The sequence below is a fragment of the Delftia sp. K82 genome, from assembly GCF_002193035.1.
Taxonomy (GTDB): Bacteria; Pseudomonadota; Gammaproteobacteria; order Burkholderiales; family Burkholderiaceae_C; genus Comamonas; species Comamonas acidovorans.
In genome coordinates, this window is record NZ_MYFL01000003.1 from 1 (window position 1) to 111,701 (window position 111,701).

Below are 111,701 nucleotides of genomic sequence, written 5' to 3' on the forward strand. Positions count from 1 at the left end.
CCAAAGCTACGGGGTTTTTTGCATTGGGCTGCAGGAAACGGGCTGAACAGCCAAAACGGACAGCCAAACGAACATCCAAAACGGACATCCCAAAAAAGAGAGCGCTGATGCGCTCTCTTTTTTCATCCTGAATGCGCAATGCTTCAGAGCGGCAGGCATTCACCCTGTACAAAGACCTTGAGTTCACCCGACTGGATCGAGGTCCAGGTTTCATTCTTGGTCAACGGCGCTGTGACGATGATGGCCACACGGTCCTGTGGTGTGGTCTCTCGGGCGAAGTCCACGGTCAGGTCCTCATCCGACAGATGGGCCTGGGCAAAGGGGTGGCGACGTTCGATGTAGCACAGGTGTGTGGTGGCATGGGCCCACAGCGCCTCTCCGTTGGACAGCAGGAAGTTGAAGGTGCCGTGCGGCGAGATGCGTCTGGCCAGTTCGCGAAGCGTGTGCGTGAGTTCCTGCACGCTGGGCAGGCCTGCATGGGACTTCCAGAGCTCCTGAAGAATCCAGCAGAAGGCCTGCTCGCTGTCGGTGTTGCCTACCGGATGGAAGTGGGCATGCAGTTTGGGTGCGAAGCCCTTGAGATCTCCGTTGTGGGCAAAGACCCAGTTGCGGCCCCACAGTTCACGCACGAAGGGGTGGCAGTTCTGCAGGCTTACCGCGCCCTGCGTGGCCTTGCGGATGTGGGCGATGACGTTGCGGCTCTTGATCGGGTACTCGCGTATCAGCTTGGCGATGGGCGAGTCGATGGCGCGCTCATAGCCGACGAAGTGGCGCAGGCCCTTGTCCTCGAAGAAGGCGATGCCCCAGCCGTCCGTATGGTCGCCGGTATTGCCCGCCCGCTGGGTGAACCCCGAGAAGCTGAAGCGCACGTCGGTGGGCGTGTTGCAGTTCATTCCAAGCAGCTGGCACATGGCGGTATCGTTGTTTGCGTAGTTCAAGCCATAGCCTAACGCCTGGCGCGGCAGCTGCAAGCACAATGCGGGGCAACGGCAAAAAAACGGAACATACCCATGCCCATCCTCTATCTGCATACGGCGCACAGCAACGCCGTGATCTTCGAACGGGCGGCTGCCGAACTGGGCTGGCCGGCCCACTCAATCGTTCATCAGGTGCATGAGGCGCTGCTGTTGGAAGCGGAGGCTGCAGGTGGCATGAATGCGTCGCTTCGGCAGAAAACGGCGGGGCAGCTCGATGCGCTGGCAGACCATGCCGGTATCGATGCCGTGCTGCTGACCTGCTCGACCCTGGGCCCGGCCGTGGCGGATTGCCGCAGTGGCAAGGTCTGGCGTGCCGATGGCATGCTGGCGCGCAAGGTGGCCGCTGCCTTGCAAAGTGACCCAGAATCGCGCATTGCACTGCTGTGCGCCGCTCCCACGACGTACGAAGCCACGCGCAATCTGTTCATGGGAGAACTGCAGCAAGGCAACGCAGATCAACGCATGCAGCTGCAATGTGTTGAAGGGGCCTGGGCTCTTTTTCGCAGTGGTGATGTCGCCGGCTATGTGGCGTGCATGGCCGATGCGGCTGTTCAGGCCCATGCTGCCGGTGCGACCCAGGTGGCCCTGACCCAGGTGTCCATGGATGGTGTTGCCAGACACTGGAAGCCAGATGCCTCCATGCCTGTGCCCTGGACGGTGGCGAGGAGTGCACTGCAGGCACTCATGGAAATACGGGATTAAAGACCAGGTTTCATGAAAAAAGGCAGCCAAAGCTGCCTTTTGCATGCATTGAGCGAAAGATCCTCAGCTGCGTTCGGACCAGAGCTTGCCACCCGTGGCCCAGTTTTCGCGCTTGATGTCGGTGATCAGGATGTCCACCGATTCGGGCGAGCCACCGAGGACTTCGACCGAGACGCGCGTGATCTCTTCGACCAGCTTGCGCTTTTGTTCGACGGTGCGGCCTTCCATCATTTCGACGTGGTACGTGGGCATGTCAATCTCCTCAGGGATCAAGTTCTAGGGGGTTGGGTCGGCGACATCATATCGGCCGACGCGGGCGGTCGAGGCTTGTCGGTGCCAAGCGCGCAGGCGGGGCACAGGCAGGCCTTGTTGCGCATGGACTCCGGAATGCGGGCCAGTGCATCGGGTGCCACCGGCGTGTCCATGCACCAGCAGTTCAGCGGATCAACGCCCGCAAGAATGGCGCATTGATTGCTGCGGCCGCACAGCGGACACAGGCTGGCATCGGGGGGAGGGGCACTCATCGTGGTTCCGAGTGTAGGCCCATGAAAAAAGCACCTCAGGCAAGCCTGGGTGCTTTTGCAGCGTTGGGCGCCGCCAGGTGTCAGGCGGCTGCCTTGACCTTCAGGCGCCAGGCATGCAGCAGGGGCTCGGTGTAGCCACTGGGTTGCTCCTTGCCCTTGAAGACCAGGTCACAGGCGGCCTGGTAGGCCATCGAGGTGTCGAAGTGGCCGGCCATGGGCTTGTACAGTGCATCGCCCGCGTTCTGCTGGTCGACCACGGCGGCCATGCGCTCGAAGGTCTCGCGCACCTGGGCCTCGGTCACGATGCCGTGCTGCAGCCAGTTGGCGATGTGCTGGCTGGAGATGCGCAGCGTGGCGCGGTCTTCCATCAGGCCCACGTTGTGGATGTCGGGCACCTTGGAGCAGCCCACGCCCTGGTCCACCCAGCGCACCACATAGCCGAGGATGCCCTGGACGTTGTTGTCCAGCTCCTGCTGCTTTTCAGCCGCGCTCCACTTGTCTTCCTTGACCACGGGCACCTGCAGCAGGTCGGCCAAGATGGTGGCGCGCTCGGCGTCGGCATTGGTCTGCTCCAGCTGCTTTTGCACTTCGGCCACGTTGACCTGGTGGTAGTGCAGGGCGTGCAGCGTGGCGGCCGTGGGCGAGGGCACCCAGGCGGTATTGGCGCCGGCCTTGGGGTGGCCGATCTTTTGCTCCAGCATGGCCTTCATCAGGTCGGGCATGGCCCACATGCCCTTGCCGATCTGCGCCTTGCCGCGCAGGCCCAGGCCCAGGCCCACGAGCACGTTGCTGCGCTCATAGGCGGCCAGCCAAGCGCTGCCCTTCATGTCGGCCTTGCGGACCATGGGGCCGGCATACATGGCGGTGTGCATTTCGTCGCCCGTGCGGTCCAGGAAGCCGGTGTTGATGAAGGCCACGCGCGATGCGGCAGCGGCAATGCAGGCCTTGAGGTTGACGCTGGTGCGGCGCTCCTCGTCCATGATGCCCAGCTTGACGGTGTTCTCGGGCAGGCCCAGGACCTTTTCCACGCGGCCGAACAGCTCGCTGGCGAAGGCAGCTTCCGCGGGGCCGTGCATCTTGGGCTTGACGATGTAGACGCTGCCCGTGCGCGAGTTGCGGATGCCGTTGGCGCCCAGACCCTTGATGTCGTGGACGGCGATGGCCGTGGTGACCATGGCGTCGAGGATGCCCTCGGGGATTTCCTTGCCGTTGCCCCAGAGGATGGCCGGGTTGGTCATCAGGTGGCCGACATTGCGCACGAACATCAGCGAACGGCCATGCAACTTGACGGGCTTGCCATCGGCGCCCGTGTACTCGCGGTCGGCGTTCAGGCCGCGCGTCATGCTCTTGCCGCCCTTGTCGAAGGTTTCGGTCAGCGTGCCCTTGAGGATGCCCAGCCAGTTGGCATAGCCGACCACCTTGTCTTCGGCATCCACGGCGGCCACGGAGTCTTCCAGGTCCAGGATGGTCGACAGGGCGGCTTCGACCACCACGTCGGCCACGCCGGCGGCATCTGTCTGGCCGATGGCCGTGGTCTTGTCGATGCGGATATCGATGTGCAGGCCGTTGTTGAGCAGCAGCACGGAAGAGGGCGCTGCGGCATCACCCTGGTAGCCGACGAACTGGGCGGTGTTCTTCAGGCCCGTGGTGCCGCCGCTCTTGAGTGCGACGACCAGCTGGCCAGCTTCCACGCGATAGCCGGCGGCATCCTTGTGCGAGCCCGAGGCCAGCGGGGCCGCCTGGTCCAGGAAATCACGTGCGAAGGCGATCACCTTGGCGCCGCGCACGGGGTTGTAGCCCTTGCCCTTTTCCGCGCCGCCGTCTTCGCCGATGGCATCCGTGCCGTACAGCGCGTCATACAGCGAACCCCAGCGCGCGTTGGCGGCGTTCAGCGCATAGCGGGCGTTGAGAATGGGCACGACCAGCTGGGGGCCGGCCTGGATGGCCAGTTCCGCATCCACATTGGTGGTGGTGGCCTTGGCATCCTTGGGCTGCTCGACCAGATAGCCGATCTGCGTCAGGAACTGCTGGTAGCCGGCCATGTCGGTGATGGGGCCGGGATGGGCCTTGTGCCAGGTGTCCAGCTCGGTCTGCAGGCGGTCACGCTCGGCCAGCAGGGCGGCATTGCGAGGAGCCAGATCGTTGACGATCGCGTCGAAGCCTTTCCAGAAGGCCTCGGGAGCGACACCGGTGCCCGGGAGCACTTGTTCATTGATGAAACGGTGCAGCTCTGTAGCGACCTGCAGGCTGTGGGCTTGGGTGCGATCGGTCATGGTGGGAACCCCGGGTTGGATGGATGGAAAGGCTTGGCAGACCCTTTTCGGGCCTGACTATAAGGAATACTTTATTAGATTTATTTGCGTACATAAATAGACCATAAATCTTAAAACTCGTGACTTTTACGCAAAAATGTGGGAAGGTTATGCGCGCGCCAAAACCGGCCGGCTTTGGCGCGCAGCCCTATGCATGGTGCACATGGAGGACAGCCAGTGCCCACTATGCAAAAAGGCGAGTCACAGGAGACGGGTGTGCGGTCGCATGCCCCACAAGAACACGGAAAAGAAACGGACAGCGGTCATGGACAAGCTCAAGGCATTCGAGTCATTCGTATCGGTGGCAACGCGCGGCAGCCTCACGGCAGCGGCCAAGGCGGAAGGCGTGGCGCCGGCCATCATGGGGCGGCGCCTCGATGCCCTGGAAGAGCACCTGGGCGTCAAGCTCATGGTGCGCACCACGCGGCGCATCTCCCTCACGCATGAGGGCAGCGCCTTTCTTGAGGATTGCCAGCGCCTGCTGTCCGATGTGTCCAACGCCGAGGCCAGTGTCAGCGCGGGCGGGGTCAAGGCCACGGGCCACCTGCGCATCACGGCGCCGGCGGGCTTTGGCAGGCGGCACGTGGCGCCCCTGGTGCCGCTCTTTCGGGATCTGCACCCGGATGTGACGATTTCCCTGAACCTCAGCGACCGCGTGGTCGATCTGGCCGGCGAAGGCTTTGACTGTGCGGTGCGCGTGGGCGATCTGCCCGACTCGGCCCTGGTCAGTGTGCGCATTGCCGACAACCGGCGCCAGTGCGTCGCCACGCCTGCCTATCTGGAGCGCCGAGGCACGCCGCGCCACCCCAGCGAGTTGACCCAGCACGACTGCCTGACGCTGTCCAGCGACGCTTCGCAGACGCGTGGCTGGGCCTTCCGCATCCCCCATCCCGACAGCGGCACCAGCGAGGTCGTGCATTTCAAGCCGGGCGGTCCGCTGGACTGCTCCGACGGCCAGGTGTTGCACGACTGGTGCCTGGGCGGCTGGGGCATTGCCTGGCGCAGCACCTGGGAGGTCGAGGCCGAGATCACCTCGGGCCGCCTGGTGGCCGTGCTCGAAACATTCGCGGCGCCGCCCAATGGCATTTTTGTCGTCTTTCCCCAGCGCAAGCACATGCCGCTGCGTGTGCGGCTGTGGATCGACTATCTCAAGCACCACTACGAGCAGCCGGATTTCTGGCGTCGTACCCACGCGGCCTGAGCGGGCCGCCCAGCAAGGAGGAATGAGCATGGCAGTGTCGATCGCGACGAAAGCGGTATCCGCAACGCAGGGCGTGGCCCCAGGACGGCGGCGCTGGATGCGCATGGCGCTGGGAGCCGCCTGCCTGGGCATGGTGGCAGGCTGCGCCGTCCAGGGGCCGGGGCAGGGCCGGCCGGACGGGATGCGGCAGGGCGCGGTGCCTGCCGGCATCGTGAGCGTGACCTTTGACGAACCCTCGCGGTTCGATGCCGGGCGCAACGGACCCCAGGAGTCCGAGAAGGCGCGCCGCGCCTGGGTCGATGCGCTGGCCCAGTTCCTGGCCGAGCGTGCCGCGCCCAGGCTGCCCCAGGGCCAGCGGCTTGAAGTTCACCTCACCGATGTGCAGCGCGCAGGCGGCTTCGAGCCCTGGCGCGGGCCCCAGGCTGCCGATGTGCGCATCGTGCGCGACATCTACCCACCGCGCATCGACCTGCGCTTCAAGCTGCTGGGAGCCGATGGAAAGCTGTTGCGAGAAGGCAGCCGCCAGCTGCGCGACGCCAGCTTCATGATGCGCCCGGACCTCTATCCCAACGATCCCCTGCGCTACGAAAAGACGCTGCTGGGCGACTGGGTGCGCGCGGAACTGGGGCGCTGACCGGACCGCAGTGGTCTACCGATTGCCTCGGACATCACGATGGCAGTCCCCGTTTCTGGCGTAATGGACGCTTGGCCCAAGAGGCCCAATTTCTATACGGATTCCCCATGACGATAGAAGCCATCCTGGCCAGCCTCCACCTGCTGGCCATCCTCACCTTCGTGGTGTTCCTGTCCAGCCAGGCGGCGCTGTGCCGCAGCGAGTGGATGAGCGCCGCCGTGGTGCAGCGTCTGGCGCGGCTGGACATGATCTATGGCCTTGCCGTGGTCTTCCTGGTGCTGACCGGCATCGCCCGTCTGGTGTGGGGCGTCAAGGGCATGTCCTGGTACGTCTCGCAGCCACTGTTTCATCTGAAGATGACTTTGTTTGTCGTCGGTGCGCTGCTGTCGATCAAGCCCACGCTGGCCTTCCGGCGCTGGCGCCGCGCGCTGGATGCCGGCCAGGGTCTGCCCCAGCCGGCCGAGGTCGCCAGCACGCGCCGCTGGGTGATGTGGCAGGCCCATGTGGTGCCCGTGATCGCCGTCGTCGCAGTGTTCTGGGCGCGGGGCATGTAGGCTCCGTTTTCCTGTCCGGCGGCATGGGGTGGGCCTGCCACGTAGAATCCGCCGATGCTCTCCGTCAAACAGGAACTGCTCGCGGCTCTGGCCGGCGAGCTTGAAACTTTGTCGCCCGGCGCCGGTGCCCGTGCCGCTTTTGAATCCCCCAAGGTGGCTGCCCATGGCGATTTCGCCTGCACGGCCGCCATGCAGTTGGCCAAGCCGCTCAAGCTCAACCCGCGTTCGCTGGGCGAGCAGCTCAAGGCTGCGCTGGAGGCCACGCCGTCCTTCCAGCGTTGGGTCGATGCCATCGAGATCGCCGGCCCCGGCTTTCTGAACATCCGCCTCAAGCCCGCCGCCAAGCAGCAAATCATCCGCGAAGTGCTGGAGCAGGCCGAGAAGTTCGGCTGGCTGGCCGACCGTGGCGCCAAGATGCTGGTCGAGTTCGTCTCCGCCAATCCCACCGGCCCGCTGCACGTGGGCCATGGCCGCCAGGCCGCGCTGGGCGATGCCATCTGCAACCTCTATGCCACCCAGGGCTGGGGCGTGCACCGCGAGTTCTACTACAACGACGCGGGCGTGCAGATCGACACGCTGACCAAGAGCACGCAGCTGCGTGCCAAGGGCTTCAAGCCCGGTGACGAATGCTGGCCCATCGATCCCGAGAATCCGGCAAGCAAGGCCTTCTACAACGGCTCCTACATCCAGGACATCGCCGACGACTTCCTGGCCCGCAAGACCGTCAAGGCCGATGACCGCGAATTCACGGCCAACGGCGATGTCGAGGACTACGACAACATCCGCCAGTTCGCCGTCGCCTATCTGCGCAACGAGCAGGACAAGGACCTGCAGGCCTTCAACCTGCACTTTGACGAGTACTACCTCGAATCCAGCCTCTACACCAACGGCTATGTCGAGGACGCGGTGCAGCGCCTGATTGCGGGCGGACATACCTATGAACTCGACGGCGCGCTCTGGCTCAAGTCCACCGACTACGGTGACGACAAGGACCGCGTGATGCGCAAGCAGGACGGCAACTACACGTACTTCGTGCCCGATGTCGCCTACCACATCCAGAAATTCAAGCGCGGCTACTCCAAGGTCGTCAACATCCAGGGCACGGACCACCACGGCACCATCGCGCGCGTGCGCGCCGGCCTGCAGGCCGCCGACGTGGGAATCCCTGCCGGCTATCCCGACTATGTGCTGCACACCATGGTGCGCGTGGTGCGCGGCGGCGAGGAAGTCAAGATCAGCAAGCGCGCCGGCTCCTACGTCACGCTGCGCGACCTGATCGAATGGACCAGCAAGGACGCGGTGCGTTTCTTCCTGCTGTCCCGCAAGCCCGACACCGAGTACACCTTCGACGTGGACCTGGCCGTGGCCCAGAACAACGACAACCCCGTGTACTACGTGCAGTACGCCCATGCGCGCATCTGCTCGGTGCTGGCCGCCTGGGGGGGTGACGCGGCCACGCTCAAGGACGTGGACCTGTCGGCGCTGGAAGGCCCGCAGGCCCAGGCGCTGATGCTGCAACTGGCCAAGTACCCGGCCATGCTGACCTCGGCCGCAGAAGGCAATGCGCCGCACGACGTGACGTTCTACCTGCGCGAACTGGCCTCGCTGTACCACAGCTACTACGACGCGGAACGCATCCTGGTGGACGACGAAAAGGTCAAGCTCGCCCGCCTGGCGCTGATCTCGGCCACGCGCCAGGTATTGCACAATGGCCTGGCAGTGCTGGGCGTCTCGGCCCCGCAACGCATGTAACTTCGAGCGACAAGCGATCTATGAAGACACAGCAACGTGGGGGCACCGTCATCGGTCTCATCATCGGCATGATCGTCGGGCTGGCAGCAGCCCTGGCCGTCGCCGTCTATGTGACCAAGGTGCCCGTGCCCTTTCTCTCCAAGGGCGGCAAGACGGCCGACCAGGACGCGGCCGAGGCCCAGCGCAACAAGAACTGGGACCCCAACGCGCCGCTGCAGGGCAAGAACCCGGCGCCGCCACCACCGGCCGCCGTCACGCCCAGCCTCCCTGGCAGCACCGCACCAACCGCCCCCACCCCGCCCGCCGTGGCAGGAGGCGTGACTCCGCCACCCGCGCCCGTGGACCCGGCCAAGCCGCCCGCCAAGCCCGAAACCAAGGCCGATGGCAAGAGCTCGGCCGATCCGCTGGGTGACCTGGTCAAGTCGCGCTCCGCCGCCGCCGAGAAGGCGGAAAAGGCAGAAAAGGCCGACGCCGCCTTCAACTACTTCGTGCAGGCCGGTGCCTTCCGCAGCCAGGGCGATGCCGACGCGCAGCGCGCCAAGCTGGCCATGCTGGGGTGGGAGGCGCGCGTGAGCGAGCGCGAGCAAAACGGCATCACCATCTTCCGCGTGCGTGTGGGTCCGTTCACCAAGCGCGACGATGCCGAGCAGCTCAAGCAAAAGCTCGATGGCGCCGGGGTCGAGTCCACGCTGGTGCGCGCCGCACGCTGAAAGCGCGTTGCGACAAGAGCGCTGAACTTTTGGCGGGCCCCTGCCTCCTAACCTGCAGCATTGAACGAGGAGTTTGTTTTGATGAATCGCCGCGACTTTTCCCTGGCTGCCTCGGCAGCCGCTGCCAGCGCACTGACGCTGGGCACTTCCGCTGCCCAGGCCCAGGCCGCAGCGCCCAAGGAGGGCAAGGACTACATCAAGCTGGCCAAGCCCGCACCCACCAGCGCCGGCGCCGGCAAGGTCGAGGTGGTCGAGTTCTTCTGGTACAGCTGCCCGCACTGCAATGCGTTCGAGCCCACCTTTGCCGCCTGGAAGAACCAGGCACCGGCCGACGTGGTCGTGCACCGCGTGCCCGTGGCCTTCAACGCCACTTTCGTGCCCCAGCAAAAGCTCTACTACGCCTTCGAAGGCATGAACCTGCTGGACACCATGCATGCGCGCGCCTTCCACGCCATCCATGTGGAACGCAACCGCTTGGCCAAGGACGACGAGATCTTCGCCTGGGTCGGCAAGCAGGGCGTGGACGTGGCCAAGTTCAAGGAGGTCTACAACTCCTTCAGCGTCTCCAACCAGGTTCGCAAGGCCACCCAGCTGCAGCAGGACTATGACGTGGAAGGCGTGCCGGCCATGGGCGTGGCGGGCCGTTACTACACCGACGGCACCAAGGCCGGCAACATGACCAATGTGCTGCGCGTGGTCGATCAGCTGATCGCCACCAGCCGCAAGGGCTGAGGCCCGGGCCTCGGCCCAGCCAAGCCGCGACAGGCCCGCCATTGCGCGGGCCTGTCGCTTTTGGAAACCTCTTTTTGTGCCTTTGTGTCAGCGCTTTCCGTGCGCGTTGAAAGACGCCAGGAACGGTTGCGCGCGACACCCCCTACAATGGATGCAAGAAGCGTGCCCTCCATGAAACAACGACTTTCCTCCCTCCTGCTCGCCGCCGCCCTGGCGGCTTTCGCCGGTATGGCCCAGGCCGAAAAGGCCGACAGCACCAAGCCCATGAACATCGAGGCTGATGCGCTGCGCCATGACGAACTCAAGCAGACCAGCGTCTTCACTGGCAACGTGGTGATGACCAAGGGCACCATCGTGCTGCGCGGCGCCCAGCTCGATGTGCGGCAAGACCCTGAAGGCTTTCAGTACGGCGTGGTGACGGCCGAGGCGGGCAAGCGTGCCTTCTTCCGCCAAAAGCGCGATACCGTGCCGGGCCAGCCCGAGGAGTTCGTGGAAGGCGAGGGCGAGGTCATCGAATACGACGGCAAGGCCGACCTCGTGAAGTTCATCCGCCGTGGCGAACTGCGCCGCTATCGCGGCGGCCAGCTCAGCGACGAGATCACCGGCTCCATCATCGTCTACAACAACCTCACCGACGTGTTCACCGTTGATGGGCAAAAGACCAGCGGTGGCCAGCCCAGCTCCACGGCCGGCCAGGGCGGGCGCGTGCGCGCCGTGCTGGCGCCCAAGGAAGGCACGCCGGGCTCGCAGCCGCGCGCCCCCGCAGCGGGCACGCCGGGCACGTCCCTGCAGCCCAGCAACAGCCTGGACAGCCTCGGCGGTACCAAGCGATGAGCGGGCAAGCCGCAGCCCCGGCTGCCACTGCACGCGCCGACCAGGGCAGCAGCCTGCAGGCACGCCATCTGGCCAAGTCCTACGGCAGCCGCAAGGTGGTCAAGGATGTGTCGCTTTCCGTGAAAAAGGGCGAGGTCGTGGGCCTGCTGGGACCCAACGGTGCAGGCAAGACCACTTCGTTCTACATGATCGTGGGCCTGGTGCGCAGCGACGGCGGCGACATCTTCATCGACGGCCAGGCCGTGGGCAACATGCCCATCCACCAGCGCTCGCGCCTGGGCCTGTCCTACCTGCCGCAAGAGGCATCGATCTTCCGCAAGCTCAGCGTCGAGGACAACGTGCGCGCCGTGCTGGAGCTGCAAAGGGACGAGCAGGGCCGGCCGCTGGCGCGCAGCGTCATCGAGGAGCGCCTGACGGCGCTGCTGCAGGAATTGCGCGTGGACCATCTGCGCGCATCGCCTGCGCTGGCGCTGTCGGGCGGCGAACGCCGCCGCGTCGAGATCGCGCGCGCCCTGGCCACGCAGCCGCGCTTCATCCTGCTGGACGAGCCCTTTGCCGGCATCGACCCCATCGCCGTGATCGAGATCCAGCGCATCATCGGCTTTCTCAAGGCGCGCGGCATCGGCGTGCTGATCACCGACCACAACGTGCGCGAGACGCTGGGCATCTGCGACCATGCCTTCATCATCAGCGACGGCCACGTGCTCGCCCAGGGCACACCCGAGGAGATCGTGGACAACGCCGAAGTGCGGCGTGTCTACCTCGGCGAACACTTCCGGATGTAGCGCCATGCCCTGCCTGGCCCGTCTGCGAGACTGTCTGCGCGAAGGAGCTGCCGCTTGAAGCCCGGTCTGTCGCTGCGCGTCTCCCAGCATCTTTCGCTCACTCCCCAGCTGCAGCAGTCGATACAGCTGCTGCAGCTGTCCACGCTGGAGCTGGCGCAGGAAGTGGAGCAGATGCTGGGCGACAACCCCTTCCTGGAGCTGGCGAACGAGGAGGGCGATCACGATGCGGCCGCTGGCACCCGCGAGCCTGCCGCGCCCGGCGCCGAGGCCACGGAGTCCTTCCAGGAAAGCCGCGCAGACCAGCCTTCGGCGACGGTGGAGTGGGAGCCCTCGTCGGACGCACCCTCCGGCGATGCCGTGGAGACTTCCGGCACGGCCGAGTCCCTGAGCTGGGGGGGTGACGGCCAGACCAACTCGGGCAACGATGACCGCGACTGGGGCAGCGATGCGCCCTCCAGCCGCACGCGCGGGCAGGGCGAGGAAGACGAGGCCGATGCCACCGAACTGGCTCGCAGCGCCGAAAGCCTGACCGACCACCTGCACCGCCAGGCCCTGAGCCTGCGCCTGGGCGAGGTGGACCGCGCCGCACTGCGCTTTCTGATCGAGAACCTCAACGACGACGGCTACCTGGAAGATCCGCTCGACGAGCTGGCACAGGGCCTGGCGGGCGACGATCTGGAGGAGTGCGAGGAACTGGTGCACCGCTTCACCGTGGCGCTGCGCCTGCTGCAAAGCCTGGAGCCCGTGGGCGTGGGCGCGCGCGACCTGGCCGAATGCCTGACGCTGCAACTGCGCGACCAACTGGCCGATGCCGAGCGCGAAGGCAACGGCAGTGCCGAGGACGAAGACCGGCAGGCCGTGCTGCGCACCGCGCTGGACATCTGCGCCCAGCCCATGGACCTGCTGGCGCGGCGCGACCTGCGCAAGCTCGCCAGCCTGTGCGGTGCGCGTGAGGAGCGGCTGCGCGAGGCGCTGGTGCTGATCACCCGGCTGGAGCCACGCCCGGGCCGGCGCTTTGCCGACGTGCAGCGCCAGATCGTCGTGCCCGACGTCATCGTGCGCCCCGTGCGCAGCGGCGCGGGCCGCATGGACTTCAGCGTGCAGCTCAACCCCGACGTCATGCCCAAGCTGCGCGTGCACGACATCTATGCCAGCGCGCTGCGCAGCCACAGGGGCAGCGAAGGCCATGCAGCGCTGCAGCAGCGGCTGCAGGAGGCGCGCTGGTTCATCAAGAACATCCAGCAGCGCTTCGACACCATCCTGCGCGTGTCGCAGGCCATCGTGGAGCGCCAGAAGAACTTCTTCGTGCATGGCGAGCTGGCCATGCGCCCGCTGGTGCTGCGCGACATTGCCGACGCGCTGGGCCTGCATGAATCCACCATCAGCCGCGTGACCACGGCCAAGTACATGGCCACGCCGCAGGGCACCTACGAACTCAAGTATTTCTTCGGCTCGGGCCTGGGCACCGAGGCCGGTGGCAATGCCTCCAGCACGGCCGTGCGCGCGCTGATCAAGCAGTTCGTCGCGGCCGAAGACCCCAAGAAGCCGCTGTCGGACAACCAGCTCGCCGACATGCTCAAGGAGCAGGGCATCGAATGCGCGCGGCGCACGGTGGCCAAGTACCGCGAGCTGCTCAAGATCCCGCCGACCACGCTGCGCAAGGCGCTGTAGCCCAGGCGCGCAAACTCGCCATCGCGCCACCGTGGTGTCTATGGCGTTCGGCCGGCCACGTCATCCCACTTCAAGCCGAATTTCAGCAGGTACTTGCGCAGGCGGTCGGCATCGTTGAGCACGCTGCGCTGGGTGCGCGACCGGTCGAACAGACGGCGCCCCGCATCGGACAGCGAAGGTGACTCCCGGCACACGCGCAGCACCGCTTCGAGCTGCATGCGGTCGAACAGATCCAGCGGCTCCAGCACTTCGGCAGACAGCAGGCTTTGCAGGCTGGCGCCGGCCGGTTGCACGGCATCGCCTCTTTGCCACAGCCACTTCAGGCGCTGGATCTCGGTATCGACCAGGGCCGTGGAGATGCGCCCCCCGTCGGCCAGCGTGGCCAGGCGCGTCATGCTGGCCGACAGGTCGCGGAAGTTGCCGCTCCACAGCGCATCGGGCGAGCGCGCAAAGCGCAGATAGCGCTCGCGGGCCTCCACATTGAAGCGCACCATCTGGCCGGTCTCGTCGGCCGAGCGCGCGAGCAGGTGGTCCATGTTGGGTTCGATGTCCTCGGGGCGCCCGGCCAGGCCCGGCAGCGCGTAGGCCCACAGGTTGATGCGCGCGAACAGATCCTCGCGAAAGCGCCCCTGCGCCACGTCGATGCGCAGGTCGCGGTGTGTGCCGGCGACCAGCTGGAAGTCGCTGCTGACCTCGCGGTCGCTGCCCATGGGATAGAAGCGCTTTTCCTCCACCGCCTTGAGCAGCATGGCCTGTTCGTCCAGGCCCAGCTCGCCGATTTCGTCCAGGAACAGCACGCCCTGGTGCGCGCTGCGCAGCAGGCCGGCGCGGTCGGCCGCAGCGCCCGTGAACGCGCCCTTCTTGTGGCCGAACAGCACCGAAGCCGCTCCATCGCCGCGCAGCGTGGCGCAATTGACCTCCACGAAGTCGCCCTGGACCTGGTGCCTGGCCTTCTTCAACTCGTACATGCGCCGCGCCAGATGCGACTTGCCCGCACCCGTGGGACCCGTGAGCAGGATGGGCGCGCGCGAGCGCACGGCCACGCGCTCGATCTCGTCGATCAGCGCGTTGAACCCGGCATTGCGCGTGGCGATGCCGCTCTTGAGAAATTGCACGGCCTCGCTCTGCTCGGCGCCGAAGCGCTGGGCGATCACGTCGTAGCGCGACAGGTCCAGGTCGATCAGCGCATAGCTGCCCGGGTCGCCCATGCGCTGGCGCCGGGGTGGCGAGGTCTGGACCAGCACGCCGGGAATGCGGCGCGACTCCACCAGCAGGAACAGGCAGATCTGTGCCACGTGCGTGCCCGTGGTGATGTGCGTCCAGTACTCCTCGCGCTCGGGGTCGAAGCGATAGGCCTGCGTCCAGTCGAACAGCCGCGCATAGACCTCGCCGAAATCCCAGGGATCGGCAATGTCCATGGGCACGAGGTTCACCTGGGTCTCGGGCGATGCCGTGGCGATGTCGCCCTGCAGCAGCTGCGCCAGGGCCAGATGGGGCGGCGTGTAGAGCAGCTCCAGCCGCTCCACCACCAGATCCTCGTGCTGCATGAGGGAGAGGGTCGGCCGCCATTTTTCCCAGCGCCCCGCGCCCCTGCCGGAGTCCAGCTGCGTACCCAGAAAGCCGATGACGACCTTTTTCTTTTCCATGGTTTATCTAGTTGAATAGCTGAAATTCTAGTTTCTTTGGATTGAAGAAGAAATCAAGAAAAGTGTGATTTGAGATTTATCTAAATAAATCAATGCGTTGAAGAATCTTTTGGCGCCTGATGCCAGGCTGGCACGCATCTCGCAATAACCAAGGCATCCAGTGCAGGCGGTGACCGCTCACAGGCCGGGGTTGGGGCAAAGGCCCGCCCCGCCGGTGCCGGAAGTCCGGGCCCCCAGGGGCCTGTCGATTTCCCGCATGCCGCACGCCGCAAGCGCTGGGTAACGGCAAGGTTGTGGAAACCGTCTCGCAAGGGACGCCTGGTTCGACTCCAGGCTTGCCAGCCACTGGTAGCTCAGTCTGGTAGAGCACCCTCGCAAGAGGACTGTCGCAGGTTCGATTCCTGTCCACTCTTCCGGCCGCAAGGCCGGGCTATTGAAACGGTCGAAAGACCACCCGCCGAACGCGGGAGGTGGCCACCGGGTTGCGATGCAGCCCAAGGCCGCCACCCGTCAGCGGCGGCGGCTGTGCCAGGTCCCGGCACGGTCCGCGCCCGCAGCCAGCCACGCTGCAACCTGTTTCCAGGGTTGCAGCCACGGCGCACTGCAAGGCCCGGGCCGTGCCCCCTGGAACCCCGCCGCTGCTGTAACGGCACCCCTATTGATTGCGGCGAAGACGCCGAACGAGGAGAAGAAGAAATGCTGAAGATCCAACGCATCACCGTCAAGAAGAACGAACGCGCCCTGCTGCTGCGCAATGGCGATTTCGAGCGCGTGCTGCACAGCGGCCGGCACTGGCTGGTTGCCGGCACCGACCAACTGCGCGTGGAAACCTTTGCCCTGGAGCAGCCCGCCTTCACGCACGGTCTGGCCGACTACCTGATGGCGCAGGAGCCCGCCGTGGTGGCCGCCGAATTCCTGCGCGTGGAACTGTCCGAGACCGAGGCGGGCCTGCGCAGCGAAAACGGCGTGCTGGTCGAGATCCTGCCGCCCGGCACGCGCCGCCTGTACTGGAAGGGACTGGTGGACGTGGGCGTGCAGGTGGTCGACCTGCAGGCCGGCGCCGAGCTGCCCGCCGCCCTGGCGGCGCGCCTGACCCAGACGCAGCTGCGCCAGCGCAGCGTGTCCGGCCTCAACGGCGTGCTGCAGGTGCAGGTGCCCGCAGGCCAGTGCGCGCTGCTGACCATCGACGGCAAGGTGGACCGCCTGCTGCAGGCCGGCAGCCATGCGTTCTGGAAGTTCGGCCGCAGCGTTGCCGTGGAGCTGGTGGACCTGCGCCTGCAGGCCGTCGAGGTCTCGGGCCAGGACATCATGACCCGCGACAAGGTCAGCCTGCGCCTGAACCTGAGCGCCACCTATCGCCACACCGACGTTCTGCGCGCCTTTGCCCAGCTGCAAAAGCCCGCCGAGCACCTGTACCGCGAACTGCAGTTCGCGCTGCGCGCCGCCGTGGGCACCCGCACGCTCGATGAGCTGCTGGAGAACAAGACGGTGATCGATGACGTGGTGACCGCGCACATGGCGGCCAAGCTGCAGCCCTTCGGCATGGTGGTGGAGAGCGTGGGCGTGAAGGACATCGTGCTGCCCGGCGAGATGAAGGCCATCCTGACCCAGGTGGTGCAGGCCGAAAAGCAGGCCCAGGCCAACGTGATCCGCCGCCGCGAGGAAACGGCGGCCACGCGCTCGCTGCTCAACACCGCCAAGGTCATGGAGGACAACCCCGTGGCCCTGCGCATGAAGGAGCTGGAGACGCTGGAACGCGTGGCCGAGCGCATCGACAAGATCTCCGTGTTCGGCGGGCTGGATCAGGTGCTCAACGGGCTGGTGAAGATGCGTTGACCGGCAGGCTGGTCGGGACACAACGGACAACGAAGAAACAAAAGAGAGGTACGGCCATGGCCGCATTCGAAGAACTATGGAGCTATGAGGTGGGCAAGGCGGGCTGGGCGACGTTGAAGTTCAGCACGCCCGAGGAGGAACTGGTGTGTGCCGTGTCCTACCTGCACGATTCGCTGGGTGATCTGGCCGCCATGGCGCTGGCCTTGACCAAGGGCGCGCACCGGGCTGCCGCCGTGTTCATGGACGAGCCCGGCGAAGTGCACCTGAGCATGGAAGGTGATCACGACACCCTTTCCTACGAGCTGCGGCAGTACGCGGACTGGGCCAGCTGGGGCATCACCGCCATGGATGACTATGAAGTGCTGGCCCGCGGGCAGGTGGCCCGCGAGGACGTGGTGCGCAGCGTGTACCGCGTGCTGGACGGTATTTATTGCGGCATGGGTGTCGAGGAATACCGAAAGCGCTGGCTGGAGCATGAATTCCCGCTGCGGGACTATCAAAGCCTGGGCAGCGCCATCCGCAAGCGGGACCTGTCTCGCCTGATGCGTGGATGAGCCGCGCGGCAGCAAGACCTGAACAAGACGAACAGACAAGAAGACTGAAGGACAACGCAATGAACTACCTGCAACACAACGTGGAAAACGGCGTCCCCATCAAGATGTGGACCAAGGGCGTGCCCGTGGAGGACGAGGCGCGCAGGCAGCTGGAGAACGCCGCGCGCCTGCCCGTGGTCTTCAAGCATGTCGCGGCCATGCCCGACGTGCACCTGGGCATAGGCGCCACCGTGGGCTCGGTGATCCCCACCATCAGGGCCATCATCCCGGCGGCCGTGGGCGTGGACATCGGTTGCGGAATGATGGCTGCCAAGACCACGCTGCGCGCCGAGGACCTGCCCGACAACCTGGGCCCGCTCCGCTCGGCGATAGAGCAGGCCGTGCCCCATGGCTCGGTGCCGCGCCATCGGGGCCGCGATCCGGGCAGCTGGGAGAACCCGCCCGTGTCGGTGGACCAGGTCTGGGCCACGCTGGCCGATGAGTTCGACCTGCTGTGCGAGCTGCATCCGCGCCTGGCCAACACCAACAACCGCAAGCACCTGGGAACGCTGGGCAGCGGCAACCACTTCATCGAGATCTGCCTGGACGAGGCGGGCTTCGTGTGGTTCATGCTGCACTCGGGCTCGCGCGGCGTGGGCAATGCCATCGGCACCCATTTCATCGAGCTGGCCAAGAAGGACGCAGAACTCCATCAGCGCAACCTGCCCGACAAGGACCTGGCCTATTTCGAGGAAGGGGCCCGCTACTTTGGCGACTATGTGCGCGGCGTGTCCTGGGCGCAGAAGTTCGCCATGCGCAACCGCGAGGTGATGATGGCCAACCTCATCGCCACGGTGCGCAAGGTGATCGCCAAGCCCTTCGAGTCGCATGTGGAGGCGGTGAACTGCCACCACAACTACGTGCAGCAGGAGCGCCATTTCGGGCAGGACGTATTCATCACCCGCAAGGGTGCGGTGAGCGCGCGGCGCGGCGAGCTGGGCATCATCCCGGGCAGCATGGGCGCGCGCAGCTATATCGTGCGCGGCCTGGGCAACCCGGAGAGCTTCGAGAGCTGCAGCCACGGTGCGGGCCGCGTGATGAGCCGGACCAAGGCCAAGAAGATGTTCAGCGTGGAGGACCATATCAAGGCCACCGAGGGCGTGGAATGCCGCAAGGATGCCAATGTGGTGGACGAGATTCCCATGGCCTACAAGGACATCGATGCGGTCATGGCCGCGCAGCAGGATCTGGTGGAGGTGGTGCACACCCTGAAGCAAGTGGTGTGCGTGAAAGGGTGAGTGGATGAGGGCCCCGGGCTCTCATCCTCCAGAACAGAAAGCAGGATGAGAGCATGAGGGAAGAGAAGGTATTGAGCGCGCATCCGGTCTCCGATGTCATGCGCGCCACGGTGCTGGCCAACCTGGCCGAGGTGGAGCGCAGGCACGAGGTCACGGTGCTGTTTGCCTGCGAGTCGGGCAGCCGCGGCTGGGGCTTCGCCTCGCCCGACAGCGACTATGACGTGCGCTTCATCTACGTCCACCGCCTGCCCTGGTATCTGACGGTGGCGCCGGGCCGCGATGTCATAGAGCAGCCGCTCAGCGGCGAGCTCGATGTCAGCGGCTGGGAGCTGCGCAAGGCGCTGGGGCTGCTGCGCGCCTCCAACCCCACGCTGCTTGAATGGCTGCGCTCGCCCGTGGTCTACCGGCAGGAGCAGCCCTGGGCCGAGCGCCTGCATCTGCTGGCCGAGCAGGGCTTTTCGCCGGTGCGCGGCTACCACCACTACGTGGCCATGGCGCGCAAGAACCTGCGCGCCCACCTGCAGGGCGATGTCGTGCGCTACAAGAAATACTTCTACGTGCTGCGCCCCTTGCTGGCCGCGCGCTGGATACGCGAGGGGCGTGGTGCGCCGCCCATGCGCTTTGCACAGCTGGCGGCGGGCACGCTGGAGGATGCAGGCCTGCTGGCCGAACTCAATGAGCTGCTGGAGCTCAAGATGCGCCTGGGCGAGGCCGCCAAGGGGCCGCGCCGGGTGCGGGTCCATGATTTCCTGGAGCGCGAGCTGGCCCATGCCATGGCCCATGCGCCCGATCCGGGGGGCCAGGCCGATGCAGCGCCGCTGGACCGCTATCTGCGGGATGCCGTGGCGCGCTTTGGCGGCAATTGGCGGCAATGAATGAAAGAGAAAAATGAAAGTGATCGAGATCGACGGCTCCGCCGGGGAGGGCGGAGGCCAGATGCTGCGCAGCGCGCTGGCGCTTTCCATGTGCACGGGCCAGCCCTTTGCCATGCAGCGCATCCGTGCCGGGCGCGCCAAGCCGGGTCTGATGCGCCAGCACCTGGCCTGCGTCAATGCCGCCGCCGAAATCTGCGGCGCGCAGATGCAGGGCGCCGAGATGAATTCGCAGGCGCTGCAATTCACGCCGGGGCCGGTGCGTGCGGGCGAGTACCGCTTCGTGATCGCCTCGGCGGGCAGTTGCACCCTGCTGCTGCAGACGCTGTGGCCCGCGCTGATGCTGGCCGATGGCGAAAGCCGCCTGACCCTGGGCGGCGGCACCCACAACCCGGCCGCGCCGCCCTTCCACTTCCTGGAGCGCAGCTATGCGCCGCTGCTGCACAGGCTGGGCGCCCGCTGCGAGCTGCGGCTGCGCCGGCTGGGCTTTTATCCGGCCGGTGGCGGCGAGATGGACGTGACGATCACGCCGACAACCAATGGGCTTGTGCCTTTCGATATCACCGAACGTGGCGCCCCCGTGGCCAGCCATGCCGAATGCTTTGCGCCCGCGCTGCCACGTGCGGTGGCCCAGCGCGAACTGGACCATCTGGGCCAGGCCCTGGGCTGGTCTGGCGAGCAGCTGCAGGTGGCTGCCGTGCGCCAGAACGAGGGGCCGGGCAACGCGCTGCTGGCCACGCTGGCCTATGAGCACCTGAGCGAAGTGTTCACGCAGTTCGGCATGAAGGGCGTCAGCGCCGAAAAGGTGGCGCATGACCTGGCGCGCGAGGTGCGCCGCCACCAGGGCAGCCGGGCCGCGCTGGGCCCGTACCTGGCCGACCAATGGGCCCTGCCGCTGGCGCTGGCCGTCTGGCGCAGCGGGCGCGCGGCCAGCTACACCTGCACGGAACTGACGCCGCATGCGCGCAGCAATTTCGAGGTGATCAAGCGCTTTGTGCCTGTGCGCTTCGCCACAGATACAACGGGCGACGGCTGGCGTGTTTCGCTCTCGCCAGCCTGAGCGGCCTCAGCGATCGGCCCGCACCAGCGTGCTCTTGCCGAACAGGCTCTCCAGCAGGTCCACCACCAGTTCTGCCGTCTGGTTGCGCACATCCAGCGCGGGATTGAGCTCCACCAGATCCATCGAGCCCAGGCGTCCGGTGTCGGCCAGCATCTCCATGCACAGCTGGGCCTCGCGGTAGCTGGGGCCGCCGCGCACGGGGGTGCCGGTGCCGGGCGCGATGTCGGGATCGAGGTAGTCCACGTCGAAGCTCAGGTGCAGGTGGGTGTCGCTGCCTTCCAGGTCTTCCAGCGCGCGGCGCATGACCTCGCGCATGCCCAGCTCGTCGATGGCGCGCATGTCATAGACCTCCACGCCCAGCGAATGCAGCAGGCGCTTTTCCTGGTCATCCACGCTGCGCAGGCCGATCTGGCACAGCGAGGCGGCTGCCAGCGCCGGATCGCCGCCCTGGGACAGCGCGGTGAGCGCCGCGGGCCCCAGGCCGCACAGGCTGGCCACGGGCATGCCGTGCAGGTTGCCGCTGGGCGAGATATCGGGCGTGTTGCAGTCGGCGTGGGCGTCCAGCCAGATCACGCGCAGCGCGCGGCCTCGTCGGCGGCAGTGGGCGGCCACGGCGCTGATCGAGCCCATGGCCAGGCTGTGGTCGCCGCCCAGCATCAGCGGCAGCTCGCCGTCGTCCAGCGCCTGGCCCACGGCCTGGTGCACGGCCTGCATCCAGGCACGGGCCGGGGCGAGGTGGCGCAGCCCCTGCTCGGGCGGTGTCTGCGGATTGGGCGGGCCTGCCAGATTGCCGATGTCCCTCACCTGGCAGCCCAGTTGGCGCAGCGCCGGGCCCAGGCCGGCCACGCGCAGTGCGTCCGGCCCCATGGCGCTGCCCAGGCGGCTGGCGCCGATGTCGGTGGGCACGCCTATGAGTCTCAGGGCGCGTGCGGTCTGCGGGGTCGTATGGGTGTTCATGCTCATGGGACCCATGGTATGCAGTCCCCGTGTCAGCCAAAGCCGCGTTCTGCCTGCCCGGCCTCGCGCACCAGCCGGTACAGGTCGCGGGGGTCGGCCAGCGCAGGCACCAGGTCGATCGACTGCATCAGTCCGGTGTCGTGGGCCAGCGCGCGCAACCAGCGCAGGGCCGAATAGTCTTCCAGCGCAAAGCCCACGGAGTCGAACAGCGTGATCTCCGTGTCATGCCCGCGGCCCGGCGCCTGGCCGTTGATGACCTGCCACAGCTCGGTCACGGGCGCGTCGGCGGGCAATTGCTGCAGCTCGCCTTCCACGCGCGTCTGGGGCGTGAACTCCACGAAGATGCGCGCACGCCGCAGCAGTGCCAGGGGCAGCTCGGTCTTGCCGGGGCAATCGCCGCCGACGGCGTTGATGTGGGTGCCCGGGCGCACGTCGGCATCGGCGATCACGCAGGCGCGGTGTTTGGCGGCCGTCACCGTGGTCACGATGTCGGCGCCCTCCAGGGCCTCGGCGCTGCTGGCGCAGCAGGTGATGCGCTGGGCCGCGATGCCCGCATGGCCCAGGTTGTCCACCAGCTTGCGCATGGCCTTGACATCGATGTCGAAGATGCGCAGCCGTTCCACGCCCAGCAGGTGGGTGAACGCCAGGGCCTGGAATTCGGACTGCGATCCTGCGCCGACCAGCGCCATGCTGCGGCAGCCCGGCCGCGCCAGCCGGCGCGCGGCCAGCGCCGAGGTGGCGGCAGTGCGCAGCGCCGTGGCCAGCGTCAGGTCGGACAGGAAGACCGGCAGGCCCGTGGCCACGTCGGCCAGGGCGCCGAAGGCCATCACCGTGGGCAGGTCCCGATCGGCGTTGTCCGGGTGGCCGTTGACGTACTTGAAGGCGTAGTCGAGCGCATCGGACACGGGCATGAGCTCGATCACGCCGCCGGGCGAATGGTGGGCGATGCGGGCCGATTTCTCGAAATCGGGCCAGCGCGCGAAGTCTTGCTCGATGGCATCGGCCAGGCCGGCCAGGCAGGCGGCAACGCCGACCTGCGCCACCAGGCGTGCGGCCTGCGTGGCGCCGAGGAAATCCGTGTGGACGGGCGTGGTTCGAGGCTTCATGGTGCTCTCCCTCGCGGTTGCTTCCACTGTAGGCCCGGGCCGAAGCGCAGGCAAGCGGGTTTCGGCTGGCGCCTGCGCGGGGAATCGCGGTGCGCGTATGCTCGGCACCCAAGCTATGAACCAACTGCATCTGTTTTTGCCCTGCGCCGCCGGCGTTGAGGGATTTCTGGCCGACGAGGTCCACGCGATCACCGGCCTGAGCGGCCACGACCTCATGGTGGGCCGTGGCGGCGTGATGGTGCGCGGCCTGTGGCGCGACGCCCTGCTGCTGAACCTGCACAGCCGGCTGGCCCAGCGCGTGCTGGTGCAGCTGTCGCAGACCCTGTACCGCAACGAGAACGACCTGTACCGCGCCGCCAGCGAAGTGGCCTGGGAGATCTGGTTCTCCCCGCGCGAGAGCTTCAAGATCGAGGTCACGGCCCAGCACAGCCCGCTGACCAGCCTCAACTTCGCGGCGCTGCGCGTCAAGGACGCCATTGCCGACCGCTTCCGCGACAGGAAGGGCGTGCGCCCCGACGTGGAAACGCGTCACCCCGACGTGCGCGTGCACCTGCACCTGACGACCGACGAGGCCACCATCTACATCGACACCTCGGGCGAGGCGCTGTTCAAGCGCGGCTGGCGCGAGGACAAGGGCGATGCGCCGCTCAAGGAAACCCTGGCCGCGGCCATGATCGCCGCCACGGGCTGGGACCCGCACGGCGACGATCCCCAGCCGCTGTACGACCCCTGCTGCGGCAGCGGCACGGTGCTGATCGAGGCCGCGCAGATTGCACGCCGCATTCCGGCCGGCATCCTGCGGCGCTTCGCGTTCGAGAAGCTGGTGCCCTTCCAGAGGCATGTGTGGGAAGCCATGCTGGACGAGGCCGAGGCCGCCATCCTGCCCGACAGCCCCGTGGCCATCTATGGCTCCGACGTGTCCCACCGCATGGTGGACTTTGCCCAGCGCAACGCCGAGCGCGCGGGCGTGGGCCAGACCGTGCAACTGCGCGGTGGCGACGCGCTGCAGCGCATGCCGCCCTGCGAGCAGCCCGGCCTGATGCTGCTGAACCCGCCCTATGGCGAGCGCATTGCCGCAGCCGGCTCGGCCGGCCGCAGCGCCGGCGAACGCATGGAAGTGGTCGAGCGCGCGGGCCGCGAGACGGCCCAGACCGAGGACGGAGTGGAATTCTTCAGCCAGCTGGCCACCCACTGGAAGAAGAACTACAGCGGCTGGAGCGCCTGGATGCTCACGCCCGACCTCAAGCTGCCCGGCAAGATGCGCCTGAAAGAGGCGCGCCGCACGCCCATGTGGAACGGCCCCATCGAATGCCGGCTGTTCCGCTTCGACATGATCCGTGGCGCAGTCAAGCCCAGAAAGGCCGCCGAAGGCCCGGCAGAGGGCGCCGCGCCATGAAGATCGTGCTGCGCTGGCCACAGTGCAACGACGGCTACGAAGGTCCCCTGCCCCGGCCCGTGGTGCTCGATACCAATGTGGTCCTTGATATGCTGATCTTCGACGATCCGCATGTCCCCCCGATCCGCGAACTGGTGGAGCAGGGACAGATGCGCTGGATTGCCGACCAGGCCCAGCGCCTCGAACTCGAACGCGTGCTGCACTACAGCCAGATCGCGCCGCGCGTGGCCTTCTATGGCAAGACGGCCGAAGGCGTGCTCTCGGCCTTTGACGGAGCGGTCGAATACGTGGCCGATGCGCCGCGCATCCGCTTTGCCTGCACCGACCCCGACGACCAGCATTTCCTGGACCTGGCCAGCCAGCACCAGGCGCTGCTGATCAGCAAGGACAAGGCCGTGCTCAAGCTGCGCAAGCGCGTGGCCGGCCTGGGCGCCACCGTGGGCAACATCCTGCTGGCCGAGCACGAAGAGGCGCAGGCCGCCTGACGCCCTGGCCGCTGTTGTGCAGCAACCACCCAGGCGGCAATGGGGCAACAGCCTGGGTGCGACCCACTGGACAGCTTTCTCCTAAACTGGCGGCCATGCAGCAAGGCGCAAGCCCTTCTGCCAGGAGGACGGCCTCCCCCACATCGGGACATGCATGCGCCGGGACGACCCGGCTCCACAAGGAGTTTTCCATGGCATGGGTCTATCTGTTGGTGGCGGGGCTGCTCGAAGTGGTCTGGGCGTTCTCGATGAAGCAATCTCACGGCTTCACGCGGCTGGTGCCCAGCGCCATCACCATCGTCACCATGATCGCCAGCTTCGGCCTGCTGGCCGTGGCCATGCGCAGCCTGCCGCTGGGCACGGCCTACACGATCTGGACCGGCATCGGCGCCGTGGGCGCCTTCCTGGTCGGCATCACGGTCCTGGGCGAGCAGGTCAGTGCCATGCGCATCGGCGCGGCCGTGCTCATCGTCTCGGGCCTGGTGCTGATGAAGCTGTCTTCGGACTGAGCGGGCGGCCGTTCAGCGGCCCGTGCTCAGCTCCAGCGTCAGGCGCAGCATGTCGCGGTGCTGCACGCCGCGCTCCCACAGCTGGGTGGTGTAGTGCCTGAGGAAGAAATCCCGGTCTATGCCCGTCACGCGAAAACCCGCGCGCTGGTAGAAGACCAGCTGGTCGCCGAAGCTGCCCGTGCCGACCTCGATGCGCGGCGCTCGCTGGGAGCGCGCCCATTCGATGGCACGCCGCAGCAGGGCGGTGCCCAGGCCCCGGTGGTGCAGCGATTCCGCGACCGCGATGTTCATCAGCTCCCAGGCGGGTGGGGCCGATGCCTCATCGCCGCTGGCGCGCAGCGGCACCAGCACGCACATGCCCAATACCTCGCCGCGCCCGCCGGGACGCGGCGGCTGGCCTTCGCGCTGGAAGGACTCGCGCGCGGCAAAACAGGTGGAGCCCGCCAGATAGCCGCGCACCTTCTCCCGCGACGGATCCGCCGACAGCAGCAGCGGCCACGGCGCCTCGGCCGGGTTCAGCGGCTCTATGTGCCAGGGTGCGAGAGAAACGGAAGGCGCGGTCATAAGCCTGAATCATCCCATGCCTGACATTGGGACGCAGTTGGGCTCCTCTGCGGAATCTTGACGTGCGCTTACAACTGTGCCTTTGCACGGGTGGGTCTAGTGGTTTATACTTAGAACTAGGGTAAACGCTTAGAGGGTTTTCCCGGCATTCGCGGCACTTGAGATGCATGCCGCCAGTGATTGTTGAGCGTCTCAGTAAGGAAGTTCACCATGCGCCAAGCAATCTATTCCCTGATCGATTTCATCCAGCAAGCCCGCAACGCCGAGCTCGAAATCGCCAACCAGTAATCCGGTTGGAGGCAGGTGCGCCCCGAAGCGCGCCCACCGATGCGATCGCCCCATTGCCGATGATGGCCTTGGGGCTTTTGTGTTTCTGGGCGCCGGGCTTGCGGGCACAGGGCAGCGGAGTCCTGGCTAAAGGCCCAGCACCAGCCTGCCGCTCCTGGCGCGCGAGCAGCAGCTCATCATCTTGGTGCAGGCCGCGCGCTCGCCGCGCGTGAGCACCATGTCGCGGTGGTCCACCTCGCCTTCGAGCACGGGCACTTCGCAGGACCCGCACAGCCCTTCCCGGCAGTCGCTTTGCACTTCGATCTTCGCGCTGCGCAGGGCGTCCAGCAGCGTCTGGTCGTTGCGCACCTGCAGCACAAGGCCCGAGGCGCGCAGTTCCACCTCGAAGCCCTGCTCCCTGGCAGGGTCCAGCGCCCCCACGGTGGAGACGAAATGCTCCACGCGCAGGCTGTCCTCGGGCCAGTGGCGGCTGGCGGCCTCCAGGCCGTCCAGCAGGCGCGCCGGTCCGCAGGCATGGATGCGGGCTCCGGCGCGCGGCGTGGCCAGCAAGGCGGCGTAGTCGGCGCGCCGGCCTTCCTCCGCCACGTACAGATGCAGCCTGGCGCCATGCTCGGCCAGCAGCGGCGCCAGCAGCGCCATGCCCGCGCGGCGCCGGCCGCTGTAGTGGATTTCATAGGACAGGCCCAGCGCCCTGGCGCGCCGTGCCATGGCCGAGATGGGCGTGATGCCGATGCCGCCGGCCACCAGGATCAGGTGGCTGGCGCCTTCGTCCAGCGGGAAATGGTTGCGCGGGCCCCGCACCTGTACGGTGGCGCCGCGGTGCAGATGCTCATGCACCCAGGCCGAGCCGCCACGGCCGTTGGCCTCGCGCAGCACGGCAATCTCGTAGCTGCCGGTGTCCTGCGGGTCGCCGCACAGCGAGTACTGTCGTGACAGGCCCGTGTCGCCGCATTGCAGGTCGATGTGCGAGCCCGGCGTCCAGCGCGGCAGGGCGTGTCCATCGGCGGCCTTCAGGCGCAGGCGTAGCACGCCTTCGGCGGCGGCCTCGGCCTCGGCCACGACCATGGGCCGGCTGGCGCCGCCCTGCAGGGCTTCGCCGATGCGCACGGGCTGGCGCGCCTGCAGCAGGGCGGGACGGGCGCGCTCGGGGTTGAGGGCCGGGTCCCACTCCACCCACAGGTGCTCGGGGCCCCGGAACGAGGTGTTGGGCACGTAGGTGAACCGCTGCTCGGCCAGCCGCATGTGGGGAAGGCGGCGCGTGAACTCCTCCAGGAAGATCTGCATCTCCATGCGCGCCAGGTTCTTGCCCATGCACTGGTGCGAGCCATAGCCGAAGGTCAGGTGGTCGCCGGCGTTGTCGCGGTGGATGTCGAAGAAGTCGGCATCGGCGAAATGCCGCTCGTCGTGGTTGGCCGACGAGGTCACGATGAGCAGCTTCGAGCCCGCCGGCACGGCCACGCCGCCGATCACCACGTCGCGCGTGGCCAGGCGCCGCCAGGCGGCCACCGAGCCGTTGTGGCGCAGGCATTCCTCCACGGCATTGGGGATCAGCGCGGGGTTCTCGCAGATCTGCTTCCAGGCGCCGGGATGCTGCAGCAGCAGCTTGACGGCGTTGGCCGTGGCATTCGCCGTGGTCTCGTGCGCGGCCACGATGCCGGCCATCATCATGGAGTGCAGGTAGGAGTCGGTGACGACCTCGGGAAGCTCCTTTTGCTTGCGTATGCCGTATTGCATCCAGCCCGGCGCATCGGGGTTCTCGCGCATCTTGGCCAGCACCTTGCCGGCCAGCTGCCAGAAGTTGCCCACCGCATGGGCCACGGCCACCTGCTGCTCGGGCCGGGGCCGGCCCCAGGTGTTGACGGTGTGGGCGATAGAGTACTCGCGCAGCCGGTCCATGTCCTCCTCGGGCACGCCGAGAAAGTGCAGGGCCACGGTCAGCGGCACCTCCCACAGCATCTGGTCCACAAGGTCGGCGCGGCCGTCGTCGATGAAGCGGTCCACATAGGCGCGCGCCAGCTCGCGCACCATGGGCTCGTGGTGGCGCAGCTCCTCGGGCGTGAACGGGTCCATCAGCGCGCGGCGGCGCGGCATGTGGGCGGGCTCGTCCTCGTTGACCAGGGTGCGGTTCAGCGCGAAGCCGTAGGAGGCCAGCACGGCATTGGCCTCCTCGCCCGTGGGCGTGATCTTCTCCAGCGCGATCGAGGGACTGAAGGCGATGTTGTCGCGGAACACCGCCTTGATGTCGTCGAAGCGCGTGACCACCCAGTAGCCCAGTTGCGGGCTGTAGAACACCGGCTCCTGCTCGCGCGCCCAGCGCACATATTCGGGCGGGTCCTGCTGGTAGCCGTCGCTGAACGGGTCGAAGGCAGCGGCACCCGCGCTGACGGGGCAGCCCGTGGGGCCGGTCTGGCCGCTGGGCTGGCGGTGGTCGAAGGGGCAGCGCGCGGAGGCTGGCGCAGAGGTGGACGGGGCGGCGTTGGAGGCGGCGGAGGCAGTCATGGCAGGTTCGCAGGCAGGCAGGAGGCGCGGAGGGTCAATCCAAAGTGATGTTCTGGTCGCGGATCAATTGGTGCCAGCGCGCGCTTTCGCTGGCCAGCAGCGCGGCGAACTGCTCGGGCGTGTTGCCCACGGGCTCCACGCCGAAATCCACGAGCTTCTGACGCACGGCGGGCTCGTTGATCGCGGCCACGACCTGCCTGTGCAGGGCCGCGATGACCGGGGCCGGGGTCCTGGCGGGCGCCACCAGTCCCACCAGGGCGGCGGCCTGCACTTTGGGCAGGCCCAGCTCGGCGAAGGTGGGCACGTCGGGCAACTGGGGCAGGCGCGTGGCGTTGGCCACGGCCAGCGGGCGGACCTTGCCGCCCTTGATGAAGCCTGCGCCTGCGGCCAGGTCCACCATCATCACGGGCACCTGGCCGCCCGCCACGTCGCCCAGGGCCGGTGCCGCGCCCTTGTAGGGCGCGTGCACCAGCTTCAGGCCGGCCTCCACCCTGAGCAGTTCCATGGCCAGGTGGTGCGGACTGCCGGCACCGGCCGAGGCGTAGTTCACGCCGTCCTTGCTGGTGCGCGCCTGGGCCAGGAAGTCTTTGGCCGTGGCCGCTGCCATGCCGGGGCCGGCCACCAGGATCATCGGGAAGCGGCCCATCAGCGTGACCGGCGCGAGGTCCCTGGCGGGGTTGTAGCTGAGGCTCTTGTAGAGCACGGGATTGAAGACCAGGGTGCCGTTGTCGGCCGACAGCACGGTGTAGCCATCGGCGGCAGCACGCGCGGTTTCCGAGGCGCCTATGGCCGTGTTGCCGCCCGGGCGGTTGTCCACCACGATGGGCTGGTGCACCTGGCCGCCCCAGGCCTGGCCTATGGTGCGGGCCAGGAAGTCCGAGCCGCCGCCGGCCGCGTAGGGAACGATCCAGCGCACGTTCCTGCTGGGGAATCCGTCCTGGGCCAGCGCGCCGGGCAGGGCGGTGGCCGATAGCAGGCCTGCGGCCAGTGTGGTGAGGAAAAGGCGCTTGTGCATGGGGCTTGTCTCCGGTGAGGCCTGGGTGGAATCCATGGAATCTCGTTTTGCGTAATTTTTCTACGCATTGCGTAAAAACACCGCCCGGGATTACCCGCAAGCTGCGGCACAATGCCCCGCCAGCCCTTAAAACAGGCCTTTCCAGACCCGCCCTGCCGCCATGACTTCCACTGCTGCCTCCGAGATTGACGAGCCCGCGCCGCCGCGCGAAAGGCGCCAGCGCGTGCAGGCCGCCGAGACCTGCCTGGCCGTGCTCAAGGCCCTGGCCACGCTGGGCGGACGCGCCAGCCTCACGGCCATCGCGGGCGCGGTGGAGGAAAGCCCGGCCAAGGTCCACCGCTATCTGGCCAGCCTGATGGCCGAGGGGCTGGTGGAGCAGGACCGTGGCGGCACGCAGTACGCGCTGGCGGCCGAGGCCATGCGCGTGGGCCTGGCCGCCATGCGGCAGTCCGACCCCATCCGCCTGGCCGAGCCGGCCCTATTGCACCTGCGCGAGGCCTTGCAGGTCACCAGCTTCGTGGCCGTGATGGGCAACCTGGGCCCGACCATCGTGCGCTTCGAGGAGCCGGGCCTGCCGGTCACCGTCAATGTGCGCGTGGGCTCGGTGATGTCGCTGCTGTGGTCGGCCACGGGGCGCGCCTTCTTCGCCTTCATGGACGACGATGCCCGCGTGGATGCGCTGCTGGCCCGGGAGCTGGCCGAGGCGCCGGCCGCGCGGCGCGCGCTGCTCGATGGCGCGGACCCGCTGGGCACGCTGCGCCGCGAGATCCGCGCTGCGGGCTGCGCCTCGGTGCGCGATGTCAACCTGCCGGGCATCAGCGCCGTGGCGGCGCCGCTGCACGACTACACAGGCCATGTGGTGGGCGTGCTGTGCGCGCTGGGCGCCAGCGGCGGCTTCGACCCGGACCCGCAGGGCGCGGTGGCCCTGGCCCTGCGCGCCGAAGCGGCGCGCGTCAGCGCCTCGCTGGGCCACCTGCCCGGCTGAAGCCCGGCTGAGGCCCGGTTGAGGCCTGCGGCCCGCTGCCGCTAAGGCGTCACCAGCGTGTAGGCCATGCGCACGCGCTGCATGTCGCGGCCCAGGCGGCGGCTTTCGGGCAGGCGGCGCACCCAGGCCAGCTGTTTCACGGTGCGGGCCATCAGGGCGCGGGTTTCGGGCTCCATGGACTGCACGAAATCCTGCCAAGCCGTGCGCGCGGCCGGCATGGCGCCGGCCTGCTCCAGTATCCAGGCCGTGGAGTGGGCGTAGCACAGGGCATCGCGCACGCGGCACAGCGCCAGGGGCAGGTGGGCGGCGGGGTCGTCCTCGAAGTCGATGAAGCCGATCACGCCATCGGCACAGCAGACCATGTTGCGCGCAAAGGCCTGGCTCAGGCAGTCGCCGCTGCCATGCACCTGCTGCAGGGTCTGCAGGCCTTGCAACCATAGCGCCAGCGTGCTGCCGTCGCCCCGGGGCAGGGCGGCTTCCATGGCATTGCCCAGCGAGGGCGCCTCCACGCCGGGGCTGCCCAGGTGGCGCATGGCAAAGCCGTCCTCGCACTCGGCCAGCACGGCAGGCACGCGCAGGCCGCGCTGCGCGAGCTGGCGCAGGCGGCGGACCTCGGTGCGGATGGCTTCGTGGCCGCCGGGGTTGGGCACGGGCCGCAGCACGGGCAGGCGCAGGCACAAGGCGAGGAGGGCCAGCGCGCGATAGCGCCATGCCGGGTTGCTGGCGCCCGCGCGCTTGACCCAGATGGTTTCGTCTTCCCGGTCATAGCGCTGGATGCTCAGGGGCTGGCTCAGCACATGGGCGCGCAAAAAGGCGTCGTAGTCTGGCGGCTCGGTAGGCGGGACGGCGGAGGACGGTTCGGACACGGCAGGCTCTGGAAAGTGAGTGGCTGGCGCGCAACGCCAGCCGGATGCGGCAATTGTGCCGTGCCAGGACTGGCCGCTTGCGCCGGCCGGCAGGGGCGCCAGGGTTTGCACTGCGGCAAGGCCGGTGGATTTGCCGCTTGGCAGCCGGAAAATTGAGACAATCGTTTCATCTTTAGCAGTGCCGAAAACCATTCATGAACACAGAAGACAGTGGCAAGCTGGTGGCCGCCCTGGTGCGCGGCATCTCCGTGCTCCAGTGCTTTTCCAACAAGCACCAGGAACTCAGCGCCCGTGAACTGATGGACATGACGGGCCTGCCCAAGCCCACGCTGTTCCGCCTGATCGACACCCTGTGCGTACTGAACCTGATGCGCTACTCCGAGCGCCTGTCCAAGTACGTGCCGGGCGTGGGGCTGCTGAACCTGTCCTCGCCCGTGCTGGCGCGCATGCACATGCGCCAGTTCGCGCGGCCGCACATGCAGGAGCTGGCCAATCACCTGGAGGGCCAGATCCAGCTGGCCGTGGGGCACGGCCGCCAGCTGTGCCTGGTGGAGCTGGCCAACGGCCTGACCAACAAGGTCTTCCTGCCCGAGATCGGCGTGCACATCTCGCTGTCGCGCACCGCCACGGGCCGCGCCTACCTGCTGAGCCTGCCCGAGGCCGAGCGCGAGGCCTTCATCGCGGAACTGCAGGCCGACGATCCCGCACGCGCCCAGCAACTGCGCGAGCGGCTCGACGATGCGCGGCGCGACCTGGCCGAGCACGGCTTTTGCCGCAGCCACGGCGACCTGCACCGCGAGATCCAGTCCATTGCCGTGCCCATGTCCACGGCCAAGGACGGCGAGTACTGGGTGTTCTCGGTCTCCCTGCCCATCTACAGCCCGCAAAGCCGCGCGCTGGAAAGCGATGCCGGGCCGCGCCTGATCACGCTGGTGCGCCTGGTCGAGGGCATGCTGGGCGCTTCCAGCCTTTCGTAAATCAGCGGGCGCTGCGCCAGACTTCCTGCGCTCGCCCTGCGCTCACCTTCTCCAGCACGCTGGCGGTGTCGGAGCCTGCGGCATTCGCAGGACCCGGTGCATAGGCCTGGCCGTCAAAGCGTGGCGCGGGGCTGGCCTGCAGGGCGCCGCCTTCGGGCTGCAGATAGACGCCACGCGCCTGCAGGTGCGGATGGCTGGCGGCTTCCACAGGGCTGAGCACGGCGCCGAAGCAGGCATCGCTGCCCTCCAGCAATTGCTGCCAGTGCGCGCGGGGCCGGGAGGCGAACAGCGTCTGCAGCTGCGCGCGCCGCGCCGGCCAGGCGACGCGGTCCCACTGCGGGCCCTGGAACGCTGCGGCATCGGCCAGGCCCAGCCTGTCCAGCAGCAGGGCGTGGAATTGCGGCTCGATGGCGCCCACGGTGATGAAGCCGCCATCGGCACAGGCATAGGTTTCGTAGAACGGTGCGCTGTCATGGATGCTGTGGCCGCGCTCGTCGGCCACCAGCCCGCGCTGGCGCGCATGCAGCATGAGGTTGAGCATGTGCGCCGCACCATCGACGATGGCCGCATCCACCACCGTGCCGCGACCCGTGGCGCGTGCCTGCACGATGCCGGCCAGCAGCCCCGTCATCAGGTACATGGCGCCGCCGCCGATGTCGCCCAGGGTGGCAAAGGGCGAGACCGGCCGGGCATCGGCCGGCGAGCATCCCCACAGTGCGCCCGAGACGGCCGCATAGTTGTTGTCGTGGCCAGCTGCCTGGGCCAGCGGGCCGTCCTGGCCCCAGCCCGTCATGCGACCATAGACCAGGCGCGGGTTGAGGGCCTGGCAGGCCTCGGGTCCCAGGCCCAGGCGTTCCATGGTGCCGGGCCGCATGCCTTCGATCAGCGCATCGGCATCGCGCACCAGGGCCAGCACCAGGTCACGCCCTTCGGGTGACTTGAGATCGGCGAACACCGAGCGCTTGCCGCGCGACAGCGCGGAGGCGGCTGAGGTGGCGGCGGGTTCCGCCTCGGGCCGCACGATGGACACCACATCGGCACCCAGGTCCGCCAGATGCATGGCGCAGAACGGCCCCGGGCCGATGCCGCCAATCTCCAGCACGCGCACGCTGTCCAGCACCTTCATGGCGTCTCCGTCGAAATCGGTTCAGTCGAGTTGCAGCTGGCGGCTGGTGATCAGCGCGCCCCAGCTCTTGCGGTCGTTGTCCACCAGCTGGGTGAACTGCGCCTGCGGCATGCCGCCGGGGCGGCCGCCGAGCTCGCGGTAGCGGCGCGCCACCTCGGGGTCCCGGAGCACGGCGACAAGGCCGTCGGTGAGCTTGCGCACCACGGCGGGCGGCGTCTGCGCGGGCAGGAAGAAGCCCATCCAACCCACCTTGTTGAAGTCCTGCAGGCCCAGTTCGGTGGCGGTGGGCACCTCGGGCAACTCGGGCTCGCGCTGCGCGCCGGTCACGGCGATGGGATGCAGCTTGCCCGCCTTGATATGCACCAGCGAGGCCGTGAGGTTGTCGAACATGAACTGCGTCTCTCCCGAGACGATGGCCGCCGTCGCCGGTGCCGAGCCACGGTAGGGCACATGCACCACGTCCACGCCCGTGCGCTCGCGCAGCAGCTCGCCCATGAGGTGCGTGGTCTGGCCCACGCCGGCCGAGGAGAACGACAACTTGCCCGGCGCCTGCCGCGCGGCCTTGAGCAGGTCCTCCAGCGAGCGCACCGGCGATGCCTGCGGCACGACCAGTACGTTGGAGAACGAGATCATGTCCGTCAGCGCCACGAAGTCCTCGGGCCTGTAGGGCAGCTTCTTGTAGGCCGTGTAGTTGATGGCGTTGGAGCCCGTGTTGCCCACCAGCACCGTATAGCCGTCCGGCTGCGCGCGTGCCACTTGGCTGGCACCGATGGAGCCGCCCGCGCCCGGCTTGTTGTCCACGATGACGGGCTGGCCCAGCCGCTCGCCCAGCTTGAGCGCCAGCAGCCGCGCGGGAATGTCGGTGGAACCCCCGGCCGCGCCCGGCACGACCAGGGTGATGGGCCGGGTGGGCCAGGCATCGGCTGCAATGGCGGCCGTGGCGCACAGCCAGGCGGCAGCCGCCAGCGTGAGGCGTTTGAACATGGTGTTTCTTCTCCGCGCGTGTGCTGGGCCAGGGCGCTTCTCAGCGAGGATTCATTCGAATGGCGCCATCGAGGCGGATGGTTTCGCCATTGAGCATGGGATTTTCAAGAATGTGCAGCGCGGTCATCGCGTACTCGGACGGGTGGCCCAGGCGTGCGGGGTTGGGCACGGAGGCGGCCAGCGACTGGCGGATGTTGTCGGGCAGCTTGGCCAGGATGGGCGTGTCGAACAGGCCTGGCGCAATGGTGCACACGCGGATCATGCGCGTGGCCAGGTCGCGCGCGGCGACGATGGTCATGCCGATGATGCCCGCCTTGGCCGATGCATAGGGAATCTGGCCGATCTGCCCCTCATAGCCCGCCACCGAGGCCGTGAGCACGCAGGCGCCGCGCTCGCCTTGCACGGGCTCGTTGCGCGCCATGCTGGCGGCGGCCAGGCGCAGCGTGTTGAAGGTGCCGATCAGGTTCACGCGCACGATGCCCGTGTACTTGTCCAGCGAGCCGGGGCTGCCGTCCTTCTCCACCAGCCGCAGCGGCCCGCCCACGCCCGCGCAGTGCACCAGGGCGCGGAACTCGCCGAAGTCCTCGGCGGCCGCAATGGCGGCGGCCATCTGGTCGGCGTCGGCCACGTCGGCCTTCACGAAGCGCAGGCGGCTGCCGTGGCGCTGGCGGGCGGCGTCCACCATGGCCGCGCCGCGGTCCTCGTTCAGGTCCACCACCACCACGTTCAGGCCGCGTTCCAGCAGCGCCTGGGCCGATGCCTCGCCCAGGCCCGATACGCCGCCCGTCACCAGGGCCGTCATGTTCTCTTGCAGTTGCATGGATGTGTCTCCCGTGCCTGGCTCACAGGCGTTCGATGATGGTGGCGTTGGCCATGCCGCCGGCCTCGCACATGGATTGCAGGCCATAGCGCGCGCCGCTGTCCTCCAGCGCGTGCAGCATGGTGGTCATCAGGCGAATGCCCGAGGCGCCCAGCGGATGCCCCAGGGCGATGGCGCCGCCGCGCGGGTTCAGCCGCTCGGGGTCGGCGCCCAGTTCCCTCAGCTCTTTCAGCCAGGCCAGGGGCACGGAGGCAAAGGCCTCGTTGATCTCGCAGTGGTCCATCTGCTCCAGCCGCATGCCGGCCTTGGCCAGCACGCGCCGCGTGGCGGGAATGGGGGCCGTGAGCATGTACAGCGGATCGTCGCCCACCACGTCCAGCGCCACGAAGCGCGCTCGCGGGCGCAGGCCCAGTTGCTGGGCGCGCTTTTCGCTCATCAGCAGCATGGCGCTGGCGCCGTCGGTCATCTGCGAGGCATTGCCCGCCGTGGTGTGCCAGCGGATCTGCGGAAAGCGCGCCGACAGCTCGTCGTTCTGGAACACGGCCTTGAGCGCGCCCAGCTTCTGCGCCGTGGTGCCCGGGCGGATGGTCTCGTCGGCCGTGACGAGGCCGGCAGGCGTGGTGATGCCCACGATCTCGCGCTCGAAGTGCCCGGCCGACTGGGCCGCATGGGCGCGCTGGTGCGATCGCGCGGCATAGGCATCCAGTTCCTCGCGGCCCAGGCCCCAGCGCGCGGCCACGAGGTCGGCCGACACGCCCTGGCCCACCAGCCCCGGCGCAAAGCGCGCATCGAAGCGCGCGCCCGTGGTGTTCTGCCCCATGCGCGAGCTGCCCATGGGCACGCGGCTCATGGACTCCACCCCGCAGGCGATCACCATGTCCTGCGTGCCCGACATGATGGCCTGCACGGCAAAGTGCACGGCCTGCTGGCTGGAGCCGCACTTGCGGTCGATGGTGGTGGACGGCACATGGGCCGGCAGGCCTGCCGCCAGCCAGGCCAGGCGGCCCGGCGTGCCGGCCTGCTCGCCGGCCTGGCTCACGCAGCCGGTGATCACGTCGTCCACCGCGCCGGGGTCGATGCGGTTGCGCTGCACGAGCTGCTCCAGCACCTGGCTGAGCAGATCGACGGGGTGGAGCTGGGCCAGGGCGCCATCGGGCTTGGCCCGGGCCATGGGACTGCGGATGGCATCGACGATGACGGGTGTGTTCATGCGGATTTAATGAGACTGGAGGTTCATGAAATGAATGATAAGTCTCGAAATTTGCATTGAACAAAGCGTTTTCCCGGATGAAAAACCGAGCGTAAACAAAAATACTTGCTGAAAACCCGATGAATTCGAGACGGCGGATTCAAAAAAGCAAAGGAGACAGGCGTGCATGACTTTCACAGCTGGGCCGATGCCCGGCCCGACCGCGTTGCGCTGACCATGGGCGACAGCGGCCAGCAGCACACGGCGGGCGCACTGGCGCAGCGCTCGCGCGAGGTGGCGCAGTGGATGGCCGGGCAGGGCCTGGCGGCCGGCGACACGGTGGCCGTGCTGATGGAAAACCGCGTGGAGATCCTGGAGCTGGTGCTGGCCGCGCGCCTGGCGGGCCTGTACGCGGTGGTCATCAGCACCCATCTGACGGCGCCCGAGGTGGCCTACATCCTGGACGACAGCGGGGCGCGCCATGTCTTTGCTTCGGCCGCCACGGCGGCGCAGCTGCCGGCTGCACTGCCGGCCACCGTGCATTCGGTGGACGGAGACTGCGCATCCACGGGCCTGCCGTCGCTGGCCGATGCCCTGGCCGCCTGGCGCGCGCAGGCGCCCGCGCCCATCGACCTGTCGGGCCGTCCGCTGGGGCGCGACCTGCTGTACTCCTCCGGCACCACGGGCCGGCCCAAGGGCATCAAGAAGGCGCTGCCGGCGGCGCTCTACCGCACGCAGGCCGACCCCGAATTCCTGGCCTGGCAGCGCAACATGGGTTTTGATGCCGACGCGGTCTACCTCTCGCCCGCGCCGCTGTACCACGCAGCGCCGCTGCGCTACTGCCTGCGTACGTTGGACGGCGGCGGCGCGGTGGTGATCACGGCGCGCTTCGACGCACAGCAGGCGCTGGCGATGATCGAGCGCTACCGCATCACCCACAGCCAGTGGGTGCCGACCATGCTGGGCCGCCTGCTGCAGCTGCCCGAGGAGGTGCGGCACGGCTACGACCTGTCCAGCCACCGCTGCGCCATCCATGCGGCCGCGCCCTGCCCGGTGGCCGTCAAGCAGGCGCTGCTGGACTGGTGGGGCGACATCCTGCTGGAGTACTACGCAGGCTCCGAAGGCTGCGGCATCACCCTGATCAACTCCGCCGAATGGCGCCGGCGCCCAGGCTCGGTGGGCCGCGCCAGCTACGGTCGGCTGCGCATCGTGGGCGACGACGGGCAGGAGCTGCCTGCGGGCCAGATCGGCCGCGTTTTCTTCTCGGACGTGGCGCCCTTCGCCTACCTCAACGACCCCGCCAAGACCCGCGAGGCCATCGACGAGCGTGGCTGGGCCACCTACGGCGACCTGGGCCATGTGGACGAGGAGGGCTACCTCTTCCTCAGCGACCGGCGGGCCGACCTCATCCTGTCGGGCGGCGTCAACCTCTATCCGCAGGAGATAGAGAACGCGCTGGCCACGCACCCGGCCGTGCAGGAGGTGGCCGTGGTCGGCGTGCCCGAGCCCGACTTCGGCGAGCAGCCCATGGCCGTGGTCGTGCTGCGCCAGGGCCATGCGGCCAGCGCCGAGATGGCGCGCGCCATCGTCGCCGAGGCCGGCGCCACGCTGTCGCGCCTCAAGCGCCCGCAGCGCCTGCAGTTCGTGGACGAGCTGCCGCGCCTGCCCACGGGCAAGCTGCTGCGCCGCGTGCTCAAGGACAGGCTGCGCGAGCAGCCCCACGCGGGCTTCAATCTGCGCAGCGCCTGAACGGCCCTTCACCGTCTTTCCTCACCGACAACCACCGGATACCGACCCATGCAAGACCTGACCGAGCGCTCCGTCTACCGCGAAGACCATGAACAGTTCCGCGAGCAGGCCCGCCGCTTCTTCGAGCGCGAGATCGTGCCCCACCATGCCGAATGGGAGCGCCAGGGCATCGTGCCCAAGGAGGTCTGGCGCAAGGCCGGGCGCGAAGGCCTGCTCAACCCCATGCTGCCCGAGCCCTACGGCGGCGGCGGCGACTTCGGCCATGCGGCCGTGCTGCTGGAGGAGATCGCGCGCACGGGCGCCAGCGGGCTGGGCTTTCCGCTGCATTCGGACATCGTCGCGCCCTACATCCATGCCTATGGCAGCAAGGCGCAGAAGGACCGCTGGCTGCCGCGCATGGCCGCAGGCGAGCTGATCGGCGCCATTGCCATGACCGAGCCCGGCGCGGGCAGCGACCTCAAGTCCGTGCGCACCACGGCGCGGCGCGAGGGCGACCACTACGTGCTCAACGGCCAGAAGACCTTCATCACCAACGGCATCAATTCGGAGCTGGTCATCGTCGTCGCCAAGACCGCGCCCGAGATGGGTGCCAAGGGCGTGTCCCTGATCGTGGTCGAGGACGGCATGCCCGGCTTCTCCAAGGGCCGCAAGCTCGAGAAGATCGGCCTCATGGCACAGGACACCTCGGAGCTGTTCTTCGACAACGTGCGCGTGCCGGCCGACCACCTGCTGGGCGAGGAGAACGCGGGCTTCAAGTACCTCATGCACGAACTGGCCCAGGAGCGCCTGGTGGTGGCCGTGCGCGCGGCCGCCTCCATCGAGGCCTTTTTGCACAAGACCATTGCCTACACGCGCGAGCGCAAGGCCTTCGGCCAGCCGGTGTTCGACTTCCAGAACACGCGCTTCAAGCTGGCCGAGGCCAAGGCCCAGGCCACCATGCTGCGCGTCTTCGTGGACGACTGCATCGCCCTGCACCTGCGCCGTGCGCTCGCCCCCGACCGCGCCGCCATGGTCAAGCTCAATGCCACGGCGCTGCAAAACCGCCTGCTCGACGAATTCCTGCAACTGCACGGCGGCTACGGCTACATGACCGAATACCAGATCGGCCGCGCCTGGACCGATGCGCGCATCGGGCGGATCTACGGGGGGAGCGACGAGATCATGAAGGAGATCATCGCAAGGACTCTTTGAACCCCCTGAGCCGCTGCGCGGCTTCCCCCTCTCTACTCGCTTCGCGAGGGAGGGGGACGGCGCCATCGCCGCGAGGCGGCTCTTGCTCGGCGCCCCTGGCTTTGGGCCGCGCCCGTCTCAGGGGTCACGGGCGATCGGGGCGGCTGGGCTTTCGGGCGCCAGTTCCGACCGGGCGCCACGGACATGGCGGCGCGGCTACACTGCGGGCCATTCATTCGAGGGGCTGGCCGTGGCCGGTTCCTTCCCCCTGTTTTCCCTAGAGATTTCCGCCATGTCCAACGACGCCCACGAAGCCACCGCCCTGCCCGACGAGCCTGCCCTGACGCCCGAGGCGCTGGAGGAACTCGACGATCTGCTCGACGAGCTGCGCACGCGCGGCGAGGAGATTCCGCAGTGGGAGTTCTGCGACGGTTTCCTGACGGCGCTGATCTGCACGCGCCGCGAGGTGCCGGCCGCCGAGTGGCTGCCCATGCTGCTGGGCGACGGCGGCACGCTGGAGGCGGCCGAGGGCCAGCCGCTGCCGCTGATGGAAGTGTTCAAGGACGCGGCGCAGCAGGCGCGCTTTCTGGAGCTGGTGGGCCTGCGCATGGACGAGATCCGCACCCAGCTGGACGCCGACGTGAAGACGCTGGAAGACGACCGCACCTTCCAGCCCGAGGCCATGGACATGCGCGGCGCCATCCTGTCGCTGCCCGAGGAAGAGCGTCCCGATGACGGCGAGATTCCCTCGTTCGGCCAGATCTGGGCGCTGGGCTTCATGTTCGTGGTCGAGAACTGGGCCGAGGAATGGGCCGCCCCGCGCGACAAGGAAGCCGCCGGCTGGCTCAACGAGGCGCTCAACGCCGTCGTGGCCCTGACCGAGGACGACACCGGCAAGCCCGAAGTCTGCATGTACGACGAGGACGGCCCCGCCAGCACCAGCCAGGAGCGCGTGGAGCAGTTCGGCGAAGCCATCTGGGCGCTGTACGACCTGCGCCAGATCTGGAAGAGCATGGGTCCGCGCCAGGAAACCATCGTCAAGGGCGAGCAGCCGGGCCGCAACGACCCCTGCCCCTGCGGCAGCGGCAAGAAGTTCAAGAAGTGCCACGGCGCCTGAGCGCCCGCGCCACAGGCTTTGGATGCACGGGCCATGAGACATATCGGTGAACGCATACGCGCCCGCCGCGCCGAACTGGGCATGACCCAGGGCCGGCTGGCCGAGGCGGCAGGCATCACGGCCTCAGCCGTGTCGCAGATCGAATCGGGGGCCATCCGCACCCTCAAGAACGACACCCTGGCCCGCGTGGCCCTGGCGCTGCAGACCACGGCGCTGGAGCTGACGGCCGGCCTGGAAGACGACAACGCGCCGCTGCCCGTGGACGAGCAGCGCCTGCTGGAAAGCTACCGCGCCCTGCCTGCACCGCTGCAGGAGATCGCGCACCGGCTCATAAAAGCCTTGCGCTGATCAGCGCATTGAGGCGCTGCAAGGCGTGTGCCACGGTAGCTTGGCGCACGGCGGCGCGGTCGCCGTCAAAGAGCAGGCATTCGCTGTGCGTGGTGCCGTACACGCTCCAGCCGAACCAGACCGTGCCCACGGGCTTGGCGGCGCTGCCGCCGCCCGGCCCGGCCACGCCTGTCACGGCCACGCTGCACTGCGCGCGTGAGTGGGCGACGGCGCCCTCGGCCATGGCGCGCGCCACGGGCTCGCTCACGGCGCCGTGCTCGGCGATCAGCGCCTCGGGCACGCCCAGCAGGTCGTGCTTGGCCGCGTTGGAGTAGCTGACAAGGCCGCGCTCGAACCATTCGCTGGAGCCGGCGCGGTCCGTGCAGGCCGCGGCGATCATGCCGCCCGTGCAGCTCTCGGCCGTGGCCAGCATCCAGCCGCGCTGCAGCAGCAGGCCTGCCAGGGTTTCGACGAGTTCGTTGGATGCGTTGATGCCCGTTCCTTCAGCCGATGAAATGGCGCCACAGGGCGATGACCAGCAGCGTGCAGAAGGCGGCCACCAGGTCATCGAACATGATCCCCCAGCCGCCGCGCCAGCCGAAGCCCTTGAAGCACCGGTCGGCCCATTTGACGGGCTGGGGCTTGGCGGCGTCGAAGAAGCGAAACAGCGCAAAGGCGATGAGCTGGCCCCAGAAGCCCGTGGGCATGACCAGCCACAGCACCAGCCAGAAGGCCACGATCTCGTCCCAGACCAGGTTGCCCGGGTCGGCCACGCGCATGTGGCGCGCCGTGACCGTGCAGGCCCACCAGCCCAGGGGAATGCTGCCCGCGATCAGCAGGCCGATCTGCTGGGGCGTGAACCAGTGCTGCAGCAGCAGGAAGGACAGCCAGGCCCACAGCGTGCCCACGGTGCCGGGCGCGATGCGCCCCAGCCCCGAGCCCAGCCCCATGGCGATGAAGTGGGCCGGGTGGGACATCATGAATTCCAGCGTGGGGCGAGCCATGCCGCCCTGCGGCGGGCCTTCGGGTGGGCGCGCCGCAGAGGCAAAGGTGGGGGTAGCAGGATCGCCGGAAACCTCCGGCCGCAGCGGCGCGTCACTCATGGGGCCAGATCATAAGCGCGGCCCTGGTGCTTCACTGACGCTCTTCGACCGCCAGATCCTGCGGATGGCGGATCTGGTGGCGGGCCTCGAAGCTGGCGCTGGCGCCAGCGGCCAGCGGCTGCTGCCAGGCGATCATGCCGTTGCGGTCGTTCCAGCGCGTGGTGGCCGGCTGCGGGTTGTATTGGGACTGCACGCGGATCTGCTCGTTGCGCGAGACGGGTGCGGCGTCCACCACCTGCAGCTCGATGGCGCGGTCATGGCGGTTGTCCACCTGGAAGCGCCGCGTGACCTGGCGTTCGGTGCTGCTGCTGAGCAGGCCACCGCTGCCCGTGGCCGAGTCCACGGGCAGGTTGCGCACCATCACCTTGTCATCGCGGCCGAAAGACAGGCCCTGGGCCAGCGCGGCGGCGTTGCCGAAGTCCAGCCGGCCCTGGCCGGCGAAGGCGCCATCGCGGAACAGGGCCACGGGGCCTGCGGGCCACACGCCGGCCGGCACGGCCAGCTGGGCCACCAGGTAGGCGGCCTCTTCCACGGCGGGCGCCGTGCGCGTGAGCAGGGTGGCCGGCAGGTTCTGCGAGCCCAGGGCCAGGGTCACGCGCTCGCTGCTGGAGGGCACGCTGATGCGGTAGGGCACGGAGAACTGCGTGGCGTAGGCGGTGTTGAGGCTGGCGACATCGAGCACCGGCAGTTCGGCGGCCTCGCCGGCCGCCCCGGGCTTGCGGGCGCGCTCCAGCATCATCGCAGGGGCCGCCGGGGCCGGCGCTGGCGGAGGGGCCATGGCGGCCACGGGGCGGGGCCGTTCCACATCCAGCGTCCAGGGATTGGGCAGGCGCGCCTGCGTGCTGCGCGAAGGCTGGCCCGTGGACAGCAGCAGCTGCACCTGGCTCCAGTCCTCGCCGCTGTTCTGGGCCACCAGGGCCAGGCGTTCGATGGCCACCGTGCCCTTGGCCGGGTCCAGCTGGGCGCGGTAGGTGGGCTGCCAGCTCGGGCCGCGCACCTGGTAGGTCAGCTGCACATTGGCATCGGTGGGGCTGGCCAGTTGCACGGTGACCTTCATCACCTGGGCGTTGCCTGCGCCCGTGCGGTCGCGTTCGAGCTGCAGCGGCCTGAGCTGCTCCTGCAGCGCCTGCTTTTGCCGCAGGATCTGGTGGGCGCGCAGCGTGTTGCCACGGCTGGTGCTGCGCAGCGCCTCGGTGGCGGCACCCAGCTGGCTGGCGGCGGGCAGGGCGGGGGCTTTGGCGTCATCGCCGGGCTTGGCCAGGCCCTGCAGGTAGTCGCCCACGAGCTTGGCGGCGGACTCGTCGGCCTCCAGCGCGGCCAGCTGGTCTTCCAGCGTGCGGATCTGCTGCTCCAGCGGGCTGGCGCAGGCCTTGGAGGCCAGTTCGCGCGGCTGCGACTGCAGCTTGTAGTCGCCCAGGCGCACGCCGGCATCGGCGCTGACCTGCAGGCTCTGCGGGTCGATGGAGCCGGGCAGGCACTCGAACACCAGCTGGCGCGTGGCGGCCGTGATGCGCGCCGTGCGCTCCACCGAGGCCACGCCCGCATACAGGGTGACGCGCGCGATGGGGGCGCGGGCGATGGTGGCTTCCTGGGCTTGTGCCTGGGCCTGGACCGGGGTGCCTGCCAGCAGGAAGCAGGCGGCGGCCAGGGCAGAGAGGGCGGGCAGGGCGGAGCGTTGAACCATGGGCAGTCCTTCTTGGATGAAAGTGGTTTGGCGCGGCGTCAGGCCGCAGCGAAGTGGTCGAATGAGGTCCACCGGGGCGCCATGGCCGCACCGTCCGGGCCGATCAGCCGCAGGCCGGGCGGCTCCTCGATGCAGCCGATGCGCGTGACGCGCGTGGCGGTGTCGCGGCCTGCGGCCTGCACGGCATCGCGCCGGTCGGCCGGGGCCGTGAAGCACAGCTCGTAGTCGTCGCCGCCGGACAGCGTGCACTGGTGCAGCAGGTCGATGGCCAGGGGCGTGTGCCGGCCGGCATCGAGCAGGGGCGTGATCAGGCGCGTATCCAGGCTGGCGCCCACGCGGGATTGCTCGAGGATGTGGCCCAGGTCGCCCAGCAGGCCGTCGCTCACATCCAACGCGCTGCTGGCAATGCCGCGCAGCGCCTGGCCCAGGGCCACGCGCGGCGTGGGCGCTTCCAGGCGCTGGCGCGCGGCGGCCAGCGTGCCGGGTGGCAGGGTGGTGTGGCCCAGCAGGGCTTCCAGCGCCAGGCGGGCATCGCCCAGGCTGCCGCTGACCCAGATATCGTCGCCCGCGCGCGCGCCGCTGCGCAGCAGGGCCTCGCCGGGCGGCACTTCGCCGAAGACGGTGATGCAGATGTTCAAGGGCCCCTGGGTGGTGTCGCCGCCGACCAGCTCGCAGCCGTGGGCGTCGGCCAGGGCCAGCAGGCCGCCTGCGAAGGCCTCGGTCCAGGCCGCATCGGCGCGCGGCAGGGACAGGGCCAGGGTGAAGGCCAGCGGGCGCGCGCCGCAGGCCGCCAGGTCGGACAGGTTCACGGCCAGGGATTTGTGGCCCAGCAGGCGCGGGTCCACGTCGGCGAAGAAATGCCGGCCCTCGACCAGCATGTCGCTGGAGACGGCCAGCTGCATGCCCGGCGCCGGGGCGAGCAGGGCGCAGTCATCGCCCACGCCCAGGGCGGCGCGGCGCACGGGGCGCTGGAAGAAGCGGCGGATCAGGTCGAATTCACCCACGGTGGCGGCTTTCGGTTGCGTTTGGCGATCGGGCTATTGTGCTGCGAGGTTCGTGCTGCCCCGTATCAGGTGGTCTCGCCCGCACCGGGCCGATGCTCCAGCGCCAGCGCGTGGAAGGCCTGTGCGGCCGGCGACAGGCTGCGCTGGCGCCTGCGCACCAGGTACAGGTCGCGCCGGCGGTCGGCATCGGCCAGCGGGCGTGTCACCAGGCCGGGCTGCACGAAGTGGAGCAGCGCCAGGGCCGGCACCACGCTGATGCCCAGGCCCGCGCGCACCATGCCCATCACGGTGGCCAGGTGCTCCACCTCAAGCAAGGTGTTGAGGGGCGGGGCCTGCTCCTGCGATTCCAGGTACTGGCGCACGCTGCTGTGGCGGGCGAGCTGGATGAAGGGTTGGTCCCGCAGGTCGGCCATTGTTGGCGCGGGCAGGGCCGCCAGCGCATGGTCGGCGCGGCAGACCAGGTGCAGCCGGTCGGCGCAGAACCATTCGGCCTGCAGCTCCTCGGTGTCGGCGCGGATGGCGGCCAGCGCCAGGTCGGCCTGACCCGAGGCCACCTGGGCGATGCAGGACTCGGACAGCAGGTCCGACACCTGCAGCTGTATGCCCGGATGGCGCGCATGGAACAGTGCCAGCACGGGCGGCAGCCAGGCCGCCGCCAGCGAAGGCAGCAGGGCGATGGACACGCGCCCGCGCTGCAGCGCCGCCGCCTCGCGCAGGCCGTGCACGGCATCGCCCAGGTCGGCGCGTATGCGCTGCGCGGCATCGAGGAACTGCGCCCCCTCCTGCGTCAGCGCCACATGGCGCGTGCTGCGGTCGAACAGGCGTACGCCCACGCCGTCTTCCAGCCCCTTGATCAGGGCGCTGAAGGCCGGCTGCGACAGATGGCAGCGCTGTGCGGCCAGCGTGAAGCTGCTGAGCTGGGCCAGGGCGATGAAGGCATCGAGCTGGCGGGAGGAGATATTCATCTGGTTTTTGGATGAGTTGATCCGAATAATCGATTTCACAGATTAGCAGCCCTTGCCTACATTGGCCTGCATGGACCACCTGGAAACCTTCTTTGCCCCGGACAAGCCCCCGCTGTGGGTGGGCTGCGCAGCCGGCTTCTCGGGCGACCGCACCGATGCCGCCGCGCCCGTGGTGCGCGCCCTGGCGGCCAGCGGCCAGAGCGCCTGCCTGATCTTCGAGACCCTGGCCGAGCGCACGCTGGCGCTGGCCCAGCTCGCGCGCCGCGAGCAGCCCGACGCGGGCTATGAACCTCTGCTCGAAGACCTGCTGGAGCCCGTGCTGGCCGACTGCCTGGCGCATGGCATACGCATCGTCAGCAACTTCGGTGCGGCGAATCCCGAAGGCGCGGCGCGCTGCATCCAGCGGCTGGCGCAGCGCCTGGGCCTGCGCGTGCCGCGCATCGCCGTGGTGCATGGCGACGATGTCAGCGGCCCGGCGTACCGCGAGGCTCTTCGGGCCGCGCTGGGCGCAGAGTTCCCCGAGGATTCGCTGGTCAGTGCCAACGCCTACATCGGTGCGCGCGCGATTGCCGAGGCCCTGCAGGCCGGCGCCGAGATCGTGGTGGCCGGCCGCGTGTCCGACCCCTCGCTGACCCTGGGGCCGGCCATGGCGCATTTCGGCTGGGCCTGGGACGACTGGGACCGCCTGGCGCGCGCCACCATGGCAGGCCACCTGCTGGAATGCGGCGCCCAGGTCACGGGCGGCTACTTCGCCGACCCGGGCTTCAAGGACGTGCAGGGCCTGGCGCGGCTGGGCTATCCCATTGCCATCATCGAGCCCTCGGGCGACTGCACCATCACCAAGCCCGAAGGCACGGGCGGCCTGGTCAGCGAACGCACGGTCAAGGAACAACTGCTGTACGAGGTGCACGACCCGGCCGCCTACCTGACGCCCGACGTGGTGGCCGACCTGTCCGAGGCCGAGGTGCACCAGGTGGGGCCTGACGCCGTGCGCCTGAGCGGCGTGCGCGGCCATGCGCACAACGGCCACTACAAGGTCAATGTCTGCCATGCCTCGGGCTGGCTGGCCGAGGGCGAGATCTCCTATGCCGGCCCGCGCGCCCTGGAGCGCGCCCGGCTGGCCGGCGAGGTGCTGCGCGAGCGCCTGGGCGGCGAGGCCGCAGGCGACCTGCGCCTGGACTGGATCGGCGTGGCCAGCGTGCTGGGCGACGACGCCGGCCGCTGGCGCGACGCGCAGCCGGCCGGCGCAGCCGCCCCCCAGGACGTGCGCCTGCGCGCCGCCTGGCTGCGCCCCACGCAGGCCCAGGCGCGGCGCCTGCCGCGCGAGGTCAATGCGCTGTACACCTGCGGGCCGGCCGGCGGCGGCGGCGTGCGCACGGCGCTGCGCGCGCGGCTGGGCACGGTGTCCTGCCTGCTGGCGCAGCAGAGCGTCGCCACCGGATGGAAGTGGGCCGAGGGAGATGTCGATAAAGGGGTCGAGAAAGAGGCCGGGGAGCACGCCGCATGAACACACTGCAGACCACGATGCCCGTCACCGTGCCGTTGTACCGCCTGGCGCACGGGCGCACGGGGGACAAGGGCAACCGCTCCAACATCAGCCTCATCGCCTGGAATGCCGCCTGCTGGCCCGTGCTGGTGGAGCAGATCACCGAAGGGCGCGTGGCCGCGCACTTCGCCGCCCGGCGCCCTGCGCGCGTGCAGCGCTTCGTTCTGCAGCGCCTGCAGGCCATGAACTGGGTGCTGGACGAGGTGCTGGACGGCGGCGTCAACGACGCGCTCAACCTCGACAGCCACGGCAAGGCGCTGTCGTACTGGCTGCTGCAGATGCAGGTCCAGGTGCCGGCCTCGCTGCTGCCCCACCTGGCGCCGGAGTAGCCGGCAGCACCCGCCCGTCACACATTCATCACAACAAAGGAGACAGACATGAACTTTTCGCAGAACCTTCCCCGCCCCCATGCGCTCGTGCTGGCCGCCTGCGCGCTGGCAGCCGCCGCCGCACCGGCACTGGCACTGGCACTGGCACTGGCACAGGACTATCCGTCCAAGCCCATCACCTTCGTCGTGCCGTTTGCGGCCGGCAGCGCCACCGACCAGCTGGCACGGGCGCTGGGCCAGGCCGTGACCACGGCGACCAAGCAGGCCGTGGTGGTCGAGAACAAGGGCGGCGCCAGCGGCATGATCGCGGCCCAGCAGGTGGCGCGCTCGGCGGCCGATGGCTACACGGTGCTGATCACCACCAACACCACGCATGCGGCCAACCAGCATCTGTACAAGAAGCTGCCCTATGACGCGGTCAAGGACTTCGCGCCCGTGGCCGGGTTGGGCAAGGGCGGCCAGGTGCTGGTGGTGCGCGCCGATGCGCCGTACAGGAACGTGGGCGACCTGCTGGCGGCGGCGAAGAAGCAGCCGGGCAAGCTGTCGTTCGGCAGCGGCAGCTCCTCCAGCCGCGTGGCCGGTGAAATGCTCAAGCAGCTGGCCGGCGTGGACCTGATGCACGTGCCCTACAAGAGCAATCCGCTGGCCATCACCGACCTGCTGGGCGGCCAGATCGACCTGATGATCACCGACACCTCCACCGGCGTGCCCCAGGTCAAGTCGGGCAAGCTGCGCGCCCTGGGTTACTCCACCACCAAACGCAGCCCGCAGCTGCCCGAGGTGCCCACGCTGGAGGAAGCCGGCGTCAAGGGCTACGACATGGGCTACTGGTTCGCGGCCTACGCGCCCGCTGGCACGCCCGAGGCCGTGGTGGCCCGTCTGAACCGCCTGCTGTCCGACGCCGTGCACAGCGCGGGCGCCAAGTCCTTCTTCGAGATGTCCGGCTCCGAGGGCTGGACCGCCACGCCCCAGGAGCTGGCCGCCTTCCAGGCGGGCGAGACCCAGAAGTGGGGCCAGGTGATCAAGGCCGCCGGCATCCAGCCCGAGTAGGCCGCTTCCCTCTCTCCGTTCCCTTTTTTCGAACCGTCCTAGGCCGCCGCAATGCACGGCGGCCAGGGCGGAGCCTTGCCTGTGCCATGACCCCAAGGAGACAACATGCACATCAGATCCACCCATCCACTGGCCCTTGCCCTGGCCGCATCCGGCCTGCTGACCGCCTGCGGCGGCAGTGACTCGCCCGCCGGTTCGCAGGCGCCGCGCATGCAGCTGAGCATCAGCGCCACCGAGGACTTTGCCGGCAGCTACGGAAGTGTCGGCGCCTACGAAAAAGTGATCGGCGTGCTGCGTGGCGAGCTGGACCCGGCCGACCCGAAGAACGCCGTGATCCAGGACCTGGCGCTGGCGCCCGTCAATGCGCGCGGCATGGTGGAGTACAGCACCGACTTCGTCATGCTCAAGCCCAAGGACATGTCCAAGGCCAGCGGCGTGCTGCGCTATGACGCGCCCAATCGCGGCAACATCCTGACCATGCCCAACCCCACGGCCACGCCCGGCGATGCGGTCTACCTGGAGCGCGGCTATGTGCTGCTGTACTCGGCCTGGCAGGGCGACGTGCCCAAGTCCACGCCCGCGCGCCTGACGGTCACCGTGCCCGTGGCCCGCAACAAGGACGGCAGCAGCATCACGGGCAGCTACCGCACCGAGCTGGTTCCGGCCGCCGCCGTGCCCTCCATGACCCTGCCCGGCGGCGTGTTCAACGGGACCATGATTCCCTACGAGCCCGCCAGCCTGGACAACACGCAGGCCGGCTACTCGCTCACGCGCCGCATCAACGAAACCGATGCGCGCCAGCCCGTGCCTGCGGGCGACTGGAAGTTCGCCAGCTGCGATGCCGCCGCCAATCCCTTCCCCGGCACGCCTGCGGCCACCAGCGTCTGCCTGAAGGGCGGGTTCGATCCGCAGTACCTCTACGAGCTGGTCTACGTGGCCAAGGACCCCAAGGTCATGGGCGTGGGCCTGGCCGCGCTGCGCGATACCGTGAGCTTCTTCCGCGCCAAGGCGGCCGACGCCGACGGCAAGGCCAATCCGCTGGCTGGGCGCATCACGCACACCATCGGCCAGGGCACCTCGCAGTCGGGCAATGCCATGAAGACCTTCCTGCACCTGGGCTTCAACCAGGCGCTCGATGGCGGCAAGGTCTTCGACGGCATGTATGCCCACGTGGCCGCGCGCCAGACCAACATCAACACGCGCTTCGCCGTGCCCGGCGGCGGGGGCGGCCTGCGCACCGACCACACGGCCTTCGGACAGACCGCGCCGCGCGGCCTGGACAAGGACTACAGCGATGAGGTCAGCGGCCGCCAGGGCGGCGTGATGAAGCGCTGCGAAGCCAGCAATACCTGCCCCAAGTTCTTCCTGGGCCTGTCCGGCACGGAGTTCTGGCAACTGCAGGGCTCGCCCGTGCTGACCGATGCCAACGGCCTGCGCGACATCGCCCAGCCCGCCAATGCGCGCATCTATCTACTACTACGCCAGCACCCAGCACGGCGGCGCAGGCGGCACGGCCAGCATCGGCTATGCGCCCACGCGCAATGTCTATCCGGCCGGCACCGTGGTGCACTTCAACGACACGTTCCGCGCGCTGTTCATCGCGCTGGAGGACTGGGTGGTGCGCGGCACCGAGCCGCCGGCCAGCCAGGTGCCCAGGCTGGCCGACGGCACCCTGGTGCGGCCCGACAAGCTGGTCTTTCCCGCCATGAAGGGCCTGAGCTGGAGCGTGGGCGGCGTGCAGACCGCCATCCCCGAGTTCCGCTACCTGGCGCGCCACAACGGCTTTGCGCTGCTCGACTTCGGCCCGCAGTACGTGCCGCAGGACGAAAGCGGCATCGCCACGCTGCAGCCGCCGCGCGCCACGGGCAAGGACTACGCCATCCTCGTGCCCCAGGTCGATGCGGCCACCGGCCTCACGCGCGCAGGCATCCGCAGCGTGGAGGCGCGGGCACCGCTGGGCACCAGCATGGAGTTCAACTACGTGGCCACGCCGGGCATCGTGGACCTGTCCAACCTCACGGGCAGCTTCATTCCCTTCCACAAGACGCGCGCGGCGCGGCTGGCGGCCGGTGACGGGCGGCCTTCACTGGAGGAGCTGTATGTCGACCAGGCCGGCTACGTGAGCGCCGTCACGGCTGCGGCCCAGGACCTGGTGCGCCAGCGCCTGCTTCTGCAGCGCGACGCCGACGCGCAGATCACCGCCGCGCGTGCGGCGGCGGTACTGCCTTGAGGGTCTAATGCCCTGACTTGCATGGCGGGGGCTGACGGCGTGGGCTGCAAGCCCCTGTACGCTCAGGGGTGTGCAACCGATTTGTGGGCGCGCGTCCAATAGCTCATCAGGTTCGTGAAATAAAAACCTGCTGCGGGCTTGGCCGGATCATGAATGCTGAACACACACACCTTGCCATCATCTCGAGATACATAGTTTCCCGAGAATTCCGACCAGTAGATGGGTAGTTTGTAAACAATGGATTTGGTTTGTTTGTCGATGAATCTAACCTTGTGCCCGACGGCGCCATGGAACACGATGCTTTCAAGCACCATGCGATACCAGCGATCACCCTGAAGTTTTGCCTGTCCGATAGCGCCTCTTGGATGCTGTGCCGACGGAGGGTGATGCGATTCACCATTATTGAAATCGTTCGTGATTTCGATTTCCTCCAGAGCGACACTACCGCCTGCATAGCCCCATTTGCCTGCAATGGCTGCAGCGCCACGGTTGTCGCCTCTTACATAGGGAACGCTGTTCCAGCCCTTGTGGCGAGAGATGATGCCCGTGTGGCACGACTCGATTTCAAGGAAGTCTTCGACAAACTTCACATCCATCGCGACAGTATGGCGATTGTTTTTCCTGTCATACCCGGATGGCTTGCCCGCGTCGTCGAATACGAGCGTATAGGGGTTGGTCGGCAAGATATGGTGCGATCCCGGCACCACAGGAATACCGCTGGCATTGGATGCGAAATAGATGACTTCGTTGTTCGGTGTGCTGGACAACACGTCGCCATCGGCAATTAATACCTTAGTTGCTTGAGCCATGGTGGCTTCCTTTCTTCAAGGGCGCTCGTAGGCACTCGGGTTCGGGGCTCATATGGGCTCTCAAGGAATTGAGCGTTCCGCAGCGTGGGCATTTGATGCTTAGTTGCTGGAAAACTCCCATTGCCAGTTTGCGGTTGCAACTGGCACATCTGACCTCTTGCATGGCGCGACCCTCCGGACTTGATGGAGAACATCGCGGATCAGGCCGCCAAGGCTCGGCCACCCTCTCCAACGCAATTTCATTGTGCTGGGGCCACAGCGTGTTGTGTGGAGGAACGCCGCTTTGTCGAACGTGAGTGCTTGACGCACAACCTGCGGTAGCAGCCCTTGGATGCATGCAGTGCCAGTCGTGTCTACACGGCCTGACCGCGAAAGCGCATGGCCGCCTGGCGCGAGACCTCGGCCAGCAACTGCTCGCTGCGCTGGCGTTCGCGCAGCCAGCGGGCATCGTTGCTGCCGGCGGCCACGTCGCTGCGCAGCAGGTGCAGGGCAGGCGCGGCGCCATGGCGGGCCGCGTAGTCGGCCACGGCATCCATGGTCTTGAGGATGTGGTCGGCCAGCGGCATGTGCTCGCCCGTGGCCGGGTCCACGTACACGGCCTCCAGGCCGAAGCGGCAGGCCTGGAAGCGGTTGTAGGTGTAGACCAGATAGTCGTCTTCCACAGGCGTGAAGGGCTGGGTGTCCATGAACCAGGCGGCCAGCGCCTGCACGTAGCCGGACAGGGCGGCTGCGCGCTCGATGGTCAGCGGCGTGTCGAACACGCGGATCTCGATGGTGCCGAACTCGGGCTTGGGCCGGATGTCCCAGTAGAAGTCCTTCATGCTCTTGACCACGCCCGTGCGCGTCATCTTGTCGAAGTACTGCTCGAACTCGCTCCAGTGCAGCACGCAGGGCGCGCGGCCCGACAGCGGAAAGGCGAACACCGAGTTCAGCCGCGCCGAGTCGAAGGCCGTGTCATGGCCCTGCACATAGGGGCTGGAGGCCGACAGCGCAATGAAGTGCGGGATGTAGCGCGACATGCGGTGCAGCATCAGCAGGGCCGCATCGGCGTCGGGGCAGCCGATGTGAACGTGCTGGCCGAAGATGGTGAACTGCTTGGACAGGTAGCCGTACAGCTGCGACAGCTCCTGAAAGCGCGGCTTGTCGTAGATGCGCCGCTCATGCCACTGCTGGAAGGGGTGGGTGCCGCCGCCCACCACGGCGATGTTGAGCTTGTCGGCGCTTTTGACCAGGGCATCGCGGATCTGGCTGAGCTGGCCCAGCACCTCCGAGGCCGAATGGCAGACGCTGGTGGAGATCTCGATCATGCTGTTCGTCATCTCGGGCACCACGCTGCCGGGCAGCGGGTTCTTGAGCATGAGGCGCAGCATGTCCTCGGCGTAGGGGGCCAGGTCGTAGTCGTGGGTGTTGACCAGCTGCAGTTCCAGCTCCACGCCCAGGGTCAGCGGTTCGGACGAGTTGAAGGCTTCAAGACTCACGTTCATCTCCTGCAGTATTCGTGCGGCTCAGCGGCTTCCAGGGACGGGAGCTTTCGCCGGAGCGGTAGATGGCCACGGTGGCCAGGGCGGCGCCCAGCACCTCCATCACCAAAATGGTGGGCAGGGCCACGCCTGCGATCTGCGCGCCCAGCTCGGGCGCGGCGGCCACGAACTGCGATGCAATCAGCAGCGCCACCGACGACATGGGCGCCATGGCGCAGCCCACCCAGAAGGCCTGGCGCCAGTTGGCGCCCGTGCCCACATTGCCCACGGCCACGCCCATGGTCTTGGCGACCAGGCGCGCCAGGATCACGGCGCCCACCACGCCGGCCACCGGCGCGCTCCAGTCGGCCTGCGCGGCCACGGTGGAGACCAGCACGAACATCAGCATGGTCAGCAGCGAGGCCGCCGTGCCCAGCTGGCGCGGCCAGGCCCAGGGGCGCGGGTTGAACTGCTTGAGCAGGATGCCGCCCAGCAGCGCCGCCAGCGGCGCCGAGCCGCCCAGGTACGAGGCCACAGGCACGCTGGCCGAGATCAGCGTGAGAAAGAGGATGGAGGTGTTCTCGCTGGCCGGGCTCATGAAGCGCAGCGCCAGGCGCATCAGCACGGCCAGCACCAGGGCCACGGCCACCGAGACGCCCAGCACCACCAGCACCGGCATGATCGAGGCCACGAAGCCCGCCTTGGGCTGCGTCAGCATGCCCGCCTTGGCGCTGCCCAGGGCCAGCGCATACAGCGTGGACAGGGTGGCCAGCACCAGGCCGCGATCGGTCACGGCGCCTGCGGCACGCATGTCGGCCACCACGCGCGTCAGCACCAGAGGCGAGGCCGCCATGGCCACCAGGGCCAGCGGCCCGGCCACTTCGGGGGCCACGCCCAGCCAGCGCAGCACCAGGGAGACCAGCACATAGGTCAACGCGGATTCGGCTACGCTTTGCACCAGCACCATGGGGTTGTGGCGGAACCAGCGCAGCGTGATGCGCCCGCCGCATTCGAACAGCACGATGGCCACGCCCAGCTCCAGCAGGAACAATCCCGTGCCCTGCAGCGGCCAGGCGGTATTGGCGCCAAAGCCGATCAGCCCGGCAATGCCGCCGACCAGCGAATAGCCGACCACCTTGGGCAGGGCCGCATGGCGCTGGCAGGCGTAACCCACCATGGTGGCCACGGCCAGCAGCAGGGACCATTGCACCGTGGCCAACCCGGCCGATGGCCGCAGCCACGGTTCCCAGAAGCTCAGCATGTCATTCATAAGCGAGGTCCTTTGCGCGAGCCAGTGGCCCGCAAGCGAAGCTCCGCAAGGCCTTCCCTGCGGCGCGGGCAAGCCCGCGTCCCGTGCGCTTGGCACGGGGACACTTCGTTGGCGATCCACTGGCGTGACTGCCGGGCTGCAAGGCCGGGCGGGCACGCCAGCACGTGGGTTCCGCGTGGTTCCCGAGGTCCCGCAGGCTCAGGGGCGGAAGAAACTCAGCGGCGCTGTGCGCAGACGGCGGCGGATGGCCGAATAGATGCGCGAGCGGTCGACTCCGCTGACATTGTGTGCCCTCATCGCAACGCGGAATGCCAGATAAAAGCTGACAGTGACATTCAACGCGCCATTGACCGGCAGTAGGGCAACCGCCCACCAGAACATATCGGAGTGCAGCACCTGCCAGCCCAGGGCGGCCATGGCGGCACCGATCTGGCCGGCCGACAGCGTGACGTGGCGCACCTCCAGCCCCAGGCCGAAGAAGGCAGCGAACGCGGGCACCAGGCCCAGCATCATGCCCAGCGAGACGTTGGCGGCAAAGCCCGAAATGTTCTTGCGCCAGAAATGCGCCCAGCGGTCGGCGCGCTTGGCACCCAGCCAGCGCGTGATGCCGGGGTTGTAGCGGATCACCGAGTCCAGCCGGCGCAGCACGAACCAGTTCTCCGCCCAGCCCGCGATCAGGCTGCTGGCGAACAGCAGCACGCCCGTGAAGGCCGCGAACAGCGGCGACATGCCCAGCAGGCTCAGCGAGTCGAGCACGGCAATCGCATGCGGCCCGTCAATCGGCGTGTGGCCGAACAGCTGAGCATAGCCCAGCGACAGCAGCAGCACCATGGGCAGCACCACCAGCACGTTGCCCAGCACGGCCGCCACCTGCGAGCGCACCAGGTGGGCGACCTCGTCCACGAACTCCTCGATGGCCTCGCTGGCGCGCAGGTCCTTGAGCTTGGCGGCCATGGCCGGTGCCGTCATGGCCGGCTGCTTGGTCGCCACCGTGAAGTGCAGCAGCTGGATCAGCACAAAGCTGATGGAGTAGTTGATGCCCGCCGCCAGCCCGCCCCAGAATGCCGACAGCCCCAGCGCGTAGAGCGCGAATTTCAGCAGCGTGGTGAAGGCCATCACAAAGCCGCCGCCGGCGGCCTTGGTTGCCATGGACAGGTATTCGCGGCCGGTGCGCGTGATGTAGTGCTCGCCCGTCTCGGCGCTGCGCTCGGCCACCTTGGCCGCCAGCAGCGAGGTGTTGGTGGACAGCAGCGCGCGCAGGCTGCGCCGCTCAATGCCCACGGACACCAGGTTGGCCAGCAGGTCGGCCGTCTCGGTGGCGCGGTTGTCGGCCACCAGGCAGTCCAGCAGGCGGCGCACGCGCAAAATGCGCGCGCGCAGCTGGCGCAGGCGGAACACCAGGCCCACCGAAATCCCTTCGGACTCGAAATGTGTGTAGACCGATGTCACGGCCGCGCGGCAGGCATCCAGGCGCTCACGCAGCCGGGCCTCGGCCGCATCGCGCCGGTCATTGGTGCGCAGCGCGTGCATCACCTCCACGCGCAGGCTCTCGGCGTCGTGGATCAGGGCGTGGAAGGGCTGGTCGTCGCGCGCCTGCTCGTCCATGCGCAGGCGCAGTTCGGGCGAAAAGCCCGTGGACAGGATCTGCCCCGTGCAATAGGTGATGGAGCCGAGCAGGCTGTTCTGCCAGAAGCTGCTGCCCTGGCCCTCGCTGCCATCGGTCAGCAGCAGTGCGATGCGTTCGAGCAGCGGCGCCTCCAGCGCGTGCAGCCAGCGCGCGTCGAATTCGTCGGGCATGGCCAGCATGAACAGCTCGGAGGCATCCACCGTCTCGGGCGTGCTGGGCAGCAGCTTGTAGCGTGCGCGCTCGGACAGCTCGCTGAACATGTTGGTGCGCGGCGCAAAGCCGAAATCGGCCAGCAGCGCCGTGATGTCCACGGTGTCGATGAAGCGCAGCCACCAGGCATGCAGGCGCTGGCGCACGGCCGGGTCGGCCTCCACGGCCTCCACCAGCAACTGCACACGCTGCACGGCGCCGTCCACCGACGGCTTGGGCGCGCGCACCCACTCCAGCAGGTGGATCAGCCAGATATGGCGGTGCGCGAGGTCGGCCTCGGGGTCGAGTGCGGCCAGAAGGCCGGGCAGGTCTTGGGTGATTCGCTTCATGTAGGGGTCTTGCGGCAGGGCGGAAGACTAGCGCCTCCCCCGAGGAACGCGCTCAGTGCAGCACGCGGTTGTCAGGGTCTGGAAAGCTGTCGCCGCCGGCACCGGATATCAGCTGGAATCGCGGAATGCTGCACTCGAAGACCTCGCCCTCGTGGCTGATGCACAGATAGCTGCCCTGCATGCTGCCGTTGGGCGTGCGCAGCTGGCAGCCGCTGGTGTACTCGAAGGTCTCGCCAGGCTGCAGCAGCGGCTGGCGGCCGATCACCCCCAGGCCCTTGACCTCTTCGACATGGCCCAGTTCGTTGGTGATGATCCAGTGGCGCGCGATCAACTGGCCCGGCACCTGGCCGGTATTGGTCACGGTGATCGTGTAGGAGAAGGCGTATACGCCCGCCGCTGGAGCGGATTGCTCTGGCAAAAAGGCGGGGCGGACCTGGACCTGGAACTCGTTCATGGGCATGGCGGCAATGGTAACTGCCCGCAATGTACCGGCTTGCGAACGTCCCCACGCGCCGCCGCCCATGGCTTTGTGCCGTCGCTGGTGCCGGCATGGGCTAGCTGCGACAATCGCAGGCCATGAGCCCCACCTACCGCATCGCCCCCTCCATCCTGTCTGCCGACTTCGCCCGTCTGGGCGATGAGGTCAAGAATGTGATCGCCTCCGGCGCCGACTGGATCCACTTCGACGTGATGGACAACCACTACGTGCCCAACCTCACGTTCGGTCCCATGATCTGCGAGGCCCTGAAGCCCCATGCGAAGACGCCCGACGGCCAGCCCGTGCCCATCGACGTGCACCTGATGGTCTCGCCCGTGGACGAACTGGCCACGGCCTTCGCCAAGGCCGGCGCCGACTACATCAGCTTCCACCCCGATGCCACGGCCCACGTGCACCGCAGCATCCAGAACATCCGCGCCCAGGGCGCCAAGCCCGGCCTGGTGTTCAACCCCGCCGCTCCGCTGGACGTGCTGGACTGGGTCATCGACGACATCGACCTCATCTTGCTGATGAGCGTGAACCCCGGCTTCGGCGGCCAGAGCTTCATCGACAGCACGCTGCGCAAGATCGAGGCCGCGCGCAAGCGCATCGAGGCCAGCGGCCGCGACATCCGCCTGGAAGTGGACGGCGGCATCAAGGAAACCAACATCCGCCGCGTGGCCGATGCCGGTGCCGACACCTTCGTGGCGGGCAGCGCCATCTTCGGCAAGCCTGACTACAAGGCCGTGATCGACGCCATGCGCGGCGCCCTGGCGGCCTGAGCTTCGGCCTGCCTCCAGCAAAAAAGGGGCCCGCGAATTGCGGGCCCTTTTCGTTGCCAACGGCGCTTTCAGCCGCCCAGCTCATGCTCTCCGGGCATGACGAAGATGCTCTTGCCCTGCGTGTCGAAACCGGGCGGCGCAAAGCGCGCCACCGGGACATGGTTGTGCTGGATGGAGCTGACCTTCCACGCGAATGTGCGGCCCTGGCTGGTGAAATTCACGGTTTCGCCGCAGGCGATATTGATGGGCGCTTTCTGCGATAGATCGACAGTACGGTAGACGCCCGCAGGCGCGGGCGATCCGTAATAGGATTTGCCGTTTGCAAAGCGTTCCGCATGGGCCGGCAATGCAGCCATGACGATTGCTGCGGTGCCCAATATGAATATGGATTTCATTGAATATGCCTCCGAAATAGGGCGGATACATGGGCGGATTCATAAAATCCGCCATGAACTGTATTCAGTCCATGGCGGAGACCGTAGAGTCATTGGCTTCTATATATCCGGGCAGCCGGATGACATTTCAGCCATATTGCCGCAAATGCGTGGAAATCTTCAGAAACTGTGGCGCATGCCGAGTTCAGCGCCTGTGGAGCTGCCGCCCGCAGCCAGTCCGGTGGTGCCGCCATTGAGGCTGAAATTGGCCCCGCCCTTGTTGGTCACGCGTGCAAGGGTTCCGTACAGCGCCGTGCGCCGCGACAGGTTGTGCACATAGCCGATCGCATACCTGTTGGCATCGCTGCCATTGAAGGCCACCGGGCCACGGCGCGAATCGGTGCGCACATAGGAGGCGCGGATGTAGTTCGCCCCCACGGGCACGGTAAGGCCGACCTGCCAGCGGTCCTCGGAGCCCGCGATGCGGGTTCCATAGGTGCCATAGGGCAGGTCCTCGCGCTGGAAATACCCCATCAGCTTGGCAAAGCCGAAATCGTAAGAGGCGCCTGCGCCGTATTGCTTGAGCTTGGTGCCCGCAGCGTTCACATCGGTCGAGCCATAGGTGAGCGCCAGGTTCAGAGGGCCGTTGTCGTAGGTCAGGCGGCTGCCGAAATGGCGGCCGGCGCTGCTCACGGGGTCTTCGTCCAGGGCATACATCACTTCTGCCTGGAAACCGCTCCATTTGGGAGTGAAGTACTGGATGGCGTTGTCGCTGCGGTAGTAGTTCGAGAAGGTTCCGGGCAGGCGGCTGATGATGTTGGAGTTTGCGAGGCCGATCACGTTGAACGGGTCGAACTTGGTGGGATTTTGCGCGGCCGGCGTGAAATCGCGGCCCAGGCGCAGCTCGCCGAAGCCGCCCGCCAAGCTCACCGTGGAGCGGCGCTGGAAGAACTTGCCATTGGCGTTTGTCGTGCCGGTGTCGGCATAGAGGTCGGACTCCAGCCAGAACTCGGCCCTCAATCCGCCGCCCAGATCCTCGGTGCCGCGAAAGCCAAACCGGCCCGATGACAGCCCGCTGTTGTTCATGGTCATGTTGCTGGGCAGATCGCTGTTCTTCACATAGCGCCCATTGACGTCAACGATGCCGAACAGGGTGATGGATGACTGCGCGCTGGCCGCCAGCGAAATGACGGGCAGTGCGGCCGCCAATATACGATTGAATTTCATGCCTGGTCCTTGTATTGAATGTGGATTCCATGCGCATCCATTTCAAAACGGATGCTGTTGTAAATACTAGAATTCACAGGACGGCGCCAGGAGCCTTGAAAAGGAATCGACGGGGGGTGGCAAGCCAATCACAGGTTTTTAGGGCTCAACATGTTCCGTCCGGCCAACACCAATGGATTGCAATACCATTCATGGCAGTTATCTTTCTTCAATATGTCTTGAATGTCACTTTTCTGTTGGGTAGATGGATTCTGGAGATTGATAGCATCCCGGGGGTTGAATCCGGTAAAGAAGAAAAAATCAATTCGTATCGGGTTGTTGATACGGCTGTGAGCAGGTATCGCAAGATAGGAGGGGACAGAAAAATGCGGCGCGAGGATGTCAAGCTGAGGATGCTGGCCAGGCGAGGGGACACGGGCGCCAGGCTTCAGCTCGGGGAGGCGTATCTGACCGGGGGCCCCGGCGTTTCCAGGAGCATCCCGGTGGGGTTGGAGTATCTGCAGGCCGCACTGCCTCAGGCCAGGCGCCAGGCCTCGGTCTGCATAGCCTTGCATCTGCCGCTCAGGGAATTGCTGGAGCACGGGCTGCTGGAGACCCTGAGGATCGCGGCGGAGTATGAGGATGTCGGGCGCCAGAAGCTTGCCGCATGGCATCTCATCCGGGGGGAGCTCGATCTGGCTCTGGAGTGCCTTGGCAAGTGCAGCGCCGCCCTGCCAAGCCATCTGGCAAGCAGCGTGTCTGCGCACACATCCGGCGAGCTGCTGCAGGCGTTGCAGATCCTGCGCGCCATACAGCCGCTGGACATTGCCGAAGTCATGGCCTGCGAGGCCCGGCAGGCCATGGCCAAGGGCCAGTCGCACCGCGCCGTGCGGATGCTGGAGCTCCTGCGCGACCTGCCTCATGCCGCTCATGGCCCGGTCATGCAGCAGCTGATTGCCGACCTGGTCCACCAGGCGGAGGTGGCGGGCCATGGCCTGGGACGGTTGACCGTGGGCTGGATCGAAGCCAGCCTGGACCGGTGCGCCGCCAATGGAGACGTCCGCGCCTGCCACGTGCTTGGACGGGCGCTTTCGGGGCTGCCCTGTGCACACCTGGCTCCCGAAAACCTCGTGAATGCGCAGAACCTGCGCAAGGCCGCAGCCCTGCTGCTGCGCGCTGCCGATGGCGGCATCGTCACCGCCTGGCTGCACCTGTTCCGCATCTGCTCCGACTACCGCAGCTCGGTGGCCAATCCCACCCTGGCACGCTTTTGCCTGGAGAAGGCGGCACGTCACGGGCTGCCCGAGGCCGAGCGCCGTCTGGGTGCGCTGGTGCTGCGTGATGCCACGCACATCGAACCCATGGAACAGGGCGTGGCCCTGCTCCATGCTGCAGCGGCCAAGGGGGACGTGCTGGCCGGGCTGCTGCTGCGTTCCTTGCTGCTGCCCATGGGCGGTGACAACGAGGAGGAGGCCCTCGCAGCCATCGAGGCCGTACAGCCAGATGCCCCGCTGCTGGCCATGCGCCTGCGCCTGGCGCGCGTGTTCGGGCTCACCAAGCTGGAGGCGCTGTCGGTCAATCCCTCGACCGCCATGCGTCCCTGGGGGCTGGTGGTGGGCCACAACCCCCTGGTGGCGAAGGCCCGGCTGTGCGAGCCCCGTGCCGTGCCCGCTACCACGCCCGATGCCCTGCGCTGCCTGGAGCAGGCCGCGTCCATGTTCTCGGCGCAGCACGGGGAATCCCTGGCGCCGGAAGGCTCGCTGAGGGCCCGATCCCTGCAGATGCGGCGGCTGTTTCACCGCCTGCAGATCAGTGAAACGGTCTTTTTCGCCTCCGCCTCCTCCCGGCAGCGCGAGGCCATTCGCGTTGGCACGAAATGGGCCAGGCGGCAGCAGCAGATCCTCCGGCAGGTGCTGGCCTGAGCCCTGCCTGTGCCCGCGTGCGAAGGAAAAGACATGAAGATCCTGATCGTGGATGCCCACCCGCCGTCGGCGCAGTACCTGTGCCAGGGCCTGTGCCAGGACGGATTCAACGTCGATGTCGTGCATGACGGTCTGCAGGGCCGCAACCTGGCACTGAGCCGCGCCTACAGCCTGCTCGTGCTGGATCTGGACCTGCCTGGCCAGAGCGGGCGTGCGGTCCTGCAGGACCTGCTCCAGGCGGGCGGCACGCCCACCATCGTGGTCACCGCAAACGACAGTCTGGAGGACCAGGTGTTCTGCCTGCAGAACGGCGCCGATGACTACCTGGTCAAACCCGTCAGGTTGCCGGTGTTCCTGGCCCGTGCACGGCTGCGGATGCGAGGCTCTGCCGGCCAGGAGGGCCTGCGCCTGACATTGGCGGACCTGGTGCTGGACCTGTCGAAAAAGCGGGTCGAGCGTGCCGGCCGGCGACTGGACCTCACTCGCCAGGAATTCGCCGTGCTGTGGCTGCTGCTGCAGCGCCAGGGCGATGTGGTCACGCGCGCCGAATTGGTGCAGCAGGTCTGGAGCCTACCCGTCGATGCGCTGAACAACGTGGTGGATGTGGCGGTGTGCAGGCTGCGCAGCAAGCTCGATGATCCCTATGCGGTCAAGCTGCTGCACACGGTGCGCGGCATGGGCTATTTGCTGGCGTTGCGCGACGGGGATCCGGCCAAGCAGCCCTGATCTGCCCTGCTCTGCTCTGGTACGCCCTGGTGCGCCCGCCGCCACAACGCCGGGCGTTCAGCCCAGCCATTGGCGGATGCGTCCCGCCAGCGCCTGGGCGCTGATGCCGTAGCGCTCATGCAGCGTGGGCAGGGCACCCGCATCGAGGAAGGCGTCCGGCAGGCCCGCCAGCCGAAAGCGCGCGGGCCGCACATCGCGCTCCAGCAGGGCGCCGGCCACGGCCTCGCCCAGGCCGCCCACCACCGAATGGTTCTCCGCCACCACCACCAGGCGCGGCCCGCTGGCCACGGCTTGCACGATGGCCTGCACATCCAGCGGCTTGATGGTGGCGCAATGCAGCACGGCGGTGCCCACGTTGTCGGCGGCCAGCAACTGTGCGGCCTCCAGCGCGCGCATGGTCATGAAGCCGCTGGAGATGATGAGCACCTCGCGGCCCTCGCGCAGCATCTTCGCCTTGCCCAGTTCGAAACGGTAGTCGTACTCGTCCAGCACCAGCGGCACGTTGCCGCGCAGCAGCCGCATGTAGACGGGGCCGCGGTGCGCCGCGATCTGGGGCACGGCCTGGGTGATGTCCAGTGCATCGCAGGGATCGACGATGGTCAGCCCCGGCACGGCCCGCATCATGGCCAGATCGTCCGTGGCCTGGTGGCTGGGGCCGTAGCCCGTGGTCAGGCCGGGCAGGGCGCAGCAGATCTTGACGTCCAGGTTTTCCTCGGCAATCACCTGGTGGATGAAGTCGTAGGCCCGGCGCGTGCCGAAGACGGCATAGGTGGTGGCAAAGGGCGTCAGCCCCTCCTTGGCCATGCCGCCGGCGGCGGCCATCAGCAGCTGCTCGGCCATGCCCATCTGGAAGAAGCGCTCGGGGTGGGCCTGGGCGAACAGGTGCAGGTCGGTGTACTTGGCCAGGTCGGCCGTCATGCCCACCACATCGGGCCGGCTGGCGGCCAGCTCCACCAGGGCCTTGCCGAAAGGCGCGGCCTGCACGCGCTGGCCCTCGGCCGCGATGGAGGCGATCATGGCCGAGGTGGTCGGCCGGGGCTTGGGGGTGGCAAGAGGCATGTTCATGGCAGGGCGGGCTTCAGGGGTTGCAATGCGTCCAGGATGGCGATGGCCTGCTGCCACTCGGGCGGATCGACGCGGATGAAATGGTTCTTCTCGCGCTGCTCCAGGAAGGGCACGCCCTTGCCCATCAGCGTGTCGCAGAGGATGACGCGGGGCCGGTCCTCGGCCAGCGACCGCGCCGCGTCGAAGGCCTGGACCACCTGGGCCAGGTCGTTGCCGTCCACGCGCTGCACATGCCAGCCGAAGGCGGCCCATTTGTCGGCCAGCGGCTCGAAGCCCAGCATGCGCGTGGACGGGCCATCGGCCTGCTGGTTGTTCACGTCCACCAGGCAGATCAGCCGGCCCAGGCCGTGGTGGGCGGCGGACAGCGCGGCCTCCCAGGTCGAGCCCTCGTCCAGCTCGCCGTCGGACATGGAGTTGTAGACAAAGGCATCGCTGCCCTTGTGGCGCAGCGCCAGCGCCATGCCCACGGCGATCGGCAGGCCCTGGCCCAGCGAGCCGCCCGAGATTTCCATGCCCGGCGTATAGCTGGCCATGCCCGACATGGGCAGGCGGCTGTCATCGCTGCCATAGGTCTGGAGTTCCTCGTCGGACAGGATGCCCGCCTCGGCCAGGGCCGCGTAGAAGGCGATGGCGTAGTGGCCGTGCGAGAGCAGGAAGCGGTCGCGGCCCTCCCACCCGGGCTCATCGGGCCGCAGCCGCAGCGCGTCGCCATAGGCCACGGCCAGCACATCGGCCCAGCCCAGGGCCTGGCCTATGTAGCCCTGGCCCTGCACCTCGCCCATTTGCAGGGCGCGGCGGCGTATGCGCCAGGCACAGGCCGCGAGCCGGTCCAGGCGCTGTTGCAGTTCTTGGTTCATGCATCGTCTCCTCGGGATGGAAGGGCGCGCGGCTCAGCGCAGGATGCTGGCCGGCACATAGGACACCAGCGCCAGCACCGCCAGCGCCACCAGGTAGAAGGGAATCAGCTCGCGCACGGTCTGGCCCACCTTGACCCGGGCCAGCGAGCTCGTGATGAACAGCGTCGTGCCCACGGGCGGCGTGTACAGCCCCAGGGCCAGGTTCACGACCATCATGATTCCGAGCTGGGTCATGTCCATGCCGATGCTCTGGGCCAGTGGCACGAACACCGGCGTGAGCAGCAGCACGGCGGCCGGCAGGTCGATGAACATGCCGATGAAGAGCATCAGCAGGTTCATCAGCACGATCACCAGCCAGGCCGAATGCACATGCGACTGCACCCACTGCACGATGCCGTCGGGCATGCGGTCGAAGGTCAGCAGCCAGCCGATGGCCGACGAGGCCATGATCACCAGCAGCACCACGCCCGTGGCCAGGCCCGCATGCACCACCGCATCGTTGAGCCGGCGCCAGCCCAGGTCGCGGTAGATGGCGGCCGACACCAGGCCCGCATACAGCGTGGACAGCACGGCCACCTCGGTGGGCGTGGCAATGCCGAAGCGCAGGAACACGATGATCAGCACCGGCAGCAGCAGGGCCGGGCTGGCGTACAGCAGGTGGCGCCGGAAGGCGGGCCAGGCAAAGGGCGTGGTGTCGCGCGGAAAGCCGCGCCTGCGGCCCACCCACCAGCACACGCCCATGAAGCCCGCGCACATCAGCAGCCCCGGCACGATGCCCGCCACGAACAGCGCCGCAATCGAGGCATTGGCGCTGAGCGCGAACAGGATCATGGGGATCGACGGCGGGATCAGGATGTCGATGGTGGCCGCCGCCGCCAGCGTGGCCGCCGAGAACGCGGGCGGGTAGCCCAGCCGCCTGTGCCACGGGATCATCAGCGAGCCGATGGCCGAGGCATCGGCCACGGCCGAGCCCGACACCCCGCCGAACAGCGTGGACGACATCACCCCCACCTGGGCCGGCCCGCCGTGAAAGCGTCCTATCAGCGCCGACAGCACGCCCACCAGGGCTTCGCCCAGGCGCCCGCCCATCATCAGCGAGCCGGTGAGCATGAAGAACGGGATGGCGATCAGCGGAAAGCTCTGCACCTGGGCCACCATCTGCTGCACCAGCAGGTCCAGCGGCACGCGGTCCGAGGTGGCCGCCGCCGCCATGGCGCCCATGAGCAGCGCGTGCGCAATGGGCATGGCGATCACGGCGCCCGCCATGAAGACGAAAAGCATGATGAAGGACATGGACCTGCCCCCTTCACCAGTGCGCCGCGGCCACGGGCCGCGCGGGTTCGGCATCGGCACTTGGGGCATCTGCAGCCCCTGCGGATGCCCGGCCCCCGCCCGCCACGCAGGCGCGCCAGGCCGACTGCAGGGCCAGCAAGGCCAGCAGCGCCATGCCCACCATCACGCAGCCATAGGTCAGCGAGCCGGGAATGCCCAGGATCTGGCTGCGCTCGTCATGCACGATCTCCAGCATGTTCAGCGTGGACCAGGCCAGCGTGGCGTACAGGGCGGCCACGGCCAGCCAGCCCAGCACGGCCGTGGCGCGCTGCACGCGGGCCGGCAGCGCCTCGACCAGAAAGCTCGTGGTGATGTGGGCACCATGGGCGGCGGCCAGCACCACGCCCGACATCACCAGCCAGGGAAACAGCAGCTCGGGCACCTCGTTGGCCCATTGCAGGCTGGCGCCGCTGGCATAGCGCAGCGCGGTGTTGCACACCAGGATCACGAAGATCACCAGGGTGCTGGTCCACAGCACGGCGCGGCACAGGCCCGTGACCAGGCGTTCGATGAGGTTCATGGAAGGCTCCCTGCACTTCACTGCGCGCCTGCGGCCTTGACGACCTTGGCGATATAGGGGCCCGCAGGGCTGGCCAGCCACTTGTCCTGCACCCTGGCCGTGGCCTGGGCGAAGGCCCGCGCGTCGATGGTGCTCACCTCCACGCCCTTGGCGCGGATGTCGTCCAGCAGCTTGTCGTCGGCCTCGCGCGCCAGCTGGCGCTGGTAGGCCGTGGCCTCCTGCGCGGCCTCGGTCAGCAGCGTGCGGTCGGCTGCCGGCAGCCGGTCCCAGCTGCGCTTGCCCATGATCAGCGGCGTCATCTGGAACATGTGGCCCGTCAGCGTCAGGTGCTTTTGCACCTCGTACAGCTTGCTGGCGTGGAAGTTGGCCAGCGGGTTCTCCTGGCCGTCGACCACGCCCTGCTGAAGGGCCACGTACAGCTCGGCGAACTTGATCTGCTGGGCCTCGGCGCCCAGGGCCTGGATGATGTCCACCAGCACCGCGTCGGGCGGCGTGCGCATCTTCAGGCCCTTGAGATCGTCCACGCTGCGCAGGGGCCGCTTGCTGTTGGTCATGTGGCGTATGCCGTTGTCCCAGTAGCCCAGCACCACCATGCCCTTGGCGGCCGATTTGTCGGCCAGCTCCCGGCCCAGCGGCCCGTCCAGCACCTGGAAGGCACGGGCCGGCGTGGCGAAGAGAAACGGCATGCCATAGGCCGCGTACTCGGGCACGGCCGCTGCCACCGCGCCCTGGGAATTGGCCGACAGATCCAGCGCGCCCGTGCGCAGGGCCGTGACCATGGCCGCGTCGTCGCCCAGCTGGGCCGAGGGGGCGACCTGCACCTCGATACGGCCCGCGCTGCGCGCTTTCACGAGTTCGGCGAACTTCAGCGAGGCCAGGTGGCGCGGATTGTCGGGCGCCGCGCCGTGGCCCAGCGTGAGCTTGATGGCCTGGGCACAGGCCAGGGCCGGCAGCAGCAGGGCGCAGGCGGCCAGGGCGGCGCGGTGGAAAAGCGTGCTTTGCATGGTCTTGTCTCCTTTGCTTTGGTTGTGTGCGGCCATGCAGGCCATGGCCAGGCGCGCGGGGCTCAGTGGATGAGCATCCCGCCGTTCACATCGAGCGTGATGCCCGTGCAATAGCCAGCCAGGTCGCTGGCCAGGAACACGCAGGCGCCGGCCACATCGTCGGCGCGGCCCAGGCGTGCCAGCGGAATCGTGGCGGAGATCTCGCGCTTGCGTTCGGGGCCAAGCTTGCCCTGGGTGATATCGGTCTCGATCAGGCCCGGCGTGACGCAGTTGATGCGTATGCCATCGCCGCCGAACTCGCGCGCCATGGCGCGGGCCAGGCCCAGCACGCCGGCCTTGGCCGCCGAGTAGTGCGGCCCACCGAAGATGCCGCCGCCGCGCTGGGCCGAGACGGAAGAAATGCAGACGATGGCGCCCGCTTGCTGCCTGCGCATGGCCGGCAGCACGGCCTGGGACATGTACAGCGTGCCGCGCAGGCTCACGTCGAGCACGCGGTCGTAGTCGGCCCCGCCGATCTCCAGCGTGCCCACGGCCTGCGTGATGCCCGCGTTGTTGACCAGCGCGTCGATGCGCCCGAAGGCGCGCAGCACGGCGGCGGCCGCCGCCTCGCACGAGGGCTTGTCCGTCACGTCGGCCACCAGCCCCAGGTGCCCGTCGCCCAGCCGCGCGGCCGCGCCGGCCGGATCGGCCCGCTCCAGGTCGAGGATGGCCACGCGGGCCCCCTGGGCGGCCATCTGGCGCGCCGTGGCAAAACCGAGTCCGTTGATCCCTGCGCCGCCGGTGATGATGGCGACCCTGTCCTTGAGCAGCATGTGCCTGTCTCCGCTGTAGTGGTGGTGGATGCAGCCATCTTGGGCTGTCATGAGCATGAAGACAAACGATGTTTCATCAGCCTAAGATGACGGTTCTTCAGCTCACGTACGGGGTCTCCCGGGGTCTTCCGGGTGTCCCCCGGTGTCTGCCCGTGAGCTGCCCGCGTCTTCGAGGAACTTGCCATGGCATCCATTCCCAGCAGTGCCCACCTGCAGGCCTTCGAGGCCGTGGCGCGCCGGCGCAGCTTCGCGCTGGCCGCTTCCGAGCTGCACCTGACGGCCTCGGCCGTCAGCCACCAGGTGGCCAAGCTGGAGGCGCAGCTGGGCGTGCGCCTGTTCGAGCGCAGCGCGCATGGCGTGCGCCTGAGCCGCCCGGGGCAGGCCTACCTGGAGCGCGTGGGCGGCGCGCTGGCGGCCATCGTCTCGGCGACCGAGGACCTGCGCCACAGCATGAGCAACAGCCTGTACGTGCACTGCGCGCCCAGCATCGCCAGCCTCTGGCTCATGCCCCGGCTGCGGGACTTTGCGCGGGCCTGCCCGCACATTGCGCTGAACCTGTCGGCTGCGCATTCGCACAGCGACTTCGCGCTGGGCCAGGCCGATATCGACATCCGCTACGGCATTGCGCAGTGGCCGGAGCTGGAGGTGGAGCCCCTGTTCGAGGAGCACATCCTTCCGCTGGCCAGCCCCGCCTTCGTGGCCGAGCATGGGCTGCAGCGCGTGCAGCAGTTGCTGCATGTGCCGCTGATCCAGAGCAACGTCAGCATCGTCCAGTGGTCGGACTGGTTCCAGTCGTTCTCGCAGCTGCGCGCGCCAGAGCGCTTTGCCGTGCGTTTCGACCGCGCCCAGATGTCGCTGGACGCGGCCACGCAGGGCCTGGGCGTGGCGCTGGAAAGCGCCATGAATGCGGGCGGCCACATTGCCGACGGCCGGCTGGTGGCCCCCTTCGGCGTGGACCGGGCCCTGCGCGTCAAGGCCCACTTTGCCGTCTACCCCGCGCGCAACGCCCGGCGGCCCGCCGTGGCGGCCTTCCTGGCCTGGCTGCATGCCGAGGCTGCCCGCACCGAGCAGCAGCCCTGCCGCCAAAGCCCGGACTGAGTTGGCCGCCAGCCCCGAAAAAGGGCAGAACGGATATTCCTGCACCCATTGCGAAAAACCTGCGATGCAATTTCTCTATGAATGAGCCAGTGTGCGGCAAATGGTTTTATTGCCCCTGTTTTCGGTGAATGACGACGTGATTGCCAGCAGGGATTGGCAATAATTCGGGACAGCCATACACACAGGGAGTGCCACGCTGGAATGGCCAAATCAGCAAGACGCCGATTTATCGGACTGATCACGGTGAGCTACGGATTGTTCGCATTCGGCTGGATCCTTCTGTCCGACAAGCTGTTGTTCGCATTGGCAGGGAGTGCGGATATCGGCTGGCTTTCCGTCGTCAAAGGGCTGTTCTTTGTGCTGGCCACGGACTTCCTGCTGTTCTTCGCGCTGTGCTCGGTGCCGGCCGGGCAGAACATTGGCGCCTCCGCCATCGCACAGGAAATGGGGCCACGCCGTTTTCCGGTCTGGGCCTCCTATCTGTTTGCCCTGGCCATGAGCCTGGCCGTGCTGGCCGCCAGCAGCACGCTGGCCAGCCATTTCGGTGAACGCTCGCTGCTGCTGCTGTTCATGCTGCCCGTGCTGGTCAGTGCGCTGATCGGTGGCCTGGGGCCGGGCCTGCTGGCCACGGCCTTTGCGGCCTACAGCCTGGACCAGACCGACGGCGTCGCCGTGCGCGACTGGGCGCAGTGGGGCGTGGTGGCCGTCAACGGCCTGGCCGTGAGCGTGCTGGCCGAGACGCTGCAGCGCTCGCTGCGCAAGGCCAACATGCAGCGGCAATTGCTGGACTCGGTGATCTCGGGCACCTCGGACGCCGTCTTCGTGAAGGACCTGCGCGGCCGCTACCTGCTGGTCAACCGGGCCGCCGCCAGCCTGGTGGGCCGGCAGGCCGAGGACATCGTGGGCAAGGACGACTTCGCGCTCTTTCCCTTCGGCATCGCCAGCGCCATCCGCAGGAAGGACCGGGATGTGCTGCGCCAGGAGGTGGCCACGCATGAGGAGCAACTGACGGTGGCGCCGGGCAGGACGCTGGACCTCCTGGTCACCAAGGGCCCGGTGCGCAACACCGCAGGCCACATCGCGGGCCTGTTCGGCATCTCCCGGGACATTACCGAGCGCAAGCGCTTCGAGCGCGAGCTGGCCCAGGCCGCCGTGGTGTTCGACAGCAGCCACCAGGGCATCATGGTGGTCGATCCGGGGCGGCGCATCACGCGCGTCAACCCCGCCTTCACCCGCATCACCGGCTATGCGCCCGAGGACGTGATCGGCAAGACACCGCGCGTGCTGTCCTCGGGCCTGCACGGGCCGGAGTTCTACCGGCAGATCTGGGCCTGCATCGAGCGCGACGGCTTCTGGCACGGCGAGATCTGGAACCGCCGCAAGACGGGCGAGATCTTCGCCGAGATGCTGTCCATCTCCGCCGCGCAGGGCGCCGGTGGCGAAATCGAGCACTACATCGGCGTCTTCACCGACATCAGCCACATCAAGGCCCACGAGGCCGAGCTCGAGCGCGTCACGCACTACGACCTGCTCACCGGCCTGCCCAACCGCCGCCTGCTGATCGACCGGCTCAACCAAGCCATGCTGCGCACCGCGCGCGAGGGCCGCTCCCTGGCCGTGTGCTTCCTGGACCTGGACGGCTTCAAGGAAATCAACGACCTGCACGGCGCGGCCGCAGGCGATGCGCTGCTGGTGGGCGTGGCCGCCCACCTCAAGAGCGTGCTGCGCTCCGAGGACACGCTGGCCCGGCTCGGCGGCGACGAGTTCGTGCTGCTGCTGTCGCACATCGGCTCGGCCGAGCACTGCTCCACCATCCTCGACCGGGTGCTGGAGGCAGCCAGCCGTCCCGTGCCCGTGCAGGACCGGGTGCTGTCCGTAACCGCCAGCGTGGGTGTCAGCCTCTACCCCGACGACCAAGCCGACCCCGACCTGCTGCTGCGCCATGCCGACCAGGCCATGTGCGTGGCCAAGCAGGCCGGGCGCAACCGCTACCAGCTGTTCGATCCGGAAAACGACCGCAAGGCCCATGCGCGCCGCCTGCAGCTGGGCTGGCTGCGCCAGGCGCTGGAGAAGGGTGAATTCCTGCTGCACTACCAGCCCAAGGTGGAGCTGGGCGGCGGCAAGCTGGTGGGTGCCGAAGCCCTGCTGCGCTGGCACGACCCGCGCCAGGGCCTGCGCGCGCCGGGCGAGTTCCTGCCCTTCATCGCGGGCAGCGACCTGGAGCGGCCGCTGGGCGACTGGGTCATCGGCGAGGCCGTGGCCCAGGCGGCGCGCTGGTTCGGCCAGGGCCTGGACCTGTGCGTGAGCATCAACGTCAGCGCCAACCAGCTGCTGGACGGCGGCTTCCACGCCAAGATGGCCCAGGTGCTGGCCCGCCACCCGGACCTGCCGCCGCACCTGATCGAGCTGGAAATCCTGGAAAGCGCCGCCATTGCCGACATGGAGCAGGCCATCCAGGTGATGGGCCAGTGCCGGCAGCTGGGCATACGCTTTGCGCTGGACGACTTCGGCACCGGCTACTCCTCGCTCACCTACTTGCGCAAGCTGCCCGTGCAGTCGCTCAAGATCGACCAGAGCTTTGTGCGCGACATGCTGGCCGACCCGGACGACCTGGGCATCGTCGAAGGCGTCATCCAGCTGGCCAGCACCTTCCAGCTCGAATCGGTGGCCGAAGGCGTGGAAACGCCCAAGCATGCGCGCCGCCTGCGCGACATGGGCTGCCACGTGGCCCAGGGCTACGGCATCGCCCGGCCCATGCCCGCCGACCAGCTGCCCGCCTGGGCCGCGCGCTGGCAGGCCGGGGACAACTGGCTGGCGCATGGGCGGCATATGCCGTCCGAGGCCTGAGCTTCGCGTCCCGGCACCGGCGCCGGTGCCGGCTATGTCAACTCTGCTGGACGGGTTTCCATGGCATTGCGGGTGGGCAAGGTGATGCAGAACATGGCGCCTCCTGCGGGGCCGTTGCTGGCGACGACGGTGCCGTCCATGGTGTCGATGATCTTGCGGCAGATGGCCAGGCCCAGGCCCGTGCCGCCCGAGCCGTCCTTGGTCTTGCTGGACTGCACGAAGGGCTGGAAGATCTTGTCCAGTTCCTGCGGAGGAATGCCAGGGCCCTGGTCGGAGACGGCAATGCAGATGTCGCCCTGTCCGTCGATGCGGCCCTGCACATCGATGCGTCCGCCGATGGGCGAGAACTTGATGGCATTGGCCAGCACATTGCGCACCACCTGCTGAAAGCGCACGGGGTCGGCCTTGGCGATCAGCGGCGTTTCGTCGAGCTCCAGCCGCAGGTCGATGAGCTTGTGCTGCTGCTGCGGCTCCAGCTCGCGCACCACGGGCCGTATCAGGCTTCTGAGGTCGGTGCGTTCCAGGTGGATGGTTCCCACGGCGCTTTCCAGCTTGGCGACATCCAGCAGGTCGTTGACCAGGGCCAGCATGCGCTGGCCGGCTGCATGGATATCGTTGAACATGTCTGCCATCGCGGCATTGCCGAGAGAGCGCAGGCCGCCCAGCTCGGCAAAGCCCATGATGGACTGCAGCGGGGTGCGCAGCTCGTGGCTCATGTTGGCCACGAATTCCGATTTCACGCGGAAGGCCTCTTCGGCCGCGTCGCGGGCTTCGTGGATGGCATGCTCGGCCGCGCGGAATTCGCTCACGTCCACAAAAATGCTGAGCACGCCGGTGATCCGGCCCTGGGCATCCTTGACTGCCGCCTTGGAGATCTGCACGTCGCGGTAGCTGCCGTCCACATGGGGCAGCCGGGCCTCCAGCACCATGGGCTGGCCTGAACGCATCACATCCTCATTGCCGTGCATCTGCAGCAGGTCATGGTCGCCAGAGTGCAGGCCCTCGACCTCATGGCCAAGCACGGCGTAGCGGCACCTACCAAAGAAGTCTTCCCAGGCCTTGTTCACCAGGGCCACGCGCTGGCCCGCGTTCGTGACCAGCATGGGCAGGGGCGTGGTCTCGAACAGCAGGTGCTGGAAGGCCAGCTGGGTCTGCAGCTCCTGCTGGGCCTTCCAGCGGGCGGTCACGTCCACGGCGCTGCCGGCAAAGCCCACCAGCCGGCCCTCGCGCAGCAGGGGAACCACGGCGATGTCGCAGAGTATTTCCCTTTCGTCGGGAAGGCGAAAGCGCGCCTGGCAGTTGCGCAGGGCCAGCTTGGCCTGGGGGTCGAGCAGTGCCTGGATCTGGGGCCTGCAGGCTTCATGCACGATGCCCTCCAGCGGCTGCCCTACCGCCTCGGCGCTGGGCTGCCCGGTCCACTGCTCCCAGCGGGCGTTCACGAAGGTCAGCCGGCCGTGGCTGTCGGTGCGGAAGATCAGCTCCTGCACGCTGCGCATGAGCACGGCCATCTCATGCTCGCTGCGGGCTATGCGCGCCTGGGCCTTTTCCATGGCCTGCTGTGCCGACTTCTGCACCCTGCGGGTCTTGAGCACCGACGCGCTCAGGCCGAGCACCAGGGCAAGAAGTGCAAGTCCGGCCCCAAAGAAGGCGAAGGCATCGTCACGCCAGCGCGCGATCACCGCCGCGTAGGGCTCTTCCACCACCAGCAGCAGGGGCCAGTTGCGGACCGTGCGAAAGGACACGATCTCATGGGGGCCGAGCAGGCCGGCGCCAATGTAGGAGCCGAATTCGCTGCCTGGCAGCCATTTCTGGAAGATGGGGGTCTTGCGTGCAGAGGCCGTTTGTACGCCCCCGCCTGCGTTCGTGCTGGCCAGCGGTTGGCCGTCGTAGCTCAGCAGCACCGCCTCGTAGCTGAGGGTTTCCAGCGTGGCCTGGTAGAAGTTGGCCACGGCATCGGGATTGATCAGGCCCACCAGCACGGCGGGTGCGCCGCTGTCGTTTTCGAAGGCCAGGATCTGGGGCAGGTAGTGGACGCCCCGCGGTATTGCATGTGGGGCCAATGTCAGGGAAGAGAGGCTGCGGCCGCTGACAAGGCGTCCCAGTTGCACCTTGCCCAGGACCGGAGCCGATGCATTGTCCGGCAGCAACTGCTGCACCTCGATCTGCAGGCCGGCTTCGCCCGCCTGCGTGCTCGCCAGGATGTGGCCCTGGCCATCGAGCAGCGCCATGCTGCGCAGAACCGGCAGTTGGGCGACCACTTGCGCCATGGCCGCCTCGCGCGCGGCGCGCGGGCTGTCGGCGGACAGGATGACCGGATTGTGGGCCAGGCTCGCCAGGGCGACATCGCCGGTCTCGAAGGTTTTGCCGGTCTGATCTTCCAGTACACGGCTGAGCAATGCGGCCTGGGATCTGCTTTGCTCGGCCTGGGTGTGCAGTTGGCCCCAGATGAAGAGCACAAGCCCCGCCAGCACGCACAGCGCAAAGCTCAGGATCAAGGCTTTGATGTGGGCGCTGCGCCTGGCCCCCAGGAAGCGATGCATGGCGGCTCTGTGCGGCATGGTTATGGACTCCTGCGCAAGGAGGGTCAGGGGGCAACGATCGCGGTCAGGCCGTTGTTGCGGGCCGCCCGGGCCAGGCGGCCGTCGCGCCGGATGTCGGAGACGAACTGGTCCAGGCGAGCGAGCCACCGGGTGTCGGCCGGACTGGTCGCGTAGCCGTAGGGAAGCACATGGAACGGCTTGGGCGGCGCGATCATCCGGGCCCAGTCGGAGCTGTCGAGCAGCCTGCGGCTGTAGGGGTAGTCGGTCATGAACACGTCCACGCGCCCCGCCATGAGTTCTTTTTCCCGGCTCTGGGGTGGCTCGATGGGCACGAGGCGCGCGTGCCTGAGCGTCTCGCGCATCACGGGCTCCATGAAGGTGCCGCGCTGCACGGCGACCTGCACGCCAGGCTGGTCGATGTCCGCCCAGGATTGCACGGTCTGATTGCTCTTGGTGGTCACACCGTAGATGTCGCTGCTCAGATACGGCTGCGTGAAGCGCAGCTGCTTTTGCCGCTGGGCAAGAATGCCCACGGCGAACATGGCGACATCGCAGCGTGACTCCAGCAGGTCAGGTATCAGCCTGGGAAAGGAGGAGTCCACATACTGCACCCGCACGCCCAGGTCCTTGGCCAGCTCCACCGAGAGCTCCGCATCGATGCCCGTCAGCCTGCCTGTGCGCGCGTCACGGAACGTGATGCCGTAGTAGTCTGGCCATATGCACACGCGCAGGGCATCCGTGGCGGCAATCCGGTCCAGCACCTCGCCTGCCCCGGCGCAACCGGACCATTGCACAAGACACAGCAGCAATCCGGCAGCGGCTGCCAGACGGGCCAGCACGCGCCGCTGAGGCGGTGCGCCGAAACATGTCGATGATGGATGCATGGCGGGCTTTCAGGGTGTGTCGATCAGTTCGGTGAAGGACGGAGCCTGCCGGGTCAGCGCCAGGCGCAGCGCATCGAGCTCTTCGATGTTGTCCATGAAAGCGTCGACGATTCCGGGATCCAGGGCCTTGCCCCGTTCCGCCGCGATCATCTCCAGGGCCTGCTCCAGCCCGAACGCCGGCCGGTACACCCGGTCCATGGTGAGCGCGTCGAAGATATCGACGATGGACGTGATACGAGCCGACAGCGGGATTTCTTCGCCTGCCAATCCCTGCGGGTAGCCCTTGCCGTCGAAGCGTTCATGGTGGCTTGCGGCGATCTCGGCGGCCATCTGGAACACGGGGATGCGTGACTGGCCCAGCAGGCGTGCGCCGATCTCGGCATGCCGGTTCATGACGAGGCGCTCCTCGGGACCCAGCGGGCCCTCCTTCTTGAGGATGGTGTCCGGAATGCCGACCTTGCCTATGTCATGCATCGGGGCCGCCTTGCGCAGCAGGCTGGCGAATTCGATGCGGCAGCCCAGGCGCAGGGCCAGGGCCTCCGACAGGTAGCCGATGCGGACGATGTGCGAGCCGGTATCGTCATCCTTGAGCTCTGCGGCCATGGCCAGGCGCAGCAGGGTCTCGTGGTGGGCACGTGTCACTTCCTTGAGAAGATCGTTGCGCTCGCGGTACATGCGGCCGAAGTCCTGGATGAGCAGCTCCATCTGCTCCACGGCTGCAGGATCGAAACGTCGCGATGGCTCCCTCGGGGTGCCGGTCTGGTACTGGGCCATCAGTCGATCCTCTGCAGGCTTTCGATCGTCTCCAGCAGCTTCAATGTGCTGAAGGGCTTGACCAGGTATTCGTCGGCTCCGGCGAGGATGCCCGCCTTGCGGTCTTCGGCGCTGCCCCGGGCCGTCAGCAGGATCACCAGCGTATGCAGCAGCTCGTAGGAGCTCTTGATGCGGCTGCAAACCTCCAGGCCATTGATGGTGCCCGGCATCATGATGTCGAGCAGGACGATGTCGGGCCTGAGCCTCTGGGCCATCGTCCAGGCTTCATCGCCGTCACAAGCCTCTACGACTTCGAAGTCACGGAGTTCCAGCGTCATGCGCAGCAGCTTGCGGATGTCTGCATGGTCTTCGACGATGAGTATTTTTTGCATGGGGAGATCTTTCATGCCGAAACGGAAATTTGATCCGACATGTGAATCATAAATATCAATTTCATCAAATTTTATTGAAATTTTCTATCAGATCCACGCCGGGCAAGGTGCTCCGGTGGGCGCGACCCATGCACGATCGCGACAAGTCGCAGGCAGGCAAAACGCTTGGGGGGCAGAAGGCGCAACTGAGCCGCCAGTCGGGCAGGTGGCAGCCCTGAGGCAGGTTCGTCGCAGACCTGCCGCTGCGCCTGTGCGCAGGGCCCGTTCCTAGGCCTCGTCCTTCCACAGTGCATCGAGATCGGTGAAGCCCCATTTCGCAGGGTCTTCCCGGCTGACGATCTTCTCCGTGCACCCAGGCCGGGCCAGGTCAACGGTCTCCGGTGCCATCCGCATGCCGCTGGCCGTGGAATAGAACACCTTGACCTGCGGACAGGTCAGGGACTGGCGGCCAGGGTCGATGACCACACCCAGCCTGCCCGTGGTCAGCCGCACCAGGGAGCCCACCGGATAGATGCCTATGCTTTTGACGAAGGCCTGGAAAACGGTCTTGTCGAAGTGGCCGGCACTCCATTCGGCCATCTTGTGCACCGCCTCTGCAGGATCCCAGCCGCGCTTGTAGGGGCGGTCTGAGGTGATGGCGTCGTAGACATCGCAGACCGCGCCCATCTTCGCGAACAGGCTGATGTCCTCGCCGCGCAGCCTGTGGGGATAGCCCGTGCCATCCACCTTCTCGTGGTGGTGAAGGCAGACGTCCAGCACGACCGGGTCATCGACGCCACCGGCCTTGAGCAACTCCAGGCCTCGCGCCGGATGCTCACGCATCTCGATGAACTCCTGGTCCGTCAGGCGCCCCGGCTTGTTCAGGATGGAGGTGGCGACAGCCATCTTTCCGATATCGTGCAGCAGGCCCGCATAGCCCGCCTCGCGCACCTGCTGCGGTGGCAGGTCGAGTTGGCGTGCCAGCACGATCATCAAGGCGCAGACCGCCACCGAGTGCATGTAGGTGTAGTCGTCGCTGGTCTTGAGCCTGGCGATGCTGACCATGGCGCTCGGATTGCGGATGATCGAATCGGACACCTCGGCGACCACGTAGCGGGCCTCGTCCTGGTTGATCTCCCTGCCCATGCGCACCTCGCGGAACATGGCGGTGATCGCCTGCCTGGACTGGTGGCAGATGCGGGCGGCCCGCTTCACCTCCTCCTCGAAGGCAACGGGCCGCAGCTCGCACTCCAACTCGGCCAGTTGCGAGATCTCGGACAGTTGGGCGTCGATCACGGTGTCCACCTGCTCGCGGGTGAAAGACGGCCCGCCTTGCGCAACATCCAGGCCCTTGGCGGTATCGATCCACACTTCCTGAATGGGGGACTGCAGGATCCTCGCCAGGTCGGCAGGGTCTTGCAGCTTGAAGCGGCTGCGCCAGAACGGGTGTTCCATCCAGCTGCCGCAGAGGCTTTCCAGAAACATGCCCAGCCTCAACTGGCGCACGCTGATGCGCTTGATCATGAACTCGGACCCCACAACGGCTCACATGTATGCACCATCTTGCCGCCTTTTGCCTGCTTCGGTACGAATTCAGGTCAGAAGGCTGCCCATTCCTCATCCTTGACCTGCGGCTGCGCACGGGCAGGCGACAGGCGTGGCGGCCTGGAGGGCTGCGCTTGCCTGGGGGCCATGGCCTGGGCGGTCGCGGCGCGCAGCCCGCCAGGCTGGCTTGCGCCATGCTCGGGATGCATCTTGAAGGTGGAGACGATCTGCGCCAGGGCGGCGGCCTGCTGCTCCAGGCTGCCTGCAGCGGCCGAGCTTTGCTCGACCAGCGCCGCGTTTTGCTGCGTCATCTGGTCGAGCTGGCTCACCGCCTCGCCGACCTGACGGATGCCCACCGCCTGCTCGGCCGATGCGCTGGAGATCTCGCTGATCATGGTGTCCACGCTGCGTACCTGCTCCACGATGCGGCCCATCTGCTCGCCGGCCCGGGTGGCCACCTCGGTGCCCTGCTCGACCTTTTGCAGGTTGGCGCCGATCAGCTCCTTGATCTCCTTGGCCGCCGTGCCCGAGCGCTGGGCCAGCGCGCGCACCTCGCTGGCGACCACGGCGAAGCCCCGGCCCTGCTCGCCGGCCCGCGCGGCCTCCACGGCAGCGTTGAGCGCCAGGATATTGGTCTGGAAGGCAATGGAGTCGATGACGTTCGTGATCTCGGCAATCTTGCGCGAGGCCTCCGAGATGTCCTGCATGGTATGCACCACCAGTGCCACGGACTTGCCCCCTTCGACAGCGGAGGCCGAGGCAGCCGAGGCCACCTTGTTGGCCTGCTGGGCCGTGTCTGCATTCGTGCGCACCGTGGCCGTGAGTTCCTCCATCGAGGCAGCCGTTTCCTCAAGGTTGCTGGCCTGCTGCTCGGTGCGCTGGCTCAGGTCCAGGCTGCCAGAGGCGATCTCGCTCGATCCCGTGGCAATGGAGTCGCTGCTCTGGCGTACACGGCCCATGATTTCACGCAGCTTGTCGTTCATGCTGCTCATGGCGGAGAGCAACTGGGCTGGCTCGTCCCTGCCCTGTACCACGATGCTGGCCGTGAGGTCGCCGTGCGCCACGGTGTCCACCACCGAGACCGCCATGCGCAGGGGCTCGGTGATCGAGCGCGTGATCGCCCAGGCCAGCACGGCGCCCAAGACCACTGCCAGGGCGGCCAGGCCGCCGAGCAGGTACAGCGCCAGGTGGTAGTCCTTCTCGGCCTGCTCGGTGGCCTTGCGCCCGCCTTCCTGGTTCAGCGCGATGTCCTGGCCGATGACGTCCATGAGCTGGGCGAATGCCTGAGCGGTCGCTCCCGTGGCCAGGGCGCGCGCCTGGGCTGCCTGCTCGGGCCCCCCACTGGACAGCTCCACCATCTTGCGGTCAGCGGCGCGGGCCGCGTTCCACAGCACCAGCATCCTTTCATACAGCTGCCGCTCCTCGGGCGAGGACACCAGCTTTTCATAGACGGCCAGCTCCGACTCCAGGGTTTTTTGGGCCTGCAGCAGCAGGTCCTCCTGGGCGCGCTTCCTTTGCGCGTCCTCCTCGATCACGTGGCGAAGACCTGCGCGGCGGGCTTCGTTGGCCTTAGCCCGGATCGAGGCAAGCACATTGGTGGAGGGCAGCCAGTTGGTGCCCAGGTCGCTGGCATTGAACTGGACCCGGGCGATCTGCAGGGAGCCGATGGCCGCCACCGTGCTCAACAAGAGCAAAAGCAGGGTAAAGGCAACGATGAGCCGTGTGCGGATGGACAGAAGGCGGAGGAACATGGTGGGGGGCTCCTGAGATGTGGTTGGTAATTTTGATCAATATGATTTATTTGATAATTTACCAAGCTTGCGCTCATCTTGAGTGATTGAATTTATCAATTTATTTTCACTGGGCCATTGCTCCGGGATGCGTTGCGCCCGAGCCACCCCGCAGTCCTCTACCTCTCTGGATGAGCCTTCGCCACAGCGCCACAGCGCTTGGTGACGCGTTCCGGCTGGCTCGCGCGGCGAGGCATCAAACCCACCAAAAATGTAACAACCGGTTGTGCTGTTCTTTGCTCTCTGTTAAATTTTTATCAAATTCATCAAATAAATTTGATTGGAGTGATAAAGATGCCGCATGCACTGAAGACCGACACCACCAAGCAATGGCTCTCCTTCCGCGTGGACGATGAGGAGTTCGGCATCGACCTGCTGCAAGTGCAGGAGATCCGGTCCTACGAGTCGCCCATGCGCATTGCCAACGGCCCTGCCTACTTCAACGGCGTGCTGGAACTGCGCGGAGAGGTCATTCCCGTCATCGATCTGCGGCTCAGGCTGGGGCTTGCGCCCAAGCCGTACGACGCCTGCACCGTGACCATCATGCTGCGCCTGCCTGGCGGAGTGACGGGCATGGTGGTGGAGGGGGTCACCGACGTGGTGACGCTCATGCCGCAGGACCTGCGTGCCGTGCCCGCCATGGGCGGGGGTCTGGTCAATGACTGCCTGCTGGCCATGGGCGTGCTCGAGAAGCGTTCGCTGCTGCTCATCGATGCCGACAAGCTCCTGGCGACGGCCACGGCAGCCCTGCCGGACTGCGCTGCGAGCTGAGCAATGTGCTCCGACACGCCCCCTTTCCCCGCCCGTACACCGCAATTTGCCCATCCCACTGGAGACGCGTCATGAATCCTCGCTTCTGGACTGTCAAGACCAAACTTTCCGCGGCCTTCACTTGCCTGGCGCTTCTCACCATGGTGGTGTCCCTGCTGGCCCTTCAGGCGTTGAGCGAGGCAAATCTGAATCTTGTCCGCTTTGTCGAAGGCATCAACGCCCGTGCACACCTGGCAGAGAGGGTTCGCACAGCCGTGGACCGCCGGGCGATCGCGGCGCGCAACCTGGTGCTGGTGACCTCGCCTGCAGACCTGGCGGCGGAGAAGGATGCCGTGACCTCCGCGCACACCGACGTCAACACCTCGCTGGCCGAACTCCAGGCCAAAATGGCTTCGAAGGATGTTGCGGCCGATGCACGCGATCTGGTTGCCAAAATTGCGGGCGTGGAGCAACGGTATGGACCGGTCGCTACCGACATCGTGGCGCTGGCTCTGCAAAACCAGAAGGAGGCAGCGATCCGCAAGATGAACGAAGAGTGCCGGCCCTTGTTGGCGCAGCTGATCGAGGCCACCCGCCAGTACAGTGAACTGACCCGCCTGCGTTCACAGCAGATGATCGAGGAGGCCGCGCAGGCCTACGCGCACCGCAGAAACATACTGATCGCCGCCAGCGTCATGGCCTTTGTCCTGGCCGTGCTGATGGGGCAACTGATAGCACGCGGCCTGACGCGCGCCCTGGGTGCGGAGCCGGCACAACTGGGCGACGTTGCGCAACAGATTGCCCAGGGCAATCTCAGCCCTGAATTGCTTCGCCACCAAGCCCCTGAAGGCAGCGTCCAGGCATCGCTCAATGCCATGCTCAAGAGTCTGGTCTCTGTCGTCCATGAAGTTCGCAACAATGCCGACGGGGTCGCTGGAGGCAGCACGGAAATCGCCAACGGCAATGCCGACTTGAGCCAGCGCACCGAACAGCAGGCCAGTGCCTTGCAGGAGACCGCAGCGTCGATGGAGCAGCTGTCGACCACCGTCAAGCAAAACGCGGACAACGCCAGGCAGGTCAATCAACTCGCCTTGGGAGCAAGCCAGGTGGCCACCAAGGGCGGCGGCTCCGTGCAGGAGGTCGTCAATGCGATGCAGGACATCAGCGAAAGCTCGCGCCAGATCGGCGAAATCGTGGGCGTGATCGACGGCATCGCGTTCCAGACCAACATCCTGGCGCTCAACGCCGCGGTCGAGGCGGCCCGCGCAGGCGAGCAGGGCAAAGGCTTTGCCGTGGTGGCCGGTGAGGTGCGCAACCTGGCGCAGCGCAGCGCGCAGGCAGCCCGGGAAATCAAGCAGCTCATCGCCACCAGTGCCACACGCGTCAAACAGGGTACCGAGTTGGCTGACCAAGCCGGAGCCACCATGGCGGAAGTGCTGCATTCCATCCAGCGCGTGACAGATCTCATGGGTGAGATCAGCAGTGCCAGTGATGAGCAAAGCGCGGGGGTAGCGCAGGTCGGCAAGGCCGTCAGCCAGATGGACCAGGTAACGCAGCAAAATGCGGCGCTGGTGGAGGAAAGTGCGGCGGCAGCGGCCAGCCTCAGAACGCAGGCACAGCAGCTGGTGCAGGCCGTGTCGATCTTCCAGCTGGGAGGCCATGCGGCCCAGCTTTCCTCAACCCCGCCGCTCCCGCAACCGACGGTGCGGGCGCGCAAGCCGGCACCCGCGACAGCGGCACTCCCCGCACGCTAGGCTGCCCGCGCCGTGCAGCCCGTGCAGCCCGTGCACAAGCAAGCGCAGGAGCAGGACGACTGGGTGTCGTTCTGATCAACCTCCCCCTTGCGTGCCGCCCTGGCACTCGTCGGACCGCATCGCGGTACACCGGGATACGGGGCCACGGCCATGCAGGGGCTGCCAGGAGACGCAAGGCCCAAGCCCCAGGGCCCGCGCAAGTTCTGATATTTTCAACGCTGTTCCTGCGCAGGCAGCCCCCGGCTTTCGACACCCCCATTTCATGATTTCAAACCTCATTCCGTTGAACCCACAGCAACTGGACGCCGCCATCGTTGATCTCGACGGCACCATGGTCAACACCCTGGGCGACTTCGCCGAAGCCCTCAACCGCATGCTGGCGGACCTGCAACTGCCGGCCATCGCCCCGCAGGCCATAGAGAACATGGTGGGCAAGGGCTCGGAGCACCTGATCCGATCGGTGCTGGCCCATGTGGGCGCGGCCGACGTGGACGCCGCCTATGACCAGGCCTGGACACGCTACGAACACCACTACCTGCAGCTCAACGGCCAGTTCGCCGAGGTCTATCCGGGCGTGCTCGAAGGCCTGCAGGCCCTGCGCGCGCGCGGCCTGCGGCTGGCCTGCCTGACCAACAAGCCGCTGTCCTTCGCCCGGCCGCTGCTCGAGCAAAAAGGCCTGGCACCGCTGTTCGAGCAGGTCTTCGGCGGCGATTCCTTCGAGCGCAAGAAGCCCGACCCGCTGCCCCTGCTCAAGACCTGCGAGGCCCTGGGCACATCCCCGGCACGCACACTGATGCTGGGCGACTCCAGCAACGACGCCCAGGCCGCGCGCGCCGCGGGCTGCCCCGTGGTGCTGGTCAGCTACGGCTACAACCATGGCCAGCCCGTGCGCCAGGTCGATGCCGACGGCTTTGTCGATGCGCTGACCGAACTGGCCTGATTCGCACAGTTCCAGGTTTTTTGGAAAAAGAATGGGATTTGGCGATGGTTAACGCACTTTGACGGTGCGATTTATGTTTTTGCTAGAGTCGTCTGCTTTGCCATCCTGGCCGCGATCCGGCCACAGACAAGGAGGAAGCACACCACATGCACGGACTGCACCTGACCGCTGATCTCTACCAATGCCAGGGCGACGCGCGCCACATGCTCGACGCCGACGCCATCGCCGCCCTGTGCCGCGCACAGACCGCGCAGGCCGGCCTGACCCTGGTGGAGGACCGCTGGGTCAAGTTCCCGGACTACCAGGGCCAGCCCGGCGGCGTCACCGGCACCGTGCTGCTGGCCGAATCGCATCTGGCCATACACACCTGGCCCGAGACCGGCTGCGTCACCGTCGATGTCTACGTCTGCAATTTCTCCGCCGACAACTCGGGCAAGGCCCGTGCGCTGATGGAGGGCGTGATCGCCGCCTACGCGCCGGGCCGCGTCGTGCGCCAGCACCTGATGCGCGGCGACATCGGCCCGGGCGCCCAGGCCACGGCGGCGGCCGATGAAGGCGATTGGGCGCTGGAGGCGCTCACGCCCCATGCGCGCTTTGGCTGGCGCGCCACGCGGCGCGAAACCGTGCAGACGCCCCATCAGGAACTGGAGCTGCTGCACACGCCGCAGTTCGGCAAGGTGCTGCGCCTGGACGGCCGCTTCATGACCTCCGAACGCGAGGAATTCTTCTACCACGAGGCCCTGGTCCACCCCGCGGCCCTGGCCCACCCGGCGCCGCGCAAGGCGCTGATCCTGGGCGGCGGCGATGGCGGCGCGGCCGAGGAGCTGCTCAAGCACCCGTCCATGGAGCAGGTGGTGGTGGCCGAGCTGGACGAGGCCGTGGTCCAGGCCGCACGCACGCACCTGCAGCAGGTGCACCGGGGCGTGTTCGATGACCCGCGCCTGCAACTGCGCATAGGCGACGGCATGGCCATGGTGGAGCACACCGAGGAGCGCTTCGACCTCGCGCTCATGGACCTCACCGACCCCGACACGCCTGCCAGCGCGCTGTACTCCGACCAGGCCCTGGCGCGCATGAAGCGCGTGCTGGCGCCGGGCGGCGCACTGGTGCTGCACCTGGGCAGCCCCGTCTTCCATGGCGAGCAGGTGGCGCGGCTGGTGGCCAGCCTGCGCGAGCGCTTTGCCATCGTGCGCTGCTACGGCCTCTACATCCCCCTGTACGGCGCCTACTGGGGCCTGGCCGTGGCCTCCGACACGCTGGACGCGGCGGCGCTGCCCCCCGCCCAGCTGCGCCAGCGCCTGGCCGAGCGCCGCCTGCCCGACCTGCGCTACTACAACGCCGAAGTGCACCCCGCACTGTTCGCGCTGCCCAACTATTACCGCGACCTGGTGCAGCCCGCGCCCCTGGCGGCGCTGCCCCCGCGCGCGGTCCGCGTCGCCTGAGCCTGGCCCGTTCTGGCAACGGGCCGAGCCCGGCCCGCTGCGGGGGCAACTGCGCGCCCGGCAGGGCAAATTTGACACAGTGCTGCAATCTGGTGGCAAGTCTGCTGTAATGAAAAACGGCGGGAAGGCCCGTGCGCCCGCCATTTTTCCGGCTTCCTGGTAAGTATTTCCGGGATATTGCGTGCTTGCAAAAACCATATCAACAGATAAAGCGCCAGACGCCCTGTATCAAAATGACTGCTTCCCTTTCAAAAACAAGAATATCCGCGTCCAAATACCATGATGATTCCTTGCTGCGGCTTTGGAATTGGGCTTTGTTGGCGGGACTGGTATTGAGCTTTCCCCTGAGCTTTGTATTGCCGCAAAGCCTGAGCTGGGAAAATGGATTCCTGGAGAATATCCAGGCCGTGACCCTGCTGCTGGGCATGGTGGCGGCCCTGGTTGCGGCGCGGCGGCAAAAGGGCTCCTTTGCAGCGCCACTGTGGTGGATCGCCTCCCTGTTCTGGCTGGCCTTTCTGGGGCGTGAACTGGCCTGGGGTGCGGCTTTCCTGCCCAGTCTGGAGGCTGGCAGGTGGGGGCCGGTGATCAGCTCCCAGGTGCTGTGGTACCGGCCCGCCGTCAAATGGGTGGTGGGTGCCATGCTGCTGCTGTGCTGCTATTGGTTTGTGCGCCACGGTGTCTGGAACAAGGTCATCAAGCGCCTGGTGCGCGAGAACGCGCTGCCGATATTCAGTCTGGCGATATTTGTCGCGGCCATGGTGATATCCACCAATGCGGAAGGTCATGGTTTCATTGTCCTGCAGCAATGGTTTGATTATCAGGTGATCGTGCTGGAGGAGCTGGTGGAGACCTTTGGCTATATGGCACTGTGGCTGGCACAGTGGGCGCTGGTCAGGTATGTTGCTGGCTGGCAGGAAGATATTTGAGTCAATATTGATCAAACCGGCCGCCTGCATATTCCCGGTGTAATGGGGCAGATTCAGGGGCCGGTAAGTCGCCAGTAAGACGCAATCGGGGAGCATGGCCGTTTTCCCCGAAGGTTTGCCGCTCTCGCGGCGGACCGACGGAGCCTGAAACGACAGAACGTGCCATCGCAATGCAAGCCTCCATCTACCAGGACGTGATAGGTATCCAGGCGGCGGGCCAGGCGTATTCCCTGGGTTCGCGCTTCCAAGAATGCAGCCAGCACCGTGCCGTGCGGCTGGAGACGATCTTCGAGCTGCTCATCCTCAAGTTCCGCGAGGACCTGCTGCAGGCGCTGGCCGAGGAGCCCCCAGGCCCCGCACGCCACCTGCGCGCCTACGTGCGCTGCGTCTGCGAGCATGCCCTGTCCCGCCAGCGCGGCCAGAAGACGGCCGCACAGTTGCTGACCCGCGCAAGATTCCAGAACATATGGTTTGATTTCGTGGATGCGGCCTGCGCCGACGATCTGGTGTCCGAGGACATTGCCCTGCAATGCCGCGCCATGGTCGAGGACCTGTGGGTCATCCATGTGCTGGTCGAGCCCATGGCGCCGCAGCGCATCACCGGGATCAGGGAGCATTTGCTGTCCCTGTGCGGCAACGACGGAAACCATGAATCGCATCGCATTAATTGAGGACCATGCCAGGCTGGCCACGCTGGTCAGCCGCTCGCTGGCCAACTCCGGCATAGAGACCGACGTCTTCCACCAGATCTCCACGGCCTGGCTGGCCCTGCAGGACATCGACTACGGCGTCATCGTCATCGACCGCGGCCTGCCCGATGGCGACGGCCTGCAACTGGTGCAGCGCCTGCGCGCCGCGGGCCGCTCCACGCCCTGCCTGATGCTCACGGCCCGCGACGCGCTCAGCGACCGCGTGGGCGGCCTGGAGGCCGGTGCCGACGACTACCTGACCAAGCCCTTTCCCATGGAAGAACTGATTGCCCGCGTGCGCGCCCTGCTGCGCCGCCCGGCCCTGGTGCAGGAGCTGGCGCCGCAGCTGGGTGACATCAGCATCAGCCCGCAGCAGGCCTGCATGCACTGCGCGGGCTCGGCCATCGCGCTGCCGCCGGCGGAGCTGCAGATCATGCTCAGCCTGGTGCGCAAGGCCGGCGCCACGGTGCGCCGCTCCACGCTGGAGGCGGCGGCCTGGGGCATGAGCAGCGTGGTCACGCCCAACGCCCTCGATGTGGCCCTGCACCGGCTGCGCCGCAAGCTGGCCGCGGCCGGCTCGTGCATGGAAATCGTCAACATCCGGGGTCAGGGCTATGCGCTTCGCGAACCTTTGCTGGCCCGGTAGCCTGCGCTCGCGGCTGCTGGCCGTCTATGGGTTGAGCATGGTGTTCAGCGCGCTGCTGGTCGGCGCGCTGGTGATCCTCGTCGCCAAGCCCTTCGACAGCTACGCGCTGCAGCGCGGCATGGGGCATGCGGCCGAGAAGCTGGCCGAGTGGGTGAGCTTCGATGCCAAGGGCGTGCCCCAGGGGTTCAGCGAGCGTGAACTCAAGGCCTGGATGCTGACCAGCCTGGGCGAGGAAATGCAGCTGCGCATCACCGACGCCCGCGGCCGCGTGGTCTTCGCCCCCAACGGCGAAATGCAGCCGCTGACGCAGACCGGCCAGGGCTTCGACCCCGAGCTCAAGGCCTTTGCCTATGAGCGCGGCGGCGTGGTCATGCGCGCGGGCACGGCCACGCTGGTCCACGAAGGCACGACGTGGCACGTGCAGATAGCCGTCAGCGACCGCATGGTGGACTGGCTGCGCGAATCGGTGGGCCTGCCCGCGCTGTGGCGCGGCATGGTGGCCATCGGCGTGGTCTTCCTGGTCGTGTTCCTGTTCTCCACGCACCGCACGCTGCAGCGCATGCTCAGGCCGCTGGGCGTGGCCGCGCAGGATGCGCAGCGCATCACCCCGCAGACGCTGGGCACGCGGCTGCAGCCCAAGGATCTGCCGCGCGAGTTCGCGCCTCTGGTCGAGGCCTTCAACCATGTGCTGGACCGGCTGCAGGCCGGCTTCAGGAACCAGCAGGAATTCCTGTCCATGGCCGCGCATGAGCTCAAGACGCCGCTGGCCCTGATGCGCGTGCAGATCGAGCTGGAGCCCGAGGACCGGCGCAGCCCCGAGCTGCTCAAGGACGTGGACCACATGGCCCGCCAGGTCCAGCAGCTGCTGCACCTGGCCGAGGTCTGCGAGCACCAGCGCTACCGCATGGAAGACATTGCGCCGGCCGACATCATTGGCGAGGTCTGCGACTTCATGGCCCGCGCCTCCGAAAAATGCGGCGTGCACATCCACTGCGAAGTCAAGGACGGCTCGCCTGCCTGGCGTGCCGACCGGGGCGCGCTCTTCGTGCTGCTCAAGAACCTGATCGAGAACGCCGTGCAGCACAGCCCGCAGGGCGCCACCGTCACCGTGAAGGCCTGCGGGCTGGGCTTTTCGGTGCTGGACCAGGGCCGTGGCGTGCCGCCCGAGGACCTGCCGCGCATCTTCGAGCGCTTTTGGCGCAGCAGCGAGCGGCGCGACCTGGGTGCGGGCCTGGGCCTGCCCATCTGCCTGGAGATTGCGCGCGCCCACGGCTGGACGCTCACGGCCCTGCCCGGTGCCACGGGGCTGGAGATCCAGGCGCGCTTTGCCGGGCCGGTGCAGGAGCCCGCGCAGCCGTTCAACCGCCCAGCAATGCCTTCTTGAGCTGATCGTCTGCCGGGTGCGGGCCCAGCCAGATGCCCAGCAGCGCCTGGAAGAACTCGGGCTCCTGGAAGGGCGCGCCCTGGGCCTGGCCCTTGACGAAGACCTGGGCACCCTGGCCCGGCACCCAGTCCACCGAGAAGTTCTCGCCCGGCAGCAGCTTCTTGTGCTGCGTGAAGATGTCGCTCATGCGCAGCACGCCGGGCACCAGGCGCGAGAAGCGGGCGCGCTCCATGTTGTCCTCGATGCCGCGCGCGAACAGCTTGCCCAGCTCGGCCGAATCGATCTCGCGCAGCATGGTCACGCTCACGCGCTTGGGGCCGGGCAGGGCCGCGATCTCCTGCAGGCTGGCGGCCGGTTTTTCCAGGTACAGGCCCGCCGTGTAGACCTTGAAGATGGCCTTGTAGCGAATGCCCGCGCCGTTGAGCTGCAGCGTCTGGCCGCCCACCCCCGCCTGGGCGGGATAGGCCACGCCCGCGACGGTGCGCGCAGGCTCCTGGGCAGTGGCGGCCAGCGGCATCGCCAGCGACATGGCCAGGGCGGCTGTCTTCATCCAGCGGGGCAAGGCGGTCATGGTGTCTCCTGCGCGGGGCCTGTGGCCCGGTTGCGGTTTGTTACGTCCGGGCGACATGTTGTGGGGATCGGGTGGGGGTGGCAACAGGGTTTTCGCGGGCCGATGGAGGGTGGCTATCATCCTGCTCGGTCCGCTTTCTTGTCGTGGGTGTATGCCCACTTCCTGCGGTTATGGACGGGATGGGGCTACCCGCAAGGGCGTCCGCATGGCTCAATGCGTGTTCTTAACATCCCGTCCACCTGTCTGTGGGTAAGAACACCGGCTCGTGGCTTTCGTCTTGTTTCCGGAGCGCAGGCGCGAGCCTGCGTCCCAGTGGTTTTGGGCGGGATGGGGCTACCCGCAAGGGCGTCCGCACGTCGCAATGCGTGTTCTTAACATCCTGTCCACCTGTCTGTGCGTTGCACCGCTGATTCTGTTTGCAAGCCCCTGTCGGGGCGTTTCTTTTCGAGGCCGGGTTTCGGCCCGGCGGCCGACCTCCTTTTCTTTGATTCGTCAAAGAAAAGGAGGCAAAAGAAAGACGACCCGAATGTCCGCGACCCCTTCGCTTCGCTGCGGGGCAACCTGCGCCGTGGCGGTTGCGGGGTCCGCCGTGAAACTCACTTCGCGCTGCGCGCTACGTTCAAACAATCACGGCGAGTCAGATGACGAAGCAGTCCTGTCCTTCGGCAGGACTGCAACCCCGCAACCGCCACGGCGCAGGCGCTGACATACGGGGAGTTTGCCCGGGCCTTCGCTGCGCTCGGCCGGGTGGGCGAGAAGCCTTGGGCGTTTCAGCCCAGGACGTTCTTCAGCAGCGTCTTTTCCTGCTCCGTGAGGGCGGCGATGCATTCGTCGCCGAGGGCCTGCAGCAGCCGGGTGCTGTCGGCGTTGGCGATGTCCAGGCCCAGGCGCTTTTGCTGGGCTGGGGGCTGCGTGAAGTTCAGGCGCAGGTAGCTGCTGGTGCCCAGTTCCTGGCGGGCCGCCTTGACGGCCTGGACCTCCTGGGCGGCCATGACCAGGTCCAGCAGGGGCTTGACCAGGGTCAGCCCGCGCCGGGGCATGGCCACGGGGTCCTGGCCCTGCTGGGGGTTGGCGGTGCCTACGCTGATCATCACGATGTCGGCGGCCGGCCCCCAGAGCTGGCGTGCGGCCTGCAGGGCCAGCAGGTCGGGCGCGTTGGCGGCGAGTCCGCCGTCCACGAAGACATGGCCTGCTGCGGCGTGCGCGGGAAAGTAGGTGGGGGCGGCCGATGAGGCCAGCATGGCGTCCATCAGCGTCAGGCCCAGCCGGTCCCTGTCGGGCAGGGCGCCGCTGGCCAGCAGGTGCAGCTGCGATGAATTCCAGTTCACGGCGGGCAGCAGCAGCGGCACCTGCAGTTGCCCCAGGGCGGACTGCTCCGCTTGCGGCAGGGCCTCCTTGATCGCTGCGCGCAGCGGGGCGCTGTCATAGAGCGCCTTGCCCATGGCCTGGCGCAGGCCGGGCAACCATTTAGAGGGAAAGATGGCGGGGCCGTGGTCCAGCAGCAGTTGCTTGATGCGTGCGGGCTGGCAGCCGCTGGCCAGGGCGGTGGCGATGATTGCGCCGATGGAGGTGCCGGCGAACAGGTCCACTTTCTCCAGCAGGTCGCCGTTGCCGAATTCGCGGTGGATGCGCTCCAGCACATGGGCGCTGAACAGGCCGCGATAGCCGCCGCCCGACAGGCTCAGGATGACCCGGCGCCGGCGCAGGCCCTGGCGCACCGCGCTGGACAGGGGCGGTACGTCGAAGTCCATCACAGCGCGTGCACGGCAACGCCTCGGGCGGCGGCCTGCGTCAGGTAGAGGTTGGCGGGTTCGGTGTAGCAGACCTTGAGCAGGTCGGCCGTGGCGATGAGCAGCCGCAGGTCCTGCGCCAGGGGCGCCGTGCCCCGCGGGCCCTGGCTGTCCAGCGGCGCAACGTTGCGCCATTCGATGAAGCGCTCCAGCACCTTGTTGTCCACGCTGGTCAGCATGGAGGCGCCTTCGGCCCGCAGGTTGGCATACAGCGCGTCGAGCAGGGAGAACCATTCGTTGCGGTCACGCAGGTCATGGAATGCCTCGGCCACGGCCGCCTTGGCGATGGCCATGGACAGGTCGCTGACGATGCAGTCCAGCGGACGGATGGTGGAGAACCACTCCAGGGTTGCGGGTTCCTGGTTCGCCATCCACAGCAGGCAGCGGGGGCCCAGCAAGTAGCGGCTCATGGCGCGCGCCGGGCGGGTACGTCGATATCGCCGCGCGCCCCGGACATCTGCGCAGCGGACAGATCCACTGCCTGGCTCGGCAGCGGCAGGGACCGGCAGATGTCGGCCACCGTGCGGGGCGCGCGCTCGTTGGCGGACAGGGCCACCATGTGCTCCTCGCTGACGATCACGTAGCGCTTGCGGCCCTGGGAGATGAGGGCCACCCCGTCGTGATCGGCCTGTTTGAGCACCGCGCCGTACTGCGCCTTGAAGACCGAGATCGGCATGGGCGTGGTGTTGCGCGGCATGGCCGATCCGACCTGATGGCTCAGGTCCCGCAGGGCGCGGTTCAGCGGGTCGCGCTCGCCCTCGGGCAAGGCAGCGTCGGTGCGGGCGGAGAAATGGGACGGCATGGTCGACCTTTCTGGTCAGGTTGTGCTGCCATTGTTGGTCAGGCTGACCAGGGTGTCAATTGTGGCCATGGCAGGCCCCTGCGGCGCCCCCGCAAGGCGCCGGTCCGCACTTGTACCCAGCCGCGTCTGCGCTACACTTGCCCGCTATGTTCATTCATCGCATGTTCATTGCAGGTTGTGGAGACCGGGGAGCCTGGCCCTGGCGCAAGCCTGTCCAACTGAACAGCTGAAGCACCCGGGGCGCGACCCGGCGTGCACCCGAGGCCCTACGGGCCAATCGAATGAATCGGCGCAATCCATACGCAGCCCGCACCCACACTAGGTCTGCCAGCGCCACGCAATCCGGAGCCTTCCCCCGTGATCACCGAACTCGAATTCAAGAGCCTTGCCGCGCAGGGCTACAACCGCATCCCTCTGATGGTCGAGGCGTTTGCGGATCTCGAAACCCCCCTGTCCCTCTACCTCAAGCTGGCCCATGCGGGCGGTGACGGCAAGCACAGCTTTTTGCTGGAGTCCGTGGTGGGCGGCGAGCGCTTCGGGCGCTACAGCTTCATCGGCCTGCCTGCACGCACGCTGCTGCGCGCCAGCGGCTTTGGCGATGCGGCATGCACCGAGGTGGTGACCGATGGCCAGGTGGTGGAGACGGCCAAGGGCAATCCGCTGGATTTCATCGCTGCCTACCAAAAGCGCTTCAAGGTGGCGCTGCGCCCGGGGCTGCCGCGTTTTTGCGGCGGGCTGGCCGGCTACTTCGGCTACGACGCCGTGCGCTACATCGAGAAGAAGCTGGAAGATTCCTGCCCGCCCGATACGCTCAACTGCCCAGACATCCTGCTGCTGCAGTGCGAGGAGGTGGCGGTGATCGACAACCTGTCGGGCAAGCTGTACCTGATCGTCTATGCCAACCCCGGCGAGAGCGAGGCCTATACGCGCGCCAAGAAGCGGCTGCGCCAGCTGAAGGATTTGCTGCGCTACTCGGTCAGCGCGCCGCAGATCAAGGCCGGTGAGAGCCATCCGGCCCAGCGCAGCTTTGCCAAGGAAGACTACCTGGCGGCCGTGGAAAAGGCCAAGGAGCTGATCGCCGCGGGCGACTTCATGCAGGTGCAGGTGGGCCAGCGCATCCACAAGCGCTTCACGGCCAGCCCCTTGAGCCTGTACCGCGCGCTGCGTTCGCTCAATCCCAGCCCCTACATGTACTACTACCACCTGGGTGATTTCCATGTGGTGGGCGCCAGCCCCGAGATCCTGGTGCGCCAGGAGAACACGGACGAGGGCCAGAAGGTCACCATCCGCCCGCTGGCCGGCACGCGCCCGCGCGGCGCCACGCCCGAGGCCGACAAGGCCACCGAAAAGGAACTGGTGGCCGACCCCAAGGAACGCGCCGAGCACGTGATGCTGATCGATCTGGCGCGCAACGACATCGGCCGCATCGCCAAGACGGGCAGCGTGAAGGTGACCGAGGCCTTTGCCGTGGAACGCTACAGCCACGTGATGCACATCGTCAGCAACGTGGAGGGCATTCTGCGCGACGGCATGGACAACATGGACGTGTTCAAGGCCACCTTCCCGGCCGGCACGCTGACGGGCGCGCCCAAGGTGCATGCCATGGAGGTCATCGACCAGCTGGAGCCCACCAAGCGCGGCATCTACGGCGGCGCCTGCGGCTACCTGAGCTTTGCGGGCGACATGGACCTGGCCATTGCCATCCGCACGGGCGTGATCAAGGACGGCACGCTCTACGTGCAGGCCGCCGCCGGCGTGGTGGCCGATTCCGTGCCCGAGATGGAATGGAAAGAGACCGAGCACAAGGCGCGCGCACTGATGCGCGCGGCCGAGCTGGTGGAGGAAGGACTGGAATGAGCACGGACCGCGCCAAGCAGGCCATCGACCTGGTGCAGCACTGCACCGACATGCTGGATGTGCGCCGCAATGTGGATGCGCTGGACGATGTGCTGGTGCCGCTGCTGGTCACGCGCATGGGCTACATGCAGCAGGCCGCGCGCATCAAGGCCGATGCGGCCCAGGTGCGCGACGAGGGCCGCATCGAGGCCATCGTGCGCCGCGTGCGCGAGCGCACGGCCGCCGAGGGCGGCCAGCCCGACATGATGGAGGCGGTGTACCGCCACCTCATGGAGGAATGCATTGCCTACGAGCACCGCGAGTTCGCGCGGCTGCGCGAAGGTGGTGCGCAGGACGATCGTTCCTAGCCCGGCAGCCAGCGCAGCGCATGGCGCGCTGCCACCCATTCCTCGTTGGTGGGCTCCACGCCCACGGTGACGGCGCTGGCGGTGGCCGAGATCACGGCCGCATCGCGCGCATTGGCCTCGGCGTCCAGCCGCAGGCCCAGAAAGCCCAGGCCCTCGCACACGCGCCGCCGTATCTCGGCGCTGTGCTCGCCCACGCCTGCGGTGAACACCAGCAGATCCAGGCCGCCCAGCACGGCGACCAGGGCGCCGATCTCGCGCACGATGCGCCGCACGTACAGGGCCAGCGCATCGCGCGCGCGCTCGGCCTGGGCATCGGCGCCCGACTCCAGCGGCAGCAGCACGCGCGGCTCGGACGAGGTGCCCGAGACGCCCAGCAGGCCGGACTCGTGGTACAGGATGCGGCCCACTTCCTGCAGGCTGAGCTTTTCGATTTCCATCAGGTAGATCACGGCGCCGGGGTCCAGCGCGCCGGTGCGCGTGCCCATCATCAGGCCGTCCAGCGCAGAGAACCCCATGGTGGTCGCCACGCTTTGCAGGCCCTGCATGGCGCACAGGCTGGCGCCGCTGCCCAGGTGGGCCACCAGGGTGCGCCCGCGCGCCAGGTCGCCATGGCGCTCGGGCAGGGCGGTGGCCATGTATTCGTAGGACAGGCCGTGGAAGCCGTAGCGGCGCAGCCCGCGTTCCCAGGCCGCATGCGGCAGGGGCAGCAGTTGCTCGACCTTGGGCAGCGTGTGGTGGAAGGCGGTGTCGAAGCAGGCCACCTGCACCAGTTCGGGCCGCTCGCGCAGCAGGATGTCCATGGCCTCCAGCGCAAAGGGCTGGTGCAGCGGCGCCAGCGGGATGAAGGCCTTGAGGTCGGCCAGCACGCCGGCATCGACGCGCACGGGCTCGAAGTAGCGGCTGCCGCCGTGCACCACGCGGTGGGCGACGGCAGCCACGCGGGCGCCGTCCAGCTGCGCCAGGCGCGCGGTGATGCGCTCGCGGATCAGCTGCAGCGCGGCGCGGTAGGGGTGGGCGGCATCCAGGGCAATGGCAAAGGGCGGCACGCCGCTCTCGCCGAAGTCGGGCGCGGGCCCGCCGATGCCCTGGACCTTGCCGTTCCACATCGGCTTGCGCGGCAGCGGGCGCTGGGCACCGTCGAAGACGGCGAACTTGATGCTGGACGAGCCGCAGTTGAGCACCACGACCAGTTCGCGGGCGGGGGAGGATGCGGTGTGGTCAGGGATCATGGCGGGGAGTTCCGGTAGCGGTGGGCCAGCAGCAGGGCGATGGCGCAGGAGGCAATGCGCGAGGCGCGGCTGTCGGCGCGGCTGGTCAGGATCACGGGCACCTTGGCGCCCATGACGATGCCGGCGCTGGCCGCCTCGCCCATGTACATGAGCTGCTTGGCCAGCATGTTGCCGCTTTCCAGGTCGGGCACGACCAGGATGTCGGCCTGGCCCGCCACGGGCGAATCGATGCCCTTGGTGCGCGCGGCGGCCATGGACACGGCGTTGTCGAAGGCCAGCGGCCCGTCGAGCACGCCGCCTTCGATCTGGCCCCGGTCGGCCATCTTGCACAGCGCGGCGGCGTCCAGCGTGGCCGGCATGTGCGGGCTCACGGTCTCCACGGCGGCCAGGATGGCGACCTTGGGCTCGGGCACGCCGATGGCGTGGGCCAGGGCGATGGCGTTGCGCACGATGTCGGCCTTTTGCTGCAGGTCGGGCGCGAGGTTGATGGCCGCATCGGTGACGATGAAGGGGCGCGGGTAGTGCGGCGTCTGCAGCACGAAGCAGTGGCTGACGCGGCGCTTGGTGCGCAGGCCGGCGGCGGCGGCCACCACCTCGGCCATGAGTTCGTCCGTGTGCAGGCTGCCTTTCATGATGGCCTCGACCTCGCCGCAGGCGGCCAGCTCGGCGCCGCGCGTGGCGGCGGCGTGGCTGTGCGGGACGTCCTCGATGCGCAGGCCGCCCAGGTCCAGCCCGTGCTCGGCTGCCACGGCCTCCAGCCGCGCGCGCGGGGCCACCAGCACGGGGTCGATCAGGCCTTCGCGGCGCGCGTCCAGCGCGGCCGAGAGGCTGGGCTCGTCACAGGGATGGACCACGGCCACGCGGATGGGCGGCAGGCCGGCCACATGGGCCAGCAGCCGCTGCAGGCCGTCGCGTCCACCGGCTTCCAGGCGGATCTCGGGCAGGCTGGTGCGCTGGCGCTCGATGTGGCGCGCAGGCGCATGCACGGTGGCCTGGCCCTCGATCACGGCGGCGCCATGCTGGTTGGTGCAGGCCACGGCCAGCGTGACCTGGCGCTGCTCGGCCTGCTTGGCCAGCACCTCCACGCGCACGGTCAGCCGGTCGCCTGCGGCCAGCGGCGCCAGAAAGCGCAGCGTCTGGCCGACCAGGGTGGTGCCCGGGCCGGGCAGGCGCGTGCCCAGCACCGAGGCCAGCAGCATGCCGCCCCACATGCCGTGGGCGATCAGGGCCGTGTCGTCATCGTCGGCACCGGCAACCGTGCCAGCACCAGCACCAGCACCAGCACCAGCACCGGCACCAGCGCCGTCTGCCACGGCCGCGCCCGACAGGGCGGCGAACAGGCGCAGGTCCTGGGTGCTCAACGTGCGTTCCAGGCTGGCGCTGTCGCCCACGTCCAGCTCGTCAAAGCTGTGGTTGCGCATCAGGGCCAGGTCTTCGGGCGGCAGGGCCGCATCGGAATCGGGGGAGAGGTTCATCGCTTTTTCCGGGGGCTGGGGTGTGCGCGGCTGGCCTGGGCGCGTGCGGGGCGCTTGGCGGCAGGCGCGGAGTCGGGAACAGGTGCGGGCTCGGGCGCCTGTTCAGGAGCTGCAGCAGGAGCGGCCACAGGAGCCGCAACAGGAGCGGTCAGAGGCGCTGCCGAAGGTGCCGTCACAGGTACCGTCACAGGTGCGGGTTCAGGCTCGGCCACCGAGGCTGGCGCGATGGCCGGGTGCCGCTCGGCCTGCTCTTTCGCCTGCCTGGACTCGGCGGCCTCCAGCGCCTGCACGAAATGCCCCATGGCCTGCAGCAGGCGCTGGTGCTCGGCATCGCTGAGGTTGCCGCCCTGGTTGGCCAGCTCGTCCACCGTGGTCATGCCCCAGCGGATGTCGCCGGCGGGCGAGGCGGCCAGCAACCGGGGGATGGCGGCCATGGCGGCGTCGGGCTCGCGCTGCATCAGCAGGGCCTGGCGGCGCACGATGCGGCGGAACTGCGCCATGTCGGGCGGCACGCCGCCCAGGTGGTCCTGCAGCAGCCGCCAGGCGTGGCGGAAGTGGCGCTCATCGGCCTCGCCGCGTGCGCGCAGCACGTGGAACAGGGCGCGGATGACGGCCTCGTACAGCCCGCCCTGGGCCACGCTTTCGTGCAGCCGCGCCAGCTCCTGGCGCATGTACTGGCAGTGCTCGGGCGATTCGCCGGGGTGCGGGCGCGGCGGGCCGTCGTCCTGCCGGCTCTGGCCGGCCAGGGCCTGGACCAGGGGCGAGCCATAGATGGCGTGGAACAGCCGCGCCTGCATGGCATCGCGCTGGTCGCGGTAGGTATCGAGCAGATGCACCACGGCCTGCGACATGGCCTGCTGCGCCTTCAGGAAGGGGTTGTCGGGCTCGACGGGGTGGCGGTCCTCGCGCGCATGCTCGGCGGCCTGGGCCACGACGGGCGCCAGCGGGTGCGAGTCCGACCAGCATTCATAGCCCACGCGCAGCGGGTGCATGGCCTGCAGCCAGCGCGCAGACAGCGGCGTGGACAGCGCCTGCACCCAGGGCTGCACGGTGTTGCGGTACAGGGCCAGGTTGATTTCGGAGACGCGCGCGGCAGCGGCGAAATGGCGCTCGCTTTCGGGGTCGGGCCGGACGATGGAGCGCACCTCGGCCAGGTCGCTGCGGCGGATCTTCATCAGGTAGGCGGCGTCGGTCAGATCCTGTGCCGGCACACCGGCCGGGCGGTCGGCGATCTCGGCGCGGTAGATGCCGGCGGGCAGCAGGTCGATGATGTCGATGTGCGCCGCGAACTCGCGGTGCTCCTTGCGGCCCACGGCGCCCGAGACAAAGATGCCCAGGTGGCCGATGCTGTCATGCGTGGCGAAGACGATGGTCTGGTCGTGCGCGGCGATGTCCTCGTCGTCGCGGTACAGGTCGGTGATCCAGCCCAGGGCCTGGCCCGGCGGCGTGATGTTGTCGCCATGCGAGCAGAACACCACGATGGGCGAGCGGATGTTGCGCAGGTCGATGCGCACGCCGTCCGAGGTCGTCAGCTCGGCCGTGGCCAGCCGGTTGCCGATGAACAGGTTGTCCACGATGTACTGCATCTCGCGGCCTTCCAGGAAGACATAGCCGCCCCAGTACTTCTCGAAGCCCAGGTAGCGCGGCCCCTCGGTGTCCACGTCGGCATAGACCTGGTACTGCTTTTCCCACAGCGTGTTGGCGGGGTTGAGGTTCTCGAAGTTCTGCACCAGCCATGCGCCGTCGAAGCGGCCCGCGCCCAGGTCGCTGGTCAGCGCCGTCATCCAGCTGCCGCCCATGAGGCCGCCGCCGTAGCGCATGGGGTTGTCGCCGGCCCAGTACGACAGCGGCGCACCGGCCACGATGATGGGGCCGAACAGCTCGGGCCAGACGGCGGCCGTCATGAGGATCTGCCAGCCGGCCTGGCAGTTGCCGATGACGGCGGGCTTGCCCCGCCTCTCGGGGTGCAGCTCGGCGACCTTGCGCACGAATTGGGCCTCGGCGCGCATCACGTCCTCGACGGTCTGGCCGGGCACGGGGTCGGGCAGGAAGCCCACGAAGTAGCAGGGATGGCCGGCCTTGAGCGCGGCGCCGATCTCGCTGTCGGGCTTGAAGCCGCCGATGCCGGGGCCGTGGCCCGCGCGCGGATCGACGACGATGAAGGGGCGCTTGGCCGGGTCGATGACTGTGCCCTCCATGGGCGCGATGCGTGCCAGGCCGTAGTTGACGGGGCGCGGCAGGTCCAGGCCCGACATCACGATCTCGGCCCGGAAGCTCAGCACATTGGGCACTTCCTCGGCCAGATGCTCGCGGTACTGGTTGCCACGCTGGCGCCGGATGTCGGCATACAGCAGCGAGCGCTGCCAGACATCGGTGGCGTATTGCGCGGCTGCCTGCGACAGCTTCATCGGATCGCCCCACATCCCTCCCACGTCCACGGTGCCGTGGCTCTGCAGGTTCTCGTTCATCTGGCCCACTCCTTTACCGGCATGTCATGCCCTGCTCTTAGATTGCGTGTGATTGCTTGTGGCTGGGTGCGGATGGCCGCCCCGCGCCCATGCGGCCCCGAACCTGCGGGACCGCGTGGCGGCTTCCTTGGGGCCTGTCAGCCCTGGGCTGTGGTGTCGCGGGCCGTTTCGGCGGCGGCTGCCGCAATGGGCTGCTGCGCCGCATGGGCGGGCTGGGCCACGGACTGCACGGCCGAGGTCCAGCGGGCGAGCAGGTCGCTCCACGGCACGGCGGTGTCGGCTGCGCCCTGGGTGCTGTTGCCCAGCGTGGCTGCCACCTGTTGCTGCCAGTCGTGCACGGCCTGCTGCACGCCCTGGGCCAGGGTGATCTGGCTGGCCATGGCGGTCTGGGCCAGGGCCTGGGCATGGCCCATGCGCAGGTGGGCATGGCGCCAGAAGGCCTGGGCGGGCAGGGTGGCCAGCTCCTGCCAGCTGCTGGTCTGCTGCACGCCCTCGATTTCGCTGCCGGTCTCGGCGATGCGCTCGGGGCCGTTGCGTGCGGCATGCTCCAGCCACTGTTGGCCGCTTTCCTGCAGCAGCCGGCTCAGGTGCAGCTGCAGTTCAAGCTGTGCCTTGAGCAGATGGAGGGGAATGGTCTGTGCGCTCATATGAAACTCCTTGCTGGTTGAGATGGAAAGATGCCTTGGCGGCGGGAACGAAATCAGGCCATCTGGCTGATGGTCTTGCGAAAACGGGTGAGCGTGAGGGCGAACAGCACGGAGCCGATCGCGGCCAGCGCCAGGAAGGGCTTCCAGACCACGTCCAGCCCCGCTCCGCGGTAGAGGATGGCCTGCGACAGCTCGACAAAGTGGGTGGTCGGCGCGGCCAGCATGATGTTCTGCACCAGCTCGGGCATGCTTTCGCGCGGCGTCATGGCGCCCGACAGCAGCTGCAGCGGCAGCAGCACGAGCACCAGCAGCATGCCGAACTGTGGCATGTTGCGCGCCAGCGTGGCAAGGAAGATCCCCAGCGACGTTGTGGCGAACAGGCACAGCGCGGCTCCCGCCAGGAACAGTGGCAGCGAGCCTTCGATGGGAACGCCCAGGGCGCCGCGCACCACGAGGTTGAGCGAGGCAAAGGCGGTGACCAGCACGACCAGTCCCATGGACCATATCTTGGCCAGCATGATCTCGGTCGGTGTCACCGGCATGACCAGCAGGTGCTCCACCGTGCCGTGCTCGCGCTCGCGGATCAGGGCCGCGCCCGTGAGGATGATGGACAGCATGGTCACGTTGTTGATGATCTGCATCAGCCCGCCGAACCAGACCTTGTCCAGCGCGGGATTGAAGCGCGCGCGCACCACCAGGTCCACGGGCAGGGCGGTGGCGCCCCGAAAGCGCCGCACGAACTCGCTGACCTCGGCCGTGACGATCTGCTGCACATAGCTGTTGCCCGTGAAGGCCTGGCTCATGCGCGTGGCATCCACGTTCAGCTGCAGCTCGGGGGCGCGGCCCGCCAGCACGTCGCGCTGGAAGTTGGGGGGGATGTTGAGCACGAAGGTGTAGGTGCCCGAGTCCATGCCCGGGTCCATCTGCGTGCGGTCGATCATGGCCGGCGGCGCGAACTGCGGCGGATAGAAGGCGCCCGCGATGCGCTGCGACAGCGGCGAGCCGTCCTCGTCCACGATGGCGATGGGCGCGTTGTGCAGGCTCTCGGGCATGGCCGTGGCCGCCGTGTAGATGGAGACCGTGAACACATAGGCGATGAGCACCAGCAGCACGGGATCGCGCCACAGGCTCCACAGCTCCTTGACGCCCAGCCGGTAGATGTTGGAGAAAAGGCGGGTGCGCATGTCAGCTCTCCTGCTTTCTGGTCAGTGCAATGGCCAGGCCCAGGATCACCGGCACGGACAGCAGCAGCGGCCCGAACGAGCCGGCCAGCTCCCGAAATCCCAGCGCCTTGCTGAACACGCCGCGGCTGATGGCGATCATGTGGCTGGCCGGATAGACCTCGCCGATGATGCGGCCCGCCCCCTCCAGCGAGGACACGGGATCGACCAGGCCCGCGAACTGCGTGGTGGGGATCAGCGTGCCGATCAGCACCAGGAACATCGAGGCGATCTGGCTGCGCGTCAGCGTGGAGGCCAGCAGGCCGAAGCCCGTGGAGGCGCCGCTGAAGATCAGCGCCGCCAGGGCCAGCGTGGCAAAGCTGCCCGTCACGGGAACGCCGAACAGGGTGACGGCCATCAGGCACATCAGCAGGAAGTTCAGCATGGCCAGCACCACATAGGGCAGTTGCTTGCCCAGCAGGAATTCGGTGCGCGTGACCGGCGTGACGTAGAGATTGGTGATGGAGCCGCTTTCCTTCTCGCGCACCACGGCCAGCGCCGTCAGCATGGCGGGCAAAAGCAGCAGCAGCAGGGGCATGACGGCCGGCACCATGGCCGGCAAGCTGCGCACGTCGGGGTTGTAGCGAAAGCGCGTCTGGATGTCGATCAGGCCGGCCGGCGCCACACCCAGGCGCTCGCGCGCCTGCTCGGTCAGCCAGTGCTGGTGGATGCCCTGCAGGTAGCCGCGCACGGTCTCGGCGCGCGTGGGCATGGCGCCGTCGAACCAGGCGCCCACCTGCACGGAGCCGCCGCGCAGCACATCGCGCGCAAAGCCCGGCGGGATCTCGATGGCCAGGGTCAGCTCGCCGCTGCGCATGCGGCGGTCCAGTGCGTCGTAGTCGGTCAGCGGCGGCTGCTCGATGAAGTAGCGCGAGCCCGACAGGCTCATCGCATAGCTGCGGCTGATGGTGGTCTGGTCGCGGTCCAGCACGGCAAAGCGCAGGTCCTCCACGTCCAGGCTGATGCCGTAGCCCATCACGAACATCAGGATCAGCGAGCCCACCAGGGCCAGCGTGGCGCGCACCGGGTCGCGCTGCAGCTCCAGCGCTTCGCGCCAGACATAGCTGAGCATGCGCTGGGCGCTGAAATGGCGGCGGCGCGCGGTGTGCGTTTCCACGGCAGCGGGCGTGGCCGGTGCGGCCTGCTGTTCCTCGGCCGGGGCCTCGCCGCCACCGGCCTCGACCAGGTAGCCGATGAAGGCTTCCTCCAGCGTGGCCGCGCCGCGCTTGGCCACCAGGCGCGCGGGCGTGTCGCTGTCCAGCACCTTGCCCGCATGCATCATGGACATGCGGTCGCAGCGCTCGGCCTCGTTCATGAAGTGGGTGGAGATGAAGATGGTCACGCGGTCGCGCCGCGACAGCTCCACCAGCAGGCGCCAGAAGCCGTCGCGCGCCACGGGGTCCACGCCCGAGGTGGGCTCGTCCAGGATGAGCAGCTCGGGCTTGTGCACCATGGCCACGGCCAGCGACAGGCGCTGGCGCATGCCCAGCGGCAGGGCGGCCGGCAGGCTGTGCTGCGCGGCCTGCAGGTCGAAGCGCTGCAGCATCTCGGCCACGCGCGCGGGAATGTCCGCCTCGGGCACGCCGAACAGGCGCGCGTGCAGCACCAGGTTCTGGTGCACGGTCAGCTCGCCGTACAGCGAGAACGCCTGGGTCATGTAGCCCACGCGGCGGCGCGTGTCGATGTCGCGCGGGTCCACGGGCTGGCCGAACAGCCAGGCCTGGCCCTCGCTGGCCGGCAGCAGGCCGGTCAGCATCTTCATGGTGGTGCTCTTGCCACAGCCGTTGGAGCCCAGGAAGCCGAAGATCTCGCCGCGGCGGATGCGGAAGGACACATGGTCCACGGCGACGAAGTCGCCAAATCGCATGGTCAGGTCCCTGGCCTCGATGGCGATGTCGTCCTCGCCGCCCTCGGGCAGGGGGGCGATGGTCACGGGCGCATGGCCGCGCTTTTTCTCTTCGGGCAGCAGGGCGATGAAGGCCTCTTCCAGCGAGCGGCTGTCCGTGCGCTGCAGCAGCTCGGCCGGCGTGCCCGTGGCCAGCACGCGGCCCTCGTCCATGGCCACCAGCCAGTCGAAGCGCTGGGCCTCGTCCATGTAGGCCGTGGCCACCAGCACGCTCATGCCGGGGCGCTGGCGGCGGATGCGCGCGATCAGGTCCCAGAACTGGGCGCGCGCCAGCGGGTCCACGCCCGTGGTGGGCTCGTCCAGGATCAGCAGGTCGGGGTCGTGGATCAGCGCGCAGCACAGGCCCAGCTTCTGCTTCATGCCGCCCGACAGCTTGCCGGCCGGGCGCTCCAGGAATTTGCGCAGGCCCGTGGCCTGGGTGAGGTCGTCGATGCGCCGGCGCCGCTCGGCCGCGTCATGGCCGAACAGGCGCGCGAAGAACTGCAGGTTCTCCTCCACCGACAGGGTGGGATAGAGGTTGCGCCCCAGGCCCTGCGGCATGTAGGCCACGCGCGGGCAGACGGCCTCGCGGTGCCGGCGCTGGGCCATGTCGCCGCCCAGCACCTCGACGCTGCCTTCCTGGATCTTGCGTGCCCCGGAGATCAGCGCCATGAGGCTGGACTTGCCCACGCCGTCCGGCCCGATCAGGCCGACCATGCGGCCTTCGGGAATGTCCAGGTCGATGCCCGCCAGCGCCTCGACCTGGCCATAGCGCTGGTGCACGCCCTTCAGGCGCACGACCCAGCCGCTGGCATGGGGCGTCGTGCTCTCGCTCATTGCGCGGGCTGGGCTGGCAGCTTGATGGCCAGGTTGGCGGGCCACTCATGGCTGGCATCGGTGCGCAGCCAGGCCATGCCGGGCACGCCGGTCTTGACTTGTTCCAGATGGCGGCGCAGCAGCTCCGGCGGGATCTGGGCGCGCACGCGGAACATCAGCTTCTGGCGCTCGCTGGCGGTCTCCACGGTCTTGGGCGTGAACTGGGCCTGGCTGGCGACGAAGGAGACGCGGGCCGGGATCACGTACTCGGGCGCGGCGTCCAGCACCAGGCGCACCTCGCTGCCCAGGGCAATGCGCCCGGCGGCGGTCTCGGGCACGAAGAAGGTCATGTAGACATCGGACAGGTCCAGCAGGTTGAGCACGCGCCCGCCTGCGCCCAGCACCTCGCCGGGCTGGGCCACGCGCAGCTGTACGCGGCCGTCGCGCGGGGCCTTGAGCACGCCGTCGTCGATGTCGGCCTGCACGCGCGCCACCGTGGCCGTGGCCGCCTGCACCTGGGAGCGCACGCCGACCACCTGGGCCTCGGCCGCCTTCACGGCGGCCTGGGCAGCGGCGGCCTGTGCGCGCGTGGCGGCCAGCGCCGCCTCGCTGCCGCGCACGCGGGCGCGGTCGTCATCGAGCTCCTGCACCGAAGAGGCGCCCTCGCGCGCCAGCGTTTCCGAGCGCTTGAAGCGGCGCTGCGCAGCGTCCACCTCGGTCTCGCGCTGCACGATCAGGGCCTGGGCGGCGGCCAGGTCGCTGCGGCGCAGGGTGACCTGGGCCTCGGCGGCGGCCACGCTGTGCTCGGCCTGCTGGCGCATGGCGTCGGCTTCCTGGCGCTGGGCGCGCAGGGTGTCGATCTGCATGCGCGCCACGGGCTGGCCGGCCTGCACGAAGTCGCCCTCGCGCACCAGGATTTCCTCCACGCGGCCGGGCAGCTTGGTGGAGATGTCGATCTCGGTGGCCTCGACCCGGCCGTTGCTGCCGACGAAGCCCTCGCCCGGGCCCTTGGGCGTGAAGGTCTTCCAGGCCCACCAGGCCACGAGGGCCAGGACCGCCACGGCGGCGATCGGCACGATCTTGTTCTTCAGAGAGGTGTTCTTGTCCATGGGCGGGTCCGGAGGCTTCAGGAATTCGGGGGATCGGCAGGCGTGGCCGGCAGGGTGGCCGGCAACGCGGCAGGTTCGGCCCCGCTGCCGCCGCCCAGGGCGGCATACAGGCCCACCTGGCTGGACAGCAGGGCGCGCCGCGCCTGCACCAGTTGCTGGCGTGCGGCCAGCAGGTCGCGCTGGGCGTCCAGCACCTCCAGGTAGGCGGCCGAGCCGTTGTCGTAGCGCAGTTGCGCCAGCCGCGCGCGCTCGGCCTGGGCCTGCACGGCGGTGCGCTGCACGGTGATCTGTTCGGACAGCCAGCGGCGTGCGGCCAGGCCATCGGCCACCTCGCGGAAGGCGGTCTGGATGGCTTTCTCGTACTGGGCCACGGCCATGTCGCTGCGGATCTCGCCCAGCTCCAGGTTGGCGCGGCGCCGGCCGCCGTCGAAGATGGGCAGGGACACCGTGGGCACGAAGGCCCAGGCGCGGCTGCCGCCGTCGAACAGGCCGTCGAGTTCGGCGCTGGCCGTGCCCCAGCGGGCGGTGAGCGCAATGCGCGGGAAGAAGGCGGCGCGCGCCGCGCCGATCTGGGCGCGAGCTGCGCGCAGCTGGTGCTCGGCCGCGGCAATGTCGGGCCGCGCCGTGAGCAGTTCCGAGGGCAGGCCCGGCCGCAGCTCGGCCAGCACCAGGGCGTCGTCAAAGGGTGCGGCGGCGGGCAGCGGGCCCGGGTGGGCGCCGACCAACTGCGCCAGTGCGTGCAGCTGCTGCGCGCGTGCCAGCTCCAGCTGGGCCAGCAGGGCCTGCGCCTGGGTCAGCAGGGTCTGGACCTGGGCCAGCTGCAGGCGTGAGCTGGCGCCCACGGCCTCGCGGCGCGTGAAGATGCGAAAGGATTCCTGGCGCGTGGCCAGCGTCTCGCGCGCAATGGCCACGCGCTCGTCCAGCTCGCGCAGGCCCAGGTAGCCGTCGGCCACCTGGGCGATCAGCGCGGTCTGCACGGCGTGGCGGCCCGCATCGCTGGCCAGCCAGGTCTGCAGGGCCGCGTCCTTGAGGCTGCGCACGCGGCCCCACAGGTCCAGCTCCCAGCTGCTGAAGCCGACCTCGGCGCGGTACTCGCCGCTGACCACGGAGCGGCCCGAGAGGTTGAGGTCGCCAGGCACGCGCGCCCGCGCGGCCTGGCCACCCACGCCAATGGCCGGGAACAGCTCGGAGCGCTGGATCTGGAAGGCCGCGCGCGCCTCTTCGGCGCGCAGCGCGGCCACGCGCAGGTCGCGGTTGTGCTCCAGCGCGGTGGCGATCAGCTGGCGCAGCACGGGGTCGGTGAAGTAGTCGCGCCAGGGCAGGCCGGCGGCGGCGACACCCTGGGCGCCCGCCTGCAGATGGGCAGGCCAGGCCTCGGGCGTGGGCAGGGGCGGCGACTCATGCGGCGGCGCCAGGGAGGCACATCCCGCCAGTGCGGCTGCCAGTGCGGCTGCCAGCGCGGCGGTGGCGGTTCGGGGGAATGGGAGGGTCATCTGCAGTGCTGCGGGGCGCCGGTGCGGCAGCCGCTAGTTGAGGATGTGGTGGCCGCCATCGACATACAGCGTGCAGCCCGTGATGGCGCGCGCCCCGTCCGAGGCCAGGAAGGCGCACAGCGGCCCCACGTCGTCGGGCTGCAATTCACCGGCAATGGGCGAGCGGCGCACGCTGTCGGCCACGAGTTCATCGAACGCGGCAATGCCCGAGGCCGCGCGCGTGGCGATGGGCCCGGGCGAGACGGCATTGACGCGGATGCGCGAGGGGCCCAGTTCGGCCGCCAGGTAGCGCGTGGTGGACTCCAGCGCGGCCTTGACCGGGCCCATGATTCCGTAGTGCGGCATGACCTCGCTGGCGCCCAGGTAGCTCAGCGTCATGAGGCTGCCGCCGCTGGCGGCCATCAGCGGCTCGGCCAGGTGGGCCATGCGGATGAAGGAGTGGCAGGAGATGTCCATGGCCAGCGCAAAGCCCTCGCGGGAGCTGTCCACCACGCGGCCCTGCAGGTCCTTGCGCGGGGCGTAGGCCACGGCGTGCAGCACGAAGTCCAGCCGGCCCCAGCGCACGGCGGCGGCATCGAACAGTGCGCGCATCTGCTCGTCGTCGCCCACGTCCAGCGGCATGCGCAGCTCGGCACCGATCTCGTCGAGCAGGGGCTCCACATGCACACGGGCCTTGTCGTTCTGCCAGGTCGCGCCGATCTCGGCGCCCGCCGCATGCATGGCCCGGGCACAGGCCCAGGCAATGCTGTCGCGGTTGGCGATGCCGACGATCAGGCCTTTTTTGCCAGCCAATAGCGTCATCTCGAATGCTCCAGATCAGAAGGTCTGCCGGGAAACAGGCCGCCTTGGGGCGGCTTCTTCAGGAATCACGGGGCATGGCGCGGCATTGCCGACATATGCGCCATGGCGAATGTTTGTATTTCCTGTGACTACGAAGCTTTTGATAGCTTGTTTTGATGCATGCAAATCAAAGGTTTGCATGCCAATATCGTCTCCTGGTCTTTTTCATTCTATCTATGTTGCACTGCAGCGACCGATTTTGGCGATGCCGTTTCGTTATATCGATGCAGTTCACTCCATAGTCTTGACTCAAGTCAAAGAGGGCGGCCTCACTGAGAGGATGCCGCTTGCCGCCGGTCGCTGCGTCCAGTAGGGCAATGGCGTCTTTTTTGCGCCAACAGCCAAACATTCCCTGTATTGGCCGGATTTCAATGAATACAAGGTTTTCACACCATATTGGTGCACGGGGGTAAAGAAAATCGGAAATCTGCCGATGGTCCATGAACAGAGAAAATCCCCTGCCTGCAAAGGCCTGGGCCGCCACATTCAGTCAGGACAAGACCGAAGGAAGACGATCAATCCATGACCAGCATTTCATCCACCGGCGCCAGCTTTGCCGCCAGCGCAGCGGGCATGCGGCCCACGGTGTCCGTGAGGTCGTCAGCGACCACGGCAGCTGCTGCACCCGCCGACCCGGGCACGCAGGTCACGCTGGGCCAGTCCACAGGGTCCAGCGTCATCTATGCCAAACCGCAGCCCGTGGAACTGGGCCAGTTCAGGCTGACCCGGGCCTGGGCCTCGCAAGACAGGGACGACATCAGCACCCTGATGGCGCGCAACCTGGGCCTGGGCCCGTCGGCCAGCCTGGCCGACCGCTGGCGCGGCCTGGGCGGCGCCCTGCTGTCGCGCTTTGCGGCCACGCCGTCGGACTACCAACAGACGGTTGCGGAGTACCAGGCGCCCACGGCGGCCGACTCCGTCGCAGGCAGCGCGGATGCGCAGGCCCTGGACAAGTCCGCACTGAGCGATGTGTCCGTGGGCGCTGCCACCGTGAGCCTGAAGATCCGCACGCAATCGGGCCAGACCGTGGAGCTGCGGATTGCCACGAACGACGGCAGCGAAGCGGGCAGCAGCAGCGGGCTGCGGGTCGAGGTCAAGAGTTCCGGCACCTTGAGCCAAGCCGAGAGCGCGGCCATTGCCCAGCTGGCCGACGGGCTGGACGAGGCGCTGGAAGGCCTGGGAAAGCCGGGCAAGCCCCAGCTGGAACTGGGCAAGCTGATGGACTTCGACCGCAGCGTGCTGTCCGGCCTGGATCTGGACATCAAGAACCCCAAGCCTTCGCAGCCCCTGTCCTCGTTCAGCCTGCATGTGGGCGCCGATGGCCGATCGGTGGCGATGAAGGGCGCGGCGGGCGAGCTGGCCGTCAACCTGGAGTCCGATGCCCCCGTGGGCGCCAGCGCTTCGCAGCGCCAGGCCGCGCTGGACCAGCATCTGAAGCGCTTTGATGCCGCCGCGCAGCGCGGCCGTGCGGATGCGGCGCTGGTGGACATGTTCAAGAGTGCCTTCAGTCAGCTGCACAACGCGCAGGCGCCGGCCGCGCCGGGCGCCATCGTCGCGCTCTCCGGGCTGGAGCGTTCCGTCCAGTCCCTGCAAAGCGGCCTGGCCGATTTCCAGGCCAGCTTCAGCGGTGACTTCGAGAACACCAACGAATTCGGCGCCGTGACCGAAATCGGCCGCGCCGAGTACCAGGTGGGCCAGAAGACCACCCGGCAGTCCCGCGGCAGGGAGGGCGAGTCGATCGCCCAGGTGGTCACCGAGTCCCTGAACGCCGAGTCCAAAAAGGCGCGCAACCGCAGCATGCTGGATTTGCAGACGGGCAACTATGACCTGACCAAGGTGCAGGACAGCCGCACCATCACCACGCTGATCGAGACAGCCGGCAAGCAGGTCACCGGCGCGCTGCGCAAGACGCAAGAGCGCCAGATGCAGACGTGGGACCAGCTGGTGGAGCACCGCACCCAGCAGCACCGCGAAACGCCCGGTGGGCGCAGCTTCACTGAGCAACTCGCGCTGAGGTAGTCGCGCTGAGGTAGTCGCGGCGCGGGCCGGGCCGCGTGTCGTCGTTGTGTCACAAAACTTCCGTATAAGAAGTTTTTTTGAACAGAACATGACAACGGCCCGCGCGTTCATGACCGAATTTCATCTTGCCGTCATCCAGGGCGGAGCCTCTCAATGAACGCCCGCCGTGCTTTGGCGGCGTCGCTGGCGGCGCTGCTGCTGGCGGCCGTGGGCGGCGGCGTCTGGTACTCGCGCACGGCCCTGGTGCAGGACCGCCAGGCGCAGCTGACGCAGCAGCAGTCCGTGACGGCGCGCGGCCTGATCGGCTCCGAGAAGGAAGCCTTCTTCCAGGACGAGCGCGTGCGCGACGTGCTGGCGCGCCACGGCGTGACGGTGACGGTGCAAAAGGCCGGCTCGCGCAGCATTGCCAACAGCTACGACCCCAAGCAGTACGACTTCGGCTTTCCCTCGGGGGCGCCGGCTGCGGCCCAGCTCAAGGCGGCGGCCAGGGCCGGCACGGTCTACACGCCGTTCTACACGCCCATCGTGTTCGCCAGCTGGCGGCCCATTGCCGAGATCCTGATCGCCAACGGCGTTGCGCAAAAGCAGGGCGAATTCTTTTACGTGACCGATCTTCCCGCCCTGCTGGCCATGGCCGGCAAGGGCACGCGCTGGCGTGACCTGAAGGCCTCCGGCGCCTTTGCCACCGGCAAGGCCGTGCTGCCCGCCAGCACCGATGTGCGCAGCTCCAACAGCGCGGCCATGTACCTGGCGCTGGCCAGCTATGTGCTCAACGGCCAGCAGGTGGTGCAAAGCCCGGCCGACCTGGAGCGCGTGATGCCGCAGGTGGCGCCGCTGTTCCTGCGCCAGGGCTTCCAGGAAAGCTCGTCGGCCGGCCCCTTCGAGGACTACCTGGCCCTGGGCATGGGCAAGGCGCCGCTGCTGGTGGCCTATGAATCGCAGCTGGTGGAGTTCCTGCTGCGCCACCCGCAGCGCAGGAGCGGCGAGATGGTGATGCTCTACCCGCAGCCCACGCTGTATTCCAAGCATGTGCTCGTGCCCTACACGCCTGCGGGCGATCGCGTGGGCCAGCTGCTCGAATCCGATCCGCAGCTGCGCGCATTGGCGCAGGAATACGGCTTTCGCACCGGCGGCGACACGCACGGGCCCGAGCGCTGGGCCGGACAGGGCGTGCAGGCGCCCGCGCAGCTGGTGGATGTGATCGAACCGCCCAGCCAGGAGTGGCTGGAGCGAATGATCGTGGACATGGAGCAGCGCTTCAAATGACCGAACGTTCCAGGAGCAACCGATGAGCAACACCCCCCAGACCACCGCTGCCAGCGCCGCTGTGCCCGTGCCTGCACAGGCGCAGGATTTCGTGCTGGAGCCGCCTGCGCCCGCCCTGCCCGTGCCCATCGAGTCGGCCAGCGGCAAGGTCCGCCTCAAGGCCGAGGAAGTGCAGCAGCTGGACGCGCAGGTGGCGCAGTTCATCGACGACATCACCGCCAACGACAGCCAGTCGCCCGCCTTCAAGGGCGCGGTCGAGCGCATCCACGGCATGGGCAACAAGGAGGTGCAGGCCGCTGCCGCCGTCTCCAACCGCATGCTGGAGCGCCCCGTCAAGACGCTGAACAACGGCCTGTTCGACCAGGGCAGCCAGATCGGCCAGGGCCTGATCGACCTGCGCCGCCAGGTGGAGGCGCTGGACCCCTCGCGCCAGGACGACCTGTTCAAGCCGCGCAAGCTGCTGGGCCTGATCCCCATGGGCAACAGGCTGGTGGACTACTTCGACAAGTTCCAGTCCAGCCAGAGCCACCTGAACGCCATCATCGACAGCCTCAAGCGCGGCAAGGACGAGCTGCTGCGCGACAACGCCGCCATCGAGCAGGAAAAGGCCAACCTGTGGGGCCTGATGGAGCGGCTGGAAAAATACATCCACATCGGCAAGAAGCTGGACGCGGCCCTGGATGCCAAGGCCGCACAGCTGGACGCCAGCGACCCGGAAAAGGCCCGCGTGGTGCGCGAGGACATGCTGTTCTACGCACGCCAGAAGGTCACCGACCTGCTCACCCAGATGGCGGTGAACGTGCAGGGCTACTTGGCGCTGGACCTGGTGCGCAAGAACAACCTCGAACTGGCCAAGGGCGTGGACCGCGCGACCACCACCACGGTCTCCGCCCTGCGCACGGCCGTCATCGTGGCGCAGGCGCTGGCCAACCAGAAGCTGGTGCTGGACCAGATCACGGCGCTGAACACCACCACGGGCAACCTGATCGCCGGCACCAGCGAGCTGCTGCGCGAGCAAAGCGGGAAGATCCACGAGCAGGCGGCCGGCAGCACCATCGACATCGCCAGGCTGCAGCAGGCCTTCGGCAACATCTACCAGACCATGGACGCCATGGCTGACTTCAAGGTCAAGGCCCTGGCCTCCATGCAGACCACGGTGGACACGCTGTCGCAGGAGGTAGACAAGTCCCGCGCCTATCTGGAAAAGAGTCGCCGCGAGGACGTGCGCGAGGCGCTGCAGGCGCCTGCCGGCGAGGTGGTGCTGTGAGCATGTTCCGGCGCCTGGCGGCCTGGTGGCTGCTGGGACTGGCGCTGGCCCTGGCCGGCTGCGGCAAGTCGCCCGAACCCGCGCCGCAGGCCGCCGCCAAGTCCGATCCGTCCGCCGCTCCCCAGGGTGCATTCACCGTGCTGGCCGGCTCCGAGCTCAAGGACGTGGCGCCCGCGCTGGAGCAGGCCGCCACGGCGGCGGGCGTGCCGCTCAAGCTCAGCTATGCGGGCACGCTGGAGATGGTCGAGCGCATCAATGCGGGCGAGCAGTACGACGCCATCCTGCCGCCCAATGGCGCCTATCCCGCGCTGGCGCTGGCGAACAAGCCTCTGGCGCGTGAAAAGCTTTTCTACTCGCGCGTGGCCCTGGGCGTGAAGGCCCCCGTGCTGCAAAAGCTGGGCTGGGACAAGGCACCGCCCACCTGGGCCGATATCGCACGCGCTGCCGTCCAGGGCCGGCTGCGCTACGGCATGACCAATCCGGCCAGCTCCAACACCGGCATGAGCGCGCTGTTCGCCGTGGCCTCGGCCGTGGCCGGCAAGACCGAGGACCTGGACGCCAGGGAGGTCAACGCCAAGGTGCTCAAGGATTTTCTGTCGGGCCACAAGCTCACGGCAGGCAGCTCCGGCTGGCTGGCCGAGGCCTTCGAGCGCGAGCCCGGCGCCGTTGATGCGCTGGTCAACTACGAGGCCGTGATCCTGCGCCTGAACGAGAAGCTGCCCGCCGCCGACCGGCTCACCCTGGTCTACCCGCGCGACGGCGTGATCTCGGCCGACTATCCGCTG

Annotated in this window: 100 protein-coding genes and 1 pseudogene (1 of these 101 running past the window's edge); 47 read left to right on the forward strand and 54 right to left on the reverse strand. The window is 67.9% G+C overall.

From position 1 onward, the window contains the following. Window positions 1-143: 143 nt before the first annotated feature. Window positions 144-911 (reverse strand): class II glutamine amidotransferase, encoded by a 768-nt coding sequence (locus KDK82_RS16860; RefSeq protein ID WP_012202593.1) that lies wholly within the window; start codon window positions 909-911, stop codon window positions 144-146. 138 nt (window positions 912-1,049) lie between these two features. Here KDK82_RS16860 and KDK82_RS16865 point away from each other — a divergent pair, with 138 nt between their 5' ends. Beyond that, window positions 1,050-1,679: a hypothetical protein gene (locus KDK82_RS16865; RefSeq protein ID WP_256974504.1), complete on the forward strand. Its 630-nt coding sequence runs from the start codon at window positions 1,050-1,052 to the stop codon at window positions 1,677-1,679. Window positions 1,680-1,742: 63 nt separating this feature from the next. On the opposite strand, the gene KDK82_RS16870 is transcribed toward KDK82_RS16865, so the two are convergent. The 3 genes from KDK82_RS16870 to KDK82_RS16880 form a co-directional block, all read right to left on the reverse strand. Beyond that, window positions 1,743-1,931: a 4-oxalocrotonate tautomerase gene (locus tag KDK82_RS16870; RefSeq protein WP_012202595.1), complete on the reverse strand. Its 189-nt coding sequence runs from the start codon at window positions 1,929-1,931 to the stop codon at window positions 1,743-1,745. 17 nt (window positions 1,932-1,948) lie between these two features. Beyond that, the gene (locus KDK82_RS16875; RefSeq protein ID WP_088165686.1) at window positions 1,949-2,203 is read right to left on the reverse strand and encodes a cysteine-rich CWC family protein; all 255 of its coding nucleotides are present in this window, start codon (window positions 2,201-2,203) and stop codon (window positions 1,949-1,951) included. 80 nt (window positions 2,204-2,283) lie between these two features. Continuing rightward, entirely contained in the window at window positions 2,284-4,476 is a 2,193-nt protein-coding gene (locus KDK82_RS16880; protein ID WP_012202597.1) for a malate synthase G, read from the reverse strand. Between the two features lie 304 nt (window positions 4,477-4,780). Here KDK82_RS16880 and KDK82_RS16885 point away from each other — a divergent pair, with 304 nt between their 5' ends. The 9 genes from KDK82_RS16885 (at window position 4,781) to KDK82_RS16925 (ending at window position 13,388) form a co-directional block, all read left to right on the forward strand. Beyond that, window positions 4,781-5,716, forward strand: coding sequence for a LysR family transcriptional regulator (locus KDK82_RS16885; RefSeq protein WP_013804758.1), 936 nt, complete (start codon window positions 4,781-4,783; stop codon window positions 5,714-5,716). Between the two features lie 28 nt (window positions 5,717-5,744). Further along, window positions 5,745-6,350, forward strand: a complete 606-nt coding sequence (locus KDK82_RS16890; RefSeq protein WP_088166317.1) for a DUF3016 domain-containing protein — start codon at window positions 5,745-5,747, stop codon at window positions 6,348-6,350. Window positions 6,351-6,457: 107 nt separating this feature from the next. Further along, window positions 6,458-6,904: a DUF2214 family protein gene (locus KDK82_RS16895; RefSeq protein ID WP_034389505.1), complete on the forward strand. Its 447-nt coding sequence runs from the start codon at window positions 6,458-6,460 to the stop codon at window positions 6,902-6,904. A 54-nt stretch (window positions 6,905-6,958) separates the two neighbouring features. Further along, complete coding sequence (argS, locus tag KDK82_RS16900) at window positions 6,959-8,656, forward strand: arginine--tRNA ligase (protein ID WP_043825927.1); 1,698 nt, start codon at window positions 6,959-6,961, stop codon at window positions 8,654-8,656. Between the two features lie 20 nt (window positions 8,657-8,676). Continuing rightward, window positions 8,677-9,366, forward strand: a complete 690-nt coding sequence (locus tag KDK82_RS16905) for an SPOR domain-containing protein (RefSeq protein ID WP_012202602.1) — start codon at window positions 8,677-8,679, stop codon at window positions 9,364-9,366. 81 nt (window positions 9,367-9,447) lie between these two features. Continuing rightward, complete coding sequence (locus KDK82_RS16910) at window positions 9,448-10,098, forward strand: thiol:disulfide interchange protein DsbA/DsbL (protein WP_071954005.1); 651 nt, start codon at window positions 9,448-9,450, stop codon at window positions 10,096-10,098. Window positions 10,099-10,269: 171 nt separating this feature from the next. Next, entirely contained in the window at window positions 10,270-10,932 is a 663-nt protein-coding gene (gene lptA / locus KDK82_RS16915) for a lipopolysaccharide transport periplasmic protein LptA (protein ID WP_013804753.1), read from the forward strand. Beyond that, complete coding sequence (gene lptB, locus KDK82_RS16920; protein ID WP_012202605.1) at window positions 10,929-11,717, forward strand: LPS export ABC transporter ATP-binding protein; 789 nt, start codon at window positions 10,929-10,931, stop codon at window positions 11,715-11,717. Before lptA ends, lptB begins: the two co-directional genes overlap by 4 nt. Window positions 11,718-11,771: 54 nt before the next feature. Beyond that, entirely contained in the window at window positions 11,772-13,388 is a 1,617-nt protein-coding gene (locus tag KDK82_RS16925; RefSeq protein ID WP_088165687.1) for an RNA polymerase factor sigma-54, read from the forward strand. Between the two features lie 38 nt (window positions 13,389-13,426). Here KDK82_RS16925 and rtcR read toward each other — a convergent pair whose 3' ends face one another. Next, a complete protein-coding gene (gene rtcR / locus KDK82_RS16930; protein ID WP_088165688.1) occupies window positions 13,427-15,034 on the reverse strand; it encodes an RNA repair transcriptional activator RtcR in 1,608 nt (535 codons plus the stop codon). A gap of 696 nt (window positions 15,035-15,730) precedes the next feature. Here rtcR and KDK82_RS16935 point away from each other — a divergent pair. The 5 genes from KDK82_RS16935 to rtcA are packed head-to-tail and all read left to right on the forward strand — an operon-like array spanning window position 15,731 to window position 20,633. Beyond that, window positions 15,731-16,870, forward strand: a complete 1,140-nt coding sequence (locus KDK82_RS16935) for a slipin family protein (RefSeq protein ID WP_088165689.1) — start codon at window positions 15,731-15,733, stop codon at window positions 16,868-16,870. 56 nt (window positions 16,871-16,926) lie between these two features. After that, window positions 16,927-17,424 (forward strand): hypothetical protein, encoded by a 498-nt coding sequence (locus KDK82_RS16940; RefSeq protein ID WP_088165690.1) that lies wholly within the window; start codon window positions 16,927-16,929, stop codon window positions 17,422-17,424. 59 nt (window positions 17,425-17,483) lie between these two features. Continuing rightward, on the forward strand, window positions 17,484-18,701 hold the full coding sequence (locus KDK82_RS16945; RefSeq protein WP_179217932.1) for an RtcB family protein: 1,218 nt from the start codon (window positions 17,484-17,486) through the stop codon (window positions 18,699-18,701). 53 nt (window positions 18,702-18,754) lie between these two features. Then, a complete protein-coding gene (locus KDK82_RS16950; RefSeq protein WP_088165691.1) occupies window positions 18,755-19,576 on the forward strand; it encodes a nucleotidyltransferase domain-containing protein in 822 nt (273 codons plus the stop codon). 13 nt (window positions 19,577-19,589) lie between these two features. Then, on the forward strand, window positions 19,590-20,633 hold the full coding sequence (gene rtcA / locus KDK82_RS16955; protein WP_088165692.1) for an RNA 3'-terminal phosphate cyclase: 1,044 nt from the start codon (window positions 19,590-19,592) through the stop codon (window positions 20,631-20,633). 6 nt (window positions 20,634-20,639) lie between these two features. Here rtcA and rocF read toward each other — a convergent pair whose 3' ends face one another. Then, window positions 20,640-21,605, reverse strand: coding sequence for an arginase (rocF, locus tag KDK82_RS16960; protein ID WP_088165693.1), 966 nt, complete (start codon window positions 21,603-21,605; stop codon window positions 20,640-20,642). Between the two features lie 17 nt (window positions 21,606-21,622). Further along, on the reverse strand, window positions 21,623-22,696 hold the full coding sequence (locus KDK82_RS16965; RefSeq protein WP_088165694.1) for an ornithine cyclodeaminase: 1,074 nt from the start codon (window positions 22,694-22,696) through the stop codon (window positions 21,623-21,625). 115 nt (window positions 22,697-22,811) lie between these two features. Between KDK82_RS16965 and KDK82_RS16970 the strand changes: the two genes are divergently transcribed. The 3 genes from KDK82_RS16970 (at window position 22,812) to sugE (ending at window position 25,086) form a co-directional block, all read left to right on the forward strand. Then, window positions 22,812-24,092 carry a class I SAM-dependent RNA methyltransferase gene (locus KDK82_RS16970; RefSeq protein ID WP_012202615.1) on the forward strand — a complete coding sequence of 427 codons (1,281 nt, stop codon included), beginning with the start codon at window positions 22,812-22,814 and terminating at the stop codon, window positions 24,090-24,092. Beyond that, window positions 24,089-24,577, forward strand: a complete 489-nt coding sequence (locus KDK82_RS16975) for a putative toxin-antitoxin system toxin component, PIN family (protein ID WP_088165695.1) — start codon at window positions 24,089-24,091, stop codon at window positions 24,575-24,577. The genes KDK82_RS16970 and KDK82_RS16975 overlap by 4 nt, the downstream gene beginning before the upstream one ends. A gap of 191 nt (window positions 24,578-24,768) precedes the next feature. After that, window positions 24,769-25,086 (forward strand): quaternary ammonium compound efflux SMR transporter SugE, encoded by a 318-nt coding sequence (gene sugE / locus KDK82_RS16980; protein WP_012202617.1) that lies wholly within the window; start codon window positions 24,769-24,771, stop codon window positions 25,084-25,086. A gap of 12 nt (window positions 25,087-25,098) precedes the next feature. Here the strand turns inward: sugE and KDK82_RS16985 are convergent, their stop codons facing one another. From KDK82_RS16985 to KDK82_RS16995, 3 genes are all read right to left on the reverse strand, one after another. Beyond that, on the reverse strand, window positions 25,099-25,650 hold the full coding sequence (locus KDK82_RS16985; RefSeq protein ID WP_088165696.1) for an N-acetyltransferase: 552 nt from the start codon (window positions 25,648-25,650) through the stop codon (window positions 25,099-25,101). Window positions 25,651-26,064: 414 nt separating this feature from the next. After that, on the reverse strand, window positions 26,065-28,437 hold the full coding sequence (locus KDK82_RS16990; protein ID WP_088165697.1) for a cytochrome P450/oxidoreductase: 2,373 nt from the start codon (window positions 28,435-28,437) through the stop codon (window positions 26,065-26,067). Between the two features lie 34 nt (window positions 28,438-28,471). Then, the gene (locus KDK82_RS16995; protein WP_088165698.1) at window positions 28,472-29,452 is read right to left on the reverse strand and encodes a tripartite tricarboxylate transporter substrate binding protein; all 981 of its coding nucleotides are present in this window, start codon (window positions 29,450-29,452) and stop codon (window positions 28,472-28,474) included. A gap of 160 nt (window positions 29,453-29,612) precedes the next feature. On the opposite strand from KDK82_RS16995, the gene KDK82_RS17000 reads away from it, so the two are divergent. Beyond that, window positions 29,613-30,437 carry an IclR family transcriptional regulator gene (locus KDK82_RS17000; protein WP_088165699.1) on the forward strand — a complete coding sequence of 275 codons (825 nt, stop codon included), beginning with the start codon at window positions 29,613-29,615 and terminating at the stop codon, window positions 30,435-30,437. A gap of 41 nt (window positions 30,438-30,478) precedes the next feature. On the opposite strand, the gene KDK82_RS17005 is transcribed toward KDK82_RS17000, so the two are convergent. Next, on the reverse strand, window positions 30,479-31,303 hold the full coding sequence (locus tag KDK82_RS17005) for a hypothetical protein (RefSeq protein ID WP_179217933.1): 825 nt from the start codon (window positions 31,301-31,303) through the stop codon (window positions 30,479-30,481). Between the two features lie 194 nt (window positions 31,304-31,497). Here KDK82_RS17005 and KDK82_RS17010 point away from each other — a divergent pair, with 194 nt between their 5' ends. Further along, complete coding sequence (locus KDK82_RS17010; RefSeq protein ID WP_088165700.1) at window positions 31,498-32,280, forward strand: IclR family transcriptional regulator; 783 nt, start codon at window positions 31,498-31,500, stop codon at window positions 32,278-32,280. Between the two features lies 1 nt (window position 32,281). Here the strand turns inward: KDK82_RS17010 and KDK82_RS17015 are convergent, their stop codons facing one another. Genes KDK82_RS17015 through KDK82_RS17030 form a run of 4 tightly spaced genes read right to left on the reverse strand, consistent with a single transcriptional unit; the run spans window position 32,282 to window position 36,420 of the window. Beyond that, window positions 32,282-33,406, reverse strand: a complete 1,125-nt coding sequence (locus KDK82_RS17015; protein WP_088165701.1) for a CaiB/BaiF CoA-transferase family protein — start codon at window positions 33,404-33,406, stop codon at window positions 32,282-32,284. 21 nt (window positions 33,407-33,427) lie between these two features. Beyond that, a complete protein-coding gene (locus KDK82_RS17020) occupies window positions 33,428-34,390 on the reverse strand; it encodes a tripartite tricarboxylate transporter substrate binding protein (protein ID WP_088165702.1) in 963 nt (320 codons plus the stop codon). Window positions 34,391-34,430: 40 nt separating this feature from the next. Beyond that, window positions 34,431-35,210 (reverse strand): SDR family NAD(P)-dependent oxidoreductase, encoded by a 780-nt coding sequence (locus tag KDK82_RS17025; protein ID WP_088165703.1) that lies wholly within the window; start codon window positions 35,208-35,210, stop codon window positions 34,431-34,433. 22 nt (window positions 35,211-35,232) lie between these two features. Then, complete coding sequence (locus KDK82_RS17030; RefSeq protein WP_017406998.1) at window positions 35,233-36,420, reverse strand: thiolase family protein; 1,188 nt, start codon at window positions 36,418-36,420, stop codon at window positions 35,233-35,235. Window positions 36,421-36,582: 162 nt separating this feature from the next. Between KDK82_RS17030 and KDK82_RS17035 the strand changes: the two genes are divergently transcribed. From KDK82_RS17035 to KDK82_RS17055, 4 genes are all read left to right on the forward strand, one after another. Then, complete coding sequence (locus KDK82_RS17035; RefSeq protein ID WP_088165704.1) at window positions 36,583-38,148, forward strand: AMP-binding protein; 1,566 nt, start codon at window positions 36,583-36,585, stop codon at window positions 38,146-38,148. 48 nt (window positions 38,149-38,196) lie between these two features. Continuing rightward, window positions 38,197-39,339, forward strand: a complete 1,143-nt coding sequence (locus KDK82_RS17040) for an acyl-CoA dehydrogenase family protein (protein WP_013804728.1) — start codon at window positions 38,197-38,199, stop codon at window positions 39,337-39,339. A gap of 271 nt (window positions 39,340-39,610) precedes the next feature. After that, the gene (locus tag KDK82_RS17050) at window positions 39,611-40,435 is read left to right on the forward strand and encodes a UPF0149 family protein (protein WP_016450524.1); all 825 of its coding nucleotides are present in this window, start codon (window positions 39,611-39,613) and stop codon (window positions 40,433-40,435) included. A gap of 33 nt (window positions 40,436-40,468) precedes the next feature. Then, a complete protein-coding gene (locus tag KDK82_RS17055) occupies window positions 40,469-40,783 on the forward strand; it encodes a helix-turn-helix domain-containing protein (protein ID WP_012202639.1) in 315 nt (104 codons plus the stop codon). Here KDK82_RS17055 and KDK82_RS17060 read toward each other — a convergent pair. The 5 genes from KDK82_RS17060 to KDK82_RS17080 all read right to left on the reverse strand — a co-directional run bounded on the left by KDK82_RS17060 (window position 40,764) and on the right by KDK82_RS17080 (window position 45,518). Next, window positions 40,764-41,255, reverse strand: a complete 492-nt coding sequence (locus tag KDK82_RS17060; protein ID WP_088166320.1) for a CinA family protein — start codon at window positions 41,253-41,255, stop codon at window positions 40,764-40,766. The two genes, KDK82_RS17055 and KDK82_RS17060, sit on opposite strands and share 20 nt — an antisense overlap. A gap of 10 nt (window positions 41,256-41,265) precedes the next feature. Then, on the reverse strand, window positions 41,266-41,766 hold the full coding sequence (locus tag KDK82_RS17065; RefSeq protein ID WP_012202641.1) for a phosphatidylglycerophosphatase A: 501 nt from the start codon (window positions 41,764-41,766) through the stop codon (window positions 41,266-41,268). Window positions 41,767-41,896: 130 nt separating this feature from the next. Next, a complete protein-coding gene (locus KDK82_RS17070) occupies window positions 41,897-43,549 on the reverse strand; it encodes a DUF4139 domain-containing protein (RefSeq protein ID WP_088165706.1) in 1,653 nt (550 codons plus the stop codon). Between the two features lie 38 nt (window positions 43,550-43,587). Beyond that, complete coding sequence (gene thiL / locus KDK82_RS17075; RefSeq protein ID WP_088165707.1) at window positions 43,588-44,553, reverse strand: thiamine-phosphate kinase; 966 nt, start codon at window positions 44,551-44,553, stop codon at window positions 43,588-43,590. 65 nt (window positions 44,554-44,618) lie between these two features. Continuing rightward, the gene (locus tag KDK82_RS17080; protein ID WP_088165708.1) at window positions 44,619-45,518 is read right to left on the reverse strand and encodes a LysR family transcriptional regulator; all 900 of its coding nucleotides are present in this window, start codon (window positions 45,516-45,518) and stop codon (window positions 44,619-44,621) included. A gap of 70 nt (window positions 45,519-45,588) precedes the next feature. Here KDK82_RS17080 and KDK82_RS17085 point away from each other — a divergent pair, with 70 nt between their 5' ends. The 4 genes and pseudogenes from KDK82_RS17085 (at window position 45,589) to KDK82_RS17100 (ending at window position 50,673) form a co-directional block, all read left to right on the forward strand. After that, window positions 45,589-47,025 (forward strand): acyclic terpene utilization AtuA family protein, encoded by a 1,437-nt coding sequence (locus KDK82_RS17085; RefSeq protein ID WP_088165709.1) that lies wholly within the window; start codon window positions 45,589-45,591, stop codon window positions 47,023-47,025. Next, window positions 47,022-47,393 (forward strand): hypothetical protein, encoded by a 372-nt coding sequence (locus KDK82_RS17090; RefSeq protein WP_088165710.1) that lies wholly within the window; start codon window positions 47,022-47,024, stop codon window positions 47,391-47,393. Before KDK82_RS17085 ends, KDK82_RS17090 begins: the two co-directional genes overlap by 4 nt. Window positions 47,394-47,441: 48 nt before the next feature. Then, window positions 47,442-48,443, forward strand: coding sequence for a tripartite tricarboxylate transporter substrate binding protein (locus KDK82_RS17095; protein ID WP_088165711.1), 1,002 nt, complete (start codon window positions 47,442-47,444; stop codon window positions 48,441-48,443). Between the two features lie 105 nt (window positions 48,444-48,548). Next, window positions 48,549-50,673 (forward strand): annotated as a pseudogene (locus KDK82_RS17100) (alpha/beta hydrolase domain-containing protein). A gap of 62 nt (window positions 50,674-50,735) precedes the next feature. On the opposite strand, the gene KDK82_RS17105 reads toward KDK82_RS17100, so the two are convergent. The 6 genes from KDK82_RS17105 to apaG form a co-directional block, all read right to left on the reverse strand. Beyond that, entirely contained in the window at window positions 50,736-51,482 is a 747-nt protein-coding gene (locus KDK82_RS17105) for a hypothetical protein (protein ID WP_012202649.1), read from the reverse strand. Continuing rightward, on the reverse strand, window positions 51,466-51,930 hold the full coding sequence (locus tag KDK82_RS33405) for a Com family DNA-binding transcriptional regulator (RefSeq protein ID WP_306417387.1): 465 nt from the start codon (window positions 51,928-51,930) through the stop codon (window positions 51,466-51,468). The genes KDK82_RS17105 and KDK82_RS33405 overlap by 17 nt, the downstream gene beginning before the upstream one ends. After that, a complete protein-coding gene (locus KDK82_RS17115) occupies window positions 51,836-52,960 on the reverse strand; it encodes a YbdK family carboxylate-amine ligase (protein ID WP_013804717.1) in 1,125 nt (374 codons plus the stop codon). The genes KDK82_RS33405 and KDK82_RS17115 overlap by 95 nt, the downstream gene beginning before the upstream one ends. After that, window positions 52,950-54,212 (reverse strand): cation:proton antiporter, encoded by a 1,263-nt coding sequence (locus tag KDK82_RS17120; protein ID WP_034389577.1) that lies wholly within the window; start codon window positions 54,210-54,212, stop codon window positions 52,950-52,952. The genes KDK82_RS17115 and KDK82_RS17120 overlap by 11 nt, the downstream gene beginning before the upstream one ends. A 198-nt stretch (window positions 54,213-54,410) precedes the next feature. Continuing rightward, the gene (locus tag KDK82_RS17125; RefSeq protein WP_012202652.1) at window positions 54,411-56,378 is read right to left on the reverse strand and encodes a site-specific recombinase; all 1,968 of its coding nucleotides are present in this window, start codon (window positions 56,376-56,378) and stop codon (window positions 54,411-54,413) included. 52 nt (window positions 56,379-56,430) lie between these two features. Continuing rightward, entirely contained in the window at window positions 56,431-56,838 is a 408-nt protein-coding gene (apaG, locus tag KDK82_RS17130) for a Co2+/Mg2+ efflux protein ApaG (protein WP_034389582.1), read from the reverse strand. A 116-nt stretch (window positions 56,839-56,954) separates the two neighbouring features. Between apaG and rpe the strand changes: the two genes are divergently transcribed. Continuing rightward, on the forward strand, window positions 56,955-57,638 hold the full coding sequence (gene rpe / locus KDK82_RS17135; protein ID WP_012202654.1) for a ribulose-phosphate 3-epimerase: 684 nt from the start codon (window positions 56,955-56,957) through the stop codon (window positions 57,636-57,638). 68 nt (window positions 57,639-57,706) lie between these two features. Here the strand turns inward: rpe and KDK82_RS17140 are convergent, their stop codons facing one another. Both KDK82_RS17140 and KDK82_RS17145 read right to left on the reverse strand, forming a co-directional pair. Next, window positions 57,707-57,994, reverse strand: coding sequence for a CzcE family metal-binding protein (locus KDK82_RS17140; protein ID WP_224986389.1), 288 nt, complete (start codon window positions 57,992-57,994; stop codon window positions 57,707-57,709). A gap of 198 nt (window positions 57,995-58,192) precedes the next feature. Then, window positions 58,193-59,239 (reverse strand): porin, encoded by a 1,047-nt coding sequence (locus tag KDK82_RS17145; protein WP_013804713.1) that lies wholly within the window; start codon window positions 59,237-59,239, stop codon window positions 58,193-58,195. A gap of 191 nt (window positions 59,240-59,430) precedes the next feature. Between KDK82_RS17145 and KDK82_RS17150 the strand changes: the two genes are divergently transcribed. Then, on the forward strand, window positions 59,431-61,140 hold the full coding sequence (locus tag KDK82_RS17150) for a hypothetical protein (protein WP_256974505.1): 1,710 nt from the start codon (window positions 59,431-59,433) through the stop codon (window positions 61,138-61,140). Between the two features lie 33 nt (window positions 61,141-61,173). Further along, window positions 61,174-61,866 (forward strand): winged helix-turn-helix domain-containing protein, encoded by a 693-nt coding sequence (locus tag KDK82_RS17155; RefSeq protein WP_088165713.1) that lies wholly within the window; start codon window positions 61,174-61,176, stop codon window positions 61,864-61,866. A 57-nt stretch (window positions 61,867-61,923) separates the two neighbouring features. Here the strand turns inward: KDK82_RS17155 and KDK82_RS17160 are convergent, their stop codons facing one another. From KDK82_RS17160 to KDK82_RS17185, 6 genes are all read right to left on the reverse strand, one after another. Beyond that, a complete protein-coding gene (locus KDK82_RS17160) occupies window positions 61,924-62,931 on the reverse strand; it encodes a transketolase family protein (protein ID WP_065347176.1) in 1,008 nt (335 codons plus the stop codon). After that, window positions 62,928-63,788 carry a transketolase gene (locus tag KDK82_RS17165; RefSeq protein WP_088165714.1) on the reverse strand — a complete coding sequence of 287 codons (861 nt, stop codon included), beginning with the start codon at window positions 63,786-63,788 and terminating at the stop codon, window positions 62,928-62,930. The genes KDK82_RS17160 and KDK82_RS17165 overlap by 4 nt, the downstream gene beginning before the upstream one ends. Window positions 63,789-63,821: 33 nt before the next feature. Continuing rightward, entirely contained in the window at window positions 63,822-65,081 is a 1,260-nt protein-coding gene (locus KDK82_RS17170; protein WP_017406354.1) for a TRAP transporter large permease, read from the reverse strand. Between the two features lie 13 nt (window positions 65,082-65,094). Then, window positions 65,095-65,640, reverse strand: coding sequence for a TRAP transporter small permease (locus tag KDK82_RS17175; RefSeq protein WP_088165715.1), 546 nt, complete (start codon window positions 65,638-65,640; stop codon window positions 65,095-65,097). Between the two features lie 17 nt (window positions 65,641-65,657). Further along, on the reverse strand, window positions 65,658-66,644 hold the full coding sequence (locus KDK82_RS17180; RefSeq protein ID WP_088166321.1) for a TRAP transporter substrate-binding protein: 987 nt from the start codon (window positions 66,642-66,644) through the stop codon (window positions 65,658-65,660). 62 nt (window positions 66,645-66,706) lie between these two features. After that, window positions 66,707-67,456, reverse strand: a complete 750-nt coding sequence (locus KDK82_RS17185; protein ID WP_013804706.1) for an SDR family NAD(P)-dependent oxidoreductase — start codon at window positions 67,454-67,456, stop codon at window positions 66,707-66,709. Window positions 67,457-67,639: 183 nt separating this feature from the next. Between KDK82_RS17185 and KDK82_RS17190 the strand changes: the two genes are divergently transcribed. Both KDK82_RS17190 and KDK82_RS17195 read left to right on the forward strand, forming a co-directional pair. Further along, window positions 67,640-68,554, forward strand: a complete 915-nt coding sequence (locus KDK82_RS17190; RefSeq protein WP_034389598.1) for a LysR substrate-binding domain-containing protein — start codon at window positions 67,640-67,642, stop codon at window positions 68,552-68,554. Window positions 68,555-68,797: 243 nt separating this feature from the next. Further along, entirely contained in the window at window positions 68,798-71,401 is a 2,604-nt protein-coding gene (locus KDK82_RS17195) for a bifunctional diguanylate cyclase/phosphodiesterase (RefSeq protein ID WP_088165716.1), read from the forward strand. A gap of 32 nt (window positions 71,402-71,433) precedes the next feature. On the opposite strand, the gene KDK82_RS17200 is transcribed toward KDK82_RS17195, so the two are convergent. From KDK82_RS17200 to KDK82_RS17225, 6 genes are all read right to left on the reverse strand, one after another. Next, complete coding sequence (locus KDK82_RS17200) at window positions 71,434-73,959, reverse strand: ATP-binding protein (RefSeq protein ID WP_088165717.1); 2,526 nt, start codon at window positions 73,957-73,959, stop codon at window positions 71,434-71,436. A 26-nt stretch (window positions 73,960-73,985) separates the two neighbouring features. Further along, on the reverse strand, window positions 73,986-74,825 hold the full coding sequence (locus tag KDK82_RS17205; protein WP_088165718.1) for an ABC transporter substrate-binding protein: 840 nt from the start codon (window positions 74,823-74,825) through the stop codon (window positions 73,986-73,988). 9 nt (window positions 74,826-74,834) lie between these two features. Then, on the reverse strand, window positions 74,835-75,599 hold the full coding sequence (locus tag KDK82_RS17210) for an HD-GYP domain-containing protein (RefSeq protein ID WP_034389605.1): 765 nt from the start codon (window positions 75,597-75,599) through the stop codon (window positions 74,835-74,837). Continuing rightward, entirely contained in the window at window positions 75,599-75,970 is a 372-nt protein-coding gene (locus tag KDK82_RS17215; protein ID WP_034389607.1) for a response regulator transcription factor, read from the reverse strand. The genes KDK82_RS17210 and KDK82_RS17215 overlap by 1 nt, the downstream gene beginning before the upstream one ends. Before the next feature lie 267 nt (window positions 75,971-76,237). Beyond that, window positions 76,238-77,473: an HD-GYP domain-containing protein gene (locus tag KDK82_RS17220; protein WP_088165719.1), complete on the reverse strand. Its 1,236-nt coding sequence runs from the start codon at window positions 77,471-77,473 to the stop codon at window positions 76,238-76,240. A gap of 74 nt (window positions 77,474-77,547) precedes the next feature. Continuing rightward, window positions 77,548-79,245 carry a methyl-accepting chemotaxis protein gene (locus tag KDK82_RS17225; protein ID WP_088165720.1) on the reverse strand — a complete coding sequence of 566 codons (1,698 nt, stop codon included), beginning with the start codon at window positions 79,243-79,245 and terminating at the stop codon, window positions 77,548-77,550. 333 nt (window positions 79,246-79,578) lie between these two features. Here KDK82_RS17225 and KDK82_RS17230 point away from each other — a divergent pair, with 333 nt between their 5' ends. From KDK82_RS17230 to KDK82_RS17265, 8 genes are all read left to right on the forward strand, one after another. Beyond that, window positions 79,579-80,055, forward strand: a complete 477-nt coding sequence (locus KDK82_RS17230) for a chemotaxis protein CheW (RefSeq protein ID WP_034389613.1) — start codon at window positions 79,579-79,581, stop codon at window positions 80,053-80,055. Window positions 80,056-80,126: 71 nt separating this feature from the next. Beyond that, window positions 80,127-81,788: a methyl-accepting chemotaxis protein gene (locus KDK82_RS17235; protein ID WP_179217934.1), complete on the forward strand. Its 1,662-nt coding sequence runs from the start codon at window positions 80,127-80,129 to the stop codon at window positions 81,786-81,788. A gap of 262 nt (window positions 81,789-82,050) precedes the next feature. Beyond that, window positions 82,051-82,728, forward strand: a complete 678-nt coding sequence (locus tag KDK82_RS17240) for a phosphoglycolate phosphatase (protein WP_088165721.1) — start codon at window positions 82,051-82,053, stop codon at window positions 82,726-82,728. A gap of 146 nt (window positions 82,729-82,874) precedes the next feature. Then, window positions 82,875-84,170 carry a polyamine aminopropyltransferase gene (speE, locus tag KDK82_RS17245; protein ID WP_088165722.1) on the forward strand — a complete coding sequence of 432 codons (1,296 nt, stop codon included), beginning with the start codon at window positions 82,875-82,877 and terminating at the stop codon, window positions 84,168-84,170. A gap of 233 nt (window positions 84,171-84,403) precedes the next feature. Beyond that, a complete protein-coding gene (locus KDK82_RS17250; RefSeq protein ID WP_088165723.1) occupies window positions 84,404-85,096 on the forward strand; it encodes a hypothetical protein in 693 nt (230 codons plus the stop codon). 170 nt (window positions 85,097-85,266) lie between these two features. Beyond that, the gene (locus tag KDK82_RS17255; protein WP_034389620.1) at window positions 85,267-85,767 is read left to right on the forward strand and encodes a hypothetical protein; all 501 of its coding nucleotides are present in this window, start codon (window positions 85,267-85,269) and stop codon (window positions 85,765-85,767) included. Further along, window positions 85,745-86,431, forward strand: coding sequence for a response regulator transcription factor (locus tag KDK82_RS17260; RefSeq protein WP_013804692.1), 687 nt, complete (start codon window positions 85,745-85,747; stop codon window positions 86,429-86,431). Before KDK82_RS17255 ends, KDK82_RS17260 begins: the two co-directional genes overlap by 23 nt. After that, a complete protein-coding gene (locus KDK82_RS17265) occupies window positions 86,400-87,815 on the forward strand; it encodes a HAMP domain-containing sensor histidine kinase (protein WP_088165724.1) in 1,416 nt (471 codons plus the stop codon). Before KDK82_RS17260 ends, KDK82_RS17265 begins: the two co-directional genes overlap by 32 nt. Here KDK82_RS17265 and KDK82_RS17270 read toward each other — a convergent pair. From KDK82_RS17270 to KDK82_RS17285, 4 genes are all read right to left on the reverse strand, one after another. Next, window positions 87,790-88,386, reverse strand: a complete 597-nt coding sequence (locus tag KDK82_RS17270; protein WP_088165725.1) for a chalcone isomerase family protein — start codon at window positions 88,384-88,386, stop codon at window positions 87,790-87,792. The genes KDK82_RS17265 and KDK82_RS17270 overlap by 26 nt on opposite strands. Window positions 88,387-89,156: 770 nt before the next feature. Beyond that, the gene (locus KDK82_RS17275) at window positions 89,157-90,137 is read right to left on the reverse strand and encodes a CBASS cGAMP-activated phospholipase (RefSeq protein WP_088165726.1); all 981 of its coding nucleotides are present in this window, start codon (window positions 90,135-90,137) and stop codon (window positions 89,157-89,159) included. Next, complete coding sequence (locus tag KDK82_RS17280; protein WP_088165727.1) at window positions 90,137-90,586, reverse strand: hypothetical protein; 450 nt, start codon at window positions 90,584-90,586, stop codon at window positions 90,137-90,139. The genes KDK82_RS17275 and KDK82_RS17280 overlap by 1 nt, the downstream gene beginning before the upstream one ends. Further along, window positions 90,583-90,978 carry a hypothetical protein gene (locus KDK82_RS17285; protein WP_088165728.1) on the reverse strand — a complete coding sequence of 132 codons (396 nt, stop codon included), beginning with the start codon at window positions 90,976-90,978 and terminating at the stop codon, window positions 90,583-90,585. The genes KDK82_RS17280 and KDK82_RS17285 overlap by 4 nt, the downstream gene beginning before the upstream one ends. A gap of 357 nt (window positions 90,979-91,335) precedes the next feature. Between KDK82_RS17285 and trpE the strand changes: the two genes are divergently transcribed. Then, window positions 91,336-92,835 (forward strand): anthranilate synthase component I, encoded by a 1,500-nt coding sequence (gene trpE / locus KDK82_RS17290; RefSeq protein WP_013804687.1) that lies wholly within the window; start codon window positions 91,336-91,338, stop codon window positions 92,833-92,835. After that, window positions 92,832-93,182 carry a chorismate mutase gene (locus tag KDK82_RS17295; protein WP_016449526.1) on the forward strand — a complete coding sequence of 117 codons (351 nt, stop codon included), beginning with the start codon at window positions 92,832-92,834 and terminating at the stop codon, window positions 93,180-93,182. Before trpE ends, KDK82_RS17295 begins: the two co-directional genes overlap by 4 nt. On the opposite strand, the gene KDK82_RS17300 is transcribed toward KDK82_RS17295, so the two are convergent. The 10 genes from KDK82_RS17300 to KDK82_RS32825 form a co-directional block, all read right to left on the reverse strand. Continuing rightward, entirely contained in the window at window positions 93,179-94,411 is a 1,233-nt protein-coding gene (locus KDK82_RS17300; protein WP_088165729.1) for an acetate/propionate family kinase, read from the reverse strand. The genes KDK82_RS17295 and KDK82_RS17300 overlap by 4 nt on opposite strands. Then, window positions 94,408-95,886, reverse strand: coding sequence for a bifunctional enoyl-CoA hydratase/phosphate acetyltransferase (locus KDK82_RS17305; protein ID WP_088165730.1), 1,479 nt, complete (start codon window positions 95,884-95,886; stop codon window positions 94,408-94,410). Before KDK82_RS17305 ends, KDK82_RS17300 begins: the two co-directional genes overlap by 4 nt. After that, a complete protein-coding gene (locus KDK82_RS17310) occupies window positions 95,883-98,354 on the reverse strand; it encodes a DUF3141 domain-containing protein (RefSeq protein ID WP_088165731.1) in 2,472 nt (823 codons plus the stop codon). The genes KDK82_RS17305 and KDK82_RS17310 overlap by 4 nt, the downstream gene beginning before the upstream one ends. 137 nt (window positions 98,355-98,491) lie before the next feature. Continuing rightward, entirely contained in the window at window positions 98,492-99,001 is a 510-nt protein-coding gene (locus KDK82_RS17315) for a hypothetical protein (RefSeq protein ID WP_088165732.1), read from the reverse strand. 53 nt (window positions 99,002-99,054) lie between these two features. Next, complete coding sequence (locus KDK82_RS17320) at window positions 99,055-100,185, reverse strand: ABC transporter permease (RefSeq protein ID WP_012202690.1); 1,131 nt, start codon at window positions 100,183-100,185, stop codon at window positions 99,055-99,057. Window position 100,186: 1 nt separating this feature from the next. Beyond that, on the reverse strand, window positions 100,187-102,943 hold the full coding sequence (rbbA, locus tag KDK82_RS17325; protein WP_088165733.1) for a ribosome-associated ATPase/putative transporter RbbA: 2,757 nt from the start codon (window positions 102,941-102,943) through the stop codon (window positions 100,187-100,189). Further along, window positions 102,940-104,031, reverse strand: coding sequence for an HlyD family secretion protein (locus KDK82_RS17330; protein ID WP_012202692.1), 1,092 nt, complete (start codon window positions 104,029-104,031; stop codon window positions 102,940-102,942). The genes rbbA and KDK82_RS17330 overlap by 4 nt, the downstream gene beginning before the upstream one ends. Window positions 104,032-104,048: 17 nt before the next feature. After that, window positions 104,049-105,524: an efflux transporter outer membrane subunit gene (locus KDK82_RS17335; RefSeq protein ID WP_088165734.1), complete on the reverse strand. Its 1,476-nt coding sequence runs from the start codon at window positions 105,522-105,524 to the stop codon at window positions 104,049-104,051. 33 nt (window positions 105,525-105,557) lie between these two features. Continuing rightward, window positions 105,558-106,325: an enoyl-ACP reductase FabI gene (gene fabI / locus KDK82_RS17340; protein WP_013804678.1), complete on the reverse strand. Its 768-nt coding sequence runs from the start codon at window positions 106,323-106,325 to the stop codon at window positions 105,558-105,560. A 15-nt stretch (window positions 106,326-106,340) separates the two neighbouring features. Beyond that, entirely contained in the window at window positions 106,341-106,505 is a 165-nt protein-coding gene (locus tag KDK82_RS32825; protein WP_179217935.1) for a hypothetical protein, read from the reverse strand. 381 nt (window positions 106,506-106,886) lie between these two features. Between KDK82_RS32825 and KDK82_RS17345 the strand changes: the two genes are divergently transcribed. From KDK82_RS17345 to KDK82_RS17360, 4 genes are all read left to right on the forward strand, one after another. Then, the gene (locus tag KDK82_RS17345; protein WP_043820146.1) at window positions 106,887-108,383 is read left to right on the forward strand and encodes a hypothetical protein; all 1,497 of its coding nucleotides are present in this window, start codon (window positions 106,887-106,889) and stop codon (window positions 108,381-108,383) included. Window positions 108,384-108,536: 153 nt separating this feature from the next. Further along, on the forward strand, window positions 108,537-109,649 hold the full coding sequence (locus tag KDK82_RS17350; protein ID WP_088165735.1) for a hypothetical protein: 1,113 nt from the start codon (window positions 108,537-108,539) through the stop codon (window positions 109,647-109,649). A 22-nt stretch (window positions 109,650-109,671) separates the two neighbouring features. Beyond that, the gene (locus tag KDK82_RS17355; RefSeq protein WP_088165736.1) at window positions 109,672-110,916 is read left to right on the forward strand and encodes a toxic anion resistance protein; all 1,245 of its coding nucleotides are present in this window, start codon (window positions 109,672-109,674) and stop codon (window positions 110,914-110,916) included. Between the two features lie 2 nt (window positions 110,917-110,918). Beyond that, a protein-coding gene (locus tag KDK82_RS17360) for a VWA domain-containing protein (protein WP_088165737.1) crosses the window boundary here: on the forward strand, window positions 110,919-111,701 show its 5' portion. It continues 828 nt past the right edge of the window; the window shows 783 of its 1,611 coding nt (coding positions 1-783); it begins with the start codon at window positions 110,919-110,921; its stop codon lies off the right edge, out of view.

Bases quoted from the DNA above. Each gene is read 5' to 3' on its own strand.
- KDK82_RS17000 (WP_088165699.1), top strand. From the start codon at position 29,613: ATGACTTCCACTGCTGCCTCCGAGATTGACGAGCCCGCGCCGCCGCGC.
- KDK82_RS16975 (WP_088165695.1), top strand. From the start codon at position 24,089: ATGAAGATCGTGCTGCGCTGGCCACAGTGCAACGACGGCTACGAAGGT.
- speE (WP_088165722.1), top strand. From the start codon at position 82,875: ATGCACGGACTGCACCTGACCGCTGATCTCTACCAATGCCAGGGCGAC.
- KDK82_RS17180 (WP_088166321.1), bottom strand. From the start codon at position 66,644: ATGCAAAGCACGCTTTTCCACCGCGCCGCCCTGGCCGCCTGCGCCCTG.
- KDK82_RS17315 (WP_088165732.1), bottom strand. From the start codon at position 99,001: ATGAGCGCACAGACCATTCCCCTCCATCTGCTCAAGGCACAGCTTGAA.
- KDK82_RS16995 (WP_088165698.1), bottom strand. From the start codon at position 29,452: ATGCACAAGCGCCTTTTCCTCACCACACTGGCCGCAGGCCTGCTATCG.
- KDK82_RS17165 (WP_088165714.1), bottom strand. From the start codon at position 63,788: ATGAACCAAGAACTGCAACAGCGCCTGGACCGGCTCGCGGCCTGTGCC.
- KDK82_RS17050 (WP_016450524.1), top strand. From the start codon at position 39,611: ATGTCCAACGACGCCCACGAAGCCACCGCCCTGCCCGACGAGCCTGCC.
- KDK82_RS17040 (WP_013804728.1), top strand. From the start codon at position 38,197: ATGCAAGACCTGACCGAGCGCTCCGTCTACCGCGAAGACCATGAACAG.
- KDK82_RS17220 (WP_088165719.1), bottom strand. From the start codon at position 77,473: ATGATCAAGCGCATCAGCGTGCGCCAGTTGAGGCTGGGCATGTTTCTG.
- rtcR (WP_088165688.1), bottom strand. From the start codon at position 15,034: ATGGAAAAGAAAAAGGTCGTCATCGGCTTTCTGGGTACGCAGCTGGAC.
- KDK82_RS16880 (WP_012202597.1), bottom strand. From the start codon at position 4,476: ATGACCGATCGCACCCAAGCCCACAGCCTGCAGGTCGCTACAGAGCTG.
- KDK82_RS16910 (WP_071954005.1), top strand. From the start codon at position 9,448: ATGAATCGCCGCGACTTTTCCCTGGCTGCCTCGGCAGCCGCTGCCAGC.
- argS (WP_043825927.1), top strand. From the start codon at position 6,959: ATGCTCTCCGTCAAACAGGAACTGCTCGCGGCTCTGGCCGGCGAGCTT.
- KDK82_RS17185 (WP_013804706.1), bottom strand. From the start codon at position 67,456: ATGCTGCTCAAGGACAGGGTCGCCATCATCACCGGCGGCGCAGGGATC.
- KDK82_RS17190 (WP_034389598.1), top strand. From the start codon at position 67,640: ATGGCATCCATTCCCAGCAGTGCCCACCTGCAGGCCTTCGAGGCCGTG.
- KDK82_RS17080 (WP_088165708.1), bottom strand. From the start codon at position 45,518: ATGAATATCTCCTCCCGCCAGCTCGATGCCTTCATCGCCCTGGCCCAG.
- KDK82_RS17215 (WP_034389607.1), bottom strand. From the start codon at position 75,970: ATGCAAAAAATACTCATCGTCGAAGACCATGCAGACATCCGCAAGCTG.
- KDK82_RS17240 (WP_088165721.1), top strand. From the start codon at position 82,051: ATGATTTCAAACCTCATTCCGTTGAACCCACAGCAACTGGACGCCGCC.
- KDK82_RS17345 (WP_043820146.1), top strand. From the start codon at position 106,887: ATGACCAGCATTTCATCCACCGGCGCCAGCTTTGCCGCCAGCGCAGCG.
- KDK82_RS17070 (WP_088165706.1), bottom strand. From the start codon at position 43,549: ATGGTTCAACGCTCCGCCCTGCCCGCCCTCTCTGCCCTGGCCGCCGCC.
- KDK82_RS17160 (WP_065347176.1), bottom strand. From the start codon at position 62,931: ATGAACATGCCTCTTGCCACCCCCAAGCCCCGGCCGACCACCTCGGCC.
- apaG (WP_034389582.1), bottom strand. From the start codon at position 56,838: ATGCCCATGAACGAGTTCCAGGTCCAGGTCCGCCCCGCCTTTTTGCCA.
- KDK82_RS32825 (WP_179217935.1), bottom strand. From the start codon at position 106,505: ATGCAAACCTTTGATTTGCATGCATCAAAACAAGCTATCAAAAGCTTC.
- KDK82_RS17020 (WP_088165702.1), bottom strand. From the start codon at position 34,390: ATGTTCAAACGCCTCACGCTGGCGGCTGCCGCCTGGCTGTGCGCCACG.
- KDK82_RS16940 (WP_088165690.1), top strand. From the start codon at position 16,927: ATGGCCGCATTCGAAGAACTATGGAGCTATGAGGTGGGCAAGGCGGGC.
- KDK82_RS17265 (WP_088165724.1), top strand. From the start codon at position 86,400: ATGCGCTTCGCGAACCTTTGCTGGCCCGGTAGCCTGCGCTCGCGGCTG.
- KDK82_RS17230 (WP_034389613.1), top strand. From the start codon at position 79,579: ATGCCGCATGCACTGAAGACCGACACCACCAAGCAATGGCTCTCCTTC.
- KDK82_RS17250 (WP_088165723.1), top strand. From the start codon at position 84,404: ATGACTGCTTCCCTTTCAAAAACAAGAATATCCGCGTCCAAATACCAT.
- KDK82_RS17285 (WP_088165728.1), bottom strand. From the start codon at position 90,978: ATGCCGTCCCATTTCTCCGCCCGCACCGACGCTGCCTTGCCCGAGGGC.
- KDK82_RS16970 (WP_012202615.1), top strand. From the start codon at position 22,812: ATGAACCAACTGCATCTGTTTTTGCCCTGCGCCGCCGGCGTTGAGGGA.
- KDK82_RS17095 (WP_088165711.1), top strand. From the start codon at position 47,442: ATGAACTTTTCGCAGAACCTTCCCCGCCCCCATGCGCTCGTGCTGGCC.
- KDK82_RS17255 (WP_034389620.1), top strand. From the start codon at position 85,267: ATGCAAGCCTCCATCTACCAGGACGTGATAGGTATCCAGGCGGCGGGC.
- KDK82_RS16965 (WP_088165694.1), bottom strand. From the start codon at position 22,696: ATGAAGCCTCGAACCACGCCCGTCCACACGGATTTCCTCGGCGCCACG.
- KDK82_RS17280 (WP_088165727.1), bottom strand. From the start codon at position 90,586: ATGAGCCGCTACTTGCTGGGCCCCCGCTGCCTGCTGTGGATGGCGAAC.
- sugE (WP_012202617.1), top strand. From the start codon at position 24,769: ATGGCATGGGTCTATCTGTTGGTGGCGGGGCTGCTCGAAGTGGTCTGG.
- KDK82_RS16945 (WP_179217932.1), top strand. From the start codon at position 17,484: ATGAACTACCTGCAACACAACGTGGAAAACGGCGTCCCCATCAAGATG.
- rtcA (WP_088165692.1), top strand. From the start codon at position 19,590: ATGAAAGTGATCGAGATCGACGGCTCCGCCGGGGAGGGCGGAGGCCAG.
- KDK82_RS17355 (WP_088165736.1), top strand. From the start codon at position 109,672: ATGAGCAACACCCCCCAGACCACCGCTGCCAGCGCCGCTGTGCCCGTG.
- KDK82_RS17205 (WP_088165718.1), bottom strand. From the start codon at position 74,825: ATGCATCCATCATCGACATGTTTCGGCGCACCGCCTCAGCGGCGCGTG.
- KDK82_RS17145 (WP_013804713.1), bottom strand. From the start codon at position 59,239: ATGAAATTCAATCGTATATTGGCGGCCGCACTGCCCGTCATTTCGCTG.
- KDK82_RS17065 (WP_012202641.1), bottom strand. From the start codon at position 41,766: ATGGCTCGCCCCACGCTGGAATTCATGATGTCCCACCCGGCCCACTTC.
- KDK82_RS16885 (WP_013804758.1), top strand. From the start codon at position 4,781: ATGGACAAGCTCAAGGCATTCGAGTCATTCGTATCGGTGGCAACGCGC.
- KDK82_RS17055 (WP_012202639.1), top strand. From the start codon at position 40,469: ATGAGACATATCGGTGAACGCATACGCGCCCGCCGCGCCGAACTGGGC.
- KDK82_RS17260 (WP_013804692.1), top strand. From the start codon at position 85,745: ATGAATCGCATCGCATTAATTGAGGACCATGCCAGGCTGGCCACGCTG.
- KDK82_RS17275 (WP_088165726.1), bottom strand. From the start codon at position 90,137: ATGGACTTCGACGTACCGCCCCTGTCCAGCGCGGTGCGCCAGGGCCTG.
- lptB (WP_012202605.1), top strand. From the start codon at position 10,929: ATGAGCGGGCAAGCCGCAGCCCCGGCTGCCACTGCACGCGCCGACCAG.
- rpe (WP_012202654.1), top strand. From the start codon at position 56,955: ATGAGCCCCACCTACCGCATCGCCCCCTCCATCCTGTCTGCCGACTTC.
- KDK82_RS17350 (WP_088165735.1), top strand. From the start codon at position 108,537: ATGAACGCCCGCCGTGCTTTGGCGGCGTCGCTGGCGGCGCTGCTGCTG.
- KDK82_RS17105 (WP_012202649.1), bottom strand. From the start codon at position 51,482: ATGGCTCAAGCAACTAAGGTATTAATTGCCGATGGCGACGTGTTGTCC.
- KDK82_RS16935 (WP_088165689.1), top strand. From the start codon at position 15,731: ATGCTGAAGATCCAACGCATCACCGTCAAGAAGAACGAACGCGCCCTG.
- KDK82_RS17210 (WP_034389605.1), bottom strand. From the start codon at position 75,599: ATGGCCCAGTACCAGACCGGCACCCCGAGGGAGCCATCGCGACGTTTC.
- KDK82_RS16870 (WP_012202595.1), bottom strand. From the start codon at position 1,931: ATGCCCACGTACCACGTCGAAATGATGGAAGGCCGCACCGTCGAACAA.
- KDK82_RS17120 (WP_034389577.1), bottom strand. From the start codon at position 54,212: ATGAATGACATGCTGAGCTTCTGGGAACCGTGGCTGCGGCCATCGGCC.
- KDK82_RS17175 (WP_088165715.1), bottom strand. From the start codon at position 65,640: ATGAACCTCATCGAACGCCTGGTCACGGGCCTGTGCCGCGCCGTGCTG.
- KDK82_RS33405 (WP_306417387.1), bottom strand. From the start codon at position 51,930: ATGCCCGCTGGCTGCGCGAACGCCAGCGCAGCGAGCAGTTGCTGGCCG.
- KDK82_RS17140 (WP_224986389.1), bottom strand. From the start codon at position 57,994: ATGGCTGCATTGCCGGCCCATGCGGAACGCTTTGCAAACGGCAAATCC.
- KDK82_RS16985 (WP_088165696.1), bottom strand. From the start codon at position 25,650: ATGACCGCGCCTTCCGTTTCTCTCGCACCCTGGCACATAGAGCCGCTG.
- KDK82_RS17150 (WP_256974505.1), top strand. From the start codon at position 59,431: ATGGCAGTTATCTTTCTTCAATATGTCTTGAATGTCACTTTTCTGTTG.
- KDK82_RS17025 (WP_088165703.1), bottom strand. From the start codon at position 35,210: ATGCAACTGCAAGAGAACATGACGGCCCTGGTGACGGGCGGCGTATCG.
- KDK82_RS17225 (WP_088165720.1), bottom strand. From the start codon at position 79,245: ATGTTCCTCCGCCTTCTGTCCATCCGCACACGGCTCATCGTTGCCTTT.
- KDK82_RS16990 (WP_088165697.1), bottom strand. From the start codon at position 28,437: ATGACTGCCTCCGCCGCCTCCAACGCCGCCCCGTCCACCTCTGCGCCA.
- KDK82_RS17300 (WP_088165729.1), bottom strand. From the start codon at position 94,411: ATGATCCCTGACCACACCGCATCCTCCCCCGCCCGCGAACTGGTCGTG.
- rbbA (WP_088165733.1), bottom strand. From the start codon at position 102,943: ATGAGCGAGAGCACGACGCCCCATGCCAGCGGCTGGGTCGTGCGCCTG.
- KDK82_RS16860 (WP_012202593.1), bottom strand. From the start codon at position 911: ATGTGCCAGCTGCTTGGAATGAACTGCAACACGCCCACCGACGTGCGC.
- KDK82_RS17310 (WP_088165731.1), bottom strand. From the start codon at position 98,354: ATGAACGAGAACCTGCAGAGCCACGGCACCGTGGACGTGGGAGGGATG.
- KDK82_RS17155 (WP_088165713.1), top strand. From the start codon at position 61,174: ATGAAGATCCTGATCGTGGATGCCCACCCGCCGTCGGCGCAGTACCTG.
- KDK82_RS17085 (WP_088165709.1), top strand. From the start codon at position 45,589: ATGGACCACCTGGAAACCTTCTTTGCCCCGGACAAGCCCCCGCTGTGG.
- lptA (WP_013804753.1), top strand. From the start codon at position 10,270: ATGAAACAACGACTTTCCTCCCTCCTGCTCGCCGCCGCCCTGGCGGCT.
- KDK82_RS17090 (WP_088165710.1), top strand. From the start codon at position 47,022: ATGAACACACTGCAGACCACGATGCCCGTCACCGTGCCGTTGTACCGC.
- KDK82_RS17330 (WP_012202692.1), bottom strand. From the start codon at position 104,031: ATGGACAAGAACACCTCTCTGAAGAACAAGATCGTGCCGATCGCCGCC.
- KDK82_RS17030 (WP_017406998.1), bottom strand. From the start codon at position 36,420: ATGAACACACCCGTCATCGTCGATGCCATCCGCAGTCCCATGGCCCGG.
- KDK82_RS17200 (WP_088165717.1), bottom strand. From the start codon at position 73,959: ATGCCGCACAGAGCCGCCATGCATCGCTTCCTGGGGGCCAGGCGCAGC.
- KDK82_RS17320 (WP_012202690.1), bottom strand. From the start codon at position 100,185: ATGCGCACCCGCCTTTTCTCCAACATCTACCGGCTGGGCGTCAAGGAG.
- rocF (WP_088165693.1), bottom strand. From the start codon at position 21,605: ATGGGTCCCATGAGCATGAACACCCATACGACCCCGCAGACCGCACGC.
- KDK82_RS17295 (WP_016449526.1), top strand. From the start codon at position 92,832: ATGAGCACGGACCGCGCCAAGCAGGCCATCGACCTGGTGCAGCACTGC.
- KDK82_RS17335 (WP_088165734.1), bottom strand. From the start codon at position 105,524: ATGACCCTCCCATTCCCCCGAACCGCCACCGCCGCGCTGGCAGCCGCA.
- KDK82_RS17270 (WP_088165725.1), bottom strand. From the start codon at position 88,386: ATGACCGCCTTGCCCCGCTGGATGAAGACAGCCGCCCTGGCCATGTCG.
- KDK82_RS16890 (WP_088166317.1), top strand. From the start codon at position 5,745: ATGGCAGTGTCGATCGCGACGAAAGCGGTATCCGCAACGCAGGGCGTG.
- KDK82_RS16905 (WP_012202602.1), top strand. From the start codon at position 8,677: ATGAAGACACAGCAACGTGGGGGCACCGTCATCGGTCTCATCATCGGC.
- KDK82_RS17235 (WP_179217934.1), top strand. From the start codon at position 80,127: ATGAATCCTCGCTTCTGGACTGTCAAGACCAAACTTTCCGCGGCCTTC.
- KDK82_RS16875 (WP_088165686.1), bottom strand. From the start codon at position 2,203: ATGAGTGCCCCTCCCCCCGATGCCAGCCTGTGTCCGCTGTGCGGCCGC.
- KDK82_RS16895 (WP_034389505.1), top strand. From the start codon at position 6,458: ATGACGATAGAAGCCATCCTGGCCAGCCTCCACCTGCTGGCCATCCTC.
- KDK82_RS16950 (WP_088165691.1), top strand. From the start codon at position 18,755: ATGAGGGAAGAGAAGGTATTGAGCGCGCATCCGGTCTCCGATGTCATG.
- KDK82_RS17010 (WP_088165700.1), top strand. From the start codon at position 31,498: ATGAACACAGAAGACAGTGGCAAGCTGGTGGCCGCCCTGGTGCGCGGC.
- KDK82_RS17170 (WP_017406354.1), bottom strand. From the start codon at position 65,081: ATGTCCTTCATCATGCTTTTCGTCTTCATGGCGGGCGCCGTGATCGCC.
- KDK82_RS17305 (WP_088165730.1), bottom strand. From the start codon at position 95,886: ATGAACCTCTCCCCCGATTCCGATGCGGCCCTGCCGCCCGAAGACCTG.
- KDK82_RS17015 (WP_088165701.1), bottom strand. From the start codon at position 33,406: ATGAAGGTGCTGGACAGCGTGCGCGTGCTGGAGATTGGCGGCATCGGC.
- KDK82_RS17125 (WP_012202652.1), bottom strand. From the start codon at position 56,378: ATGAAGCGAATCACCCAAGACCTGCCCGGCCTTCTGGCCGCACTCGAC.
- fabI (WP_013804678.1), bottom strand. From the start codon at position 106,325: ATGACGCTATTGGCTGGCAAAAAAGGCCTGATCGTCGGCATCGCCAAC.